The sequence below is a fragment of the Xanthomonas sp. LF07-6 genome (assembly GCF_034105445.1).
In the GTDB taxonomy this organism is placed as follows: domain Bacteria; phylum Pseudomonadota; class Gammaproteobacteria; order Xanthomonadales; family Xanthomonadaceae; genus Xanthomonas_A; species Xanthomonas_A sontii.
Window position 1 is genome coordinate 55,734 of record NZ_JAXGGI010000010.1, and the last position, 112,053, is coordinate 167,786.

102 protein-coding genes (1 of these 102 cut by a window edge) are annotated in these 112,053 nt (G+C 67.8%); 68 read left to right on the top strand and 34 right to left on the bottom strand.

The window, feature by feature from the left end; all coding sequences use genetic code 11:
- From mnmE to rpmH, 5 genes are all read right to left on the bottom strand, one after another.
- On the bottom strand, window positions 1-756 hold the 5' portion of the coding sequence (gene mnmE / locus SLW56_RS15095) for a tRNA uridine-5-carboxymethylaminomethyl(34) synthesis GTPase MnmE (protein WP_267084861.1). The gene continues 588 nt to the left of window position 1, outside the view; only the first 756 of its 1,344 coding nucleotides appear in the window; it begins with the start codon at window positions 754-756; its stop codon lies off the left edge, out of view.
- A 32-nt stretch (window positions 757-788) separates the two neighbouring features.
- Window positions 789-3,530, bottom strand: a complete 2,742-nt coding sequence (locus SLW56_RS15100) for a tetratricopeptide repeat protein (protein ID WP_267084862.1) — start codon at window positions 3,528-3,530, stop codon at window positions 789-791.
- A gap of 101 nt (window positions 3,531-3,631) precedes the next feature.
- Window positions 3,632-5,362 (bottom strand): membrane protein insertase YidC, encoded by a 1,731-nt coding sequence (gene yidC, locus SLW56_RS15105; RefSeq protein WP_017907980.1) that lies wholly within the window; start codon window positions 5,360-5,362, stop codon window positions 3,632-3,634.
- A gap of 18 nt (window positions 5,363-5,380) precedes the next feature.
- A complete protein-coding gene (rnpA, locus tag SLW56_RS15110) occupies window positions 5,381-5,818 on the bottom strand; it encodes a ribonuclease P protein component (RefSeq protein ID WP_081616388.1) in 438 nt (145 codons plus the stop codon).
- Window positions 5,819-5,856: 38 nt separating this feature from the next.
- Complete coding sequence (gene rpmH, locus SLW56_RS15115; RefSeq protein WP_003469983.1) at window positions 5,857-5,997, bottom strand: 50S ribosomal protein L34; 141 nt, start codon at window positions 5,995-5,997, stop codon at window positions 5,857-5,859.
- A gap of 261 nt (window positions 5,998-6,258) precedes the next feature.
- Here rpmH and dnaA point away from each other — a divergent pair, with 261 nt between their 5' ends.
- The 12 genes from dnaA to SLW56_RS15175 all read left to right on the top strand — a co-directional run bounded on the left by dnaA (window position 6,259) and on the right by SLW56_RS15175 (window position 19,586).
- A complete protein-coding gene (gene dnaA / locus SLW56_RS15120; protein ID WP_026144198.1) occupies window positions 6,259-7,599 on the top strand; it encodes a chromosomal replication initiator protein DnaA in 1,341 nt (446 codons plus the stop codon).
- A gap of 274 nt (window positions 7,600-7,873) precedes the next feature.
- Window positions 7,874-8,974, top strand: a complete 1,101-nt coding sequence (gene dnaN, locus SLW56_RS15125; RefSeq protein ID WP_017911750.1) for a DNA polymerase III subunit beta — start codon at window positions 7,874-7,876, stop codon at window positions 8,972-8,974.
- 479 nt (window positions 8,975-9,453) lie between these two features.
- Complete coding sequence (gene recF, locus SLW56_RS15130) at window positions 9,454-10,554, top strand: DNA replication/repair protein RecF (RefSeq protein ID WP_320695077.1); 1,101 nt, start codon at window positions 9,454-9,456, stop codon at window positions 10,552-10,554.
- Between the two features lie 112 nt (window positions 10,555-10,666).
- Window positions 10,667-13,129: a DNA topoisomerase (ATP-hydrolyzing) subunit B gene (gene gyrB, locus SLW56_RS15135; RefSeq protein WP_017915838.1), complete on the top strand. Its 2,463-nt coding sequence runs from the start codon at window positions 10,667-10,669 to the stop codon at window positions 13,127-13,129.
- 78 nt (window positions 13,130-13,207) lie between these two features.
- Window positions 13,208-14,053, top strand: coding sequence for a type II CAAX endopeptidase family protein (locus SLW56_RS15140; RefSeq protein WP_267098919.1), 846 nt, complete (start codon window positions 13,208-13,210; stop codon window positions 14,051-14,053).
- A gap of 68 nt (window positions 14,054-14,121) precedes the next feature.
- Window positions 14,122-14,928, top strand: a complete 807-nt coding sequence (locus SLW56_RS15145; RefSeq protein ID WP_026143554.1) for a M48 family metallopeptidase — start codon at window positions 14,122-14,124, stop codon at window positions 14,926-14,928.
- A 159-nt stretch (window positions 14,929-15,087) separates the two neighbouring features.
- Window positions 15,088-16,281 carry a tetratricopeptide repeat protein gene (locus SLW56_RS15150; RefSeq protein ID WP_017907988.1) on the top strand — a complete coding sequence of 398 codons (1,194 nt, stop codon included), beginning with the start codon at window positions 15,088-15,090 and terminating at the stop codon, window positions 16,279-16,281.
- A 152-nt stretch (window positions 16,282-16,433) separates the two neighbouring features.
- Window positions 16,434-17,108, top strand: coding sequence for an energy transducer TonB (locus SLW56_RS15155; RefSeq protein WP_242082628.1), 675 nt, complete (start codon window positions 16,434-16,436; stop codon window positions 17,106-17,108).
- 97 nt (window positions 17,109-17,205) lie between these two features.
- The gene (exbB, locus tag SLW56_RS15160; protein WP_010340667.1) at window positions 17,206-17,970 is read left to right on the top strand and encodes a TonB-system energizer ExbB; all 765 of its coding nucleotides are present in this window, start codon (window positions 17,206-17,208) and stop codon (window positions 17,968-17,970) included.
- 40 nt (window positions 17,971-18,010) lie between these two features.
- A complete protein-coding gene (locus SLW56_RS15165; protein WP_026144583.1) occupies window positions 18,011-18,436 on the top strand; it encodes a biopolymer transporter ExbD in 426 nt (141 codons plus the stop codon).
- A gap of 3 nt (window positions 18,437-18,439) precedes the next feature.
- On the top strand, window positions 18,440-18,853 hold the full coding sequence (locus SLW56_RS15170) for a biopolymer transporter ExbD (RefSeq protein ID WP_010340665.1): 414 nt from the start codon (window positions 18,440-18,442) through the stop codon (window positions 18,851-18,853).
- A gap of 325 nt (window positions 18,854-19,178) precedes the next feature.
- Complete coding sequence (locus SLW56_RS15175) at window positions 19,179-19,586, top strand: biopolymer transporter ExbD (RefSeq protein ID WP_017911271.1); 408 nt, start codon at window positions 19,179-19,181, stop codon at window positions 19,584-19,586.
- A 194-nt stretch (window positions 19,587-19,780) separates the two neighbouring features.
- On the opposite strand, the gene SLW56_RS15180 is transcribed toward SLW56_RS15175, so the two are convergent.
- The 3 genes from SLW56_RS15180 to cls all read right to left on the bottom strand — a co-directional run bounded on the left by SLW56_RS15180 (window position 19,781) and on the right by cls (window position 22,377).
- Entirely contained in the window at window positions 19,781-20,533 is a 753-nt protein-coding gene (locus SLW56_RS15180) for a pyridoxine 5'-phosphate synthase (protein WP_320695078.1), read from the bottom strand.
- 14 nt (window positions 20,534-20,547) lie between these two features.
- Entirely contained in the window at window positions 20,548-20,814 is a 267-nt protein-coding gene (locus SLW56_RS15185) for a hypothetical protein (protein WP_010340662.1), read from the bottom strand.
- 90 nt (window positions 20,815-20,904) lie between these two features.
- Window positions 20,905-22,377: a cardiolipin synthase gene (gene cls, locus SLW56_RS15190; RefSeq protein ID WP_320695079.1), complete on the bottom strand. Its 1,473-nt coding sequence runs from the start codon at window positions 22,375-22,377 to the stop codon at window positions 20,905-20,907.
- Between the two features lie 391 nt (window positions 22,378-22,768).
- On the opposite strand from cls, the gene SLW56_RS15195 reads away from it, so the two are divergent.
- On the top strand, window positions 22,769-23,854 hold the full coding sequence (locus SLW56_RS15195; protein WP_267084870.1) for a PA0069 family radical SAM protein: 1,086 nt from the start codon (window positions 22,769-22,771) through the stop codon (window positions 23,852-23,854).
- Between the two features lie 183 nt (window positions 23,855-24,037).
- Here SLW56_RS15195 and SLW56_RS15200 read toward each other — a convergent pair whose 3' ends face one another.
- From SLW56_RS15200 to SLW56_RS15230, 7 genes are all read right to left on the bottom strand, one after another.
- On the bottom strand, window positions 24,038-24,745 hold the full coding sequence (locus SLW56_RS15200) for a 2OG-Fe(II) oxygenase (protein ID WP_152181204.1): 708 nt from the start codon (window positions 24,743-24,745) through the stop codon (window positions 24,038-24,040).
- Window positions 24,746-24,829: 84 nt separating this feature from the next.
- Window positions 24,830-25,441 (bottom strand): NAD(P)H-dependent oxidoreductase, encoded by a 612-nt coding sequence (locus SLW56_RS15205; RefSeq protein WP_267098925.1) that lies wholly within the window; start codon window positions 25,439-25,441, stop codon window positions 24,830-24,832.
- Between the two features lie 206 nt (window positions 25,442-25,647).
- Window positions 25,648-25,920 (bottom strand): hypothetical protein, encoded by a 273-nt coding sequence (locus SLW56_RS15210; RefSeq protein WP_017910082.1) that lies wholly within the window; start codon window positions 25,918-25,920, stop codon window positions 25,648-25,650.
- A gap of 194 nt (window positions 25,921-26,114) precedes the next feature.
- A complete protein-coding gene (locus tag SLW56_RS15215) occupies window positions 26,115-26,627 on the bottom strand; it encodes a hypothetical protein (RefSeq protein ID WP_267084871.1) in 513 nt (170 codons plus the stop codon).
- Window positions 26,628-26,708: 81 nt separating this feature from the next.
- The gene (locus tag SLW56_RS15220) at window positions 26,709-27,032 is read right to left on the bottom strand and encodes a hypothetical protein (protein ID WP_267084872.1); all 324 of its coding nucleotides are present in this window, start codon (window positions 27,030-27,032) and stop codon (window positions 26,709-26,711) included.
- 256 nt (window positions 27,033-27,288) lie between these two features.
- Window positions 27,289-28,305 (bottom strand): class 1 fructose-bisphosphatase, encoded by a 1,017-nt coding sequence (locus SLW56_RS15225; protein ID WP_017910079.1) that lies wholly within the window; start codon window positions 28,303-28,305, stop codon window positions 27,289-27,291.
- Between the two features lie 171 nt (window positions 28,306-28,476).
- Window positions 28,477-29,679 (bottom strand): amino acid aminotransferase, encoded by a 1,203-nt coding sequence (locus SLW56_RS15230; RefSeq protein WP_026144580.1) that lies wholly within the window; start codon window positions 29,677-29,679, stop codon window positions 28,477-28,479.
- Window positions 29,680-29,809: 130 nt separating this feature from the next.
- On the opposite strand from SLW56_RS15230, the gene SLW56_RS15235 reads away from it, so the two are divergent.
- On the top strand, window positions 29,810-31,936 hold the full coding sequence (locus tag SLW56_RS15235) for a TonB-dependent receptor (protein WP_320695080.1): 2,127 nt from the start codon (window positions 29,810-29,812) through the stop codon (window positions 31,934-31,936).
- Window positions 31,937-32,376: 440 nt separating this feature from the next.
- Complete coding sequence (locus SLW56_RS15240) at window positions 32,377-32,796, top strand: hypothetical protein (RefSeq protein ID WP_017910076.1); 420 nt, start codon at window positions 32,377-32,379, stop codon at window positions 32,794-32,796.
- 122 nt (window positions 32,797-32,918) lie between these two features.
- Here the strand turns inward: SLW56_RS15240 and SLW56_RS15245 are convergent, their stop codons facing one another.
- Together SLW56_RS15245 and SLW56_RS15250 are read right to left on the bottom strand one after the other, a co-directional pair.
- Window positions 32,919-33,683 (bottom strand): SDR family oxidoreductase, encoded by a 765-nt coding sequence (locus SLW56_RS15245; RefSeq protein WP_295909634.1) that lies wholly within the window; start codon window positions 33,681-33,683, stop codon window positions 32,919-32,921.
- Window positions 33,684-34,024: 341 nt separating this feature from the next.
- Window positions 34,025-35,923, bottom strand: coding sequence for a sigma-54-dependent Fis family transcriptional regulator (locus SLW56_RS15250; RefSeq protein WP_295909636.1), 1,899 nt, complete (start codon window positions 35,921-35,923; stop codon window positions 34,025-34,027).
- Between the two features lie 245 nt (window positions 35,924-36,168).
- Here SLW56_RS15250 and adh point away from each other — a divergent pair, with 245 nt between their 5' ends.
- The 3 genes from adh to SLW56_RS15265 all read left to right on the top strand — a co-directional run bounded on the left by adh (window position 36,169) and on the right by SLW56_RS15265 (window position 39,248).
- The gene (gene adh, locus SLW56_RS15255; RefSeq protein ID WP_267117799.1) at window positions 36,169-37,698 is read left to right on the top strand and encodes an aldehyde dehydrogenase; all 1,530 of its coding nucleotides are present in this window, start codon (window positions 36,169-36,171) and stop codon (window positions 37,696-37,698) included.
- Between the two features lie 126 nt (window positions 37,699-37,824).
- Window positions 37,825-38,853: an alcohol dehydrogenase AdhP gene (gene adhP / locus SLW56_RS15260; RefSeq protein ID WP_148828231.1), complete on the top strand. Its 1,029-nt coding sequence runs from the start codon at window positions 37,825-37,827 to the stop codon at window positions 38,851-38,853.
- A complete protein-coding gene (locus tag SLW56_RS15265) occupies window positions 38,853-39,248 on the top strand; it encodes a DUF779 domain-containing protein (protein WP_017910071.1) in 396 nt (131 codons plus the stop codon). The genes adhP and SLW56_RS15265 overlap by 1 nt, the downstream gene beginning before the upstream one ends.
- 229 nt (window positions 39,249-39,477) lie before the next feature.
- Here SLW56_RS15265 and SLW56_RS15270 read toward each other — a convergent pair whose 3' ends face one another.
- On the bottom strand, window positions 39,478-39,780 hold the full coding sequence (locus SLW56_RS15270) for a hypothetical protein (RefSeq protein WP_153751418.1): 303 nt from the start codon (window positions 39,778-39,780) through the stop codon (window positions 39,478-39,480).
- A 158-nt stretch (window positions 39,781-39,938) separates the two neighbouring features.
- Here SLW56_RS15270 and SLW56_RS15275 point away from each other — a divergent pair, with 158 nt between their 5' ends.
- Both SLW56_RS15275 and SLW56_RS15280 read left to right on the top strand, forming a co-directional pair.
- Window positions 39,939-40,334: a hypothetical protein gene (locus SLW56_RS15275; RefSeq protein WP_152236784.1), complete on the top strand. Its 396-nt coding sequence runs from the start codon at window positions 39,939-39,941 to the stop codon at window positions 40,332-40,334.
- Window positions 40,334-41,317: a Ku protein gene (locus SLW56_RS15280; protein WP_320695081.1), complete on the top strand. Its 984-nt coding sequence runs from the start codon at window positions 40,334-40,336 to the stop codon at window positions 41,315-41,317. Before SLW56_RS15275 ends, SLW56_RS15280 begins: the two co-directional genes overlap by 1 nt.
- A 41-nt stretch (window positions 41,318-41,358) precedes the next feature.
- Here the strand turns inward: SLW56_RS15280 and lldD are convergent, their stop codons facing one another.
- The 4 genes from lldD to SLW56_RS15300 form a co-directional block, all read right to left on the bottom strand.
- Window positions 41,359-42,519, bottom strand: a complete 1,161-nt coding sequence (lldD, locus tag SLW56_RS15285) for an FMN-dependent L-lactate dehydrogenase LldD (RefSeq protein ID WP_267104609.1) — start codon at window positions 42,517-42,519, stop codon at window positions 41,359-41,361.
- A 13-nt stretch (window positions 42,520-42,532) separates the two neighbouring features.
- Window positions 42,533-43,333 carry a transcriptional regulator LldR gene (lldR, locus tag SLW56_RS15290; protein WP_320695082.1) on the bottom strand — a complete coding sequence of 267 codons (801 nt, stop codon included), beginning with the start codon at window positions 43,331-43,333 and terminating at the stop codon, window positions 42,533-42,535.
- A 103-nt stretch (window positions 43,334-43,436) separates the two neighbouring features.
- Window positions 43,437-43,892 carry a DUF2214 family protein gene (locus tag SLW56_RS15295; RefSeq protein ID WP_320695083.1) on the bottom strand — a complete coding sequence of 152 codons (456 nt, stop codon included), beginning with the start codon at window positions 43,890-43,892 and terminating at the stop codon, window positions 43,437-43,439.
- A gap of 10 nt (window positions 43,893-43,902) precedes the next feature.
- Complete coding sequence (locus tag SLW56_RS15300) at window positions 43,903-44,484, bottom strand: PEMT/PEM2 methyltransferase family protein (protein ID WP_267104606.1); 582 nt, start codon at window positions 44,482-44,484, stop codon at window positions 43,903-43,905.
- A 224-nt stretch (window positions 44,485-44,708) separates the two neighbouring features.
- Here SLW56_RS15300 and SLW56_RS15305 point away from each other — a divergent pair, with 224 nt between their 5' ends.
- The 3 genes from SLW56_RS15305 (at window position 44,709) to fabV (ending at window position 47,994) form a co-directional block, all read left to right on the top strand.
- A complete protein-coding gene (locus SLW56_RS15305; RefSeq protein WP_320695084.1) occupies window positions 44,709-45,806 on the top strand; it encodes a histidine kinase in 1,098 nt (365 codons plus the stop codon).
- Entirely contained in the window at window positions 45,803-46,435 is a 633-nt protein-coding gene (locus SLW56_RS15310) for a response regulator transcription factor (RefSeq protein WP_267098934.1), read from the top strand. Before SLW56_RS15305 ends, SLW56_RS15310 begins: the two co-directional genes overlap by 4 nt.
- Before the next feature lie 353 nt (window positions 46,436-46,788).
- Entirely contained in the window at window positions 46,789-47,994 is a 1,206-nt protein-coding gene (gene fabV / locus SLW56_RS15315) for an enoyl-ACP reductase FabV (protein WP_152236780.1), read from the top strand.
- A gap of 595 nt (window positions 47,995-48,589) precedes the next feature.
- On the opposite strand, the gene SLW56_RS15320 is transcribed toward fabV, so the two are convergent.
- On the bottom strand, window positions 48,590-49,612 hold the full coding sequence (locus SLW56_RS15320) for a sugar kinase (protein WP_152239797.1): 1,023 nt from the start codon (window positions 49,610-49,612) through the stop codon (window positions 48,590-48,592).
- A 295-nt stretch (window positions 49,613-49,907) separates the two neighbouring features.
- Here SLW56_RS15320 and SLW56_RS15325 point away from each other — a divergent pair, with 295 nt between their 5' ends.
- From SLW56_RS15325 to SLW56_RS15350, 6 genes are all read left to right on the top strand, one after another.
- Window positions 49,908-52,685 carry a TonB-dependent receptor gene (locus SLW56_RS15325; RefSeq protein WP_320695085.1) on the top strand — a complete coding sequence of 926 codons (2,778 nt, stop codon included), beginning with the start codon at window positions 49,908-49,910 and terminating at the stop codon, window positions 52,683-52,685.
- A gap of 445 nt (window positions 52,686-53,130) precedes the next feature.
- On the top strand, window positions 53,131-56,919 hold the full coding sequence (locus SLW56_RS15330) for a LamG-like jellyroll fold domain-containing protein (protein ID WP_320695086.1): 3,789 nt from the start codon (window positions 53,131-53,133) through the stop codon (window positions 56,917-56,919).
- Window positions 56,920-57,153: 234 nt separating this feature from the next.
- Window positions 57,154-57,288, top strand: a complete 135-nt coding sequence (locus SLW56_RS15335; protein WP_320695087.1) for a hypothetical protein — start codon at window positions 57,154-57,156, stop codon at window positions 57,286-57,288.
- A gap of 874 nt (window positions 57,289-58,162) precedes the next feature.
- Window positions 58,163-59,629 carry a hypothetical protein gene (locus SLW56_RS15340; protein ID WP_320695088.1) on the top strand — a complete coding sequence of 489 codons (1,467 nt, stop codon included), beginning with the start codon at window positions 58,163-58,165 and terminating at the stop codon, window positions 59,627-59,629.
- Between the two features lie 427 nt (window positions 59,630-60,056).
- Window positions 60,057-60,410 (top strand): hypothetical protein, encoded by a 354-nt coding sequence (locus tag SLW56_RS15345; RefSeq protein ID WP_320695089.1) that lies wholly within the window; start codon window positions 60,057-60,059, stop codon window positions 60,408-60,410.
- Between the two features lie 448 nt (window positions 60,411-60,858).
- Window positions 60,859-61,941 (top strand): DUF6708 domain-containing protein, encoded by a 1,083-nt coding sequence (locus SLW56_RS15350; protein ID WP_320695090.1) that lies wholly within the window; start codon window positions 60,859-60,861, stop codon window positions 61,939-61,941.
- Window positions 61,942-62,245: 304 nt separating this feature from the next.
- On the opposite strand, the gene SLW56_RS15355 is transcribed toward SLW56_RS15350, so the two are convergent.
- Window positions 62,246-62,731 (bottom strand): tautomerase, encoded by a 486-nt coding sequence (locus tag SLW56_RS15355; RefSeq protein ID WP_152237727.1) that lies wholly within the window; start codon window positions 62,729-62,731, stop codon window positions 62,246-62,248.
- Between the two features lie 95 nt (window positions 62,732-62,826).
- Between SLW56_RS15355 and SLW56_RS15360 the strand changes: the two genes are divergently transcribed.
- The 10 genes from SLW56_RS15360 to SLW56_RS15405 all read left to right on the top strand — a co-directional run bounded on the left by SLW56_RS15360 (window position 62,827) and on the right by SLW56_RS15405 (window position 70,237).
- Window positions 62,827-63,807: a helix-turn-helix domain-containing protein gene (locus SLW56_RS15360; protein WP_320695091.1), complete on the top strand. Its 981-nt coding sequence runs from the start codon at window positions 62,827-62,829 to the stop codon at window positions 63,805-63,807.
- A gap of 52 nt (window positions 63,808-63,859) precedes the next feature.
- Complete coding sequence (locus SLW56_RS15365) at window positions 63,860-64,549, top strand: DUF1963 domain-containing protein (protein ID WP_320695115.1); 690 nt, start codon at window positions 63,860-63,862, stop codon at window positions 64,547-64,549.
- A 1,411-nt stretch (window positions 64,550-65,960) separates the two neighbouring features.
- Complete coding sequence (locus SLW56_RS15370; protein ID WP_320695092.1) at window positions 65,961-66,230, top strand: hypothetical protein; 270 nt, start codon at window positions 65,961-65,963, stop codon at window positions 66,228-66,230.
- 638 nt (window positions 66,231-66,868) lie between these two features.
- The gene (locus SLW56_RS15375) at window positions 66,869-67,321 is read left to right on the top strand and encodes a hypothetical protein (RefSeq protein WP_320695093.1); all 453 of its coding nucleotides are present in this window, start codon (window positions 66,869-66,871) and stop codon (window positions 67,319-67,321) included.
- A gap of 95 nt (window positions 67,322-67,416) precedes the next feature.
- A complete protein-coding gene (locus SLW56_RS15380) occupies window positions 67,417-67,809 on the top strand; it encodes a DUF4288 domain-containing protein (protein WP_320695094.1) in 393 nt (130 codons plus the stop codon).
- A 46-nt stretch (window positions 67,810-67,855) separates the two neighbouring features.
- A complete protein-coding gene (locus SLW56_RS15385; RefSeq protein WP_320695095.1) occupies window positions 67,856-68,191 on the top strand; it encodes a hypothetical protein in 336 nt (111 codons plus the stop codon).
- A gap of 196 nt (window positions 68,192-68,387) precedes the next feature.
- Complete coding sequence (locus tag SLW56_RS15390; RefSeq protein WP_320695096.1) at window positions 68,388-68,744, top strand: hypothetical protein; 357 nt, start codon at window positions 68,388-68,390, stop codon at window positions 68,742-68,744.
- Window positions 68,745-68,979: 235 nt separating this feature from the next.
- A complete protein-coding gene (locus SLW56_RS15395; RefSeq protein WP_320695097.1) occupies window positions 68,980-69,393 on the top strand; it encodes an ankyrin repeat domain-containing protein in 414 nt (137 codons plus the stop codon).
- 51 nt (window positions 69,394-69,444) lie between these two features.
- Window positions 69,445-69,708, top strand: a complete 264-nt coding sequence (locus tag SLW56_RS15400) for a hypothetical protein (RefSeq protein ID WP_152237732.1) — start codon at window positions 69,445-69,447, stop codon at window positions 69,706-69,708.
- 70 nt (window positions 69,709-69,778) lie between these two features.
- Window positions 69,779-70,237 (top strand): T6SS immunity protein Tdi1 domain-containing protein, encoded by a 459-nt coding sequence (locus SLW56_RS15405; protein WP_320695098.1) that lies wholly within the window; start codon window positions 69,779-69,781, stop codon window positions 70,235-70,237.
- Window positions 70,238-70,343: 106 nt separating this feature from the next.
- Here the strand turns inward: SLW56_RS15405 and SLW56_RS15410 are convergent, their stop codons facing one another.
- Window positions 70,344-71,021 carry a hypothetical protein gene (locus SLW56_RS15410; RefSeq protein ID WP_320695099.1) on the bottom strand — a complete coding sequence of 226 codons (678 nt, stop codon included), beginning with the start codon at window positions 71,019-71,021 and terminating at the stop codon, window positions 70,344-70,346.
- A 118-nt stretch (window positions 71,022-71,139) separates the two neighbouring features.
- Between SLW56_RS15410 and SLW56_RS15415 the strand changes: the two genes are divergently transcribed.
- The 13 genes from SLW56_RS15415 to SLW56_RS15475 all read left to right on the top strand — a co-directional run bounded on the left by SLW56_RS15415 (window position 71,140) and on the right by SLW56_RS15475 (window position 84,379).
- On the top strand, window positions 71,140-71,706 hold the full coding sequence (locus SLW56_RS15415) for a hypothetical protein (RefSeq protein WP_320695100.1): 567 nt from the start codon (window positions 71,140-71,142) through the stop codon (window positions 71,704-71,706).
- Between the two features lie 113 nt (window positions 71,707-71,819).
- Complete coding sequence (locus SLW56_RS15420) at window positions 71,820-72,101, top strand: hypothetical protein (protein ID WP_320695101.1); 282 nt, start codon at window positions 71,820-71,822, stop codon at window positions 72,099-72,101.
- Between the two features lie 59 nt (window positions 72,102-72,160).
- Window positions 72,161-72,619 (top strand): hypothetical protein, encoded by a 459-nt coding sequence (locus SLW56_RS15425; protein ID WP_267098953.1) that lies wholly within the window; start codon window positions 72,161-72,163, stop codon window positions 72,617-72,619.
- A gap of 142 nt (window positions 72,620-72,761) precedes the next feature.
- Window positions 72,762-73,022 (top strand): hypothetical protein, encoded by a 261-nt coding sequence (locus tag SLW56_RS15430; protein ID WP_320695102.1) that lies wholly within the window; start codon window positions 72,762-72,764, stop codon window positions 73,020-73,022.
- Between the two features lie 267 nt (window positions 73,023-73,289).
- Window positions 73,290-73,682: a hypothetical protein gene (locus SLW56_RS15435; RefSeq protein ID WP_320695103.1), complete on the top strand. Its 393-nt coding sequence runs from the start codon at window positions 73,290-73,292 to the stop codon at window positions 73,680-73,682.
- A 97-nt stretch (window positions 73,683-73,779) separates the two neighbouring features.
- On the top strand, window positions 73,780-74,226 hold the full coding sequence (locus SLW56_RS15440) for a hypothetical protein (protein ID WP_152239786.1): 447 nt from the start codon (window positions 73,780-73,782) through the stop codon (window positions 74,224-74,226).
- A gap of 293 nt (window positions 74,227-74,519) precedes the next feature.
- The gene (locus SLW56_RS15445; protein ID WP_152239785.1) at window positions 74,520-75,002 is read left to right on the top strand and encodes a nuclear transport factor 2 family protein; all 483 of its coding nucleotides are present in this window, start codon (window positions 74,520-74,522) and stop codon (window positions 75,000-75,002) included.
- A 332-nt stretch (window positions 75,003-75,334) separates the two neighbouring features.
- Window positions 75,335-77,713, top strand: coding sequence for a TonB-dependent receptor (locus SLW56_RS15450; RefSeq protein ID WP_320695104.1), 2,379 nt, complete (start codon window positions 75,335-75,337; stop codon window positions 77,711-77,713).
- A 935-nt stretch (window positions 77,714-78,648) separates the two neighbouring features.
- Complete coding sequence (locus SLW56_RS15455) at window positions 78,649-80,904, top strand: TonB-dependent receptor (protein WP_320695105.1); 2,256 nt, start codon at window positions 78,649-78,651, stop codon at window positions 80,902-80,904.
- Window positions 80,904-81,194, top strand: coding sequence for a hypothetical protein (locus SLW56_RS15460; protein WP_152237741.1), 291 nt, complete (start codon window positions 80,904-80,906; stop codon window positions 81,192-81,194). Before SLW56_RS15455 ends, SLW56_RS15460 begins: the two co-directional genes overlap by 1 nt.
- Window positions 81,184-81,456 (top strand): hypothetical protein, encoded by a 273-nt coding sequence (locus SLW56_RS15465; RefSeq protein ID WP_152237748.1) that lies wholly within the window; start codon window positions 81,184-81,186, stop codon window positions 81,454-81,456. The genes SLW56_RS15460 and SLW56_RS15465 overlap by 11 nt, the downstream gene beginning before the upstream one ends.
- Entirely contained in the window at window positions 81,453-83,000 is a 1,548-nt protein-coding gene (locus SLW56_RS15470; RefSeq protein ID WP_320695106.1) for a PepSY-associated TM helix domain-containing protein, read from the top strand. Before SLW56_RS15465 ends, SLW56_RS15470 begins: the two co-directional genes overlap by 4 nt.
- A 203-nt stretch (window positions 83,001-83,203) precedes the next feature.
- Window positions 83,204-84,379 carry a GGDEF domain-containing protein gene (locus SLW56_RS15475; RefSeq protein WP_295911671.1) on the top strand — a complete coding sequence of 392 codons (1,176 nt, stop codon included), beginning with the start codon at window positions 83,204-83,206 and terminating at the stop codon, window positions 84,377-84,379.
- Between the two features lie 183 nt (window positions 84,380-84,562).
- Here SLW56_RS15475 and SLW56_RS15480 read toward each other — a convergent pair whose 3' ends face one another.
- Together SLW56_RS15480 and SLW56_RS15485 are read right to left on the bottom strand one after the other, a co-directional pair.
- Window positions 84,563-86,062 carry a carboxylesterase family protein gene (locus SLW56_RS15480; protein ID WP_320695116.1) on the bottom strand — a complete coding sequence of 500 codons (1,500 nt, stop codon included), beginning with the start codon at window positions 86,060-86,062 and terminating at the stop codon, window positions 84,563-84,565.
- Between the two features lie 302 nt (window positions 86,063-86,364).
- Window positions 86,365-87,468 carry an alpha/beta hydrolase gene (locus SLW56_RS15485; protein ID WP_295932318.1) on the bottom strand — a complete coding sequence of 368 codons (1,104 nt, stop codon included), beginning with the start codon at window positions 87,466-87,468 and terminating at the stop codon, window positions 86,365-86,367.
- 261 nt (window positions 87,469-87,729) lie between these two features.
- Here SLW56_RS15485 and SLW56_RS15490 point away from each other — a divergent pair, with 261 nt between their 5' ends.
- The 9 genes from SLW56_RS15490 to SLW56_RS15530 all read left to right on the top strand — a co-directional run bounded on the left by SLW56_RS15490 (window position 87,730) and on the right by SLW56_RS15530 (window position 96,258).
- A complete protein-coding gene (locus tag SLW56_RS15490) occupies window positions 87,730-88,554 on the top strand; it encodes a 2-keto-4-pentenoate hydratase (RefSeq protein WP_267084912.1) in 825 nt (274 codons plus the stop codon).
- Between the two features lie 35 nt (window positions 88,555-88,589).
- Window positions 88,590-89,591, top strand: a complete 1,002-nt coding sequence (locus tag SLW56_RS15495; RefSeq protein WP_017914540.1) for a TRAP transporter substrate-binding protein — start codon at window positions 88,590-88,592, stop codon at window positions 89,589-89,591.
- A gap of 10 nt (window positions 89,592-89,601) precedes the next feature.
- Window positions 89,602-90,120 carry a TRAP transporter small permease gene (locus SLW56_RS15500; RefSeq protein ID WP_191091443.1) on the top strand — a complete coding sequence of 173 codons (519 nt, stop codon included), beginning with the start codon at window positions 89,602-89,604 and terminating at the stop codon, window positions 90,118-90,120.
- 2 nt (window positions 90,121-90,122) lie between these two features.
- On the top strand, window positions 90,123-91,406 hold the full coding sequence (locus SLW56_RS15505; RefSeq protein WP_267084914.1) for a TRAP transporter large permease: 1,284 nt from the start codon (window positions 90,123-90,125) through the stop codon (window positions 91,404-91,406).
- 188 nt (window positions 91,407-91,594) lie between these two features.
- Entirely contained in the window at window positions 91,595-92,653 is a 1,059-nt protein-coding gene (locus SLW56_RS15510) for a LacI family DNA-binding transcriptional regulator (RefSeq protein ID WP_017907811.1), read from the top strand.
- Window positions 92,654-93,261: 608 nt separating this feature from the next.
- Window positions 93,262-93,651: a VOC family protein gene (locus tag SLW56_RS15515; protein WP_320695107.1), complete on the top strand. Its 390-nt coding sequence runs from the start codon at window positions 93,262-93,264 to the stop codon at window positions 93,649-93,651.
- A gap of 157 nt (window positions 93,652-93,808) precedes the next feature.
- Window positions 93,809-94,663: a 5-dehydro-4-deoxy-D-glucuronate isomerase gene (gene kduI, locus SLW56_RS15520; RefSeq protein ID WP_320695108.1), complete on the top strand. Its 855-nt coding sequence runs from the start codon at window positions 93,809-93,811 to the stop codon at window positions 94,661-94,663.
- 61 nt (window positions 94,664-94,724) lie between these two features.
- Window positions 94,725-95,480: a 2-dehydro-3-deoxy-D-gluconate 5-dehydrogenase KduD gene (gene kduD, locus SLW56_RS15525; protein ID WP_320695109.1), complete on the top strand. Its 756-nt coding sequence runs from the start codon at window positions 94,725-94,727 to the stop codon at window positions 95,478-95,480.
- A 121-nt stretch (window positions 95,481-95,601) separates the two neighbouring features.
- A complete protein-coding gene (locus tag SLW56_RS15530) occupies window positions 95,602-96,258 on the top strand; it encodes an RpiB/LacA/LacB family sugar-phosphate isomerase (protein ID WP_026144165.1) in 657 nt (218 codons plus the stop codon).
- 79 nt (window positions 96,259-96,337) lie between these two features.
- Here the strand turns inward: SLW56_RS15530 and SLW56_RS15535 are convergent, their stop codons facing one another.
- Window positions 96,338-97,066 carry a hypothetical protein gene (locus SLW56_RS15535; protein ID WP_320695110.1) on the bottom strand — a complete coding sequence of 243 codons (729 nt, stop codon included), beginning with the start codon at window positions 97,064-97,066 and terminating at the stop codon, window positions 96,338-96,340.
- Window positions 97,067-97,399: 333 nt separating this feature from the next.
- On the opposite strand from SLW56_RS15535, the gene SLW56_RS15540 reads away from it, so the two are divergent.
- The 3 genes from SLW56_RS15540 to SLW56_RS15550 are packed head-to-tail and all read left to right on the top strand — an operon-like array spanning window position 97,400 to window position 99,122.
- Window positions 97,400-98,074: a CsgG/HfaB family protein gene (locus SLW56_RS15540; protein ID WP_017911373.1), complete on the top strand. Its 675-nt coding sequence runs from the start codon at window positions 97,400-97,402 to the stop codon at window positions 98,072-98,074.
- 20 nt (window positions 98,075-98,094) lie between these two features.
- Complete coding sequence (locus tag SLW56_RS15545; protein ID WP_017914534.1) at window positions 98,095-98,466, top strand: DUF4810 domain-containing protein; 372 nt, start codon at window positions 98,095-98,097, stop codon at window positions 98,464-98,466.
- A complete protein-coding gene (locus SLW56_RS15550; protein ID WP_167522045.1) occupies window positions 98,463-99,122 on the top strand; it encodes a DUF799 domain-containing protein in 660 nt (219 codons plus the stop codon). Before SLW56_RS15545 ends, SLW56_RS15550 begins: the two co-directional genes overlap by 4 nt.
- Window positions 99,123-99,177: 55 nt before the next feature.
- Here the strand turns inward: SLW56_RS15550 and phhA are convergent, their stop codons facing one another.
- On the bottom strand, window positions 99,178-100,068 hold the full coding sequence (gene phhA, locus SLW56_RS15555; protein ID WP_267121681.1) for a phenylalanine 4-monooxygenase: 891 nt from the start codon (window positions 100,066-100,068) through the stop codon (window positions 99,178-99,180).
- Window positions 100,069-100,195: 127 nt separating this feature from the next.
- Between phhA and SLW56_RS15560 the strand changes: the two genes are divergently transcribed.
- Both SLW56_RS15560 and SLW56_RS15565 read left to right on the top strand, forming a co-directional pair.
- Entirely contained in the window at window positions 100,196-100,675 is a 480-nt protein-coding gene (locus tag SLW56_RS15560) for an Lrp/AsnC family transcriptional regulator (protein ID WP_010343045.1), read from the top strand.
- A gap of 231 nt (window positions 100,676-100,906) precedes the next feature.
- Window positions 100,907-103,108 (top strand): TonB-dependent siderophore receptor, encoded by a 2,202-nt coding sequence (locus tag SLW56_RS15565; RefSeq protein WP_267084918.1) that lies wholly within the window; start codon window positions 100,907-100,909, stop codon window positions 103,106-103,108.
- A gap of 250 nt (window positions 103,109-103,358) precedes the next feature.
- Here the strand turns inward: SLW56_RS15565 and SLW56_RS15570 are convergent, their stop codons facing one another.
- The 5 genes from SLW56_RS15570 to SLW56_RS15590 form a co-directional block, all read right to left on the bottom strand.
- Window positions 103,359-104,393 carry a patatin-like phospholipase family protein gene (locus SLW56_RS15570; protein WP_320695111.1) on the bottom strand — a complete coding sequence of 345 codons (1,035 nt, stop codon included), beginning with the start codon at window positions 104,391-104,393 and terminating at the stop codon, window positions 103,359-103,361.
- A gap of 205 nt (window positions 104,394-104,598) precedes the next feature.
- On the bottom strand, window positions 104,599-105,612 hold the full coding sequence (locus SLW56_RS15575; protein WP_267103196.1) for a TIGR00266 family protein: 1,014 nt from the start codon (window positions 105,610-105,612) through the stop codon (window positions 104,599-104,601).
- Window positions 105,613-105,718: 106 nt separating this feature from the next.
- Complete coding sequence (locus SLW56_RS15580) at window positions 105,719-106,555, bottom strand: phosphatase PAP2 family protein (protein ID WP_320695112.1); 837 nt, start codon at window positions 106,553-106,555, stop codon at window positions 105,719-105,721.
- Between the two features lie 198 nt (window positions 106,556-106,753).
- Window positions 106,754-107,539 (bottom strand): rhomboid family intramembrane serine protease, encoded by a 786-nt coding sequence (locus SLW56_RS15585; protein ID WP_320695113.1) that lies wholly within the window; start codon window positions 107,537-107,539, stop codon window positions 106,754-106,756.
- A 102-nt stretch (window positions 107,540-107,641) separates the two neighbouring features.
- A complete protein-coding gene (locus tag SLW56_RS15590) occupies window positions 107,642-108,595 on the bottom strand; it encodes a TerC family protein (RefSeq protein ID WP_267085973.1) in 954 nt (317 codons plus the stop codon).
- 258 nt (window positions 108,596-108,853) lie between these two features.
- Here SLW56_RS15590 and SLW56_RS15595 point away from each other — a divergent pair, with 258 nt between their 5' ends.
- Window positions 108,854-110,035, top strand: a complete 1,182-nt coding sequence (locus SLW56_RS15595; protein ID WP_026144784.1) for a class I SAM-dependent rRNA methyltransferase — start codon at window positions 108,854-108,856, stop codon at window positions 110,033-110,035.
- A gap of 87 nt (window positions 110,036-110,122) precedes the next feature.
- Entirely contained in the window at window positions 110,123-111,280 is a 1,158-nt protein-coding gene (locus SLW56_RS15600; protein ID WP_320695114.1) for a glycerate kinase, read from the top strand.
- The last annotated feature ends 773 nt before the right edge of the window (window positions 111,281-112,053 follow it).

Genomic DNA, 112,053 nt, shown 5'->3' on the forward strand with positions numbered 1-112,053 from the left:
GGTGGTGCCGGCGATGTCGGTGACGATGGCGCGGTCGCTGCCGGCCAGCGCATTGAGCAGCGAACTCTTGCCGGCATTCGGCGGGCCGACCAGCACCGCGTGCAGGCCATCGCGCAGGCGCCGGCCGCGTTCGGCGTCGGCACGCAGCTGCGTCAGATCCGTGCGCGCCTGCGCCAGGCCGGCACGGACCTGCTCGCCGCCCAGCGTGTCCAATGCCTCGTCGGCGAAATCGATCGCCGCTTCGATGTGGATGCGCAGGCGGATCAGTTGTTCGGCCAGATCGTCGACGCGCCGCGAAAACACCCCGTCCAGCGAGCGCCGTGCGGCGCGCGCCGCACGCAAGTCGCCGGCGGCGATCAGGTCGGCGATCGCCTCGGCCTGGGCCAGGTCGAGCTTGCGGTTGAGGAAGGCGCGCTCGCTGAACTCGCCCGGGCGTGCCGGCCGCGCGCCGAGTTCGCAGCAGCGCGCCACCAGGTGCCGCAGCAGCACCGGACTGCCATGCGCCTGCAGTTCCAGCACGTCCTCGCCGGTGAAGCTGCGCGGCGCCGGAAACCACAGCGCGATGCCGTCGTCCACGATCTCGCCGTGCGCGTCGCGAAAACGCGCGTAGCGGGCGCTGCGCGGCACCAACGTGCCCAGGCCCAGCCCCTCGGCGATGGCCGCCGCCGCCGCACCGGACACGCGCACCACGCCGACGCCACCCGCGCCGGGAGCGGTGGCGATGGCGGCGATGGTCTCGGTGGCGGAAGGCGGCATGGCGAAGGCGACAGGTTCGGCGGCGCGATGGATCACAGCGTTTGCAGCTGGCCGCGGACGTAGGCGGCCGACGCCCCGTTGGGTTGCAGCTCCAGATAGGTCTGGAACGCGCGCTTGGCCTTGGCCGCATCGCCGAGCTGGCGGTAGGCGTCGCCCAGGTTGACGTAGGCCACCGCGCGCGAGGGATCGATCTTCAGCGTGTTCTCCAGCCAGCGCACGGCCTGCGCGTACTTGCCCTGGCGATAGTAGATGAAGCCCAGGTTGTTGGCCGCCAGCGCGAAGTCCGGGCGCAGCTTCAGCGCCTCGGTGAACTGCGCTTCGGCCTCGTCGTAGCGCTTCTCCTTGTACAGCTGCAGGCCGCGGTCGTTGGCGCGCTGCGCACGCTGGCGGTCGGACACCGGGCCGGCCGCGGCCGGCACCGCCAGCGGTCGCTCGCCGCCCTGCAGGTCCTTGACCACCACCGCCGGCTTGGACGCAGCGGGCGGTGCGTCGGCGCTGCTGGCGCCGGCGTTCGGGGTCGCGGTCGATGCGGGCGCGGCCGCATCGACGCGGTCGTTCATCGCGATCGCCGCCGAGGACAGTTGCTGGGTGCTGGCGGTGAGGAATTCTTCGCCCTCCGGTACCTGCAGCACGAACTCGCCGCCCTGCGAACCGGGCAGGCTGCCGAACGCGGGCGTCTGCTGCGAGATGCTCGACACCGCCGGCGCCACGTAGGCGGCCAGCTCGGTGCCGGTGATCAGACCATCGCCATTGAGGTCGGCCTTGCCCGACAGCGCCTGCAACAGCACCCAGGTGAATACCGAATGGCCATTGGGGCCGCTGTCGGCGACCTGCTGGTCGGCGCCGCCGGCGGTGAGCATCTGCCGGGCGATGCGCCGCGCGTTCTCGCGCAGGTAGGCGCTGGTACCGCCGCCGCGGGTCAGACCCAGGCCGCTGTAGCACGCGTCCATCACGAACAGCACGTGCTTGGCTTCCAGGCTTTCGGCAATGTCCTGGATCTCGGTCATCGGAATCGCGTCGGTGGCGAACTGCGCCGGGTCCGAGTCGGCCGGGATGATGTAGCCCAGGTCGCGCCCGGAGGCCAGCTTGCGGGTCGCGCCGTGGCCGGCGAAGAACACGAACACGCGGTCGTTCTTGCCGACGCCGCCGTGTGCGAGGCGATCGTGGAAAGCGGCCAGGATGTTGTTGCGGGTCGCCTCCTGGTTCTTCAGCACGATCACCTGCGACGACGGGAAACCGAAGCTGCCGGTCAGCGTCTGCGCGATGGCCTGCGCATCGTTGGCCGCGTACTGCAGCTTGGGCCAGTGCGCGTAGTCGTCGATGCCGATGACGATGGCCCACGACTTGTCGTAGCCGCTGGTCACCGCCGGTGCGGCGGCGTTGCTGGCCGCGCGCGCCACGCTGAAGTCGCGCCCGTTCCAGGCGGCGAACTGGTAACCGTCGGCGCTGAGCCGGTCCAGGATCTGCGGCAGCGCCTTGACCGTGCGTTCGTGGATGTCGTGGAACAGCAGGATGCCGCGCTGCTCGCGGCCGACCTGCTCGAGCACGCGCTGCACGATCGACTCCGGCACCGGGTCGGCCCAGTCCAGCGAATCCACGTTCCACATCACCGACTTCAGTCCGGCCTCGCCGAGGATCTGCATGCCCTCGGCGTTGCGCGCGCCATAGGGAAAGCGGAACAGCGGCGCACGCTTGGCATCGACCGCGCGCAGCATGCGGTCGGTGTCGAGGATCTGGCTGCGCAGCGCGGCGCCGGTTTCCTTGGACAGCTGCGCGTGGGTCAGGCTGTGGTTGCCGACGGTGTAGCCCTGCTCCATCAGGCTGCGGCTGACGCTGGCCAGCGGCGACAGATCGACCTTGCCATCCGGCTCCAGCTTGCCCAGGTTGCGGCCGACTTCGAAGAACGTGGCCGGCACGTCGTAGCGCTTGAGGATGGCCACGATCTCGTCGGTGTATTCGCGATGCGGGCCGTCGTCGAAACTCAGCACCACGGTCTTCGGCGGCAGGTCGCGGCCGAACACCTCGCGGTCGCTGTCCTTCATCGACATCGGGTACGGGGTGATCACGCCGTAGTCGCGCAGGATCGCCTCGCGCGTGTACAGCGTGCCCAGGTGGGCGACATAGTCCTCCCACTTCTCGCGCTTCTGCACGATCGCGCGGGTGCGATCGAAGCGGCTGAAGATTGCGGTGATCTCGCGGTTGTAGGTGCGTTCGATCTCGTCGAGCGCTTCCAGGTCTTCGCCGATGCGCTGGTGCAGCTTGATCGCCGGCAGCGAGGAGTCCTTGCCGATGCGCACCTGCCAGTCGGCGAGAATCTCGCGGAATGCCAGGCGGTCGGCGTCGTACAGGTCCGGCGCCGATTCGACGTAGTCCAGCAGGCTGCCGACCGCGGCGAACCGCTGCGGGTCGGGCAGCGCCAGCAGCGCATCGAATTGCTTTGCCAGCGTCTCGCGGCGCTCCAGGCCCTCGTGGAACAGCTGCTGGCCGACGCTGCTGGAGGTCTGTCGGTCGGCCTGCGACTGCTTGGCCTCGTCGGCCAGCAACACGATGATCTTGCGCTGCGCCGCCAGCTGCGCCTGCAGGCCCTGCAGCAGCGTCGTCGCCTGGGCCTGCAATGCGGGAGAGCCTGGAATGGCGATCGCCGGCGCCGATGTCGCGGGCTTGGACGGCGTCGCCGCGCTGTCAGCAGGCGTGCGCTGGCACGCGGCCAGCGCCAAGGCGAGCAGGCCGATCACGGCGACGGACGGCGACAACGGACGATGGCGCTTGCGCATGACCACGGACTCGCGAGCAAGGCGCTACGGGAACAGCGCAGACGCCGGCGCCTTCCCCGGCCGCATGCGCAACGCCCGCCGGAGGGCGGGCGTTGTCGTGTTTACTTCTTGGCCTTGGCCGGCGGCTTGCCGCTGCCGCCACCACCGGCAGTGGCCGGTTCGCCGTGGCGCTTGGTCATCCACCACTGCTGCAGCAGACCCAGCGAACCGTTGGTGACCCAGTACAGCACCAGACCGGACGGCACGAAGGCCATCATCACGCCGAACACCAGCGGCATGAACTGCATCATCTTGGCCTGCACCGGATCCATGCCCGGCGACGGCGTCAGCTTCTGCGTCAGCCACATCACCGCCACGTTGATCACCGGCAGGATGAAATAGGGATCGCGCGCGGTCAGGTCCTGGATCCAGGCGAACCACGGCGCCTGGCGCAGTTCCACCGACTCCACCAGCACCCAGTACAGGGCGAAGAAGATTGGCATCTGGATCAGCACCGGCAGGCAGCCGCCCATCGGGTTGATCTTCTCCTTCTTGTACAGCTCCATCATCGCCGTCTGGAACTTCTGCTTGTCGTCGCCGTAGCGCTCCTTGAGCTGCTGGATGCGCGGCTGGAACTTGCGCATCTTGGCCATGCTCTTGTACTGCGCGGCCGACAGCGGATACAGCATCAACTTCAGCAGCACCACCAGGCCGACGATCGACCAGCCCCAGTTGCCGAGCAGGCTGTGCAGGTGGCTGAGGATCCAGAACAGGCCCTGGCCGAGCAGCGCCATCAGCGAGAAGCGGCTGTAGTCGACCACGCGGTCGAGGCCGCGCACGTTCTCCTTGGCGATCTGGCTGACCAGCTTCGGGCCGACCCACAGCCGCGCCTCGGTGCTGGCGCTGGCGCCCGGCGCCACGGTGAAGCCCGGGCCGCGCGCTTCGATCACATGCCGCGGGCCGTCGTTGGACAGCACGTACAGCGCCTGCTGGTCGGCCTGCGGAATCCAGCCGGTGAAGAAGTGGTGCTGCAGCAGCGCGATCCAGCCGCCGGAGATGGTCTGGTTGAGCGGGCCGTCTTCCAGGTAGTCCTTGAACGCACGACGCTGGTAGCCGTCGGCCGGGCTGAACCAGGTGGCGCCGTTGAAGCTGAAGGAATCCGGGTTGGTCATGCCGCGGCTGACGATGGTCGGCACCCGGCTCAGCTTGCGGAACACGTAGCCCTGCCACGGCTTGCTGCCGTGGTTGACGACCTCGTCGCGCACCTGCACGGCGTAATGGCCGCGCTGCAGGGTGTACACACGACGGATGGTCACGCCGTCCGGGCCATTCCACACGAACGGCACCTGCAGGCTGTCCTGGCCCTTGGCCAGCACGTACTCCTGGCCCGGGTGTTCGGGGCGGAAGCCGCCCGGGCCCGGCGACGGCGAGTTGTGCTCGCCGACCCAGCCGCTGGTGGCGGTGTACGGATGCGCCGCGTCCTCGGTCAGCAGCTGCACCGGCGGGCTGCCCGGCTGCTTGGTCTGCGGGAACAGCAACAGATCGGCGTCGAACACGCTGCGGCCGTCCAGGGTCAGGCGCAGCACGTCGGTGGTGACGGTGACCCGCGGCGCGGCGCTGGCCGCGGCGGTCTCGGGCGTGGTGCTGGCCGGCGCGGTGCCGGGCACCGTGGCCTGCGGAACGGCCGGCGCATGCGTGGCGCCGGCATCGGCGTCCTGCGCCGGCGGCACCGTGGTCGCTGCCGCGACCGTCGCCGCGGTGGCGTTCGGCGCGTGTTCCTTGTTCCACTCCATCCACAACAGCGCCGCGACCATCAGCCAGGCGAAAATCAGGAAAAGGCGGGTCTGGTTCATCGGACAGGCAAGCTCGGCTCAGCCAGAAGCAGGTTCTGACGTGGATGTGGGGGAAGAAGGACGATCGGGCGGCGGCATTGTGCCGTCCGCGGCCGGGGCCGGCAATGCGCCGGCGCGACGCAGCAGGCGCAGATAGGCCTGGCGCAGCTGCTCGCCGCTGGCCTGGGCGGCGGCGCTGCGCGCCACCACCACGTAGTCGCCGGGCTTCAGCCACGGCAACAACTGCCGCGTGGCCTCGCGCAGCACGCGCTTGATGCGATTGCGCACGACCGCGCGCTTGTCGACCTTGCGCGACACCGCCAGACCCAGCCGCGCCGGGTGCGGCGCACTGCGCCAGTGCAGGCTCATCAGCGGCTCGGAACAGCGGCGCGCGGCATCGAACACGACGCGGTATTCCGCAGACGTGCGAACCCGCGCAGAGCGAGGAAATCGCCTACGCGGGTCGGGATGATTCACGGTCCGGATTGCAGGCGCCGCCTGGGGCGGCGAAGCAATCAAGCGCTCAGGCGCTTGCGGCCCTTGGCGCGGCGACGGGCCAGGATCTTGCGGCCGTCGGCGGTGGCCATACGGGCACGGAAGCCGTGGTCGCGCTTGCGCTTGAGGTTGCTGGGCTGGAAGGTGCGCTTGGTGGCCATCGGGGCGCTCTGATCTGAATGGGGCGGAAAGAACCGGAAATTCTATAGGACCCCTTACGCCGCGGTCAACTCCCTGTGACGACCGGAACGGAGCACGGCCGCGCCCGGCCTGTGGATGGATCTGTGAATAGCCGTGGGAAAACCATTCCCGACCCTGCGCGCCGGTGGTAGTCTGATCCATCCGCTTTCCTCTCCCACCGGCCGAATGCGCCGCGCCCGAGCGCGCCCTTCATGCCCGGTCTATCGACGAATTTAGATCTGATGGATGCTTGGCCCCGTTGCCTGGAACGTCTGGAAGCCGAATTTCCAGCCGAGGACGTTCACACTTGGTTGAAACCGCTGCAAGCCGAACAGCGCCATGACAACAGCATGGTGCTGTACGCCCCGAACGCCTTCATCGTCGAGCAGGTGCGCGAGCGCTACCTGCCGCGCATCCGCGAACTGCTGACCTATTTCGCCGGCAGCGGCGAGGTGCTGCTGCAGGTCGGCTCGCGTCCGCGCGCGCCGGAACCGGCGGCCGCCCCGCCCAGCGAGACCGCGGCCGCACGCACGCCGGCGCCGCCGTTGCTGGAGCCGTTCGCCGGCAACCTCGATTCGCACTACACCTTCGCCAACTTCGTCGAAGGCCGCAGCAACCAGCTCGGCCTGGCCGCGGCGGTGCAGGCCGCGCAGAAGCCCGGCGACCGCGCGCACAACCCACTGCTGCTGTACGGCGGCACCGGCCTGGGCAAGACCCACCTGATGTTCGCCGCCGGCAACGCCATGCGCGAGCAGAATCCGAACGCGCGGGTGATGTACCTGCGCTCGGAACAGTTCTTCAGCGCGATGATCCGTGCGCTGCAGGACAAGACCATGGACCAGTTCAAGCGCCAGTTCCAGCAGGTGGACGCGCTGCTGATCGACGATATCCAGTTCTTCGCCGGCAAGGACCGCACCCAGGAAGAGTTCTTCCACACCTTCAACGCGCTGTTCGACGGCCGCCAGCAGATCATCCTGACCTGCGACCGCTACCCGCGCGAGGTCGAGGGCCTGGAGCCGCGGCTGAAGTCGCGCCTGGCCTGGGGCCTGTCGGTGGCGATCGATCCACCCGATTTCGAGACCCGCGCGGCGATCGTGCTGGCCAAGGCGCGCGAGCGCGGCGCGGAGATCCCCGACGACGTGGCGTTCCTGATCGCCAAGAAGATGCGCTCGAACGTGCGCGACCTGGAAGGCGCGCTCAACACGCTGGCGGCACGCGCCAACTTCACCGGCCGCGCGATCACCACCGAGTTCGCCCAGGAAACCCTGCGCGACCTGCTCCGCGCGCAGCAGCAGGCGATCGGCATCCCCAACATCCAGAAGACCGTGGCCGACTACTACGGCCTGCAGATCAAGGACCTGCTGTCCAAGCGGCGCACGCGTTCGCTGGCGCGGCCGCGGCAGGTGGCGATGGCGCTGACCAAGGAACTGACCGAACACAGCCTGCCGGAGATCGGCGATGCGTTCGCCGGGCGCGACCACACCACCGTGTTGCACGCCTGCCGGCAGATCAAGCACCTGATGGAAACCGACGGCAAGCTCCGCGAAGACTGGGACAAGCTGATCCGCAAGCTCAGCGAGTAGTGCGGCGGCCCGGGTGGCGGACGCCGGATAAATCGGTGCATGACTTCGCGACAAATCCGGGAGAAACTGTGGATAAAGCGCGACGCGGCGGCGACGGCAAAACTATCCACAGGTTTCCCCACCAGTTCCGGGACAGTAGTACACGGGATTGAGGGCGCTAAAAATCTTTTGTTTTCAGTGGTTTGAGCTACATTTGCACCGAATTTCGCTCTACCATCACCACCAAGCTTTTGATTTATTCCACATCTTTTAAAGCATAGGGGCACGGAACCACATGCGTTTCACACTGCAGCGCGAAGCCTTCCTCAAGCCATTGGCGCAAGTCGTCAATGTGGTCGAACGCCGCCAGACCTTGCCGGTTCTGGCCAACTTCCTGGTGCAGGTGCAGGGTGGCCAGCTGTCGCTGACCGGTACCGATCTGGAAGTGGAAATGGTCTCGCGCATTGCGGTCGACGATGCCCAGGACGGCGAAACCACGATCCCGGCGCGCAAGCTGTTCGAGATCGTGCGGGCCCTGCCCGACGGCAGCAAGGTCACCGTCTCGCAGTCCGGCGACAAGATCACCGTACAGGCCGGGCGTAGCCGCTTCACCCTGGCCACGCTACCGGCCAACGACTTCCCCTCGGTCGACGAAGTGGAAGCCACCGAGCGCGTGGTCGTTCCGGAAGCGGCATTGAAGGAACTGATCGAGCGCACCGCGTTCGCAATGGCGCAGCAGGACGTGCGTTATTACCTCAACGGCCTGCTGTTCGACCTGCGCGACCAGACCCTGCGCTGCGTGGCCACCGACGGCCATCGCCTGGCGCTGTGCGAGACCGAGCTGGAGAACGCCGGCGGCGCCAAGCGCCAGATCATCGTGCCGCGCAAGGGCGTGACCGAGCTGCAGCGCCTGCTGGAAGGCGGCGAGCGCGAAGTCGAGCTGGAAGTCGGTCGTGCGCACGTGCGGGTCAAGCGCGACGATGTCACCTTCACCTCCAAGCTGATCGACGGCCGCTTCCCCGATTACGAAGCGGTGATCCCGATCGGTGCCGACCGCGAGGTCAAGCTGGATCGCGAGATCCTGCGCGCAGCGCTGCAGCGTGCGGCGATCCTGTCCAACGAAAAGTACCGCGGCGTGCGCGTGGAAGTCTCGCCGGGCCAGCTGAAGATCAGCGCGCATAACCCGGAACAGGAAGAAGCGCAGGAAGAAGTGGAAGCGGACACCAAGGTCAGCGACCTGGCGATCGGCTTCAACGTGAACTACCTGCTCGACGCCCTGTCCGCGCTGCGCGAGGAGTTCGTGGTGATCCAGCTGCGCGACGCCAACTCCTCGGCGCTGGTCCGGGAAGCCAGCAGCGCCCGCTCCCGTCATGTGGTGATGCCGCTGCGTCTCTGACGGTTCCCGTTCGTGTTCCACGTGGAACACATGCGAAAGCGACCCGGCCTTCGTGCCGGGTTTTCTTTTTGTTGGGCTCCAAGATCAACGCTCCCGCACTGAGAGGGATCCGTTGCCATGGGAGGCCCGCGCAGCTTGCACCCTTGCATTACCCGGCCAAAACGCATCGGCCGTGACTGTGTCTGCAAAGAGACGGGCTCCGGCACCTCGGCGGGATCACACCATTATCGAAGCGCCAGGAGACCGTGCGGCAAGACAACGTGCCTGTGATCGCCTGGCCGACCCTCTTACCCACGCCTCCACCGTCCCGCGGGAGTCCGTCCTCCCAATGATGCGGAGGTTGCTGGCACGCAGCGCTGCCAGTTTCCCGAGCGCGGCCGTCCTGACAGCGCCCACCAGCCGTTTTGGGTATGCTGCCGCCCTACCCCAAGCCCCGATCTGCGTGCGCCCGGTGCGAGCGCCTTCGCCTCTATCCCCGCATGCACGTCTCCCGCCTCGACTTCCACCACCTGCGCCGGTTCGCGGCGCTCGAGCTGGCGCCCGCGCCTGGACTGAACCTGATCACCGGCGACAACGGCGCCGGCAAGACCACGGTGCTCGAGGCGATGCACCTGATGGCGTATGGCCGCAGCTTCCGCGGACGCGTGCGCGATGGACTGGTCAGCCAGGGCCAGGACGCGCTGGACGTCTTCGTCGAATGGCAGGAGCAGTCGGCTGAGGTCGGCACTACACGCCGGCGCCGCGCCGGACTGCGCCACAGCGGCCAGGAATGGCGTGGCCGCCTCGACGGCCAGGACGTTGCCCACCTCGGCACCCTGTGTGCGGCGCTGGCGGTGGTGACCTTCGAGCCGGGCAGCCACCTGCTGGTCAGCGGCGGCGGCGAGCCCCGCCGCCGCTTCGTCGACTGGGGTTTGTTCCACGTGGAACCTGACTTCCTGTCCCTGTGGCGGCGCTACGCCCGCGCGCTCAAGCAGCGCAATGCGTTGCTCAAGAGCGGCGGCAGCGGCGCGGCGCTGGATGCCTGGGATCACGAGCTCGCCGAGTCTGGTGAGCCGTTGACCTCGCGCCGCCAGGACTACCTGGACCGCCTGCTTCAGCGTCTGCTCGCCCTCGCCCCGGATCTGGCGCCAGCGCTGGGTATCTCACATCTGCAGTTCGCGCCCGGCTGGCGCCGCCAGGAGGTGTCGCTGGCCGACGCGCTACTGCTCAACCGGGAACGCGACCGTCAGCTCGGCTATACCTCTGCCGGTCCGCACCGGGCCGACTGGAGCCTCAGTTTTGCCGAGATTCCCGGCCGTGATGCGCTCTCCCGCGGCCAGGCCAAGCTCACCGCCCTGGCCTGCCTGCTGGCGCAGGCCGAGGACTACGCCGAGCAGCGCGGCGAATGGCCGGTGATCGCCCTGGACGATCTGGGCTCGGAGCTGGACCGCCACCACCAGGCCCGGGTGCTGCAGCGCCTATGTGCCGGGCCGGCGCAGGTCTTCGTCACTGCCACCGAGACGCCGCAGGCGCTGGCCGACGCCAGCCTGCAGATCGCCCGGTTCCACGTGGAACATGGCCAGATCCTGGCCGTTTCCTAGGCCGCCGCGGGTCCGGCGGCCCGGGCTGCTATAATTTCCGCCAATCCCCTATCCAGCGGCGCGAACCGGCCCCGGCCTGTCTTCGCCGCCTCGTGGAGCCTACGGCACCCGCATGACCGACGAACAGAACACCCCGCCCAGCAACGGCAACTACGACGCCAACAGCATCACCGCCCTGGAAGGCCTGGAGGCGGTCCGCAAGCGGCCCGGCATGTACATCGGCGACGTCCATGACGGCACCGGTCTGCATCACATGGTGTTCGAGGTCGTCGACAACTCCATCGACGAAGCCCTGGCCGGGCATGCCGACCACGTCGCGGTGACGATCCACGCCGATGGTTCGGTCTCGGTGTCGGACAATGGCCGCGGCATCCCGGTCGGCAAGCACGCGCAGATGAGCGCCAAGCTCGGCCGTGAGGTCTCCGCCGCCGAAGTGGTGATGACCGTCCTGCACGCCGGCGGCAAGTTCGACGACAACAGCTACAAGGTGTCCGGCGGCCTGCACGGCGTGGGCGTCAGCGTGGTCAACGCGCTGTCGGAGAAGCTGCTGCTGGACGTGTTCCAGGGCGGCTCGCACTACCAGCAGGAATTCAGCAACGGCGCGGCCGTCGCGCCGCTGGTCAAGCTCGGCGAGACCACCCAGCGCGGTACCACCGTACGCTTCTGGCCGTCGGTGGTGGCCTTCCACAACAACGTGGAGTTCCACTACGACATCCTGGCCCGGCGCCTGCGCGAGCTGTCCTTCCTCAATTCCGGGGTCAAGATCGTGCTCGCCGACGAGCGCGGCGAGGGGCGCCGCGACGACTTCCACTACGAGGGCGGCATCCGCAGCTTCGTCGAGCACCTCGCGCAGCTGAAGACCCCGCTGCACCCGAACGTGATCTCTGTCACCGGCGAGCACAACGGCATCACCGTGGACGTGGCGCTGCAGTGGACCGACTCCTACCAGGAGACGATGTACTGCTTCACCAACAACATCCCGCAGAAGGACGGCGGCACCCACCTGGCCGGCTTCCGCGGCGCGCTGACCCGCGTGCTCAATACCTACATCGAGCAGAACGGCATCGCCAAGCAGGCCAAGATCAACCTGACCGGCGACGACATGCGCGAAGGCATGATTGCGGTGCTGTCGGTGAAGGTGCCGGATCCCAGCTTCTCCAGCCAGACCAAGGAGAAGCTGGTCAGCTCCGACGTGCGCCCGGCGGTGGAGAACGCCTTCGGCGCGCGCCTGGAGGAGTTCCTGCAGGAGAACCCCAACGAGGCCAAGGCCATCGCCGGCAAGATCGTCGATGCCGCCCGCGCCCGCGAGGCCGCGCGCAAGGCAAGAGACCTCACCCGTCGCAAGGGTGCGCTGGACATCGCCGGCCTGCCCGGCAAGCTGGCCGATTGCCAGGAAAAGGATCCGGCGCTGTCGGAGCTGTTCATCGTCGAGGGCGACTCGGCAGGCGGCTCGGCCAAGCAAGGCCGTAATCGCAAGAACCAGGCAGTGCTGCCGCTGCGCGGCAAGATCCTCAACGTCGAGCGCGCGCGCTTCGACCGCATGCTGTCCTCCGACCAGGTCGGCACGCTGATCACCGCGCTGGGCACCGGCATCGGCCGCGACGAGTACAACCCGGACAAGCTGCGCTACCACCGCATCATCATCATGACCGACGCCGACGTCGACGGCGCGCACATCCGTACCCTGCTGCTGACCTTCTTCTACCGGCAGATGCCGGAGTTGATCGAGCGCGGCTACGTCTACATCGGCCTGCCGCCGCTGTACCGGCTCAAGCAGGGCAAGCAGGAGCTGTACCTGAAGGACGACAACGCGCTCAACGCCTACCTGGCCAGCAGCGCGGTCGAAGGCGCGGCGCTGGTTCCGGCCAGCAACGAGCCACCGATCACCGGTGCGGCGCTGGAGAAGCTGCTGCTGCTGTTCGCCAGCGCCAACGAGGCGGTGGCGCGCAATGCGCACCGCTACGACCCGGCGCTGCTGAGCGCGCTGATCGACCTGCCGCCGCTGGACGTGGCCCAGCTCGAGAGCGAGGGCGAGACGCATCCGAGCCTGGACGCGCTGCAGGCGGTGCTCAACCGCGGCAGCCTGGGCTCGGCGCGCTACAGCCTGCGTTTCCAGGCGTCCAACGCGCAGCGCCCGGCCACCCTGCTGGTGGAGCGCCGGCACATGGGCGAGGAGACCACCTATGTGGTGCCGATGGCGGTGTTCGAGAGCGGCGAGCTGCGGCCGCTGCGTGAGATCGCGCGGGAGTTGCATGGGCTGGTGCGCGAGGGCGCGCAGATCGTGCGCGGCAACAAGACCCAGGCCATCACCAGCTTCGCCCAGGCCTACGCCTGGCTGTTCGAGGAGGCCAAGAAGGGCCGCCAGATCCAGCGCTTCAAGGGCCTGGGCGAAATGAACGCCGAGCAGCTGTGGGAGACCACGGTGAACCCGGACACGCGTCGCCTGCTGCAGGTGCGCATCGAGGACGCGGTCGCCGCCGACCAGATCTTCAGCACGCTGATGGGCGACGTGGTCGAACCGCGCCGCGACTTCATCGAAGAAAACGCGCTGAAGGTCGCCAACCTCGATATCTGACCCTGGCGGTCCCCACCCTGGCGTGCGCCGGGGCGGGCGTCCCGCTGTGCCTTCCGCCCGCTTCCGCACAGGATCGCGATGACCGCACCGCCGTTGCCCGCCACCCCGCTGCCGTTGCCTTCCGCGCCGCCGGCCCGCCCGCGCCGGCCGATCCTCGGTTTCTTCCTCGACGTGCTGCTGGCGGCGGTGGTGCTGCTGGCGGTGAGCGTGCTGAGCGGCCTGGTCTGGGGCGTGATCCGCGGCTTCCAGCTGGCGATGGAGCTGAAGGCGCAGGGCGTGCCTGCCGATCGCCTGGCCGCGCTGGTCGCGCAGCAGGTCGGCCAGCCGGGGGCGCTGGCGCAGTTGCTGATCGCCCTGGTCAGCACGCTCTCCGCGGCGCTGCTGCTGTACTTCCTGCGGCGTCCGGCCAGCGCCGCCGAGCGCCGCGCCTCGTGGCTGGCGGCGCGCGCACCCGCGACCTGGGGCTGGGTGCTGCTGGTCGCGGTCGGGGTGTTCGTCGGCAGCGCGACGATCTCCGCGCTGGCGGCGCAGATCGGCATCAAACCGGTGCCGACCAACCTGCCGTTGATGCAGGACGCGATGGCGCAGATGCCGCTGTTCCTGTGCGTGTTCGCGATCGTGATCGCCCCGGCCTACGAGGAACTGCTGTTCCGCCGCGTGCTGTTCGGGCGGCTGTGGGACGCAGGCCGGCCGCGGTTGGGCATGCTGCTCAGCGGCGCCGCCTTTGCCCTGGTGCACGAAGTACCGGGGACCACCGGCAACAGCCTGGCCGCCACCGCGCAACTGTGGCTGGTCTACGGCGGCATGGGCGCCGCGTTCGCCTGGCTGTACAAACGCACCGGCACCCTATGGGCGCCGATCGCCGCGCACGGGCTCAACAACGCCATCGCGGTCGCCGGACTCTACTGGTTTGGCGCAACCTGAAGGTTTGTTTGACGAAATGTTAAGACGCGGCCCCCCACACTGCGACGCGTGTTAGGAGGGGGGACCGTATGAAGCAAGTGGTACTTGGCGCATCGCTGGCGATGCTGCTGGCAGCGTGTGCGACGACGACATCGCCAACCGGGCGCACCCAGGTCGTGGGCGGCATCTCGCAACAACAACTCGACCAGATGGGCGCGCAGGCGTTCGCCGAAGCCAAGGCCAAGGAACAGCTGGACACCGATCCCAAGCGCAACGCCTACGTGCGCTGCGTGGTCAACACGCTGGTCGCGCAGCTGCCCGAGCAATGGCGCGGCACCGGCTGGGAAACCGCGCTGTTCAACGACAAGGAACCCAACGCGTTCGCCCTGCCCGGCGGCAAGGTCGGGGTCAACAGCGGCATCTTCAGCGTGGCCAAGAACCAGGACCAGCTCGCCGCCGTGCTCGGCCACGAGATCGGCCACGTCATTTCGCGTCATCACGAAGAACGCATTACCCGCCAGCTCGGTGCGCAGGCAGGCCTGAGCGTGATTGGCGCGTTGGCCGGTGCCCGCTACGGTCAGGGCGCGGCCGACACCGTCGGCCAGGTCGGCGGCATGACCGCGCAGACCCTGTTCCTGCTGCCCGGTTCGCGCCAGCAGGAAACCGAAGCCGACGTCGTCGGCCAGCGCCTGATGGCGCAGGCCGGATTCGACCCCGCGCAGGCGGTGGATCTGTGGAAGAACATGATGGCCGCCGGCGGCGCACGTCCGCCGCAGTGGCTGTCCACCCACCCCGATCCCAGTGCCCGCATCGGCGAACTGCAGCGCGATGTCGCCGCGCTGGAACCGGTGTATGCGCAGGCGCGCAGCGCCGGCAGGACGCCCAAGTGCGGCTGAGTCGTCCGTCGTCCCTGTGTCCGTCGCCGGCACTGTCACAGAAAACGCATCCAAAAACGTTTTCACGGCGTACAGGTTTCTGATAGGTTTGCTGGCTCGGCCGAGGAATGGCCGCTCCGTCTTCCGTGCCGCTCCGGGCGGTTTCCACCGAGGTGACCCATGAAATTCCGCATTCGCAAGCAAGCGTTGTTGTCCCTGGTGATCGCCGCCGCCCTCGGTGGCGCGGTGGTGACCGATGCCGCTGCGCAGAGCGATCGCACCGACCACCGCTCCTCGCGCAATGCGAAGAACGAGAAGGCGGCGGTGCTGTTCCCCAATGCCGAGCGCAAGGAGCCGACCGGCAAGCCGTCGTCCAAGCTCGGCAGCAAGCTGCAGAAGCTGATCGACACCTACAACAAGGGCGAGGACTACGCGGCGGTGCGCGCCCAGGCCGATGAGATCCTGGCCAACAGCGGCGCCAACGAGTACGACAAGTCGCTGGCCGCGCAGCTGGCCGCGCAGGCCGCCTACAACCTCGACGACAGCAAGGCCGCGCAGGCGTACCTGAAGCAGGCGATCCAGTTCAACGGCCTGGACAACAACGGCCACTACCAGTCGATGCTGATGCTGGCGCAGCTGCAGCTGCAGGACGAGCAGACCGCCGAAGGCCTGGCTACCCTCGACAAGTTCCTCGCCGAAACCAAGTCGACCCGCCCGGAAGACCTGATCCTCAAGGGCCAGGCGCTGTACCAGGCGCAGCGCTACCAGGAAGCGATCCCGGCACTGAAGCAGGCGATCGCCGCGTCGCCGGAGCCGAAGGACAGCTGGAATCAGCTGCTGATGGCGTCCTACGCCGAAGCCGGCCAGACCGGTGAAGCGGTCAAGGCCGCCGAGGCGCTGGCCGCCAAGTCGCCCAACGACAAGAAGGCCCAGCTCAACCTGGCCAGCATGTACATGCAGGCCGACCAGATGGACAAGGCCGCGGCGGTGATGGACAAGCTGCGTGCCGCCGGTCAGCTGACCGACGAGAAGGAATACAAGCAGCTGTACTCGATCTACGCCAACACCGACGGCCACGAAAAGGACGTCATCGCAGTCATCAACGAAGGCATGCAGAAGGGCATTCTGAAGCCGGACTACCAGACCTACCTGGCGTTGGCGCAGTCGTACTACTACACCGACCAGCTGCCGCAGGCGATCGAGAACTGGCAGAAGGCGGCGCCGCTGTCCAAGGACGGCGAAACCTATCTCAACCTGGCCAAGGTGCTGCATTCGGAAGGCCGCGTTGCCGAGGCCAAGCAGGCCGCGCAGCAGGCACTGGCCAAGGGCGTCAAAAAGCCGGAAGACGCCAAGAAGATCATCAACCTGAAGTAGCACGCAAAAAAAGCCCCCGAAGACCAGTGCTGAAAGTAGTGCAGGTAACAGGGATTGGTATAAGCTTGGAGGTTCCTGCGGTGTCATTGCCGCGTGAACTTGGGTTCCGCTCCACAGCGGAATCCGCCCCCCTTTAATTGAGTCATTGGCGCATGACGGAACAACTGGTCATCCATCGGCAGTACGACAAAGATGACGCCTCCGGCCTCAGCTGGCCGCGCATCATCGGTATTGCCTTCGTAATCGCGCTGCATCTTGCGGCGCTGATGTTGCTGCTGATTCCGGCCGTTGCGCCCAAGGCGGTGGCGGAGAAGGAACGCAACATCATGGTCACCCTGGTGGACGCACCGCCGCCGCCTCCCCCGCCGCCGCCGCCGCCGCCGAAGCCGCCGGAAACTCCGCCGCCGCCGGTGAAGAACCTCGCGCCGCCGAAGCCGACCCCGCTGCCGCCGCCGCCGGAAGCCCCGGTGATCGACGTGCCGGAGCCGCGCCCCAACGATGTGGCCACCCCGCCGTCGCCGCCCGCGCCTCCGGCCGCACCCTCCGACATCAGCGCTAGCGTCGATATTTCGTCGAAGAACATGAACCCGCCGAAGTACCCGCCGGCTGCATTCCGGTCGGGCGCGCAGGGCGAGGTGATCCTGATCATCGATGTCGATGCCAGTGGTAACGTCACGAACGTTGCCGTCGAGAAATCCAGCCGCAACCGCGACCTGGACCGCGCCGCCATGGAAGCAGCGCGCAAGTGGCGGTTCAATGCCGCTGTCGTCAATGGACAGAAGACCGCCGGCCGCGTCCGCGTCCCGGTCAACTTCGCGCTGAACTGATACAAAGGTTGCGCGGACCGGCGCACCGCCGGTCCGCAAACCCTGTCTACTCTTTGCACCACCCTCATCACCACCACACACAACAAAGGTAAGCGTCATGCTGCAGGAAATTTTCATCGCCGCTGCTGCGGGGGGCAACAACGCATCGAACGCCCTGTCGCAGATGGGCTTCGAGCACCTGATCACCGAAATGACCTCCAAGCCGGGTGACTTCGCCGTCTCCTGGGTGGTGCTCATCACCCTGATCATCATGTCCGCCTCGTCCTGGTACTGGACGATCATCAACATCTTCCGCGCCACCCGTCTGAAGAGCCAGGCCGACCGCGTCACCAGCCTGTTCTGGGACACCCCGAACGCCCAGGACGCCATCCGTGCGATGGAAGAGCAGCCGGCCTCCGAGCCGTTCTCGAAGATCGCCCTGGACGCCGCGCAGGCCGCCGCGCACCACCAGCGCGCCGAAGCCGGCACCGGCACCGGCCTGGGCGAGACCCTGAGCCGTTCGGAGTTCGTCGACCGCGCCCTGCGTCAGGCCGTAACCCGCGAAAGCACCAAGCTGCAGTCGGGCATGACCCTGCTGGCGACCGTCGGTGCGACCGCGCCGTTCGTCGGTCTGCTGGGTACGGTGTGGGGCATCTACGGCGCGCTGATCAAGATCGGTGCCACCGGCTCCGCCTCGATCGACGCCGTGGCCGGCCCGGTCGGTGAAGCGCTGATCATGACCGCGATCGGTCTGTTCGTCGCGATCCCGGCCGTGTTCGCCTTCAACTTCTTCAGCAAGGTCAACAGCTCGGTGATCGCCAAATTCGACACCTTCGCTCACGACCTGCACGACTTCTTCGCCACCGGTTCGCGCGTTCGCTGATCCCGGCTAAGTCGTCCACGCAACGTTAACGGAGCCCGTTATGGCTTTCAGTAGTGGTAACAGCGGCGGCCCCATGGCCGACATCAACGTCACGCCCCTCGTGGACGTGATGCTGGTGCTGCTGATCATCTTCATCATCACGGCACCGCTGATGTCCCACAAGGTCAAGGTGGAACTGCCCCAAGCCAACTTGAAGCAGGATCCGGACAAGGACGACAAGCGTCCGAATCCGATCACCCTGGCGGTCAAGGAGGATGGGTCGCTGTACTGGAACGATGAGCCGATTTCCAAGGAAGCCCTGGAGTCGCGCTTCTCGACCGCTGCACAGCAGACCCCGCAGCCGCCGCTCAACCTGCGTGGCGACCGCACCACCAAGATGCGCACGATCAACGAGATCACCAAGATCGCGCAGAGTCAGGGCATGCTGGACGTCGGCTTCGTTGCGACCAAAGAGAAGGGGAACTGAGCCATGGCGTTCAGCTCAGGAGGCGGCCGTGGTCCCATGGCCGACATCAACGTCACGCCGCTGGTCGACGTGATGCTGGTGCTGTTGATCATCTTCATCGTGACCGCGCCGATCATGACGTACCCGATCGACGTGGATCTGCCGCAGCGGGTCATCAACCCGCCGCCGCAGTTGCGCGATCCGCCGCCGCCGATCGATCTGCGGATCGATGCGTCGAACCAGGTGTTCTGGAACAACAGCCCGGTGGCGGTGAGTGCGCTCCCGCAGATGATGGAAAACGAAGTCCAGCGCGATCCGACCAACCAGCCGGAACTGCGCATCGATGCCAATCCGGATTCCGAGTACGAAGTGATGGCCAAGGTGCTGGCCGCCGCCAAGAACTCGGACATGAAGAAGATCGGCTTCGTGCAGCAATAAGCTTCACCGCAATTCGCTTCACCGCAACACCTCAGTCATGACGCGACTGCAAACGCCACCGGAAACGGTGGCGTTTTTTTGTGCGTGCACGGTTGGCTGCCCTGCCCGTTGCGACGATGCCGGCCTGCGGTCCTGCGTGTGGCGCGTCGCGTCGTCCGCCTGGCCGGGCGTGCTTCGCGCTCGCCTGCTCGCCTCCCGGCCTGAGCAGTCCGATGCGGGACCACTCCCGAGCCTGCCCGCCTGTCGCCGCCCCTCGCATCCCGCCGCGCCGCGCCGCGGGTGTAGGCAGGTGGCGCGACACCACAACACCCACAGGAGGCTGGCCATGGCGTTCAGTGCTGCAGGGAATCGGGGACCGCTGGCGGAGATCAATGTCACCCCGCTGGTCGATGTGATGCTGGTGCTGTTGATCATCTTCATCGTCACCGCGCCGATGCTGACGCGGACGATCGCCATGGACCTGCCGCAGCGGACGCCGGCACTTTCCAGGCCCTTGCCGCCACCGGACCCGATCCAGTTGCGCCTGGACGCCAGTGGCCAGTTGTTCTGGAATGCCGCGCCGCTGGCCTTGCGCGATCTGCAGCCCCGGCTGCAGGAAGCGATGGCGCAGGCGGCCGGCAATCCGCCCGAACTGCGCATCGATGCCAGCCCGGACGCCGACTACGAGGCCATGGCCAAGGTGCTGGCGGCGGCCAAGAACGCCGACGTCCAGCGCATCGGCTTCGTGCAGTAACAGGCGGTCTGTGGTGCGACGCCACCATTGCCGGTGGCGTCGCGTGCGCGGGAAGCCACGAGTCCCGCTTGCAGGAGACAGTGAATGACCCTGGATGATTGGATTGCGCCGACCGCGACAACCTTGCTGTCCGCGATCGCTGCGCCCGCGACGCCGGCAAGTTCCAGGGAGCCAGGCCGCGCTGCCGGCCTCGCTCAGCGTGCGCCGGCCAGCGCCGCCAGATACGCCTTCACCGTGGCGTCGAGCCCGGCGTAGAGCGCCTCGCCGATCAGCGCGTGGCCGATCGACACTTCCAGCACCTGCGGCACCGTCTCCAGGAACGCGCCTAGGTTGGCCTGGGCCAGATCGTGGCCGGCGTTGACGCCGAGCCCGGCAGCCTGCGCGCGGCGTGCGGCAGCAGCGAACGGCGCGGCCGCGGCGCTGTCGCCCTGCTCCCACGCGGCGGCATAGGGACCGGTGTACAACTCGATGCGGTCGGCGCCCAGTTCGGCCGCCACCGCCAAGTCGGGGTTGTCGGCATCGACGAACAGGCTGACCCGACAGCCCAGGGCTTTCAGTTCGGCGATCAGCGGGCGCAGACGCTCGCTGTCGCGGCCGAAGTCGAAGCCATGGTCGGAGGTGAGTTGGCCGTCGCCGTCGGGCACCAGGGTGGCCTGCGCCGGACGCGTCTGCGCGCACAGCGCGATCAGTCCCGGATAGCCGGGACGCGGCGGCGCGAACGGGTTGCCCTCGATGTTGAATTCGACGCCGCGCTCGCGGGTCAGTTCGGCCAGCGCCAGCACGTCCTCGGCATGGATGTGGCGCCGGTCCGGGCGCGGGTGCACGGTGATGCCGTGCGCGCCGGCGTCCAGGCAGGCACGCGCGGCGTCGAGCACGCTGGGCAGGTCGCCGCCGCGCGAATTGCGCAGCACCGCGATCTTGTTGACGTTGACGCTCAGCTTGGTCATCGTCGGCGAACCGCTTACGGTGCCGCGGCGTCGTCGCTGGCGGCGGCCGCGGCGCGGCGCGCCTCGGCCTGCTCGCGCAGCCGGCGCAGTTCGGCCGGGTCGATCATCGGCATCGCATCGCGCTGGCTGGCATCGCCGATCTTGGCCACATACCAGCCGCGTGCCCAGGCCAGCAGAAAGGCCAGCGCGGCCAGCAGGCTCACCACCAGCAACCACATGTGCGGCGTCGTGAACGCCAGAACGAAAGCACCCAGTGCGAGCGGCAGAAAGAGCCAGTACATGACGATCTCCCCAAGGATGGCGCAGTGTAGCGCCGCCGGGCGTGCCGGTTCCACGTGGCGTGGGCCGCTCCCGGCGCCGGGGCGCCGCGCTTACAGCAGCGGCGAGGTCAGCCGCGCCACCGCCTCCGGCAGCCGGTAGCGCCACAGCGAGCGCTTGCGGTCGTCGCGCACGCGCACCGCGTCGGCCATCTCGCCTTCCAGCAGCTCGGCCAGCTGCCGGGTCAGCCCACGGTCGCGGAACAGCGTGGCGACCTCGAAATTGAGCCGGAAACTGCGGTTGTCGAAGTTGGCGCTGCCGACCAGGCACAGGTCCTCGTCGGTGATCAGCGCCTTGGTATGCAGCATGCGCGGGCCGTACTCGTAGATCCGCACGCCGGCCTGCAGCAGTTCGTCGAAGTAAGAGCGCGCGGCCAATGTCACCAGCCGCGAATCGCTGCGCTTGGGCACCAGCAGGCGCACGTCCAGCCCGCCCAGCGCCGCCGAGGTCAGCGCCATGCGCGCGGCCTCGCCCGGCACGAAATACGGCGTGACCAGCCATACCCGCCGCTGCGCCTCGTGGATCGCCGCGACCTGCAGGCGATGGATGCTTTCCCACGACGAATCCGGCCCCGACACCAGCACCTGTGCCTGGATGCTGCCGGCATCGCGGCTGGGCATGTCGTTGGGCCAGATCCGCGACATGTCGAAGGCATCGCGGCCCTGCCGGGTGGCGTACAGCCAGTCCTCCACGAACACCAGCTGCAGGCTGCGGACCACGTGGCCCTCGCAGCGCAGGTGCAGGTCGCGGTAGGCATCGGCGCGCAGCGCCTCGTTCTCCTCGTCGGTGACGTTGATGCCGCCGGTGAAGGCGATGCGGCCGTCGATCACCACGATCTTGCGGTGGGTGCGCAGGTTGACCCAGGGCCGCTTGAACTTGAACGGCCGCAGCAACTGGGTGGGATGGAACCAGGCCACCTCGGCGCCGGCCTCCAGCAGTGGCCGCAGGAAGCGCTTGCGCACCTGCGAGGAGCCGACCGCATCCAGCAGCAGCCGCACCCGCACCCCGGCGCGAGCGCGCTCGACCAGCGCGTCGCGGATGCGTGTGCCGGTGCGGTCGGGATTGAAGATGTAGTACTCCAGGTGCACGTGGTGCTGCGCGGCACCGATGTCGCGCACGATCGCGTCGTAGGTGGCCGCGCCGTCGACCAGCCACTGCACCGCCGTAGCCGAACTCGGCGCCAGGCCGGTGGTGGCCTGGGCGATCTTGGCCAGCTCGGTGCAGTCGGCGTCGGGTGGGCACACGCTGCTGTAGTGCTCCATGCCCGAGCGCGAGCGGCCGCGGCGCAGGCGCTGCCGTTTCACCTTCTGCGGGCCCAGCAGGTAGTAGATGACGAAGCCCAGGTAGGGCAAGGCGGCCAGCGACAGCACCCAGCTCAGCGTCGCCGCCGGCTCGCGTTTCTGCAGCACGATCCAGCCGCTCAGCCACAGGATGTACAGCAGGTAGGCGGCGGTGAGGTAGGCGCCGATGTGCGGGATGCCGGTCAGCCGGTCCCAGGTGTTCTGCAGAGTTGCGATCACGAGCATCGGCGGATTCTAGAGGGTGGCGCGGAGGTTGCGGCGAAAGCGGCGTCGGCTGGGCATGGTGGCGAGTGGCCTGATCGCGTGCAGCGGCCGTCTGGCTCGCTGGCGGCACATGGTTCTGCGAACCGGCACCGCACTGCACGGTGTATGACACGCGCACGCGGCAGCCGGATGACGCCTGCCGTGTGGCGTTCGCGCGCGACGGCGTGCGGGCTCGGCGAAAACCGGCGTCGACGCGCCGGCCACCGAGGAGCACGATCTGCGGCGCTGGCATCGCCTTCGATGCCTGCGCAAGCCGGGGAAGCAACCAAATGGTACGTGCCGGCCTGAAAGATTCAGCGCCGCCGTCGGTGCCGTCGCATCCGCCGAGACGGTCGGCGCGTAGCCTATGCCGATGAGCACCGCCATCAAGGGCCGCGGCGCCGGCAGCCATCTGCCGGGCCGCTTCGAACGAACCGTCAGCCAGGCCGAGGACGACGGCTGGCATCCCGACGACAGCGAGGAATTCGCCACCCCGCGCCTGCGCACCCAGGTGAGCGAGGAGACCGCACGCAGCATCATCAGCCGCAACCAGTCGCCGGATGTGGGGTTCGCGCAGTCGGTCAATCCGTACCGCGGCTGCGAGCACGGCTGCAGCTACTGCTTCGCCCGCCCCAGCCACGCCTATCTGAACCTGTCGCCGGGGCTGGACTTCGAGACGCGGCTGTTTGCCAAGACCAATGCCCCGGAACTGTTGCGCCGCGAGCTGGCCAAGCCCGGCTACGTGCCCAGCCCGATCGCGCTGGGCATCAACACCGACGCCTACCAGCCGATCGAGCGCAAGCTACAGCTGACCCGGCGCCTGATCGAGGTCTTCGCCGAGACCCGCCACCCGTTTTCGCTGATCACCAAGAACGCGCTGGTCGAGCGCGACCTGGACCTGCTGACGCCGCTGGCCCGAGACAACCTGGTCAGCGTGTACTTCTCGGTGACCTCGCTGGACCCGCGGCTGTCGGCCAAGCTGGAGCCGCGCGCCTCGGCGCCGCACGCGCGGCTGCGGGCGATGCGTAGCTTGCATGAGGCCGGCGTGCCGGTCGGGGTGATGGTGGCGCCGGTGATCCCGTGGATCAACGATCACGCCCTCGAAGCGGTGCTGGAGGCGGCCCGCGAGGCTGGCGCCGAGTCCGCCGGCTACGTGCTGCTGCGCCTGCCGCACGAGGTGGCGCCGCTGTTCCGCGACTGGCTGCAGGCGCACCATCCCGACCGCGCCGCGCACGTGATGAGCACGGTGCAGCAGTTGCGCGGCGGCAAGGACTACGACAGCACCTTCGGCAAGCGCATGCGCGGCGAAGGGGTGTACGCCGACCTGCTGGCACGGCGCTTCGCGCTGGCGCACAAGCGGCTGGGTTATGCCGAGTCCCCGCGTCGCCGCCTGGACTGCAGCCACTTCGTCAAACCGTTGCCGCCGCGCCCGCCGTCGCCGCAGGGTGTGTTGTTTTGAGCGGGGATTGGGGATTCGTAATGGGGCAGGGATTCGGAATTCGGGATTGGGGATTAGCAAGAGCGGCGCGTCGCGGCGGCCCGACGCAGCCACTGCAATTCAGCCACCAAGAAAGCAGCTTTTACGAATCCCCAATCCCCACTCCCGAATCCCTGCTTTTGACGAATCGCCATTCCCCATTCCCTATTCCCTGCCGTAAAGCGCCTGGGCCGACTGGAACAGGATCCAGCTCGTCGCGATGAACTTGTCGCCGCGCTGCGGGCGGTTGCCGCGGTGGGTGTGGGTGAAGGCGGTCGGGGCGATCAGCAGGCTGCCGGCGCGCGGGACGATCTTGCGCTGCTGGAACAGGAACTCGGTCTCGCCCTCGTCGAAATCGTCGTTGAGGTAAAGGGTCCACAGCAGGTGCCGGTGCAGGGTCTCGGCACTCGGATCGCGCGGGTACAGTTCGCAGTGCCAGTACGGGTAGCCGCCCTCGCCCGCTTCGTACCACTGCAGGTTGATCGCGCCCGGGCGCAGGCAGGTGCGCGCCAGGTTGGACAGCGCAGCGTCGTCTAGCAGGGCGAAATCGTCGGCGCCGAGCCGGTGCGGCTGGCCGTCGGCGCCGGGCACCTGCAGCATCAGCGGCGAGATCAGGGTCTGCGGGTACTTGCGCAGGTAGCCGAGCAGCCCGCCGAACACTGCCTGCTGCAGCCGCTGTTCCACGTCGCGCCATGGCTCCAGGCCGCTGATGCGCAGGTCGCGGCTGCGCTTGAGCTCGGGGAACACGCCGCTGCCGATCTCGCCGGGCCGCAACTGGGTGCTGCCGCGCAGGCGGCGCAGGATGGCGGCGCAGTCCTCGCGGGACATGGCGCCATCGAACACTTCGATGAAATCGGGATGCAGGTCGGACATCGCGCGACCTTACCAGCGATTTCGCAGGGTTGCAGCCGCAGCGCAGCGGCTCCGTGCCACTGGCGCTCCGACGCGGCGGAACGCTCAGGCCAGCGGCGGTGGGTACGGATTGGCCTTGAGCAGGCGCGCCAGGTGCGCGGCGTTGCTGGCGGCGGTCTTGATGGTGTCGGCCAGCACCTTCGGCGTCTGTTTCAGATCCTGGTAGTCGGTGCTGCCCATCGCCTCGCCGACCCAGTACGGCGGGCTGCCGGCGGCGACGCTGAAACCGAAGTCGGTCAGCCCCTGGTAGAGATCGGCGCTGACCTTGTGCGCGCCATCCTCGTTGCCCACCACCGCGACCATGGCCACGCGGTTGAAGGTCGGATACACGCCGTCGTCGCCGATTTCGCCGAGAAACGCATCCATGCGCTCCAGGACGCGCTGCGCCAGGCTCGACGGATGGCCGACCCAGATCGGTGTGGCCAGCACGAAGATGTCTGCATCCAGCACGCGCTGGCGCAGCTGCGGCCAGGCATCGCCGTCGCCTTCGTCGGCACGTACGCCGGGGCGCACGTCGAAGTCGGCCACACGCGCCGAATCGTCCTGCACGCCGTGCGCGGCCAGTGCCTGCAGGATCTGATCCAGCAGGCGCTGGGTGGACGAGGGCGCAGTGCCGCGCTTGAGCGAGCAGTTCAGGCCGAAGGCGCGCAGGGACATGGTCCGACTCCGTCAGTAAAACCTCACTGTGGATCGGGCGCGATGGGCCTGACGTCGCGATGGCGTGCAAGGGTCGTGAGCGCTGCGGCACCGCAAACACGCAGCGAGCGCGGTCCGCGTGGCCTTGAGATCGGCCTGGGCGATAGCGGTCCGCCGCCGCGATCGCCCCATCGCGCACCGACCAGGCGTGCGGGCGCTGTCGGTGGCTAGGAGCGCTTGGATGACCCGGGCGTGCCGCGGATCGCGATGCCCAACAGCGCCAGCCACACCGCCAGCGCCAGCAGGGTCGGCAGCTCGAAGCGGCTGGAGTTGTACAGGGTGAAGCTGCGGGCGGCGAAGAACAGCAGCGTCCACAGCGCCAGGTTGACCAGCACGATCCGCCGCCGCCAGCGGTGGCGGGTGAACAGCGCGATGACCGTGGGCATCAGCGCGACCGGTGCGGTGGCGAAGAAGAACAACACGACGAGGGTCTGGTTCATGGGGTTCCTCCCGCCCGGGACGACCAGGTGCACGCGACGACCGCCGGCGATCAACGCGCTCTGCTGGCGCCGGACGCCGCTACCCTACCGCAGCCAGGGCGTCAGGCAACCGCCGGCACGTCGCCAGCGGCGCAAAGGAGCGGTGTCGCAGCGGACGCACGGTCGTGCGTCATGACGAGCGCCGCTCCCGCGCCTCAGTGCGCCGCACTCGCTGGCCAGACCCGATCGACCAGGTCGCCGATTTCGATCGGCGACTGTTCGCCTTCCGCAGCACGCTGCCAGGCCGCTGGCGAAGGACCTTGGCGCCCGGTCGGCGGCGCGTCCCACAGCGTGACGTTGAGCGCGAACACCACCACACCGCCCTTGGCCTGGAATGGCGGTACCCGCTCCAGAGCGGAGACCAGCGTGTTCGCCACCGGATCGGGCAGTGCCGGTGTCACATCCAGCCAGATCCGGGACCGGCCGCCAGGGCGGACCGCCACGGCCACGAAGCCGGCGGCCGGTCGGGGTGTGGCGACCCGCGCCAGTTCGCGCGACGCCGTGGCATTCAGCGCTTTCACATATGCCGCCAGGTCTTCGACGCTCTCGGCGCGATCGCGCATCACCGATTCCGGCTGCAGCAGCATGAGGTTCTGCATGCGAAAGGGTTCGGCGGCCGACAGCGTTCCGCTCGACATCATCGCCACCAGCATCAGGCACCAGCGCATCGGAACCTCCCTGTTCGTCTCGATCGGCGCATCCTGCCGCATCGCCGCGCGCCCGGCCAGGGGCGCGGCAAGCGTCGGGGATCAGTACAGCAGATCGACGTAGTGGATCTTCTTCGCGCCGAAACCGCCACAGCCCTCGCTGGTCGTGTACTGCAGCACGACCTGAGTCCTGGACGTGGCGGCGGAGAGAATGGCCGAATACTTTTCCTTGGCGATGGCGTCCGCGGAAAAATCGATCACCCAGCGTCCATCGGACGCGCACTCGTTGTTGGTCGGCTGGTTCTCCAGCCAGACCGAAGCGTAGTTGGATTCGACCACGACGCGGGTGATCTTCCCCTGCTGCGTGGTGTCGGCACAGGCCACACCCGAGGCGAGCAGCAGCAATAGCCCGATGACACGCTTCATTGCATTTCCCCTGTTTGAGTTTTCTACCGCTATCGGCGTTGCGGCAGTGAGCGCACATCGTCGAGCCAAGACCGCCCCGAAGCGACTGCGCCGCTACAGGACGATCTCGCCCCCCAATCGCAATGTGCCGCCTGTAGCGGCCTCCCCTTGCACCCACCGCGACCATTCCGGCGATGCTGCACCGAGGATACGACAGCGCTGGAGACAGCCGCCATCGTCCAGGGTCCCCGGACGCGCGGCTGCCGCGCCACCACGCTCAGCCGTGGTGGCTGTCGTGCTCCAGGTGATACCGCACCGCCTCGGCCACTTCGTTCTTCGAGCCCAGGAACACCGGCACGCGCTGGTGCAGCTGTTCCGGTTGCAGGCCGAGGATGCGTGCGCGGCCGGTGCTGGCGGCGCCGCCGGCCTGCTCCACCAGCATGCCCATCGGGTTGGCTTCGTACATCAGCCGCAGCTTGCCGGCCTTGCCCGGGTCTTTCTTGTCCCAGGGATAGATGAAGATGCCGCCGCGGGTGAGGATGCGGTGCACGTCGGCGACCATGCTGGCGATCCAGCGCATGTTGAAGTTCTTGCCGCGCACGCCTTCGCTGCCGGCCAGCAAGTCGGCCACGTACTGCTGCATCGGCGCTTCCCAATGGCGCTGGTTGGACATGTTGATCGCGAACTCGGCGGTGTCCTCGGGGATGCGCATGTCGGCCTGGGTCAGCAGGAAGCTGCCCTCCTCGCGCTCCAGGGTGAAGGCGTGGGTGCCGTGGCCCAGGGTCAGCACCAGCATCGTGCTGGGGCCGTAGATGCAGTAGCCGGCGGCGACCTGCGCGGTGCCCGGCTGCAGGAAGTGCTCGTCGCCGGGCTTGTCGGTGCCTGGGGGCGCGCGCAGCACCGAGAAGATGGTGCCGACCGAGACGTTGACGTCGATGTTGGAGCTGCCGTCCAGCGGATCGAACAGCAGCAGGAAATCGCCGCTGGGGTACTTGTCGGGCACCGGCTGGCAGTGGTCCATTTCTTCTGAGGCGCAGGCGGCGAGGTGGCCGCCCCAGGCGTTGGCTTCGAGCAGGATGTCGTTGCTGAGCACGTCCAGCTTCTTCTGCGCTTCGCCCTGCACGTTGCCGGTGCCGGCATCGCCGAGCACGCCGCCGAGGGCGCCCTTGCTGACCGCGATGGAGATGCGCTTGCAGGCGCGGGACACGATCGTGATGAGCTGGCGCAGCTCCGGGCCGATACGCCCGGCATGCTGTTCTTCGATCAGGAAGCGGGTCAGCGACGTTCGCGACATGGGCAGGACGGCCTTGCGTGAGAAGGGGGACCGCCATTGTCGCGGGTTGCGCCGCAGATTTCGATCAACGGTGTTCCGCGACCATGCCGGCGCGGGCCGACACGGCCCCCATGCAGGCACAAAAAAGCCGGAAGCGCAGGCGCTTCCGGCTCGGCGCGGGACCGCGGGGACTCAGCCCTTGTGTACGGTCGCCACGGCCTGGGTCACGTAGTCCAGGTTCTTCTGGCTCAGCGCGGCCACGCAGATGCGGCCGGTGCCGACCGCGTAGATGCCGAACTCCTCGCGCAGCCGGTCCACCTGCGCCTTGCTCAGGCCCGAGTAGGAGAACATGCCGGCCTGCTGCTGGATGAAGCCGAACTCCGGCGCGCCGAGGGCGGCCAGCTTCTGCACCATGCCGGCGCGCAGGGCGTGGATGCGCTCGCGCATCTCGGTCAGTTCCTGCTCCCACATCGCGCGCAGTTCGGGGCTGTTGAGCACCCCGGCGACCAGCGCGGCGCCGTGCGTGGACGGGCTGGAGTAGATGGTGCGGATGATGCGCTTGACCTGCGACTGCACCGCCTTGCTCTCGGCAGCATTCGCCGAGACCACCGACAGCGCGCCGACGCGCTCGCCGTACAGCGAGAACGACTTGGAGTAGGAACTGGCGACCACGTAGTTGTCGATGCCGACCTCGGCCAGCAGGCGCACCGCGTAGGCGTCGGCGTCGATGCCCTTGTCGAAGCCCTGGTAGGCGATGTCCACGAACGGGAACAGGTTGCGTTCCTTCAGCAGCTCGGCCACGGTGCGCCACTGCGCCTGGCTCAGGTCGGCGCCGGTCGGGTTGTGGCAGCACGCGTGCAGCAGCACCACGCTGCCGGGGGCGAGCTGGCGCAGGTCGGCGAGCATGCCGTCGAAGTTCAGGCCGTGGCTGGCCGGATCGAAATAGGTGTACTCGACCACGTCGAAGCCGGCGGCACCGAACACGGCGCGGTGGTTCTCCCAGCTCGGGTTGCTGATGGCGATGGTGGAGGTGGACAGCAGCTTCTTCAGCAGGTCCGCGCCCACCCGCAGCGCACCGCTGCCGCCGATGGTCTGCGAGGTGGCGACGCGGCCGGCGGCCAGCAGCGGCGACTCGGCGCCGAACAGCAGCTTCTGCGTGGCCAGGTCGTAGGCCGGCAGGCCGTCGATCGGCAGGTAGCCGCGCGGCCTGGCGTCCTGCGCCAATTGCTGTTCGATCTGCTGCACCGCGCGCAGCAGCGGGATGCGGCCGTTTTCGTCGTAGTAGATGCCCACGCCCAGGTTGACCTTGGTCGGGCGGGAATCGGCGTTGTAGGCCTCGGTCAGGCCCAGGATCGGGTCGCCTGGGACCTGTTCCACGTTTGCAAAGAAGGACACGGCGGTACTCGTTCGGTGGCGGAGGTGGGGGCCGGAAGGACCGGAGCCGGCGCGGTCAAACACCTCATCCTAACAAACGCTGCCGCGCTTGGCCGGGTGCGGCCGGGCGGCAGTTGGGCGATGATGGGCCATGTCATCTTCCCTGCCCTCCGCCCTGCTCTGCGGGGCCTGCGCTCTGGCGCTGTCGTCCCTGGTCCACGCCGCTCCCGGCGAGGATCCGGCCACCACCTTGCCAGTGCTCCAGGTCCAGGCCGCCCGCGTCGGCGGCGTGGCCGATTTCGACCTGCCGGCGTCGCTGACCACGACCGGCCTGGGCGACAGCGACCGCCTCGGCATACAGGCGTCCGAGGCGCTGGTCGGGGTGCCCGGCCTGCTCGCGCGCGATCGCCAGAACTATGCGCAGGACACCCAGCTGTCGATCCGCGGCTTCGGCGCGCGCTCGGCGTTCGGCGTACGCGGCGTTCGCCTGCTGCTGGACGGCATCCCGGCGACGATGCCGGACGGCCAGGGCCAGCTATCCAACTTCAACCTGTTCGGCAGCGAGCGCGTCGAGGTGCTGCGCGGGCCGTTCTCGGCGCTGTACGGCAACTCTTCCGGCGGCGTGGTGCAGCTGTGGAGCGCCGACGGCCAGCCGGACGATCCGTGGCGGCTGCGCAGTGCGATCGGCAGCCACGGCACCGCCGCCCTCAGCGCGCAGGCGCTGGGCCAGCAGGGGGACGTCCACTACAACCTGGCGGCCACCCATTTCAGCACCGACGGCTACCGCGACCACAGCCACGCCGAGCGCACCACCTTCAACGCCAAGATCGGCATCGACCTGGCGCCCGGGCGGCGCCTGGACCTGCTGCTCAACGCGCTGGAGGCGCCCGATGCGCAGGATCCGCTGGGCCTGAGCCGCGCTCAGGTCGCCGCCGACCCGCGCCAGGCCACTGCCGCCGCCGGCCAGTTCGACACCCGCAAGTCCACCCGCCAGGTGCAGGCCGGCGCGATCTTCACCCAGCAGGTGGACCAGCAGACCTGGCGGCTGATGGGCTACGCCGGGCGCCGCGACGTCACCCAATACCTCTCGGTCCCGGTGGGCGCGCAGAGCAACCCGCTCAATGCCGGCGGCGTGATCGACCTGGACGGCGACTACGGCGGCCTCGACGCGCGCTGGGCCTGGCAGGGCGAACTGGGCGGCCGCCCGTTCCAGTTCACCGTCGGCGCCAATGCCGACCGCCAGCAACAGCACCGCACCGGCTACGAGAACTTCGTCGGCAGCACGCTGGGGGTGAAGGGTCGGCTGCGCCGCGACCAGCAGGACCGGGTGGAGAACGTGGACCAGTTCGCCCAGGCCTGGTGGCAGTTCGCCGAGCGCTGGTCGCTGCTGGCCGGGCTGCGCCACAGCCAGGTGCGGTTCCGCTCGAACGACGCCTACATCGTCGGCCGCAATCCCGACGACAGCGGCCGCACCGACTATGCGGCGACCACGCCGGTGGCCGGGCTGGTGTTCCGCGTCACCGACGACCTGCGGCTCTACGCCTCGGCCGGGCGCGGGTTCGAGACCCCGACCTTCAACGAGCTGGGCTACCGCCGCGACGGCGGCGCCGGCCTGGCGCTGGACCTGGACGCCGCGCGCAGCCAGAACCTGGAACTGGGCGCGAAGTGGCGCAACGCCGCCGGCGCCCGTTGGGACGCGGCGCTGTTCCGCGCCACCACCGAGGACGAGCTGGCGGTGGCCAGCAACACCAACGGCCGCAGTACCTATCGCAACATCGGCCGCACCCGCCGCCAGGGCGCCGAGACCAGCCTGACCCTGCCGCTGGGCGCCAGTGCGCAACTGCAGGTGGCCTACACCTGGCTGCAGGCGACGGTGCGCCAGGCCTACCTGACCTGCGCCAGCAGCGGCTGCGCGACGCCGACCGCGGTGGTGGCCGCCGGCACGCGCCTGCCCGGCGTGCCGCAGCAGCAACTGTTCGCGCGCTGGCAGTGGCAGCCGCGCGCCTGGCAATTCGCGGTGGAGGGCGTGGCCGCCGGCGACACCGTGGTCAACGACCTGGCCAGCGAGGCCGCGCCCGGCTACGCCCTGCTCAACCTGGAAGCGGCGCGGCGCTGGACCACCGCGCACGGCACCCTGCGCACCTTCGCGCGCATCGACAACGCGTTCGATCGCCGCTACATCGGCTCGGTCATCGTCAACGACGGCAACGGCCGTTACTACGAGCCGGGCCCCGACCGCAGCTACACGGTCGGCTTGCAGTGGGACTTGCCGCACTAGCCGCGGACGCCTGCCGGTCGGGCTAGCTTTCGCTCGCGGCTGCGTGGCGAGGCGGCTGCGCACCCGCTTGGTTCTGGCGACCATTCGGCGATGGCCTGCCGCAGCTGTACGCCGACGACAGTCGATGCGTTCATCAGCATCTGCACCCGTCGAACGACGGCAAGTGCGAGGCGCAGCTGCAGCGCGAGGCGAACGCGATAGCGGCACTGCGGAAGAAGGCGCCTGGCAGCCGCGTATGAATCATCGGAGGCGATGCCGCGCCTGGATTGAGCGAACGCCAGGTGCCGCGCGTCTACGCGCTGCGCCGCGCATGCAAGTCGTCTACCAAACGCACTGCACCTGTCTACGCGAACCGGCGGCGGACGCTGGCGGCGTTCTTCGCGGCGGCGCTAGCGTAATGCCACCCCCGCATACCGCCACGCCTCTCCAGGAGACGCACCATGAGCACATCCGACGACAGCCGCGACAACGCCGGCACCAAGAGCAAACCCGCGTTGGCCGAAGGCGTCAGCGCCACGCCGTACCAAGGCACCTTCACGGTGGTCAATTGCACCGGCCAGACGATCAACAACGTCAGCGTCAAGCACACCTGCGGCAACTACATGGATCCGGCCGCTTCGGCGTCGCTGCCGCCGGGCGGCACGATCGCCTCCGTGCCGCTGCGGGCGCAGACCGGCTCCAACGACTACTGGAACCTGTCGTTCCAGATGAGCGACGGCAGCTCGCGTAGCCGCAACAGCAAGCAATGCAACTACGTGCAGAGCGACGCGCCGGGGACCTGCATCATCGCGCTGTACGCCAGCAGCTTCAGTGTGCTGACGCCGGTCAGCTCACCGTGCATGAACAACAGCTACGACTGAGCGATTGCATGCCCGGCCGCTGCTGTCGCGACGTCGGCAGCGGCAGGGCATTGCCCGCGGTGGCGAGCGTGCGCCTCGCCACGCAGCGTGCGGGCGCGGCGACATCGCGACCGCCGTCCGCGTCAACTGCGCATGATCGATACCCCGCCGTCGACCAGCATCGCGCTGCCGGTCACGAACGCGGCTTCGTCCGAGGCCAGGAACAGCGCGGCCCGTGCCAGTTCGTCCGGCTGCGCCAGGCGTTTGAGCGCATGCAGCTGCGCGACCTGCGCCAGCGCTTCCGGCGTGCCGTTCATCGCGTCCGCCATCGGCGTGTGCGTGCCGCCCGGCAGCAAGGCGTTGACCCGGATCGCCTGCGGTCCGAACTCCGCTGCCAGCGCCTGGGTCAGGCCGATCAGGCCGGCCTTGCTGGCGGCATAGGCGGCGGTGCACGGGAAGCCGACGGTGTGGCCGACGAAGGTCGAGGTGAAGATCAGCGACCCGCCGCCGCGTGCCAGCATCGCCGGAATCTGATGCTTGGCGCCGAAGAATGCGCCGCTGAGATTGGTATCGAGCGCGTCGCGCCAGGCCTGCGCCTGCAGCTGCGTGGTCGGCACCAGCGTGCCCAGGGTGCCGGCGTTGTTGAAGCCGATGTCCAGCCCGCCGAAGCGCGTGTTCGCCAGCGCCACCAACGCCTGCGCATAGGCCTCCTCGCGGACGTCGCCGGCCAGCCACGCGGCCTGGCCGCCCGCGTCCTCGATCTGCGCGGCGAGCGTCTGCAGCAGCGCACCGCGGCGCGCGCCCAGCACCACGCAGGCGCCTTCGCGCGCGAACAGGTGCGCGGCGGCGTGGCCGATGCCGGAACTGGCGCCGGTGATGAGCGCGATCTTGCCGTGCAAGCGTTGCATGTGAAGCTCCATGGTTGCGAAGGAGCCTGGAGCATCGCCGGCAGCACCGCGCGCTGCTCGCCGTGTTCGGACGCGGCAGTCGTGGGCGATGTGTTCGGTCAGAAAGAGGTCATGGATGCGAGAGCGGTTTCCAACCGACGAGGGGTCTGTGGGAGGGCTGTCGCGGCGAAAGGGCGCTCCAGCCGCGCGCGTTGCTGCGGTTCGGTGGAAACCGCGCTGCGCTGTAGGAGCAGCGTCAGCCGCGACTGACATGACCGATAACGCCGTGTCGCGGCTGCAGCCGCTCCGACGGGACGTGCGACGTCGACGACCGCGTAAGGCGCAGCCGGCGATATGCCGCCTCAGTGCGTCCCCAACTGCAGCCGTCGGTACAGCGTGCTGCGGCTGATGCCGAGCCGGCGTGCGGCCTGCGAGACGTTGCCGTTGCAGGCATCCAGGGCCTGGCGCATGGCGCCGAGCGCGAGACTGTCGAGGTCGGCATCGGGCAACGGCATCGCGGTGCCGCCGTTGCTGCCCTGCTCTCCCGCGCGCACGCCGGGCAGATAGGCCGGCAAGGCGTCGGTATCGACCAGCGCATCCGCTTCGCTCAACGCCACCAGGGTGCGCAGGCACGCCACCAGCTGGCGCAGATTGCCCGGCCACGCGTAGGCGCTCAGCGTCGCCAGGGCCGCCTCGGTCAGGCGCCTGCCCTGGCCAAGCCGTGTCCACAGCTCGGCGACGAGCGCGTGCCGGTCCGGATGCGCACGCAGTGCCGGAATCTGCACGCAGTGGTGGGCGATGCGGTAGTACAGATCGGGCCGGAAGCGCTGCTCGGCCATCGCCGCGTCCAGGTCGCGGTGGGTGGCGCAGACCAGGGCGAAATCCAGCTTCACCGGCTTGCCGCCGCCCAGCGGCAGCAGTTCGCGTTCCTGCAGCACGCGCAGCAGCCGCGGCTGCAGGGCCAGCGGCATGTCGCCGATCTCGTCCAGGAACAGCACGCCGCCGTCGGCCTGGCGCAGCAGGCCCGGGTTGCCGTGCTTGCGCGCGCCGGTGAAGGCGCCATCCTCGTAGCCGAACAGTTCCGCTTCGATCAGCCCCTCGGGCAGCGCCGCGCAGTTGACCGCCACGAACGCGCGCCCGGCGCGGGCGCTGCGCCGGTGCAATTCGCGCGCGAACACTTCCTTGCCGGTGCCGGTCTCGCCCTGCACCAGCACCGGCAGTTGCGCATCGAGCACGCGCCGCGCGCGTTCCAGCGCCAGTTCCTGCGCCGCGTCGAACAGCGGCGCGTCGGACGCCGCCGCCGCCGAAGGCCGCGACGACGCGGTCACGGTGATCGGCGCCTGCTGCGGGCGTCGCCGCGGACGATCGTCGGCCGGGCTGTCGATGCGCCCATGCAGCGCTCGCCCTTGCAGATCGAACACGCTGCCCTGCTGGCGCAGCCGCGACAGCGGCTCTTCGAACAGCGCTTCGTAGGGCGCGCGGCCGAGTTCGTGGCGCTCCAGCCCGAACAGCCGCAACCCGGCCTGGTTGGCGGCCACCAGGCGGCCGTTGCGGAACGCCAGCAGCGCTTCGCGCGCCGTGCCGAGCAGCGCCGGGTCGTGGTGCACGCGCAGCAGTTCGCAGCCGGGGATGCCGTCGTCGAAATAGCGGTGTTCGATGTTGGCCACCGCCATCCGCGCCAGTGCCAGCGCATGCATGTGCTGCACGCTGGCGTCGCCGGAGATGTCGAGCACGCCGGCCAGGGCGCCGTACGGATCGAAGATCGGCACCGCCGCGCAACTGAGGATCTGGTGCGGGGCGAAATAGTGCTCGCCGCCACGCACTTCCACCGAACGGCTTTCGACGATGGCGGTGCCGATCGCATTGGTGCCGACCTGGGGTTCGCTCCAGCACGCGCCGGGCATCAGCGCCACCCTGCCCGCCTTGTCGAGGAAGCGCGGGCTGCCTTCGGCGTCGAGGATCCAGCCGGCCTCGTCGGTGAGCAGCACGATGCTGCCGGTGGCCGCGGCGTCGCCGGCCAGGCCTTCCAGTTCGGCGCGGGCCAGCCGCCACAGCCGCTCGTGCGCCTCGCGCAGGGCGCGCAGGCGCGAGGCTTCCAGCGGTTCGATCGCCGGCTTGGCGTCCGCGGCCAGGCCCAGGCGCTGGCAGCGCTGCCACGACTGCAGGATGGTGTCGGGCACCTGCCCGACCGGCGCGCCGCCGCGTTCGAAGAAGGCCCGGCGGGCCTGGCCGAGTTGGTGTTGCGAAGGGTGCTGCGCCATGTCCGGCTCCGCTGTCGCAGATTGCGACACCTGGTGATACGGGTGTTCCGATAAACAGCACATCCGCCGGCGCGGCGCAATCGACAGACGTGACGCGACGCAGCAAAACCGCAGGGGGTGCGTCGGTGTGTCGCGGTGCGACCGCGTGACGCGGCGCAGCACGCAAAACCTGGCATCGGACTTGCGCATGTGCAGCTACCCGGACGGGCCTGCCCTGTCCTTCTCGACCGCCGAAGGAGAACACCATGAACGCCGTCAGCACCGCCAAGCCGCATGCCACCGATCCGCAGTCCATCTTCAAGTCGCGCTACGGCAACTTCATCGGCGGCAAGTGGGTGGAGCCGAAGAGCGGGCAGTATTTCGACAACAGCACGCCGATCACCGGCAAGGTATTCACCGCGGTGGCGCGCTCCAACGCCGAGGACATCGAGGCGGCGCTGGACGCCGCGCACGCCGCCAAGGACGCCTGGGGCAAGAGCTCCAGCACCGAGCGCAGCAACGTGCTGCTGAAGATCGCCGACCGCATCGAGCAGAACCTGGAGCTGCTGGCCTATGCCGAGACCTGGGACAACGGCAAGCCGGTGCGCGAGACGCTCAACGCCGACGTGCCGCTGTGCGTGGACCACTTCCGCTACTTCGCCGGCGCGGTGCGCGCCCAGGAAGGCGGCATCTCCGAAATCGATCACGACACCATCGCCTACCACTTCCACGAACCGCTCGGCGTGGTCGGCCAGATCATCCCGTGGAACTTCCCCCTGTTGATGGCGTGCTGGAAGCTGGCGCCGGCGCTGGCCGCGGGCAACTGCGTGGTGATGAAGCCGGCCGAGCAGACCCCGGCCTCGATCCTGGTGCTGATGGAGGTGATCGGCGACCTGCTGCCGCCGGGCGTGCTCAACGTGGTCAACGGCTTCGGCCTGGAAGCGGGCAAGCCGCTGGCCAGCAACCCGCGCATCGCCAAGATCGCCTTCACCGGCGAGACCACCACCGGCCGGCTGATCATGCAGTACGCCAGCCAGAACCTGATCCCGGTGACGCTGGAGCTGGGCGGCAAGTCGCCCAACATCTTCTTCGCCGACGTGATGGCCGAGGACGACGACTTCCTCGACAAGGCGGTGGAAGGCTTCGTGCTGTTCGCCTTCAACCAGGGCGAGGTGTGCACCTGTCCCTCGCGCGCGCTGATCCAGGAATCGATCTACGAGCGCTTCATGGAGAAGGTGCTCAAGCGGGTGGCGGCGATCAAGCAGGGCAATCCGCTCGATCCCAACACCATGGTCGGCGCACAGGCCTCCAGCGAGCAGTTGGAGAAGATCCTGTCCTACATCGACATCGGCAAGCAGGAAGGCGCCGAGGTGCTGATCGGCGGCGAACGCAACGCGCTGGATGGCGAGCTGGCCGGCGGCTTCTACGTCAAGCCGACGGTGTTCAAGGGCCACAACAGGATGCGTGTGTTCCAGGAGGAGATCTTCGGCCCGGTGGTGTCGGTGACCACCTTCAAGGACGAGGCCGAGGCGCTGGCGATCGCCAACGACACGCTGTACGGCCTGGGCGCCGGCGTGTGGAGCCGCGATGCGGCGCGGCTGTACCGCATGGGCCGCGCGATCCAGGCCGGGCGGGTGTGGACCAACTGCTACCACGCCTATCCGGCGCATGCCGCGTTCGGCGGCTACAAGCAGTCGGGCATCGGCCGCGAGAACCACAAGATGATGCTCGACCACTACCAGCAGACCAAGAACCTGCTGGTCAGCTACTCGCCGAAGGCGTTGGGCTTCTTCTGACCCGCCGGGCAGGGCGGCGGCACGCTGCCGGCGTGCCGTCGTCCGCCTGCGAACTGATCTGGATCAAGGCACTCCGTCGCCGGTCGCGCGATGGTGACAGGACCCGTTTTTCTCAGGAGCGTTGCGATGGACAAGACGATGAAAGCCGCCGTGGTGCGTGAGTTCGGCAAGCCATTGGTGATCGAGGAAGTGACGGTGCCGCGGCCGCAGGCCGGCGACATCCTGGTCAAGATCGAAGCCTGCGGCGTGTGCCATACCGACCTGCATGCGGCCGAGGGCGACTGGCCGGTGAAGCCGAACCCGCCGTTCATCCCCGGCCACGAGGGCGTGGGCCATGTGGTGGCGGTCGGCGCCGGCGTGGACCACGTCAGGGAAGGCGATCGCGTCGGCATTCCGTGGCTGTACTCGGCCTGCGGCCATTGCGAGCATTGCCTGGGCGGCTGGGAAACCCTGTGCGAGGCGCAGCAGAACACCGGCTACTCGGTCAACGGCGGCTTCGCCGAATATGCCCTGGCCAATGCCAACTACGTCGGCCACCTGCCGAAGAACATCGGCTTCGTCGAGGTCGCGCCGATCCTGTGCGCCGGCGTGACCGTGTACAAGGGCCTGAAGGTCACCGACACCAAGCCCGGCAACTGGGTGGTGATCTCCGGCATCGGCGGTCTCGGCCACATGGCCGTGCAGTACGCCAAGGCGATGGGCCTGAACGTGGCCGCGGTCGACGTGGACGACGCCAAGCTGGCGCTGGCCACGCGTCTGGGCGCGACGGTGACGGTGAACGCGCGCACCACCGATCCGGTCGCGTACCTGAAGAAGGAGATCGGTGGCGCGCACGGTGCGCTGGTGACCGCGGTGTCGCCGAAGGCGTTCGAGCAGGCCATCGGCATGGTCCGCCGCGGCGGCACCGTCTCGCTCAACGGGTTGCCGCCGGGCCAGTTCCCGCTGGACATCTTCGGCATGGTGCTCAACGGCGTGACCGTGCGCGGCTCGATCGTCGGCACGCGCCTGGACCTGCAGGAATCGCTGGAATTCGCCGAGCAGGGCAAGGTCGCCGCGACCGTGGCCACCGACACTCTGGACAACGTCAACGACGTGTTCGCGCGCATGCACGCCGGCAAGATCGAAGGCCGCATCGTCCTGGACATGGCCGCCTGATGGACGCGTCCGCGCCCGCTGACGCGCTGCCGCCGCAGGTGCTGGCGACGCTGCCGGCCCTGCAGCTGATCGCCAAGCTGCGGGCGCGGCACGGCGCGCTGCTGTTCCATCAGTCGGGCGGCTGCTGCGATGGTTCCTCGCCGATGTGCTACCCGCAGGACGACTTCATCGTCGGTGACCGCGACGTGCTGCTGGGCGAGATCGGGCAGGCGCCGTTCTACATCAGCCCGTCGCAGTTCGCCTACTGGAAGCACACCCAGTTGATCATCGACGTCGTGCCCGGCCGCGGCGGCATGTTCTCGCTGGAGAACGGCGAGGGCGTGCGCTTCCTGGTGCGCTCGCGGCTGTTCAGCGACAGCGAGTACGCCGCGCTGGAGGCGGCGGGAAAGGTGTAGTGGCGGAAGGCATGCGGTGCAGCGCGTTTCTCTGCACCGTGTTTCCGATCGTGTCGATGGAAGCGCTGCCCTCCGCCCCTCCTTGTGGGAGGGACTTCAGTCCCGACTGCAGTGCAGTCGGACGCGCCGATGATGTCGCTCGTCGCGGCTGATGTTGCAGTCGAGATTTTTTGAGGTGCCCTGAAGTCACTTCCACACCGATGCTGGTAGGACGCCAGACTTCGATGCGCTACGACGCCTTCGGCGCCTTCGCCGGCACGAACGGCGACACCGGATCGCTGGCGGGGAAGGTTTCTTCCAGGGCTTCGTCCTGGTTGGCGTCGGCATGCCGTCCGTGCGCGGTGTCCGGCGTGGAGTGCGCCGGCGTGTCCCGCGGGGCAGGGCGGTTCTCGCCGGTGCGCGGTTCGTGTTCGACGATGGTCTCGGGGCGGTCGCCGGCGCCGCGGTCTTCGCGGTCCTGCGTCTGGCGCTTGCCGCGCTGTTCGCCGGGGACGGGCGCGGCTTGGCGCAGCGGATCGGTGGGCGTGGACATGTCCGGTTCCTCCAGGGAATGGCGGAGGTCCAGTTCACCGCCGGCGCGGTGAAGCCATTGCGAATCGCGCATCCTCCACGGATCGGTCACGGGTCGCTAACGGCGGCAGCGCTACTGCTGCGCGTCCCCCCGCCGCCGTTGCCGCCCGGAGCCCTGCCATGCGCCCCAGCGACCGCCCCGACCCGCTGCTGTTCAACGCCCATCTGGATCCCTTGCCGAGCGCTCCGCCGCCGCGCCGCCGTGGTGCGGCACTGCGTCCGCACGACGCACCGGACTACCGCCGCTACAGCCTGGCCGACTACCGCCAGCGCCGCGCCCGCCACCGCACGCCGTGGCGCGACCTGTGCCCGGCCTACGCCTTCGCCCTGCAGACCCATGCACGCGGCTGGCCGCGCGGGCCCGGCGCCGAGACCGAAGACGAACTGGCCGCGCACTGGGACCTGATGCGTGGCGACTCGCGGCTGGACTGGACCCAGGCGCGGCAGGTGATCGAGGATGCCTGGCAGGCGCTGGATCATCTGCCGGCGCAGGCCGCCGGCGTGGAGCCGCACTGATGCCGCGCCCGATCTGGACCGGCACGCTGTCCTTCGGCCTGCTCAACGTGCCGGTGTCGCTGATGTCCGGCGAACGCCGGATCGACCTGCACTTCCGCATGCTCGACGCGCGCGACAAGCGCCCGATCCGCTTCGAGCGGGTCAACGCCGACACCGGCGAGGAAGTGCCGTGGAAGGACATCGTCAAGGCCTACGAGTACAGCAAGGGCAACTACGTAGTGGTGGAGCAGCAGGACATCGCCTCGGCCGCACCGGAAAGCCACGAGACGGTGGAAGTGGAGGCCTTCGTCGACGCCGCCGAGATCGACCTGCGCTATTTCGAGAAGCCCTACGTGCTGGTGCCGGGCAAGAAGGCCGAGAAGGGCTACGTGCTGCTGCGCGAGACCCTGCGCAGTACCGGCAAGGTTGGCATCGCGCGGGTGGTGATCCGCACCCGCGAGTATCTGTCGGCGGTGATGCCGCTGCAGGATGCGCTGGTGCTGATCCTGCTGCGCTACCCGCAGGAACTGGTCGACCTGGACGACTACACGCTGCCCAGCGGCAAGGCCGCCGACTACCGGATCAGCGCCAAGGAAACCGAGATGGCGTCGCAGCTGATCGACTCGATGTCCGGGCGCTGGGACCCCGACGCCTACCACGACGAATTCCGCGAGCGGCTGCACGCGGTGATCCAGAAACGGATCAAGGCGCAGGAGGGCACCACCCAGGTCGACGAGGATGCCGAGGCGCCGCAGCGCGAGGACGCCACCACCAACGTGGTCGACTTCATGTCGCTGCTGCAGAAGAGCCTGGACGCCAAGAAGCGCACGCCGGCCAGGCAGGACGAGCGCGTGCCGGTGCGCAAGACCGCGGCGAAGAAGAGCGGCAAGCCGGCCAAGAGCGCGGCCGGCAAGGCCAAGAAGGCGACGCGCGCCAAACCGGCGGCGGCCAAGAAGGCCAAGCCGGCTGCGCGCAAGGCCCCGGCACGACGCAAGGCCGGCTAGGGCAGGTCGGTCGCGGCGGTGCCAGGGCTGCCGCGACCGCTTTACGCCGAGACCATCCCCTCGCGCGTCACCTGCGCCAGCGACTCGCGCGAAATCGCCGCGATCGATTTGGCGCCGGTCAGGGTCATCGCCACCTGCATCTCCTTCTCGATCAGGGTCAGCAGATGCTCCACGCCGGCCTGGCCGGCGGCGGCCAGCGCGTAGACGAAGGCGCGGCCGAGCAGCACGGTGTCGGCGCCCAGCGCCAGCATGCGCACCACGTCCAGGCCGTTGCGCACGCCGGAGTCGGCCAGGATCTTCAGCTCGCCCTTCACCGCGTCGGCGATCGCCGGCAACGCCCGCGCGCTGGACAGCACGCCGTCGAGCTGGCGCCCGCCATGGTTGGAAACGACGATGCCGTCGGCGCCGAACCGCACCGCATCGCGCGCATCGTCCGGATCGAGGATGCCCTTGATCACCATCGGCCCGGTCCAGAACTCGCGGATCCACTCCAGGTCCTTCCACGAGATCGACGGATCGAAGTTGGCGCCGAGCCAGCCGATGTAGTCGGCCAGCCCGGTGGGATGGCCGCGGTAGGTGGAGATGTTGCCCAGGTCGTGCGGGCGCCCGCGCAGGCCCACGTCCCAGGCCCAGCGCGGATGGGTGACGGCCTGCAGCATGCGCCGCAGCGGCGCGTTGGGGCCGCTCATGCCCGAATGCGCGTCGCGGTAGCGCGCGCCCGGCACCGGCATGTCCACGGTGAACACCAGGGTGGTCACGCCCGCGGCCTTGGCCCGCTCCAGCGCGTTGCGCATGAAGCCGCGGTCCTTGAGCACGTACAGCTGGAACCACATCGGCCGGTCGATCGCCGGCGCCACTTCCTCGATCGGACACACCGACACCGTGGACAGGGTGAACGGCACGCCCTTGGCCGCCGCCGCCCTGGCTGCCTGTACCTCGCCGCGGCGCGCGTACATGCCGGTCAGGCCCACCGGCCCCAGCGCCACCGGCAAGGCCAGGCGTTCGCCGAACAGCTCGGTGTGCAGGTCCAGCGCCGACATGTCGCGCAGCACGCGCTGGCGCAGGGCGATGTCGCTCAGGTCGGACACGTTGCGGCGCAGGGTGTGCTCGGCATAGGCGCCGCCGTCGATGTAGTGGAACAGGAACGGCGGCAGCTGGCGCTGCGCGGCGGCACGGTAGTCGGTGGAGGCGGAAATGATCATGGGGGCAGGGCGGTCAGGGAGAGGAAGGGAGGCGCGAGGCACGGGCGCGGCGCGCATCGTCCTCGTCGAGGGTGCGCAGCGCGCTGTGCACGAATTCCAGGTGGGCGTGCGCGGCGGCGCGGGCGCGTTCGGGTTCGCCGGCCAGGATCGCGTCGCGCAGGGCGCGGTGCTGGGCGAGCAGGGCGGAGAAGATGCGCGGCGACTCGAACAGCTGTTGCCGGCTCTGCGAGATGTTGGCCTGCAGCAGGTCGAACAGCCCGCGCATCACCTGCAGCAGCACCCGGTTGTGGGTGGCCTCGGCGATCGCCAGGTGGAAATCGGCGTCGGCGTGCGCCTGCGCCGCCGCATCGGCCTGCGCATGGGTCTGCAGCAGCGCCTCGTAGGCCGCCTCGATGCGCGCGCGGTCGTCGTCGGTGGCGCGCAGCGCCGCATGCCAGGCGGTGGCGCCTTCCAGCGCATGGCGCGCTTCCAGCACGTCGAAGCGGTACTCCGGGTCGGCATGCAGCAACGGCAGGAACGGCTGCAGCGGCGCCACCACCTGGTCTTCCGGGGTCGGTGGCCGTTGCACGTAGGTGCCGCCACCTACCCGGGCCCGCAGCAGCCCCTGGCTGGCGAGTTGCGCGATGGCCTCGCGCAGCACCGGGCGCGAGACGCCCAGTTCCGCGGCCAGGGTCCGCTCGGCGGGCAGGCGCGCGTCGACCGCCAGGCCGCGTTGCGCGATCAGCGTGCGCAACTGCGCGGCGACCCGGTCGCTGAGGCGGGCAGGGGACTGGCCGGCTGCAGCGGTGGCGGCAGTTTTAAGACTAGTGGTCATACCAATAAACTGGCGGAGCGCGAATGGTGTGGCCATTAGGCGCCTGGTATCGCACCACGTCAATGGTTGCAGCGATGCGCGCCACCAAAATTGGTAATACCAATCAGGATATACCGTAACGTGCCATCGCCGCAGCCAGTACCACCAGCACCGCCAACAGGCCCAGTTCCACCCCGATCAACCGCTGCAGCGTGCGCACCTGTGCCGTGTCCGGCGCCCACGTCGGCTGCAGCCGCGCCTGCCGGCGCCAGCGCAGCAGGCGCAGCGTCGGCACCAGCGAGAGCAGGCCGATCGTCGCGAAGGCGCCGAGCTTGGCCCAGAACCAGGGGTTGTGCAGGTAGTAGTCCGCGCCCTTGAGCCCGTAGCGCACGCGCAGGCCGCCGACCACCAGGATCAGCAGCGCGGCCAGCCCGTAGCCGGCATCGGCGCGGACCAGCCGCGCCAGTTGGCGGTGGTCCAGCGGCGCATGCAGCAGGGTCCATTCCGCCACCAGCGCGGCGATCAGCAGCAGCATCGCCAGGTGGTGCAGGCTGGCCAGGATCAGGTCGCGCAGCGCCATCGCGGCGGCCTCACCACACCCACGGCAGCAGCCGCCAGCTGTGCGCGGCGTAGTCGGGATACTCCTCGGGGAAGGCCTGGGTCAGCATCGCCTCCTCGACCCGGATGCGGCGCAGGAACGCCCAGGTCACCGGCAGCACGATCGCCAGCAGCGACAGCACGTTGCCCATGCCCAGCGCCAGCCCGTAGAACGCCAGCAACGCGCCGGTGTACGAGGGATGCCGCAGATAGCGGTACGGCCCGTGGCGGACCAGGCGGTGGCCTTCCTGGATGGTCACGTCGACGGTGAACCAGCGCGCCAGCACTCGGATCGACCACACGCGCAGTGCCAGCCCCCCGGCCAGCAGCGCACAGGCCGTCCAGCGCAGCGGCTCGCGCAGGTGCGGCGCATAGCGCCACACGCCGAGCAGCGACAGCAGCACGCCCAGCGCCACCGCGCCGTACAGCACGCGCCACAGCAGGCGCAGCGTACCCTGGTCGCGCGCACCGCCATCGGCGGCGCGACGGCGGCGGCTGAGCAGCATCTCGTACGCGCCCCAGCCCAGGCCGAGCAGCATGAACAGCAGATCCGGATGGCGCAGGGTCAGGAGCATGACGGTGTTCCTCATGGCGGCGTGCACCACGCATTGCGTGGCAGGGTGGATGAACCGGGCCCGTCCTGCGTGCCGATCGTCCGGCACCCGGCAGGGCATGGACGCAGTGTGGCGCCATCGGGGTGGCGCGGCAGTGGCCGCTGGTCATGCCGTCCGCCTGCCGGAAGTCACTTTCTGCGCCCGCCCCATTGCCGTGGCATCGGCCCGCGGTCAGCATCCGTCGCATGACTCGATTCCTGCGCGACCTGATCGAACCCAAGCGCCTGGCTGGGTTGCTGACCGTGGCCACCGTGCTGTGGTCGTTCCAGTTCGCGCCGCATGCGCTGGTGGCCTGGCGCTGGATCGCGGCGGCGCTGTTCCTGCTGCCGCTGCTCGGCGCGCACTATCTGCCCGGGCGCTGGCGCGATGTCGCGCTGTGGGTCGAGGCAGCCGCGGCGATGGCCCTGGTCTGGCTGGAGCCGCACGTCGGCACCGCGCCGGTGTTGCTGGTGGTGGTGGTCGCGCAGGTGGCGCTGCAATGGCCGCCGCGCCCAGTGCTGGCGCTGGCGCTGCTGGCCAACCTGGGCACCTTCCTGGCGCTGTCCGCCGCCGGCATCAGGCATCCGTTGCTGACCACGCTGATCTACGCCGGCTTCCATGCTTTCGCCGGCCTCAGCGCGCACTACGCGCGCACCGCCGAGCTGGCGCGCGAGGCGCTGGCGCGTGTCAACGCCGACCTGCTGGCCACCCGTGCGCTGCTCGCCGACAGCACCCGCGATGCCGAGCGCCTGCGCCTGGCGCGCGAACTGCACGACGTGGCCGGACACAAGCTCACCGCCCTGCGCATCCAGTTGCGCCTGCTGCTGGCCGATCCGGCGCTGGCGCAACGCACGGAGGTGGCGACGGTGGAGCGACTGTCCGGCGAGCTGCTGGCCGACATCCGCGCGGTGGTGCAGTCGCTGCGCGACGACCGCGGGGTGGACCTGGAGACCGCGCTGTGTGCCCTGGCCGCGCCGTTCCCGCGGCCGCAACTGCAGTTGCAGATCGATCCGGCGCTGCGCATCACCGATCCGCACCTGGCCGAGACCCTGCTGCGGCTGGTGCAGGAAGCGCTGACCAACGCCGCCCGGCACGCCGACGCGGCACACGTGCGGGTGCGCCTGGGCCAGGATCGGCAGCAGCTGTGCCTGGACATCGAGGACGATGGCCACCGCGCCGAGCGCATCCGCGAGGGCAACGGCATCGCCGGCATGCGCGAGCGTCTGGCCGCGCTGCACGGGCGCCTGGAACTGGGCCGCACGCCGCTCGGCGGCATGCAGCTGAGCGCGAGGCTGCCGCTGTGAGCGCGCTGCGGATCGCCCTGGCCGACGACCAGGTGCTGGTGCGCGCGGGCCTGCGCGCGCTGTTGCAGACCCAGGGCATCGTCGTCGCCTGCGAGGCCGACGACGGCCAGGCCTTGCTCGACGTGGTGGCGGCCACGCCGGTGGACGTGGTGCTCAGCGACATCCGCATGCCCGGCATGGACGGCATCCAGGCGCTGCAGCAGTTGCGCGCGCGCGGCGACCGCATGCCGGTGCTGCTGCTCACCACCTTCGACGAATCCGATCTGCTGCTGCGCGCCACCGCCGCCGGCGCGCAGGGCTTCCTGCTCAAGGACGCCGCGCCCGAGGACCTGCGCGAGGCGATCGCGCGCGTGGCTGCCGGCGAGACCCTGCTGCAGCCGGTCAGCACCGACCCGGTGCGTGCGCGCTACCGCTACCGCGACGAGGACGCCCCGCGCGACACCTTCAACGAACGCGAAGTGGCGATCCTGCGCCTGCTCGCCGGCGGCTACTCCAACAAGGAGATCGCGCGCAGCCTGTTCCTGGCCGAAGGCACGGTGAAGAACTACGTTTCCACCATCCTCGACAAGCTCGGCACCCGCGACCGCACCCGTGCCGTGCTCAAGGCGATCACCTTGCGCATCATCTGATGCGTGCACCAGCGGTGGCGCTGCGACGTCCACCGGCAGCGCGGCGGGACTGAAGTCCCTCCCACAACGGTGCCACCGTGCCGTGCCGCGGCCTGCCGCAGGAGCGGCTTCAGCCGCGACAACCGATGGCGCGATTGCGGCTCGCCGATCAGCTGTTTCCCTCCAGCCAGCACGACATCCGCCGCCGCGACGCCTCCCCTGTGGGAGCGACCTCAGTCGCGACGCGACCCATCCGAACGCGCGCGCACGCCCGCAGTACGCTCCATACCCCGCCGTGTGCTGCCACCGGGACTTCTGCACACCCGCCGCAGACATTAAGATGCCGCGGGCATTGTGCCGACGAGGAATTCACGTTGATCATCCATCCGAAAGTCCGCGGTTTCATCTGCACCACCACGCATCCGCTCGGCTGCGAGCGCAACGTGCTCGAGCAGATCGCCGCCACGCGCGCGCGCGGCGTGCGCCACGACGGGCCAAAGAACGTGCTGGTGATCGGCGCGTCCAGCGGCTACGGCCTGGCCTCGCGCATCACCGCCGCGTTCGGCTTCGGCGCCGCCACCCTCGGCGTGTTCTTCGAAAAGCCCGGCAGCGAGAAGAAGGCCGGCACCGCCGGCTGGTACAACGCCGCCGCCTTCGACAAGCAGGCCAAGGCCGCCGGCCTGTACAGCAAGTCGATCAACGGCGACGCGTTCTCCGACGAGGCGCGCGCCAAGGTCATCGAACTGATCAAGCAGGACATGGGCGGCCAGGTCGACCTGGTGGTGTATTCGCTGGCCTCGCCGGTGCGCAAGCTGCCGGGCACCGGCGAAGTGAAGCGCTCGGCGCTCAAGCCGATCGGCCAGACCTACACCGCCACCGCCATCGACACCAACAAGGACGCGATCATCGAGGCCTCGATCGAGCCGGCCACCGAGCAGGAGATCGAGGACACCGTCACCGTGATGGGCGGCCAGGACTGGGAACTGTGGATCGATGCGCTGGACGCCGCCGGCGTGCTCGCCCCGGGCGCGCGCACTGTCGCCTTCAGCTACATCGGCACCGAGATCACCTGGCCGATCTACTGGCACGGCGCGCTGGGCAAGGCCAAGGTCGACCTCGACCAGACCGCGCAGCGCCTGCACGCGCGCCTGCAGGCTCACGGTGGCGCGGCCAACGTGGCGGTGCTGAAATCGGTGGTGACCCAGGCCAGCGCGGCGATCCCGGTGATGCCGTTGTACATCTCCATGGTCTACAAGATCATGAAGGAAAAGGGCCTGCACGAAGGCACCATCGAACAGGCCGACCGTCTGTTCCGCGAACGCCTGTACCGCGAAGACGGCCAGCCGGCCGCCACCGACGACGAGAACCGCCTGCGCCTGGACGACTGGGAACTGCGCGACGACGTGCAGGACGCCTGCAAGGCGCTGTGGCCGCAGGTGACCACCGAGAACCTGTTCCAGCTCACCGACTACGCCGGCTACAAGCACGAGTTCCTCAAGCTGTTCGGCTTCGAGCGCAAGGACGTGGACTACGACGCCGAGGTCGACCCCGACGTCAAGTTCGATTGCGTGGAGCTCTGAGGAGCGAGGATTCGGGATTCGGGAGTGGGGATTCGGGCGTCGTGTTGATCCCGGGCCCCGGACAGAAGATGCGGCCGGCAGCGATGTCGGCCGTTTTTTTGCGGTGACGGCGAGGCAGCGGTGGCGGCACGTCGACCGAATCGCGTCGGGACTGAAGTCCCTCCCACAAAGACCTCATCCATCCCCGCGGCATCTGCTGTAGGAGGGGCTTCAGCCGCGAAAACCGAAGCCGCGGTGCTGGAATTGCCAGCACACCCCCACGACTAAAACCCCGCCACACCGCAACGCCGATCCGCACGCAAACCCCGCAGCGCCAGCGCTTTTACGATTCCCCAATCCCCATTCCCGGCGCTTCACCGCGTCGGGACTGAAGTCCCTCCCACAAAGACCTCATCCATCCCCGCAGCATCTGCTGTAGGAGGGGCTTCAGCCGCGAAAACCGAAGCCGCGGTGCCGGAACTGCCCGCACACCCCAGGACTAAAAACCCCGCCACAGCGCAACGCCGATCCGCACGCAAACCCCGCAGCGCCAGCGCCTCTACGATTCCCCACTCCCCACTCCCCACTCCCCATTCCCCATTCCCCATTCCCGGCCTCACCGCCTCACATCGAACCGCGTCGCCCCCACGCACGCCCGCACCTCGGCCTCGCTCAGCGCCAGCACGTCGCCCGGCAGCGTGTGCTTGAGGCAGCCGGCGGCCAGGCCGAAGCGGATCGTGGCGGTGTCGTCCCAGCCACGGCTCAGCCCGTGCAGCACGCCGGCGGCGAAGGCGTCGCCGCCGCCGATGCGGTCGACGATGCCGCTCAGCTCCTCGGCCGGCGCCTGCGCGACGCTGCCGTCGCGGCGCAGCAGCATCGCGCCCAGGCTGTGCCGGTCCACGCTGTGCGCCACGCGCTGGGTGCAGGCCATCGCCTGCAGCTGCGGGAATGCGGCGAAGGCGTCGCGCGCGCCCGCTTCCACCCGCGCCTGCACGCTGTCCTGCGGGTAGCGGTGGCCCAGCACCACCTCCAGGTCGCGGTAGTCGGCGAACAGCACGTCCGCCTGCGCCAGCAGCTGGCGCAGGATGCCCGGCGCATCGCCGTTCCAGGCCTCCCATAGCTTGGGGCGGTAGTTGCCGTCGAACGACACCCGCACCCCGGCCGCGCGTGCCGCCTGCGCGGCCGCCAGCGCCGCGGCCGCGCCGCGTTCGCCCAGCGCCGGGGTCACTCCGGACAGGTGCAGCCACTGCGCGCCCCGCAGCAGCGCAGGCCAGTCGTGCCGGTCGCCCGCATCCAGCGCGAAGGCCGAGCCGGCGCGATCGTAGGTGACCTCGCTGGGGCGGTGCCCGGCGCCGGTGCTGAGGAAGTACAGGCCCATGCGCCCGGGCACGAAGCGCACCCCGCTGGTGTCCACGCCATGCCGGCGCAGTTCGCCGGCCGCGGCCTGGCCCAGCGGATTGTCCGGCAGCACGCTGACCACCGAGACGGCGTGGCCGAAATGCGCCAGCGCCACGCCCACGTTGGCCTCGGCACCGCCCACCTGCACCTCCAGCCGCGGCGTCTGCAGCAGCCGTTCGTGGCCGGGCGCGCCCAGGCGCAGCAACAGTTCGCCGAAGCAGACGATGCGGGAAACGGTCATGGCAAGCGGGTCCGGCAGCCGAAGGGACGCCAAGCATGCCGCGAAATGCAAACGCCGACCAGAAAAAGTGACTAGCGGTGTCATTTTTGTGCGGCAGCAGGCGCTTCGGCACTGGCCGACGTCGCGATCCTGCGCTATCTCATTGACTGAAAAGACCCTCGGGTCGCCGGGCACTCTGTTGCGCTGCAAGATGCCGGGATGTTTCGCAACTGTTAACGTTGGTTTTGACCAGCGGTGTCATTCGCGACAACGCCCGCAGTTCCACGCCGTCATGTAACCCTTGGGAGGGGAGGACATGCAATCACGTACCGAACGCCGGAAGACACCGGTTACCTTGCTCGCGCTGTCGATCGGCCTGGCCCTGCAGGCCGGTGCCCTGCAGGCACAGGAAGCGCCGGCGGCCGCGCCGCCCGCCGCGGCCTCGGCCGATGCCACCACCGAGCTCGACACCGTCGTCGTCACCGGTTACCGCGCCAGCGTGGAGAAGGCGCTGGACATCAAGCGCGCCGAAAAGGGCATGGTCGACGCCATCGTCGCCGAGGATGTGGGCAAGTTCCCGGACACCAACCTGGCCGAATCGCTGCAGCGCATCCCCGGCGTGGTCATCACCCGCGACGCCGGCGAAGGCCGCAACATCTCCGTGCGCGGCCTCGGCCCCGACTTCACCCGCGTGCGCATCAACGGCATGGAAGCGCTGACCACGGTCGGCGCCAGCGACCAGAGCGGCGGCACCAACCGCGGCCGCGGCTTCGACTTCAACGTGTTCGCCTCGGACCTGTTCACCCAGATGGTGGTGCGCAAGACCGCCTCGGCCGACGTGGAGGAAGGCTCGCTGGGCGCCACGGTCGACCTGCGCACCGCGCGGCCGTTCGACTACGACGGCTTCACCTTCGCCGCCAACGGCCAGGCCACCTACAACGGCATGTCGCAGAAGGCCGATCCGCGCATCGCCGCGCTGGTCGCCAACACCTGGGCCGACGGCACCTTCGGCGCGCTGATGTCGGTGGCCTACTCCGAGCGCCAGGTGCTCGAGGAAGGCAGCGGCACCACGCGCTGGGCCAACGGCCCGAGCAACAACGGCTACAGCCCCACCTCGCCGTTCGCCGCCGCCAACAGCGCCAACGTGTTCAGCCCGCGCATCCCGCGCTACACGCAGATGGAGCACGAGCAGAACCGCCTGGGCGTGACCGGCTCGCTGCAGTGGAAGCCCAACGACAGCACCGAGTTCTCGCTGGACGGCCTGTACTCGAAGATCGATGCCAAGCGCGACGAGCACTACATCGAGGCGATCAGCTTCAGCCGCGGCCGCTCGCAGAACGGCAAGCCGGACATGATCGTGCGCGACGGCTACGTCGACCCGGCCTCCGGTGCGCTGCTGTATGGCCGCTTCGACAACACCGACATCCGCTCGGAGAACCGCCACGACGAGTGGAACACGGTCTTCAAGCAGCTCACCTTGAACGGCGAGCACCGCTTCAGCGACACCTTCAAGATCACCGGCGAGATCGGCAGCTCCAGTTCCAAGCACCGGAACCCGATCCAGACCACGGTGATCATGGACAAGAACAACGTCGCCGGTTACAGCTACGACTACCGCAACAGCTACACCTCGCCGGTGTTCAACTACGGCATCGATCCGACCGCCGCCAACGGCTGGACCCTGGCCGAAGTGCGCATGCGTCCGCAGTCGGCCAACAACAGCTTCGACACCGGCTCGCTGAACTTCGAGTGGAACCTGGGCACCAACTTCACCCTCAAGGGCGGCGTGCTGGCCAAGAACTACGGCTTCGACACCAAGGAGTTCCGTCGCGCGTCCGAGACCAGCGTGCCGACCTTCGCCACCGGCAACCGCATCGTGCCGGTCGACCTGGTGACGCTGGCCGGGCTCAAGGGCATCAAGGGCACGCCGTCGAACTGGGCGGTGCCCGACCTCAACGGCATCGCCGATGCGCTGGGCATCTACAGCGGCACCGGCACCTGGACGCTGACCGAGCGCGCGGTCAACACCCGCAGCGTGGAAGAGAAGGACCGCGGCGCCTGGTTGATGGGCGACTTCGCCTTCGACATCGGCGCGATCCCGTTCTCCGGCAACATCGGCGTGCGCTACGTGAAGACCAACCAGTCTTCCACCGGCTACGCCCTGGTCGGCTCGAACCTGATCAACACCACGGTCGAGCGCGACTACCACGACACCCTGCCGTCGCTGAACCTGGTCGCCGAGATCACCCCGGACTTCCTGATCCGCTTCGGCGCCGCCAAGGTGATGACGCGGCCGGGCCTGGGCAGCCTGACCCCGGGCGTGACGGTCGCCGTCGCCGGCGGCGCGCGCACGGTCAGCGGCGGCAATCCGAACCTGGATCCGATCCGCGCCAAGACCGCCGACCTCGGCTTCGAGTGGTACCTGCAGGAAGGCGCGATGCTCGGCCTGGCGCTGTTCTACAAGGACATCGACAGCTTCGTGCAGACCGCGCGCACCATCGCCCCGTACTCCAGCAGCGGCCTGCCGGTCAGCCTGCTCGACGGCACCGGCGCGGCGGCCAGCGACGACTTCGTCTTCAGCGTGCCGCTCAACACTCCGGGCGGCAAGCTGAAGGGCGCCGAGTTCAACTACATCCAGCCCTTCAGCTTCCTGCCGGGCAAGTGGGCCAACTTCGGTACCCAGCTGAACTACACCTACGTGCAGTCCAAGATCCAGTACGTCACCGGCACCGGCGCGCTGTCGTTCAACACCGACCTCACCGGCCTGTCGAAGAACTCGTACAACGCCACGCTGTTCTACGAAGGCGAGCGCTTCAGCGGCCGCGTGTCGCTGACCCACCGCGACGGCTACCTGACCCAGGTGCCGGCCACGGAAACCGGCTTCGACATGCACGGCATGCGCGGCACCAATGTCGTGGACGCCAAGCTGACCTACAAGATCGACGAGAAGATCGACATCAGCCTGGAAGGGTCGAACCTGACCAACGTGCCGTACTACGAGTGGGTGCAGACCAGCGCCACCGGCGCGCAGCTTCCGCTGACCTACAGCGAGACCGGCCGCCAGTACGCGATCGGGGTGCGTTACAAGTTCTGAAGACTGCGTTCGCCGGTGCCGCGCTGCGGCATCGGCAACGCCCCGCTGCCCGCATACTCGCGGGTCGGGGAGGGAGATCGACGCGCGCCGCCAGGGTGCGCGCCGATCGCAAAGGAGCGAGATGAAACAGGCAATGTGCGGCAGCGCGATGGGCGCCGGCGGTGGTGTGTCGGCGATCGGTCCTGGGGTGTGGCGTCGCCTGAAGGCGAAGGCGGTGCACCTGCTTGCGTCCATCGGCTCTCCGCGATTGCCACAGGATGTGCCGGCATCGCGCGTCGCGGCTGAAGCCGCTCCCACAGTGCAGCAACGCACATGTGGAAGCGGCTTCAGCCGCGACGCGCGGTTCCTACCCACTTCGGCAAAGCAAGGCTCTACTGCAGACGCCTCCAAATCGCAGAGCCCAGGTCGCATCTCACACCGCCTCGCCCTGCTCTGTGCCCTCGCGTTGCCAGCGATCGCCGCAGCCGCCACTCCCGAACTGCTGTTCCGCGTCTCCGCCGACAAAGGCCTGGACGCCGACGTCGCCCATGGCGACCCCCAACCCAACTTCCGCGACAAGATCGCCCTGGTGCCGACCGGCGTCTCCGGCCAGGCCATCGAATGGGCCGACGACGGCGTGCTGTCCTGGAACGCCCCCGGCAACCTCTACACCCAGCGCGGCACGCTGTCGTTCTTCTGGCGCTCGCGCTACCCGGTGGGCGAAGCGCCGTTCGTGATCTTCCGCGTCGGCTACGCCGACCACACCAGCTGGGACATGGCCTGGCTGCGCATCGACTGGAACGGCCACGGCTTCGATGCCTTCGTGACCGACGCCAACCTGGCCCGCACCCGCGTCTCCTTCAAGCTGGACAAGTTCCCCGCACCCAGCGCCTGGACCCACCTGGCCTTCGCCTGGGACGAAACCCGCGGCGTGCGCCTGTACGTGGACGGCAAGGAAGCCGCGCGCGTGGATTGCACGCAGGCCTGCGCCGATGGCGGCTCGCTCGACTTCGACGCCGCGCTCGACCAGCTCGGGCTGGCCGCACGCGTGCTGGCGCCGCACCAGGTGCAGAGCCGCTATAACTTCCTGCGCGGCAGCGACTTCGACGAAATCCGCGTCTACGACCGCATGCTCGACGCCGCGGGCGTCGCCGCGCTGGCCCGGCAGCAGGAACCGCGCAGCGCCGAGACCGTGCCCGACAGTGCCGCGCGCAACGCCTGGCTGCACCGCTTCGGCTGGGACCACGGCCGCGCACCGCCGGCGCTGGATGCCCCGTCCACGCGCATCCGCAAGGTCGAGTTCGCCGACGCCAAGGATCTCAAGGAGTGGATGTGGAAGGCGACCGACGGCATCGCCGAGACCACCTGGCCCGGCGTCTATAACCGCTCGCGCCTGCCCGGCCGCAACGACTACTTCCAGTTGCCCGACTGGAACGTCTACGTCGAAGGCGGCAAGGCGCTGGACCTGGCCCTGCCCGACGAACCGTTCAACCGCATCGAACTGCGCGGCGCCGCCTACGGCCAGGCCACCTATGCCGCCGCTGGCGCCACGCCTGCGCCGCTGTTCTCGCGCGCCCAGGGCACCGTGCGCAGCGTCGATCAGTTCGAACGCCGCCGCGGCGGCCACCTGCGTTTCACCAACGTCGCCCAGGAAACCCCGATCCAGGAGATCTGGGCCTACGACGTCGGCGCCGGTGCCGAGCCGGCCAACCCCAGCGCCACGCTGCGCTACACCGTGCGCAGCGACATCGCCCCGGACTACGCCAACCTCGCCGCGCTGCGCGCCTACATCGCCGGGCGCTACCCGCCGGACGAGCGCAGCACCGTGGTCGCCCTGCCGACCAAGGCGCCGTCGCGCAAGCGTGCCGACGAAAAGACCGCGGTGCCGCCGCTGCCCATCGTCCACGTGCTCATTCCCTCCAACCTCGGCGACGCACCGGCCGCGCAGCCGCTGATGCGCAGTTGGTCCTACGGCTGGGAGAACATGCACGATGGCCTGGACGGCATCGCCATCGACCTGCCGGCGCTGCAGCTGCCGGCCACGCACAACGGCCTGATCCCGCTCAACCTCCGCGTCAAGGATCCGATCTGGCCGGGCCGCGACATGCTCGACGTGTCGGTGTCGGTCGCACCCGGACAGGCGCGCACGCTGTGGCTGGACCTGCGCGACCGCATCCTGACCGACGACAGCCTGATGCTCAGCATCGCCTCGGCCGCGCCCGGCTTCGACGCGCGCGCGCTGGACGGCGCGCAGATCCGCCTGCTGTTCAAGCCGCGCGAGCAGGCCAAGGTCGAGCACATCGCCGACCGCTTCAACCAGGTCAAGGACAACTGGGGCTTCCTGGTCGAGGAACACACCACCTCCAAGCGCCAGCGTCTGTACGCGCGCCTGGATGCGGACATCCACGACCTGCTGCGGGTGGATCCGGACAACGCGCTGGGCCGCCAGTACTGGGCCGACATCAGCTACGGCAACCAGGGCCCGCTGCCGGTGCAGTTGCCGCAGCCGCCCAAGGGCGTGCCCGGCTGGGCGTTCTGGCAGCTGGAAGACCTCAAGGCCACGCGCCGCTACATCAACTGGTGGATCGACGAACGCCAGGTCGACTACGGCGATTTCGGCGGCGGCATCTCCGACGATTCCGACCTCACCCAGCAATGGCCCGGCGTCGCCCTGATGGGCGTGGATCCCGACAAGCTCAACGCCTCGCTCACCGCCCTGTCCGACGCCAACTACCGCAACGGCATGTTCACCGACGGCCTCTCCACCATCGAGACCGACGAACTGCATTCCTACGAGGACGGCATCAACATCAACAGCGAGATGCTCTACCTCAACTGGGGCGACCCGCTGACGGTGGAGCGGCTGATGCGCACGGTGAAGGCGTTCGACAACATCATCCAGGTCAACCCGCAGGGCCACCTGCTGTTCGCCAGCAACTGGTTCGGCGGGCGCAAGGTCTACCGCGAACCGAACTGGCAGTGGCAAAAACCCTACTCGTTCCCGATCCTGCACCCGGCGCTGCTGCTGGGCGGCTACAACGCCGACCCCAACAGCCGCCGCATCGTCACCGGCCTGGCCGACGGCTACCTCGCCCACGCCTACACCGACGCCAAGGGCCAATGGGCGCTGCCCAACGAGATCAACTGGGCCACCGGCAAGACCCGCGGCGGCAGCCTGTTCGACGGCAGCGGCGGCCCCGACACCCTGCACACCTTCTGGGCCGCCTACCGCTGGACCGGCGATGCACGCTACCTCCAGCCCATCGACTACCGCGTCGCCAAGGCCGGCCCCGGCGGCCTGTCCCTGCTCAACGAGAACTTCCTCGACGTGCTCGGCAAGCGCGACAGCTGGGGCGCCAGCCTGGCCAAGGCAGCGGCCGACGCCGACCCCGACGACGCCCCGGATTTCGCCCACCACGTCGCCTGGGAACAGAGCGGCGACCCGCGCTGGCTGGAAACCCTGTACCGCGCCGAGACCCGCGACAAACTGCAGACGTTCTACATGAACACCGAAGGCCACTGGTGGAGCGACCGCGTCGAATCGCCCACCGTGAACCTGCAGCGCGCCCGCCTCGGCGGCGTCGCCCTCAAGCGCAACCAGACCTACCCCGGCCACACCGTCAGCTGGCGCTTCGCCGATCCCGAAGGCGCCGTGCAGGTGGCGCTGCTGCTGCCCAAGCCGCGGCAGGATCGCTTCACCGTCATCGGCTACAACACCAGCGGCAAGACGCAGCGGGCGCAGATGACCGGGTGGAATGTCGCGGCCGGGCAGTGGCGCATGCGTGCGGGCGTGGATCGCGATGGCGATGGGAAGATCGATGGCAAGGCCGCTACGCGGGAATTCGCGTTCGAGAAGAGCGGGGCGGTGGATGTGGAATTCCCGGCAGGGCAGACGGTGGTGATGGAGTTCGAGCTGGTCGCACCGGCCGCGGTGCCGGTCGAGCTACGGCCGGATCTGGGGATCGGGCGTGGGGATGTGCGGGTGACCGCGGACGCTATCGAAGTCACCGTGCATAGCCTGGGGCATGTGGATGCGCCGGCGGGGTTTGTGGTGTTGGAAGATGCACGTGGCAGGGAATTGGCGCGGGCGGGGTTTCCTGCGTTGGAGGCGCCGCGGGATTTGGAGCCGAGGACGGCGACGGTGCGGTTGGCAGCGCCGGTTGGTGGTGACGGCAAAGGTGCGCGGATAAGGATCGTTACCGACGATGAAGTGGACGAGGTGACGCAGCGCAATAACGTGCTGCAGCTACCCTGATCTAGCAGTCATAAGTCGGCGGCGCCTCCTCCGACAACGCGAGGTGCCGTCGCGCGACTCCGGGACAGAATCTACATTTGTCTCCACACCCCGAATTGCGTCGTGCTACAACGGGCTCGTCTATCTAGGAGAAGAGACTCCCAGCGCACCTTACCGACGGCCGCGCGTGCTTGTAGTGTATACCTCAGTAAGTCTCAGCGAAGCCGGAACTCAACTTTTTCTCAGGGGGAATCGATGTTCACCAAGGCTTCGATCGTCGCGGCGATAGTCGGCGCGCATGGCTCGGCCGCCGCATCCGCGGATACCGGTGTACGCGCATCGACGCACGTGTTGGGCATGAACCATTACCGACCGGGAGATATTTTATGAAACGATTAGTTACAGCCATTCTGCTCGTCGGCACCTCCTCAAGCGCAGTTGCAGCGAAGACTCAATTGAGTTTTGCACCTTTCTAAATTGCATTGTCGTAACGATGGTGCTTAGACCTCGGTAGAGACTTCGGTGTCACAAATTTTTGTTGTTAGGGAGAGCTTGGATGGCAAAATACAATGTCTCATACTCATATTATAAGCTGGACGAAAAAGGGCGCCCGAAGAACAAAACGTCTACCGCGAGAATAGTTGAGACAACATCTGACTTCATGGCGTATCAAATAATAAGGGGGAAACACCCTGGCTGCGAGATTGAATTTCGCAAAATAGTAGAGATTTTAAAAAAGTAGCAAGCCGAGCCGTTCGCTTTCGCTTATAAAAAATAGTAGATTATTTTAATTTATGTCGCCAGCATCGCGGCCGGAGCGCAGTGCACAGTTGGATCAAAATTTGTGAAAATGGTACAATAAAGCAGTGCCTAACCTAAAGGTTCGAAGATGCATGGCGCCTAGTAGAGCCTGTACACGCGCTGGTGTGGCAGAGTGAGTAACGGGGTCAGCGAGCAACGTGGCAGGTTCACTTATAAGTCAGCGAAAACAGGGGGCAGAGTGCACTTGTCGTCCGTTACGCCCTTGAAAGTTCGTTCTGACCCTAGTTCTAGATTCCACGTTTTCTACGTGATCAAGGACTCACATCGAAATCTGATATAGGCGGATGTCCTTACCTGCGCAGGCGCTGGTGGGGCGTGTGCCGCGTCGCTAGTTTATAGAAATCGATGGTATCTGCAGGAGCAGGTCTAACAACTCATTCAAGCCAAATCCGCTTAGCGGACCAACTTAATTCAGGCGTTAGCCATCAGTAAGGGGAATTCAATGTCGGCTCATATTCTGAAACAATTAGTTCTTCCAGACAGATACGAACGCCTTGTGGAGCATCTTGGTGCAGATGTTGCGAATATTCTCACTTCGCCCGCGACAGAAAACATAGACAGCTTACGCTCGCTTGCCAATGAAGTCTTTAGTAGAAACGAAGGGGTTCTAGTTCCTGTCGCCGGGCGTACTGGTGTTGGCAAAACCACCTTTGTTATGAACTCGGGCCAGTGGCTACCAAGCCTCTTTGCGCCTTCGTTGCAGTACGAAAGCTCGCTCGATTTTGAGAGCCTAGTCAAAGCGGTAAAGGATCATGTCGAATCTCTTCCTGCAAACGAGCGACGCATTGTACCCATTAACATTGATCATAGGGAAAACGCTCCTCCTACCGATAGTGAGCTGGCTACACTTAAAAGATTTCTGAGAACCAATGCCGCCGGCATACCGGCGATGGTCTTCTGGCCCGAGACGAGCGATGAAATTGCCAAAGTGCTTTCTAAGCGATATACCGAAATCGCCGGCGAAACTTCTGTCCCACTACCTATCGAGTGCAGGGGGCCAAACCCAGACTCCTGGCAAGATATCGCTAAGCACACGCTGAGCTTGTCTAACCATATCGGTAATCTTGAGCAACTCGGTGTTGATCCTGCGGACTACAACCCGCAAGAGTTTCCAACGCTCGGTGCATTTCTCAGACGCTTGTCGCACGATTTCAACAGGCAGCTTGAAAGGCTCAGAGCAGATATGGAGTTACCGGTATCGATCGTAATTGCGTTTTGCAGCGAAAGTGCCGACCCCGGAGTTCTGAGTCACATCACTTCCGCCGCTCGCTATGGGATGCTTGACTCTCACGCATTAGTCTCCGTGACATCCCAAAGTCAAATTGGGAAATGGTGGTCTGGCCGCAGGGGCCTTCTCACGCGAGCAATAGTCCAGTTGGATGCGCACGCGGTCTGTGTGACACCCACATCCGCGGCGTCTGCCATAAGGAACTTCGCCGACGAAATGCCTCTGTTCGATACGATTGGGTATCGCAGATACGGCCCCGCGCGCGGAGTGAGAGACCTAAATCGGTCCGATCTGGGAAAGCTGTTATGCGGGGCTGAACTCATGAGATTTGAGGCTCGAGGAACTCCGGGAGACGAGGCCGCAGCGGCCTTTCAGTTGTTGGCAGAGCAGGGATTCAATCTTGGCAAAGATAAGAATCTAAACTGGATTATGCGGGCCGCAATTGAGGCCCTACTGAAAGACAACGGCGTCCCATTTGTACGCGCCACGTCCGAAAAAGCACTTCCATTCTGCGGCCTCATTCCTGACAATGCCTTCTTCTTTGATGACCATGTTCAATGCGTTGAATTTACTTGGCGCAAGGGCGACTTCCTTGCATCCAGTCGGCGGTCCGAGGTGGCTCAGTACATCTTAGTTAAGCTTCAAAGCTATGTCCGTCAGCTAGGCTGGACCACGGATTGACAGCGAGAAAGGGGGCGGAGTGCACTTTTCTTGTGAGAGAAAAAGTTGGTAAGTGGGGTCAGTGGTAAGTGGGGTCAGAGTACAGTTTCCCTGACGGGCACTCTAGAAAGTTCTCTCTATGAAGTACTCTCTGGCCCCATTTTTTGAGAAAACAGGGGTCAGAGTGCATTTTCTTGTATGCAAGGCTATTTAAATTAAGCTCTGACCCCATTTCTGTAGTAAACATGCTGGGTACAACAATCCATGCGAGACGAATGCGTATCGCGGGTTGGCTTACTTCAGGCATCAGTCTAATGATGCACGCGCGGTGCAGCGACCACCTTGGGCAAGTCCTCATGATCGCGAACTGTGGCATGCTCGGCTCTTGGTGGCAGTACTGGAGAGTGCGGTCCATGCTTCACGACCTCCTTGGCACCAACGCCTAACCATGATGCAACCCGAAGCCGCCGCGCGGTGCGGTTCAATTCAGGTGCCAGGCCCCGAGAACATGTCTATGCAGCCGGCGAAGATTTCCATACTTGCTCTGCTGGTTCTTGAAGCAAGTCTGGTCATTTCAACGGTGGCGTCCCTCCTCCTGCGCGATGTCCCTGTGGTGCCTGTTGCGTTCGCCGTGCTTGGGGTTGGCTCGTTCCTGGCGCTTCTGATCTCTGTTCCGGCAGCGTGGTACTCCGTGGCCACGGATCGCTCAACTCGCTCGGCGCCTTACTTGTCGACCGTCGTCGTCGGTAGTCTCCTGATTACCTGTTTCATCGTGCTGCCGTTTCTGGGCGGCGGCGTGTAGCAGTGCGCACACCAAGCCCGGAGGCTTGGGCCTTGACGACCGATCTTTGTGACACCCAGAGACCAGCGACGCCAGCAAGATCCAAGACAGAGATCTATGGCATGCTCGCGCCCATGCGGCAGTGCTGGGGAAGCGCAGTCGATGCTTCATCACCTCCTGGCACCACCGTTCAACTATTCATTCAATCGGCCCGGCTTAGTGCTAAACAGGGGTCAGAGTGCGATTTTATTGTATGCATGGCAATTTAAAGTTAGCTCTGACCCCAGTTCTGTTTGGCGTCATATGGTGCCGGACCGCGTAGCATAGACCGCGGCGCCGCTGCCTTCGAGTGCGTCAGCCGCGGGCTCGACACGCTCATCGTGAATAAACCCTGGCCATGGCCCGAACCAAGAACGACAAGCACCCTGTCTCCGGACCCAAGCCATCGGCATCTGGCCGGCCACTGGGCATGGCCGATCTCGACTGGCTCGGCCAGGCGGCCTGCGACGAATTCTTCAAGCTGCACGACAACGAGGTGTTCAGGGGCATCGGCGCGGGGGCGGTGCTCCTGCCGCCACACAGCGTACCTGCCAGCCAATCGCCCAACAGCGGCGGCGCGGTCATCGAAGCGTTTCCGCATGGGCTAGCGTACGGAAGCATGATGACTGTGCTCGTCGGCTATCTTGCTTTCGGAGCAATCGCCATCATGAGCCCTTTGCTCGCTTTACTGATTCCAACGCTCTTCACAAGTTTCGATGCGTTCTCGGCTGTGTTCGGTGGAATCATGCTGTTGGCTACTACGTTCATGCTCCGCTTCGACCTCATCGGCTACCGCTACGCACCCACCCTGTTCGACCGCAACGCCGGCAAGGTCCATGTCTTCAAGGACAACACGCGTCTCTTCGGCTGGTGGCCGTTCTGGGGCGGGGGCGGCCAGCACGAGATCCTCAGCTACGACTGGGCCTGCGTGCGCGCCCAGGTCGTCCGCTTCAAGACTTTCACCGGCACCGTGGCGCAGGACAACGCCGCTCTGCAGATGATCGTGCTGGCTGCGCCCGGCGATACCCGCGTGGTCGGCCAGTTCGGCCTGGGCCTGACCAGCAGCGCCATCGCGGTGCAGCCCCTGCTCGATACCTGGGAGCACATCCGCCGCTTCATGGAGCACGAAGGGCCGCTGTTCGTCGAAGGCGACGGGCCCAATGAGGCCTTGTTCGAGATGCGCTTGGCGCGCTGCATCTTCCTCGGCCAGCCCTTCATCGGCCCGGGCAGTGCGGAGCATTGGAGGCATCCCGATCTGGGCGCCATCCTCTGGCAGGTCATCGCCATCCCGCTCTTTCCGCTGACCCTGCTCTACGGCCTGATCCGCTGGGCCAGTTTCCACATCAAGAGCAAGCCCGTATGGCCGCCTGAAGTGCTGGCCAGCGTGGGCGGCGCCCCCTTGCATGGCAGCGCGCTGGACGCTTGGCGCCATGTTGTGCCGGACTGCGCAGCAGGGGTTGCCTCGCGGCTGCCTGCGAGCGCGTCAGCCTCGGGCGCGACACGCTCAGCGTGAATAAGTCAGGCTTAAAAAAACCAGCGAAGCGGTTCGGAGTCGCCGATATCGGTCACGACGACCACCTAGAGGAGATGCGGCACGAGGACGAGATCGACGCGGGCCACATCGCACTCAAGTGGTGCGAAGGTCGGGGGCAGGTGCCTGTACTGCGCCAAGCACCTGTTGGCGGCCTGCGAGCATTCGGCGACTACGGAAGAACCCGTTGTGCTGACTGTCGATTAAAGCCATGTAGTTCCGCCACCGTGGATGAGAAGTCACTCAATCCGGAGTAACTTGCAGATCGACACAAATCGCCATCGGGTCAGAGTTGCGTTTCGTCAACGGGCTGATTCGCGGTTTTCCTCAGCTCTTGCAAATGAGCAAACCCTGCCGCTTCCGCGAACTGCGGCAGCTTCCAGATCGCCCCATTGACGCCCCAGGTGCCATCGGCGACCTCATGCAGGATCACCGAGGTGGCAAGCCGGCGGCTGTCGTGTGCCGGCAGCGATCGATGAAACGCCTGGTGCAGCGTCTGTACGTACAGTGCTCGTGCTGCGTCGTCCAGAACGCCGGCGGGCAGATAGACCAGGGCTACGCAGGGCAGCATCTGCGCCGTGACGTCGGCACCGCCACAGGTCCACGCCCCAGCCTCGATTTCCTCGATAAGCACCCAGCACAGCATGCGCTTGCGCGGTTCTGCTGGAATCTGCTCGGCCAGTGCGGCCGCATCGGTGATGCTGCGCACGAGCGCTGCGCGTGCTTCGCCGGGGTAGGAGTCTTTGGGAATGCGGACGAGGATGTTGGGCATGGTGGTTCCTTGCAACTGTTTGGACACCGCCATTGCACCCTGACGGTCGCTAAACTACGAGCGTCCATTTAGACATCTTTCCAGCGAAATCAGCCATGCAGGACTTCACCATTCTCGTCATGCCCGGCGCTTATGCGGCCAGCGTTGCACTCACGCAGAACATGCTCGAGGCTGCAGCGGCATTGGCGCCGCGCTGCAAGCTGCCACCTCCGAGGTGGCGCGTCGTGTCACCCGATGGCGGGACGGTGGCGCTCTCAGGCGGGATGAACATTGGCACCGTGCGACTGCCTGCGCGTGCGCCTGCCGACACGTCCACCTGGATCGTGCCGGGGCTCGGCGTGGACGGCCCTTGCGATGTGGCATCCCGCTTGTGCAGTCCGTCTGCCCAAAAGGCTGCTGTGCGCTTGGCGCGGCATGTTGCCGTTGGCGGCACGGTGGCCGCTTCGTGTTCTGCTGTCTTTCTTCTGCAGGCCGCAGGCCTACTACGAGGGCGCCGCGCCACGACATCGTGGTGGCTGGCATCCGAGCTGCGCAGACTCCAGCCCGATTGCAAGGTGGACGCCGATCACATGGTGATCCGCGACGGCCCAGTGGTGACCGCGGGTGCGGCGTTCGGACAGATGGACCTCATGCTGCACCTGATCCGGGTGCGCTTTTCGGCCGCCTTGGCAGACGCAGTGGGCAAGGTGCTCCTGGTCGATGCCCGACAAGCACAATCGCGATTCATGGTGCCATCCATGCTGTCGGGCGGAAACGAACTGATCGGACGCCTGACCGAGTTCATCGAAATGGCGCTGCCCCATCCGCCCAGCGTCAGCGGGTTGGCGGATGCGTTTTCCATGTCGCAACGCACGCTGGCGCGGCATGTGCGCTCCGCAACCGGCCAGAGCCCGCTGTCGTTGATTCAGGCCGTTCGCCTGAACCGGGCACGGCTGCTGATCGAGAACAGCCGGATGCCCGTGGACCAGGTGGCGCAAGAGGTGGGGTACCTCGATGCGACTGCACTGCGGCGCTTGATGCGTCGAGCGGCCGGCGCCAATCCAAGCGCCTTCCGCGCTGGCGCCACTTGGCTATGACCATCGCGACATGTTCCGACCTGGATTGGATGCAGAAGAGGCACACGTGACGATGAAGCTCGACGATCTCAAAACCCAACTCGCCCGCCCGGGTGTCATCCTGGAGATCGGTGGATTCCGGCCGCCCGACGATCCCCTGGCGAGTTGGTTCGGCCGCGTGAACGTCTGCGCGCCGGGCGAGACATGGCCGGAGACGGCGGGACGGCCGATGCATGCGCTCTGTCAGATCAACGTCAGCGAACTGCCGCTGCGGCCGGCCCGCCTCGCGGATATCGCACTGATTACGGTGTTCATCGGTCCCGATACGCTCCCGGTCGATACGCCCAACGGGGAAGGGTGGTGTCTGCGAGCCTACAAGCGGCTCGATGGACTGGTCCCGCTGACGCCACGGCACACCGATTCGCCGATCAGCGCATTTCCGATGCGGCCGCATGTCTTTCATGACGACTACCCGTGCTGGGAGGATGCGCCGATGGATCTGCCAGCAGACATCGAAGCGCACTACCACGATCTCTTCCGGAACCTGGATGGCTTCAAGCTGGGAGGATGGCCGACGCTGATCCAGGCCGAGATCTTCTGGGCACCTTTCAAGCGCCATCCCGCGTCGCCGGAGTTCGTCTTCCAGATCGACTCCACGGACAAGGGGCGCTGGATGTGGGGCGACGGCGGCGTTGGCTACTTCGGCCGCGGAACAGCACCAGGAAAAGAAGACGAGTGGGCGCTTGCGTGGCAGTGCTATTAGCGGTGCCACGCGGAGAAGGCTACGCGACCAGATGAAGGAAATAGGGGTCAGAGTGCAGTTTTCCTAGAAAGTCCACTCTGATATCCGGTTCTCCTTGCACGCCTGATAGTTATGGTGCGAACCCGAGCAAGAGCCGCCCAGCCATTGACTGCGGATCAATACCTCGGCGAGGATCACGCCATCCCGCATCCTCGCGGTCCGTCAGGCTAGGGGCATGGAAGAAAAACGGTATTCGAAGCTAGGAACAGCTCCTCATTGGATGGGGTTGGTCGCGGCTCCTCTCTCTGTTTGGGGCGGCCTTATCGCAAACGCAGCCTTGGCGCCCGGCGTCAGCCTCTCTACAGGGCTTGCGACGTGGATGGGCGTCTTTGTCATGACAGTGCTTCCCGTCCACCTCATTGCGTACGCCACAACGTTCGCTTTCATGAGAGACAGGCTGCGTCTGAAGTACCCGACTCTCGTTGTGGCGCTCCTCACATCCGTCGCCGCCGTCGGGATCGCTTTTTCACAGGGAGGCAATCCATTCCAAGCGGTATTTGGTGCCTGGTATACACCCTGCTTCGTGATTGCATATGCCGTTGCAGCGGGATGCCCAAGCTCCGTGCAAGGAGATGGCTCGCAAAAGTCTGGCATCTCCATCAGGGCGGCCTCGTGATATCACTACGGAAATTAGGGGTCAGAGTGCACATTTTCTTGTGTGCTATACCTTTATAGTTCACCCTGATCCCCAGTTTTAACATGCGAATTTTATGGCAACCCAAACTTGGACAGAGAAAGAATACGTGGAGTGCCTGAAGCACGAACGCCACTTGTTCGCGCGGGTTCTTCGCTCTTACGGGCCATAATCACCGGCGGACGCTGACAACGCGGCAGTTGCACGCTATCCATACGAGGAGCCAAATGATCTACACGGGCTCATCTCTCATGACGAGGCATGGCATTGGGCCATGCTTCGCATCCACGGAGAAGCTCACTGGCTTGCCAATCCTCAGCTTGAGTCTGCGCCGCAGGAATACCTTGATGCATCATCGTCGCCGGAGCCTAACAGTGGCGCCTAACAGTCCACTCAAGCCGACGCCGAAGCCGCTGCGTGTGTCCGCCTAGTTCAGGTGCTAGGCGCCACATCAGATGCTTAGCCAGCTTTGGGAATCATGGCAGTTCAACCTGGGGCTCGGCTTGGCTAGCCTCGGTGCCGGGTTGCTGGTAGTGTCGCCGTGCCTGCTCGTCCCGTCTTGGCGTCGCAAGCCTCTTCGGTCGAACTTAGATATCGAGGGTGTCGGTCTCATTGCGCTGACGGTCGCGCTTGTTGCAGTCGGCTGTTACAACTACGTCAGTGCCGGAAACGGCAGCTGACAGTTCCATTCAGGCCGAACCGGCTTCGCTGATTGAGATAATTTAAGCGTTAGGTCACATGAAGAAGATTTTCGCAAACCTAGTAACAGTGCTCGGCGTGCTGTTCTCGCTGACCGGGCTATTCGGCACGCCATTAGTACTGCATCAGCTTCCGATCTCCTTGATGTTGCCAAGTGATGGAGAGACCTCCCATCAATACCTTCGGGCGGTCCCTGCCGAGCTACCCTGGCCGGAATATCTGTCATACATTTTTATCCTTTTGGGGAGCGCAATGCTTGTTGCCGGCATACTTTTGAGCCGAAAAGTTCGTGCACTGCGGCTTAACTAGTTATTCAAACGGAAGCTGCCTCGCGGTTCGGTTTAAATCAGGTGTTAGTCCTTATATGTTGAGTTGCGCTAACTGTCGGGAGGTCTGGGAATCGGCTCCAAATGGGTCGTCTCTTTGCGCTCTCATCAACGGCGACATCGGCTGGCTTATGTTCTTGCCTTCGTCTGAAGATCCAGGTTTCAGTTCTCGCAACCCTTCCTATTCCGGACCGCTTGACGAAATGATCGAATACAGGCTCTCCAATGGCCAAGTCGATTTATATCCAGCTTCATGGGCGCTGCCGCTCGCAACGATTGAGCGAGCCTTCGCCTCCTTCCGGGACACGGGAAAGCCACCAACTTTCGTCTGCTGGCACAACGACTCCGGTGATACTTTAGAACTCTGATCACCGGTCTAGGAAAAAGAGTCAGAGTGCACTTGTCTTGAAGATGCACTCTGACCCCAGTTCTCCGACCTCAGTTCTCCTGCCGACCGGCGCATGTGTATCGCACGGCTCCTGGCCAGGCTGGCATCGTTGCCGATCCGGAAGCGACTTTCAGGATGGCGGCGGCGAGTCAAGGACGGATTGGCTGTGGTCCTCCACTCGGCAAGGATCGCGGCACGCTTTGCCCAGGTGATCGGACACCGGTTGGAAACCCATGAGTAAGTACACCTTCGAAATAGACCATTTCCTGTCCGATCACGAAGTCGTTGCACTCGAGGCAGAGTGTGCGCCCTCGCTGCGGATGCTCAACCTGCGCTACACGCCACACGTGGATCTTTCGCAAGGCCACCTCTTGGACGCGGAGTATCTCGATGCGGTTCGCACGTCCTGGTTGCTGGATGAAGCGAGCGACCGCCCCGAACACACGATGTTGGTCGAGGGGCTTGGTTTCGCCTTTGGCAAGTTGTTGCAGCAACGCACTACCCTGCGTTGGTGCATGGTCCGCGACAGCTACGGGACTTTCTTCTCGATGGGTCGGCTGGACGCGAACCCTGCCAAGATTTCTGTTCCTGTCTTCAGTTACGTCGAGAAGCGGGAAACGCTGATGAACGGAGAGGTCTTCAGCGACTTCTTCAAGCAAGTCTCATCCGATGTGCTCGGCGCTTGAGCAGACATGGACATGGTCCTTGTAGCTGGAGTACGCCCCGACACTGGGCCAATGCTGGCTAACAAGGCGGCGCACTCAAGCATGGATATCCGCTCATGACCACCCGCCCAAAAGGCCTTTCTCCCGTCGGCTGGTATGTCGGTAGCTACGTAGTTCGCTTCGTCGAACTCGATGTTCTCGGTAACGACGATCCGCTAGAGGAATTCCTCGTATGGGAGAACACGATCATCGTCAGCGCGCCCGATTTTGACGAGGCCTACAGGAAGGTTGTTGCCGTGGCCGAGACGACAACCGAGCCCTACAAGAGCTGTCCCGACGGGGTGCCTGTCCAGTGGGTCTTCGAAGGTGTCACGCAACTCCTGCCGATCTACGAGTCGCTCGAAGATGGGTCGGAAATCATGTACGAGGAACACGCGTCCATGCGGCTCGATGCGCTGAGACAGCGGGTGATGTCGCTGGATGCTTTGAAGGATCAACTGAATGCATGACGGCGACCTCGAACTGCCACCGGGCCATCAGCGAAGGTGAATTGCCATGGACCGCAGCAAGATCAGGTTCTATTCCGAAAGAGAGCAACAGGACTTTTGTCTCCATTTGTGGTACGAGCTCACCATTGCGGGACGCACCATCTGGAGCGACGCTCAGCTCGACCAATCGAGCAAGCTGGAGGCGCTGAAGTGGCTGAATGAGATCCAGCATCACGTCTACAACGCTTACCGGCGTAGTGGTGAGGGAACGCTCTCCCCGCTATTTGAGCGCATCATCGCATTCTGCAAAGAGGCACGGTGCCTGGCGTTTCATGTGCGCGTCGCGCTTGATCGCGCGGTTGCCAAGGTGGCATCCGGTCATATCATTCCTTCGGTCGACTAGCGATCCGACAATCCACGGTCACATGGCGATGATCGCGGCTGATCCCATGACGTATTGGATTGGCCTTGTGATAAGTGTGATCTCGATGGTGCGCAAGGCGGGCATCATGTGGTCACGCTTGGCTCAAGAACATGCCATATCCGTCCCATACCCAGGCGCTTCTTGCTTGTCGACCACGAGCCTTCAGGACCTCCGTATGCGATTCATCCTCGCCACTGCCCTGTTCCTGTCCACTTCCTCGGCCGTGGCCAGTAGCACGATGTGTGCGTTCTATGCGCCACCCGGCACGCCAGTGCCGGATCTGGAATTTCTCGGCTACGACAAGATTGGTGGGATCCTCATTCAAGAAAAGAATGGGCCACGCAGTCTTCCGCAAGGTTCCTACAAAGTCGTTGCGTTGGATCAGAGCGCTAGCAGGATCGACCTGACCTACGCCAATCCAGGCGATCACTCGCTTCCACCGAGCTTCAGGCTAAGGGGAGTAAGGCCGGACATGACCTTGACGGTGCGTGGCAAGACGTACAAGGGCAAATTAAGTTGCGGGGCGTGGTGAGCTATCCGCACCCCCCCCTGGTCGTCAACCAGCGCTGTGCCGCTGAGCTGAAGGCTGGGACTGGGGCCTCTACTGAACCAGGAACCTGTTGGCGGCCTGTATGCACTGGGCGGTTGTTTGGAGAAGCCGTAGTGAAGAGTATTGATTGGAGTCATGTGGTTCCGTCCTATAGACTGGAATTCATTCAAACCAACGACAATTCGCACGGACCGACTCAAAAGAGGCAACTTGCAACATGAAAAGGGTCTCTCTACTCGCCGTGTTGGCGCTCAGCGTGTTGCCACCCGCCGTCGTTGCCAAAGACCTCTTCGCCAAAGATCGCTGCAAGGCCGCGTACGAGTATCACTTCCTCAATAGGGCCGTGGCGTTCGAGGATTGGACAGGGGTAGAAATTTTGCTTGAAGGAGGCGCAGACCCAAACGGCCGTGGCTATGCGCAGATCACGGAGTGCGTTCGCCTTCCAGGCGAGTTCAGCTCCCCACTCGCACTGGCAGTGAGGAATGGCAACGCCGACCTCGTTCGCTTGCTACTGAAATATGGGGCAGATCCTAATCTTCCGGAAGGAGAGTCGGTGACCCCAACGGGAATTGCACGCGGCATGGCTTCTCCGGCCATCCTGCAACTGCTGCTTGAGCATGGCGGAAGATAGGCGCAGTGCCTTGTTCGTGCGAGATCGCATCAATCTGCCGCTAACGGACGCATGACCACATTCCAATTCCAACCCCGCTGGAAGGAAGAACTCGTCTGCACTGGCCCGGGCGGCGAGTTCGTGCTGGATTTCCCGATGGGTGTGCCCACGGTTTACGTGCCCACCGAGCATGCCTGGGCGCAGAGTGCACCTGCATGGGCGCGCGACCTGTGGCCGGTGTTCAAGGCCGAGTTGGAGGCCTGGTGCCAGGCGCGCGACGTGCAGTTCTTCCTGGATGGATCGGCCAAGTGCTACGGAACCACTGCCAAGGCCTAGGTGAACACGCTGACAGCAGGCGGATGCGCGTGGCTTGGTGTCCTGGCGCGCCATCGCAGCAAGGTCTCCAATGAGTCAGAGTGCAGAGCGCGCTGAAGCGACGAACGTCCCGCTGTATCACCTGATCACGCCGGAATCGCACGAGGTGCTCGGCCCGTGGGCGGATGCGTTTCCGGCGTATACCGTGGTGGTCGGCTATTCGAGTCTCGGTCACTTCTTTCTGCATGATCCGGCCAGACAGGATTACGCGGTGCTGCATCCATTCAAGGCTGCCGGCAAGTCGTATGGCGCACATGCCTCCACCGCGGCGTTCGAGGCGGCCATCCTGCGCGATCCGGGCTTCGAGGCGTACGTGTTGCGCGGCGACCACGTGCGGGCGATCGCGGCGCGTCTTGGCCCCTTGAAGCCTGGGCAGATCTATATCCCGCAACCGTATCCGACACTGGGTGGAACGGAAGCGCCCGAGACGTACGACAAGGGCGATGTATGGGTCTTTGCGGACCTGGTCGCGCAAAGCGTGGGGTTGTGACGCAAACTGGAATGAAGCCGCGGGAGGCGATCTTCTAGCGAGAACCCAGGCGGCATTGGATCGCCGCCTGGATCAAACGCAACGCCAGCACCGCAGAGGCCGCGCCTCAGTGCTTCGCCGTCTTGCGCCGGTACACGCCATTGAAGCTGACGTTGGCGCCGCCGCACTCCAGGTTGTCCGAGGCCACCAGCAGGTCGCCGACCAGCTGCAGGCGGACCTTGCAGTCGTCCTGGGTGAGTTCCAGCCGATTGCCATCCGGAAAGCCGCGCGCAGTCACGGCGCCAAGGTGCGGCCCACCAGGCGCTTGATCTGGGGTCGGGTTGGCGCTGGGCCAGTAGGCATCGCCGTTTGCAGTGATGGTGCCGTCGCCGTTGGCGATCAGCTGCAATTCGTTGTCGCCGTCGTGCCACTGGCCGACCCAGGCCTGCGGCTTCGGGGCTGCCGTCGCCGGCAGCGGCTGCACGCTCGACGCCGCCACCCAACCGGCGCTGCCGCCGACCTTGTTGGGGTAGAACGCGCAGACGAAGCCGCCTTGGCGCTGCGCCAGGATCACGGTGTCGTCCTTGACCACATAGGCGCGCTGCCGGCACGCGGCTTCGCCCTTGGCCGGGCAACCGTCGTCGTCGTTGAGCAGGTACAGGCGCGGCACTGCGACCTTGGCGAGCGAGAACACGGCCGTACTCATGGGGAAGCCGCCGTTGCGGCACATCGCCGTGTCCTCGTCCGGCGCCGCGTAGGCCAGTGCGGGAACCGCCAACAAGGCGAGCAGCCAGGTCTTGTGCATCACAGTCGCTCCAGAGGTGGGGCAATAGTGTGGTGCATGCCGGGTGAACCGGTGGCGAGCGAATCAGTAGGTGAGGACATCATGCTGCCCGCCGGACACCGTCGCTGTGGTGCGTGGCGTGACCTCCCGTAACCCATGCGCGCCGGCCAGCCGCAGCGACGCCGAAGAACACCTTGGTCTGTATGGTGGCTGCCATCAGGTACGCCGCAGGGATACCCTTGCCGCGGTCCAGATTTCAGAGGGTGGTGGAATGGCAGTGAAGTACCGGGCGGGCGATGTCTTCGCGATCCCGTCGGATGCGGGAACGTACGCGCTCTGCCAAGTGCTGCGGGCGCCGCAGGGCGACTATCGCAAGGTGGTCGGCTTCTGTGTGCTGGAACAGCAGGCATCGGAACCGACGCTTGGCGCGTCGCCGACCCGGCCGCTGCCGGTGCGCGATGGCGACAAGGACATCCGATTGCTGTTCACCGGCATCCAGAAACTCAGGAGCGGCGAATGGCAGATCATCGGCCACGCGCCGTTGCCCAACGACACCAGGGAGTTGCTGACCTTCCACATCGCCGGCGCCCTGCACGAAGGCGATACCTTCGTGCAGATGCTGTCGGTGGACGAGTACGCGCGCTATCCGTCGATGTCGGTGCTCGGATTCGAGCTGGTGCAGCGGCTGCTGAGCGACAGCCGGTGATCGAGGGCGCCGGCCGTTGACGGCCAGTGCCCGCTCGGCGAGCATCGCATGCAGCCTCGGCGCAGGGGCGAGGCCAACGCCGCACATCACTTCTGTCTGGATCAGGTGACACCATGCCCGCGAGCCTGTTGACCGAGGTCGTCCTGCGCCCGCTGGTCGAGATCGTCCTCTACGGTCTGTGCCATGTCGTCGGCATGCTCGTGGTGCCGACGTTCTCGTTCGGCTACTACAGTGTCGAACCGTGGAGCAGCAAGCGGCGCAGCAAATCCGGCAAGCGCAGCGCGTACCTGGCCCCACGCGTGGTCTCGGCCGACGCGGCGGCCTTCTGGGGCGGGTTTGCCCTGGTGGGCTTTGGGCTGTTGGGCTATGCGCTGTGGCAGGCAGCGGGGACTTAACCCCGAAGCGGCCACACAGCGCTACGCTTGCTGTCGACTGCAACGGATTGCACCTACTCATGCCTCACTCGGCCACCTGCTTCACCACGCGTTACACGCTGTCGACCTTGCGCGATCAGATCGACGAGCGCCCCGAACTGGTGATGGCGTTGGAGTGCATGATCGAGGTGGAAGAGGAGCACTTCCCGGACCCACCAACCCTCGCGGCGCTGTCGCATCTGGCGCAGTGCTCGGCATGCCAGGCCTGGAGCGCCGCCTGGATGGACGCGCAGTTCCCGGAGCGGGTGGCGTGGCGCGAGCGAATCGCACGCTACTGCTGCAGCAGCATGTTCGCGGCGGTGACCAAGCCGGACAGGATCGTGCGGATCGGCTTCGAGTTGTTCCGTGGCGAGGATCCGACTTGGTACCTCAATGATGCGATCTGTGTGCAGTTCTGTCCGTGGTGCGGGCAGCGCCTGCCCGATCGTCCGTTCGAGCCGGATCTGGAGCCGGAGCCGGAGCCGGAGCAAACACCGTGAGGCTGTGCCGCCGCTGCGTCGCCATGACGGCGGGAGGGCTGCCGCGACGGTCGATCGCCCTGTGGCGGCTCAACCGGCTTGCGGATCCGTCGCACGACCAAGCTGCTTGCCGCGTGGCGATGTCGGCGCTTGGCGGTGTGCGATGAAGCAGCGCCTGCTCGCCCTCGCGATCGCGCTGCTGTCCGCCGGTTGGGTGCTGCCGCTGTGGTGCGGTGTCAAGGCGTGGCTGACGTTCTGGCAACGCGGGGGCACAGCGTCGTTGCAAGGTGGTCCTCCCGGCGACTCGTTTCCGTACCTGGCCTTCGCCTCGGCCTGCAGCAAGGTCGCCAGCGTCTGGCTTGCCGTCGCAATCGGCATCTGGGCGTATCTGGGCGCGCGTGCCTGTCTACGACAGATGCGATGAGTTGTCATGCGCCCGTGCTGCAATGGGTCCGGCCGGTCGCTGCACCACGGTGTCGGTCCCCGGTGGCAGGGCGCTGCGAGAGATGCCCATGTGCCGCAGACGGCGATGCCGGCCGCCACCGGGTTGCATGACGTGCCGCACCGTTGTCCACCTGGGCGGCCGTGCATGCGTTACCTTCCTGGACCGCCCATCCGCGCCTGCTCGCCATGACGCAGCCGCGCCGATGCGCGCGTCCGCCCCCCGATCGTTCGAGAGTCAAGCTGCCGCATGCATCCTGTCATCCATTTCCGCTCCCGCCTGCTCGAGGTGAGCGCCGAGCCGGAGAATCCCATCAATCCGATCCGTGGCAGCTCGCTGCTGGACTGGCTGCGCGTGCGTGTGGGCGAGGCCATGGTCCTGTCCGAGCCGGACCCGGAGGACTGGGGCTGGGCCTCCGAAGCGGAATGCCAGGGGCGCACCTACCTGGTCGGCGCCTACGCCGAGGAAGAGGTCGATGGCAACCACACCTGGATGCTGCAGATCGAGAAGCAGCGCTCGTTCTGGGAGCGGCTGCTCGGCCGCCATGCGATGCGCGACGACGATCCGTGCTTTGCGCGGCTGCATGCGCTGATCGCGGCCGAACCGCGGTTCACCGACGTGGTGGTGGAACGCGAATCCTGACCGCCGGTAGGGCTGCGCGACGCGATGGCGCGGACTGCAGCACACGCGCCATCGCGCTTGGGTATGCTCGGCGGTCCCTCTCCATCCGCGTGCCACCATGCCGATCCGTACCCTGTCGCTGTTCCCGTTGCTGCTGATCGGCACCTCGCCCGAGCTGATGGCGGCGCCCAGGCATTGCCTGCCGTATGGCCCGACTCAGGTCACCCTGTCCGGTATTCTGGCGCCGTCGCCCACCGACGCCGCCCCGCCTACTGTCCCGCACACGCATGCGCATCAGGACGCCGCTGCCGGTGCGGCAGCGACCCAGGAAGAGGTACTGATCCTGCCGCAGCCGCTGTGCGTGGCGGCGTCGGCGGATGGGCGCCAGCCGCGGCACGAGCAGGTGCGCCAGCTGCGGCTGGCGGTCACCGCGGACCAGGCGGCGCATCTGCGCGAGGAAGGAAGCGGCCAGGTGGTGCGGGTGACCGGAAGACTGGAGTATGCGCCGATCGGGCCGGATGCACCGCCGCTGCGCTTGAGCGTACTCGGGGTGGACAGCGACTGAAGGATGCCCTGGTGACGCGCTTTCGCTGCGATTTAGCGGCATGCGTCGTGGCCTTGTAGGAGCGGTTTCAGCCGCAACGGGCATTCCCGGGAAAGCCTGTCGCGGCTGAAGCCGCTCTACGTGGTTGGAGTTCCGGTGAAATCGGATGTCTCCTGTTACCTAGGCATCTGGTTGCTGAGGCCACGCCGGCCGCTGGCGCACGAGGCAGCGCTCGCATTGACGCCGCGCAGCCACTGGTCGAGGATCGACATGCCGCATCTGGCGGCCCGAGGTGGCAACGATCCATGAGGGGAATGCGCGTTCTGTGTGCGATAAGTCTGTGGCTGAGCGCGTTCGCCGCCATCGCGGGCGAGTCGCCGGCGCGCACGGTCCAGACGTTCTATGCCTGGGCGATCGCGCCCAAGCATGCCGATGGCGACGTTGCGCAGGTGCGGCATCTGCTGGGGCGGGAACTGTTCGCGGCGCTGGAGGCGCAGCGCGCCTACGAGGCAGCCTGCGCCAAACTTGTGCCTGCAGACGTCAAGCCGCACATGCTCGACCAGAGCCCCTTCTTCCTGTGGCCGGACCAACCGACGGCGCTGGTCTCGACGACCGCGCAAGTCACCGGCGACACCGCGCAGGTGCGCGCCCGTCTGGCCATCGATGACCAGCAGTGGACGGATACGTTGGTGCTCGGTCGCCAGGACGATCGCTGGGTGATCCTCGACATCGTGTGGCAGGAAGGTACGCTCACCCGACGCCTGGCCGACTTTGCCGCGCAGCGCTGCACGCAATGACGTCGCCGGCGTAGACGAGGGAAGGCGCGGTGGATGAGTTCGGTCGCCGCACCGCGTTCGACCTTGGCCTCGCGGTCTGCAACATGCGGTGAAGTGCAGACCCGCTCGGGCGATCGGGCAGCGTGTGCAGACCCAGGCATGTCCACGGCACGCACCTGGCGCGACGACGACCGGTCACGCGCCGTCGCCTCGCGCGCCCTGCGCCGTCACTGCAATGGCGGTGCAACACAGACGACATATCGTGCCGCGCTGCGCCACCGTATGGCGCATGCCGTCGCGGGCTGCTGCGCAAGCCGAACGGACTCGATTTTGCGCGCTCACAAGGATCCGACATGCTGCATCCCCATCTCTCCCCGCGGCCGCTGACCGCGCGCGCCGCGCCGGCCCGTACCCGTCTGGCGCAGGCCTGCGCCGTCCTGGTGCTGGCCTCGGTCGCCGCCGCCGCCGCCGCGCAGGACAGCGCGCCGTCGCTGGCCGGCAGCGAGACCCGCCCGGCCAATGTCGCCGGCACTGGCGATGCGGCGACCTCGCTGGACACCATCATCGTCACCGCCGAGCACCGCGAGCAGAACCTGCAGGAGGTACCGGTGTCGGTGGGCGTGGTGCAGGGCGAGGCGATGCGCGACTTCACCGCCGGCGGCGACGACACCCTGCTGGCGCTGTCCGGCCGCGTGCCCAGCTTTTACGCCGAAACCACCACCGGCCGCATCTTCCCGCGCTTCTACATCCGCGGCCTGGGCAATATCGATTTCTACCTCGGCGCCTCGCAGCCGGTGTCGATCATCCAGGACGACGTGGTGCTGGAGCACGTGGTGCTGAAGTCCAATCCGGTCTACGACGTGGACCAGGTGGAAGTGCTGCGCGGCCCGCAGGGCTCGCTGTTCGGCCGCAACACCACCGCCGGCATCGTCAAGTTCGACAGCATCAAGCCCAGCGACGACTACACCGGCCGCGTCACCGCCAGCTACGGCAGCTACAACACCGTCTCGGTCGACGGCGGCATCGGCGGCCCGATCAACGACGTGCTGTCGTTCCGCGTGTCCACCCTGTACCAGCACCGCGACGACTGGGTGGACAACACCTACACCGGCCCGAGCGCCGACGGCACGGTCACCCCGAAGAAGGACGCGATGGGCGGCTACGACGACCGCAACGCGCGCCTGCAGCTGCTGCTGAAGCCGAGCGAAAACTTCTCGTTGCTGGGCTCGTTCCACACCCGCGACTACGACGGCACCTCCACGCTGTTCCTGCGCGGCGCCCTGCACAAGGGCTCGAACAAGGTCGACGTGCCGCGCGACCAGGTGGCCTACGACGAGGCCCACGACAACCCGCAGGCGTACAAGACCCACGGCGCCTCGCTGAAGGCGATCTACGACTTCGGTGGCGTCTCGCTGACCTCGATCAGCGCCTACGAGACCACCTCCGGCTACAGCCGCGGCGACACCGACGGCGGCGCCGCGGCCAACTTCCCGGTCAACGGCGTGCCCAACGGCTACGGGCAGTCGATGGGCCAGGTGCGCGACCTGGACCAGTACACCCAGGAACTGCGCCTGGCCAGCGAAGGCGACGCCCCGCTGCAGTGGCAGGCCGGCGCGTTCTACTTCGACGGCAAGGACACCACCGACTTCTACCAGCGCGCCTATTTCCTGCAGACCGCCGCGCGCAATCCCAACAACTGGGTGCGCTTGCACAACAGCAACACCTCCTGGGCCGGCTTCGGCCAGCTGACCTACAAGGTCACCGACGCGCTGACCCTGACCGCCGGCGTGCGCCAGACCCGCGACAGCAAGGAGACCAAGCTGCTCAAGACCGCCGACACCGCGGCCGGCGTGGTCACCTACAAGGGCCGCCGCGACGTGCGCCTGGCCGACACCCAGCCGAGCTGGGACCTGAGCGCGATGTATGAGATCAACCCGAACGTCAACGTGTACGCGAAGGTCGCCCGCGGCTTCCGCGGCCCGACCATCCAGGGCCGTTCGGCGGTGTTCAACTCCGACTTCACCACCGCCGACTCGGAAACCATCCTGTCGTGGGAAGCCGGCATCAAGAGCAACCTGTTCGACAACCGCCTGCGCCTGAACGTCACCGGCTTCACCTACACGGTCGACGACATCCAGCTCAACGGCAACGACTCCAACGGCAACGGCGTGCTGTTCAACGCCGACAAGGCCAAGGCCTACGGCATGGAAGCGGATCTGGACTGGCGCCCGATCCCCAACCTGTCGCTGACCGCTGGCCTGAGCCTGCTGCACAGCGAGATCCAGGACAAGCGGGTGTACGCGCAGGTGTGCGGCCTGAACGGCGTGGTGGTGTGCACGGTGAAGGACCCGACCATCCGCATCGGCAACAATACCTTCGCCCAGATCGACGGCAACCCGCTGCCGAACGCCCCCAAGTACAACGTCAACCTGGCCGCCCGCTACGACATCCCGGTCAACGACGGCGGCGCCTTCTTCGTCGCCACCGACTGGAACAAGCTGGGCTACACCAGCTTCGTGCTGTACGACTCCACCGAGTTCACCTCCAACGGCAACTTCGAGGGCGGCCTCAAGCTGGGTTACACCGGCGACTACGGCGCATGGGAAGTGGCCGCGTTCGCCCGCAACATCACCAACGAGAAGAACCTCAAGGGCGTGATCGAGAACTACATGGCGGCCGTGTACAACGAACCGCGCATCGTCGGCGTCTCGTTCAACCTGCACTGGCACTGATCGCAGCACGTCGTAGCACCACGCCGGCAGCACCTGCCGGCACCAGCGGGCGGGAGGGCGACAGTCCTCCCGCCCGTTTACGTTTTCGCAGCAGTAAATAGCCGGTAACTGTAGCCATGGCGATAGCCTTGCTGTTGCTGTTGTCGTGCTGTTGTCGTGCTGTTGTCGTGCTGTTGTCGTGCTGTTGCTTGGCGTTGGCTCTTGCTTTTGCCTTGCCGGGTTCCCTTCCGAAGCGGCGGATGGACCGGGGAAAAACCCCGAAGGGGCGGCGCACAGGGACGTGCGCCGTTCGCGGCAGGGGCAGGATGCCCCTTCCGCGAATCCCCGGTGCATCCGCGGACCCGGAGCGCGCAGCGCGGAGGGCGCGTAGGCAGGGCGCGCTTGACCAGCCTTCGGCTGTGGTAAAGCGCTTCTTTTGGTTACCTTTTCTTTGCGCGAGCAAAGAAAAGTAACTCGCCGCCAGGCGAAAGCCTTTGCTGTTGCTTCAAGCTTTACTGTTGGATGAGAAGAACCGTAGTAGCGAGTGGCTTCAGCCGCGACGCGCGACGCGCCAGCCTCGCGATGCCCCTGGGACGATGGCCCCCTGCATCGCGGCCGCCGCCAGTCACGGCGTCGGGACTGAAGTCCCTCCCACAACACGTGTCTGCGCGTGACGCATACGTTGGCGCGATGCCCATCCGCAAGAGGGGCTTCAGCCGCGACGGGCGTTCCCGGCAAAACCCGTCGCGGCTGAAGCAGCTCCTACGCTCCCAAGACCAACGAGCAAACCTGCCACCCATCCCAAATCTCATGGCAGCCCCGCCCCGGCTCTGTTAAAGTCCGCGCCCAGCGCTGCCGCGTCCGGCAGCCAGGCACAGCCGCCGCCATGCCTTCAACCGTGAGTCTTTCGGGGGAAGTGGTGTATGCGCGTCGCGCGGTCCGTGTTGTCCTTATGCGTGGTATCCGTCTTGCTGAGCTGGGCGCCGCCAACGCGCGCTGCCAGCGCCGATGCCGCGCCGCCTCCTGATCCCACCACTCTCGACCAGATCGTCGTCACCGGCGAGAAAAGCGGCCGCAGCGTGCAGGACACCACCAGCTCGGTCGCCGTTACTACCGAAGCGCGCATCGAGCAGGAGAACCTGCAGAACGCCTACGAGGTGTTCAACCGCACCGCCAACATGGCCCAGACCTACGGCGATGCCGGCTTCAGCATCCGCGGCATCCGCAACATCGACGGCGGCAGCGATGCGCCGCTGGCTACCATCTACCTGGACGGCGCCGCCCTGCCGTGGAAGGCGATCAGCTGGGCGCCGCTGAGCCTGTGGGACCTGCAGCAGGTGGAAATCCTGCGCGGCCCGCAGTCCACCCTGCAGGGCGAGAACGCCCTGGCCGGCGCGATCGTCCTGCGCACCGCCGAGCCGACCATGGACTGGCAGGGCAAGCTGCGGGTACTGGCCTCCGATCCCTCCGACCGCAGCGTGGCCGGCGCGGTCGGCGGCCCGATCGTGGCCGACGAACTGGCGTTCCGCGCCTCGGTGGAGCAGCGCAGCTTCGACGGCTACACCTGGAACCTCACCCGTCAGGCCGCCGACGACGCGCAGGTCTCGGCGATCTACCGCGGCAAGCTGCTGTGGACGCCGTCGGCGATCGCCGGGCTGAAGGTGCAACTGGGCTACACCCGCTCGCACCGCACCGGGCCGTACATGTACAGCTACGTGCGCACCGATTTGCCCGACTATTTCGGTCACCGCTACACCACCAACAACACCCCGGACCGCACCCGCAGCGACAGCGACATCGTCACCCTGCAGGCCGACTACGCGCTCTCCGACGCCTGGTCGTTGTCCTCGGTCAGCGCCTGGAACAAGGTCACCTCGTCCAGCATGTGGGACATGGACCATGGCCCGGACAACGCCGGCTATGCGCGGCGCCAGCTCGACGACACCACCGCCTCGCAGGAATTGCGCCTGCACTACGCCGGCACCGCGGTGCAGGGCCTGCTCGGCGCGTACTGGGCGCGGCACGTGGAAGACAACGACGCGCAACTGCTGAACAACGTCGCCACGCCGACCACCACCATCGCCGGGCTGCTGCGCAGCGCCGGCTTCCCGGCCGCCACCGCCAGCGCGATCGCCACCCGCTACGCGCAGGCGCTGCCGGTGATTCCGGTCGACTACGTCAGCGCCAGCCCGACCCGCTCCAGCAACCGCGCGCTGTTCGCCGACGGCCAATGGCAGGTGGGCAGCGGGTTCTCGCTGCTCGGTGGGCTGCGCTACGACCGCCAGCGCTACGCCATGGCCTCCGACACCACCGCGGCCTTCGCCGGCCGCTATCCCGATCCGGCCGCCTTCGCCGCCAGCGGCACCGCGCTGTACCGGGCCATCGTCGCGATCAACCAGGGCGTGGCCGGCATCGTGCGCTCGGCCAACGGCGAGGTGGCCTGGAACACGCGCGACTTCGACGCGCTGCTGCCCAAGCTCGGCATGCGCTACGACTGGAACCCGGACCTGTCGACCAGCCTGGTGGTGCAGCGCGGCTACCGCTCCGGCGGCTCCGGCTTCAACTCGGCGCGCAGCCAGGCTTTCCCCTATGACCCGGAATACACCTGGAACTACGAAGCCGCGCTGCGCTCGCAGTGGCTGGACCGGCGCCTGACCCTCAACGCCAATGCCTACTACATCGACTGGAAGGACAAGCAGACCACCGCCTACTTCGGCCTCAACAGCTTCGACTTCAACACCGTCAACGCCGGCCGCGCGCATCTGTACGGGGCCGAGCTGGAGGCCAGCCACCGCCCCAATGAGGCCTTCGACTGGTACGGCTCGCTGGGCTATGCGCGCACCCGCTACGACAGCTTCGCCACCATCGCCGGCGCCTCGGTCATCGACTACGCCGGCCGTGAATTCGCCTACGCGCCGCACTGGACCGCGGCGCTGGGCGCCAACTGGCGCTTCGCCGAGGGCTGGCTGGCCAACCTCAACGCCAGCTTCCGCGACCGCGTCTACACCGACATCGGTGCCGGCGCCGTGCAACTGGCCTCGCGCACCGTGGTCAACGCCAAGTTCGGCTACGAGAACCTGGACTGGAGCGCGTGGATCTTCGCCAACAACCTGCTCGACCGGAACTACGTGCAGTACCGTTGGGCCACCGATCCGGTCGCGATCCTGGGCGCGCCGCGCGTGGTCGGCATCGGCTTCGAGGCGCGCTGGTGATGCTCGCCTTTGCCACCGCCGCCTATCTGCTTGCCGCCGCGCTGGCGGCGCTGGCCTTCTACCTGGCCACCGCGCACCAGCGGCTGCGTCCGGCCTGGCATCGACACGCGCGCGCGCTGCGCGTGGCCGGCACGCTGCTGTGCGTGGCCGCATTGGGTGCGGCGATTTCGGCGCTGGGCGTGTGGGCCGGCGTCTTCGCCGCGCTGAGCGCGACGATGCTTGCGGCGGTGGCCCTGCCGTACCTGGATGCGTGGCGACAATTGCACCGAGGGGCTGGCGATGTGGGTTAGGTGGCTGGCGGCGATCGTGCTGGGCCTGCCGCTGGCGGTGGGCGTCATCGGCTTGTGCGTGCTGCTGTGGCCGGGCGACCTGCAGGTGCACACGTTGCCCTGGCTGTTGCTGGTGTTCCCGCTGTGGGTCGGCGCGATGTCGCTGGCCTTCGTGTTCCGTAGCGGCGCGCGCGCGTGGCTGTGGCTGGGCGCTGCGACCGCACTGTGCTACGTGGCGCTTTACCTGCTCAAGGCCACCCACCTCGTGCAGGTGAGCGCATGAAGGCCGCGACCCTGCGCCAGTTCCTGTCGGCGCACAGCTGGATGGGCCTGCTCGCCGGCATGGCCTTGTTCATCGCCTTCTACGCTGGGGCGATCAACGTGTTCACCCACGACCTGGAGCAGTGGCCACGCCCGGCCGCGGTGCAGGCCCCGGCGTTGCCGCCGGAGCAGGCCGCGCAGGCGCTGGCCGATGCGGTGCTGGCGCGGCATCCGGCGCTGGCCGAGTCGTACACGCTGATGCTGCCCGGCGAGGGCCGCACGCAGCCGCAGTTGTTCGCGTTCGGGCCGGCCGCGCAGCAGGCCTTCGGCGGCATGGTGCAGTTCCAGCCCGGTGCCGACGGGCAGCCGGTGCAGCTGCCGCAGCGCAGCGGCTTCGTCGCGTTCCTGTACGACCTGCACTTCACTGCCGGGCTGCCGCGCACCTTCGGCACCTACCTGTTCGGCGTGGTCTGCCTGCTGTACGGGGTGGCCCTGGTCAGCGGCGTGGTGCTGTACGCGCCGGTGCTGCTCAAGGACCTGTTCGCGCTGCGCCGCGGCCGCAACGTCAAGCGCCTGTGGCAGGACGCGCACAACGCCATCGGCATGCTGTCGCTGCCGTTCCACGTGATCTTCGCCTGGTCCGGCGCGGTGCTGACCCTGGGCGTGCTGCTGCTGGCGCCGTTCCAGTACCTGGTGTTCGACGGCAAGCTGATGCAGGTGCTGCAGCCGGACTTCGAACTGGCGCCGCACGTGCAGCCCGCGCACGTGCCTGCGCCGATGCTGCCGGTGGCCGAGCTGGTGGCACGGGCGCGCGCGGCCAATCCCGGCTTCGTGCCGGAGAGCCTGTCCTTCCACGATGCCGGCGACGCCAATGCGCAGGTGGAGCTCTACGGCCACCAGGAGCAGCGCCGGCTCAACACGCTCGGCGGCGTGGCGCTGCGCGCGGCCGACGGCAAGGTGTTGCGGGTGCTGTCGCCGCAGACCATGTCGCCGGGCGTGGCCGCGCTGCGCGGCCTGCAGACCCTGCACTTCGGCGACTACGGGCGCTGGCCGCTGCAGTGGCTGTACTTCCTGCTCGGGCTCGGCGGCGCGTTCCTGTTCTACAGCGGCAACCTGCTGTGGGTGGAAGCGCGGCGCAAGCGCCGCCAGGTCGCGCAGCCGTTGCGCACCCACGTCATGGCGCGGCTGACCACCGGCGTCTGCCTGGGCTGCGTGGCCGGGGTGTCGGCGCTGTTCGTGGCCGCGCGCCTGTTGCCGCCGGGGATGGAGCGCTGGGCGTACTACGCCGTGTTCGCGCTCGGCGTGGCCTGGGCGCTGTTGCGGCCGACCGCGCGCGGCGCCTACGAACTGCTGCTGGCCTGTGCGGTGCTGACCGTGCTGGTGCCGCTGGCCGGGTTGCGCGGCGCCGCCGGCTGGGTGGCGCCGTGGAGCAGCGGGACGCTGCTGGCCATCGACGCCTGCGCGCTGGCGCTGGCCTGGGCCTACTGGCAGATGGCGCGCGCCGCGTATCGCCGCGGGCAGGGCGGCGATCCACACAGCGTGTGGGCGTTCCCGCCGCCGCGCTGACGCTCGCCCTGCCGTGCCAAGGCGGCGCGGCAGGGCGCTGCTGTCACGCAACCGATCGTCCCAAAAGTGGACAATCACGCGCCGGTGCTTTTTCATGGTCTCGACGTGGGCACCGCAGCGTCCGCGCGAAACCGAATCGGGTGACACGATTTGATGTGACCTGATCCGCACTTCGCGCCGCGTTGCCGTCGACAGGGGACTGCATGCACGAGCGTTACCAGGAGCCACACGACGCACCGCCGGGCGAGGCCTACGCGGCGCAATTGCGCAAGGGATTCGCCGCGCTGCGTTTCGATCCTCCGCTGGAACGGGCGTACCGCCACTACACCGCCGCCACGCTGGGCTTCGCGCAGCGCGTGGCGGCCTCGCTGGGCGTGTTGATCGCGCTGCTGCTGCTGGGCTGGGACGCGGTGCATTTCGGCTGGCGCGGCGGCGGCCTGCTCGGCTATGCGGTGGCGGTGCGCGTGGCGACCCTGCTGGCGCTGCTGTGGGTGGCGGCGGCGATCCATCGCGCCGACACGCACGGCCCCGGCCGCGCCGCGCTGTTGCTGCTGGTCGGCGGCACCGGGCTGGTGCTGTCGAGCATCGGCTACCCGCCGCAGGAACTGCGCTATGCGGCGGCGGTGATGACCCTGGTGATCGTGGCCGGCTTCTTCCCGTTGGGCATGGCGTTGTGGCAGAGCGTGGCGGTGGCGCTGCTGCTGTGCGCGATCAGCGCCGTGGCCGGCCATCTGCTGCTGGAGGGCGCGGCGCACGATGCCTACCTGCGCCTGCAGTGGCTGCTGTGGACCGCGGTGCCGGTCGGTGCGGCCGGCGGCTACCTGCGCGAACACTCGCGCCGCGAAGGCTTCCTGCAGCGGCGGGTACGCGACGACGAGGCCTTGCGCGACGCGCTCACCGGCCTGGGCGACCGCCGCCGCTTCGACGAACACCTGGCGGTGGCGCTGGCCGAGCGCGGGCGCCTGCAGCGCGGGCTGGCGCTGATCCTGGTCGAACTCGACGGCTTCGCCGCACTGAACCAGCGCAGCGGCGCCGGCGCCGCCGACCGCGCGGTGCTGGAGGTGGCCGAGGCCATGCAATGCCTGCTGCGGCCGCTGGACGTGGCCATGCGCATCGGCGCCGACCGCTTCGCGCTGGTGCTGTACGACGCCAGCGGCGCGCACCTGCGCCAGGTGGCGCCGGCGCTGCGCGACATGGTCGAGGTGATGGCGATCGCGCCGGATACGGCGGACGCGCAGGCGCTGACGGTCAGCGTCGGTGCGCTGCTCGCCACGCCGGAGGACACGCCGGCCACGCTGATGCAGCGCGCCGAGGCGCTGCTGGACGCCGCGCGCGCCGTCGGCAACCGCGTGGTGCTGGCCGAGGACACCGGTTGGTAGCGCGGTGATCCGGCGCACCAGCCCTCGCGACCGACGCCGCCGCAGCCGCCGCCACTGTGGGAGGAACTTCAGTCCCGACGCAGCACACCAACCGACCAGTGAAGCGCGCCTCTGCTTTCGACAGGCGCGCACGGGTGTTTCGTCACGGCCACGCGCGCCGCGCGCGGCGATCGTGGCACCGTCTCAGAACGTCCCCCGCTGCACGAACGGCACCTGCGCGTAGAGCTGGCGCTCGCCGCCGCGCGGGTCGTGCGCCAGGCGGCTGTCGGTGTCGAACAGCAGGGTTTCGCGCTGGGCCAGCGAGTACGGTGCCCAGCGTGGCAGGCCGGGGTGGTTGGGATCGCCGTGGCGGGCGAAGGCCAGCAACGCTGCGCTCATCGCATCGGCCATGCGCTGCGCGTCGGCGCCATCGCCGGTGCGCGATCCGGGCTGGCGGATGTTGTCGAACACCAGCGGGATGTCCAGGGTGTGGAAGGCGCCGAACTTGCCGCCGTCCAGTGGCGAACCCCAGTCCAGTTGGTAGACCCAGGTCGGCGCGCCCTGCCGCGCGCGCGCCTCGGCTTCCTCGACCGCGCCACGCCAGGAGCGGCCGGCGGTGGTGGCGGCGAAGAACACCTCGCTCGGCGTGTAGTGCGGATACAGCCGTCGGTACTCGGCGATCACCACCTGCGGCGACAGGTCCACGTACTGCTCCTGCGCCAGCTTGGCCGGCAGCGCGTCCCAGGTCAGCGCGAAGTTGGCCGGATCGTGGCCGAGGAAGGCGCGGGTCTCGTCGTGGGTGTTGCCGATCACCATCGGGATGCGCGCCGACTGCGGTGGCGCGTCCGGCCAGAACGGATGGCGGTGCAGCACCTGCGCATCCAGCACCGGGCCCAGGTACAGCGCGGTGTCCTCCGCGCGCGATGGATCGCGGATGCGGGTGGCCTCGAGCACGCGCTGCAGCGGCAGCGTGCGCAGCGCGTCCAGTTGCGATGGTTCCAACTGCAGCGCTTGCAGCAGCAACTGCGCGCGCTGGCTGGCCGCACGTGGCCCGGCGGCGGTGACCTGCTGCCCGCTCATGGTCCAGGCGCGGTGGAACAGGCCCTGCGCGGCCGGCATCGCCATCAGCGTGGCGATCTTGGCGCCGCCGCCGGACTGGCCGAACACGGTGACGTTGCCGGCATCGCCGCCGAACTCGGCCGCGTGCGCACGCACCCACTGCAGCGCCTGCACCAGGTCGAGTTGGCCGACGTTGCCGGAGGCGGCATAGGCGTCACCTCCGAACGGCGCCAGGTACAGATAGCCGAAGGCGTTGAGGCGATGATTGACGCTGATCACCACCACGTCGCCGCGCTGGCACAGGCGCACGCCGTCGTACAGCGGGTCGCTGCCGGAGCCGTTGTTGTAGGCGCCGCCGTGGATGTAGAACAGGATCGGACGCTTCGCACCGTCGCGTAGGCCCGGGGTCCAGACATTGAGGAACAGGCAGTCCTCGCTGACCGGCTCGGACCCGCGCTGCGGCGCCGACGCACCATAGGCGCCGCAGTCGCGCACGCCGTGCCAGGGCCGTTCCTGCAGCGCCGGCTGGAAGCGTCGCGGCGCGGTGTCGGCGCCGTAGGCAATGCCCTTGAAAACGCACACGCCCTGCTCGCGCACGCCACGGATGCGGCCGCTGCGGGTGCGCGCCAGCGGCGCCGCCCGCATCGGCACCGAGGCCGGCGCCAGACCGGGCAGCGCGCCGCTCAAGGCCAGCGCGCCGAGCGCGCCGTCGCGCAGGAAGCGGCGGCGGCCATGGTCGTCGGGTGCGGCCGCGTCGGGCGCGGTGGGGAGCGGGGCGGGCAAGCGAGGGCGGGCGGTCATGCGTGGACGGTGTCCTGGCTAGGCGATCGGGGACGTGAGAGGTGTGGCGGCGTGGCCGTGTTTGCGACGGCCGGCGGTCCGGCGGCGTGCGTGGACCGGGCGAGGCGGGCGCCGCCGCGTTGTGGAGAGACCGTTCATGGGCAGGCTCACGGCGTGCCCGCCGGTGGCGGGATCGGCGCGCGGGCGCGGGGATCGTCCTGCACGCTGCGCATCCAGCCCAGCGCCAGCTGCGGCCATGCCGCCAGCGGCAGGCCGGCGATGCCGCGGGTGCCGAAGCCATGGCCGCCATGCGCGAACAGGTGCAGCTCGGCCGGCACCCCGGCCTGGCGCAGCGCCTGGTAGAACAGCAGGCTGTTCTCTTCCGGCACTACCGGATCGTCCTGCGCGTGCACCAGGAAGGTCGGCGGCATGCCGGCATGCACCCGGTTCTGCAGCGAGTAGGCGGCCATGGTCGCCGCGTCCGGATGGCGGCCCAGCAGCCGCAGCCGCGAGCCGGTGTGCGCCGCGGTGCCGCTGCCCATGTCGATGACCGGGTACAGCAGCAACAGGAAATCCGGCCGCGCGCTGACCCGGTCGATCGCATCGCGCGCCGGATACACCACGTCGTCGTAGCGGGTGCCGAGGCTGGCGGCGACGTGGCCGCCGGCGGAGAAGCCGATCGCGCCGATGCGCTGCGGATCCACGCCGTAGTCGGCGGCATGCGCGCGGATCAGGCGCAGCGCGCGCTGCGCATCGGCCAGTGGCTGGTCGCGCGCCATGGCGCCGTCGGCGGCCGCATCGGGCAGCCGGTAACGCAGCACGAACAGGGTGATGCCGGCTTGTTCGGCGAAGATCGATACCAATGCCGTGCCTTCCTTGTCCAGCACCACGCGCGCATAGCCGCCGCCCGGCGCCACCAGCAGCGCGCTGCCGTTCGGGTGCTTCGGCCGGTACACCACCATGTAGGGCTGGTAACGGCCGCTGAGCGCGCGATCGGGCAGGGCCGGGTCGTCGCTGCGCTCGACCAGGCGCGCGTGCTCGGAGCCGGCCGTCGACCCCGGCGCCGGACCGGGCCACAGCGGCAGCCGCGCCGCCGCCTCGGCGGCGCTCTCGCTGGTCGGCCGCTCGGCCGCTGCCGTCGGGCCGAGGGCGCCCAGCAACAGGCACAGCGCCGCCAGCAGGGCGATGCCGGAGCGGGGCCGGCGCCTGCCGCAGGATGGGGACAGTGGTTCGGCGGGACGTAGGCGGGTGGCGAGGAGTCGGGCCGACATCATCGAGATCTCGTCGTGGATGGAAGAAACCCGCGGCGCGTGGCCGAGGGCACGATGGCCCCAGTGTGCGCGCCGCCTGCGCCAACGCATGGCGCTGTATCGCTGTTGCTGTTGCTGTTGCTGTTGCCGATTCCCGATTCCCGATTCCCGGCCTTTTGCCGCACCGCACATTGCCAATGACACCGGTTTACCATATACAACGGCGCAACGCGCTGTCGATGCGCGGCGCAGCAATTCCGATCCCCCACATTCCTTGCGGAGATGCCCTTGAGCCTTCCTTCCGGCCCGTCGCAGACGCCACCGCCCGCGTTGGCCGACATCGCGGCCCGCTTCGTCCAGGCCCGTCGCCATGGCCGCTCGTTGCCCGATTTCCCCGGTGTCATCCCCGACGATCTGGAGACCGCCTACCGCGTGCAGGACCTGGCGATCGCGCAATGGCCGGACCGCGTGGTCGGCTGGAAGGTCGGCTACATCGCCCCCGAGCGTCGCGACCACTCCGGGGACGAGCGCCTGCTGGGCCCGATTTTCGCGGCTGCGCTGTGGAATGCTACCGGTGGAACAACGGACATCCCGGTGTTCGACGGCGGCTTCGGCGCGGTCGAGGCCGAGTACGTGCTGCGCCTGGACGCGGACGTGCCGGCCGACCAGTTGCACTGGACTCCACAGCAGGCCGCGCAGGTGCCGGCGACATTGTTCGTCGGCGTCGAGGTGGCGAGCAGCCCGCTGGCCACGATCAACCAGCTGGGGCCGCGCGTGGTGATCTCCGATTTCGGCAACAACAACGGCCTGCTGCTGGGGCCGCAGGTGCCGGACTGGACCGCGCTGGACGAGACCGCGCTGCGCGCCGAGACCTGGATCGAGGGCCAGTGCGTGGGCACCGGCGGCGCCACGCTGTTGCCGGGCGGCCTGCGTGCGGCGTTCGCGTTCGCGCTGGCGCGCTCGGCCAGGCGTGGCCGGCCGCTGCGCCGCGGCGAGCTGATCGCCACCGGCAACGCCACCGGTATCCACGACATCGCCATCGGCCAGCAGGCGACGATCCGCTTCGACGGCTACGGCGAACTTCACTGCAGGGCGGTCGCGGCCTAGGCTGGCGACGGCAATGACGCGCGGGAGGGCGCAGCATGATCACTCGTAGACGATTCCTGGGCGCGGGCCTGACCGCGGCGGCCGCGGCCGGCGTGCCGCTGGGTGCGCTGGCGCAGGCCGGCGGTAGCGGTACGCGCCTGCTCACCGCCACCGACGTGCACGTGGCCGACTACCCCACCGTGGAGGCGGTGCGCTGGTTCGGGCAGATCCTGGAGCAGAAGACCGGCGGCCGTCTGCGCCTGCGCGAGTATCACTCCGGCCAGCTCGGTCGCGAGGCGGAGGCGATCGACATGGCGCGCTTCGGCGCCATCGACATCACCCGCGTGTATTCCGGCGCGCTGAACAACGCTTTCCCGCTGACCCAGGCGCTGTGCCTGCCGTACGTGTTCGACTCGGTGGCGCACCTGCGCCGCGCGATCGACGGCCACGTCGGCGACAGCATCCTGCGCAGCTTCGAACAGCGCGACCTGGTCGGGCTGGCGATCTACGACTCCGGCGCGCGCTGCTTCTACAACACCAAGCATCCGCTGCGGCAGCCCAAGGACCTGCACGGGCTCAAGCTGCGCGTGGCGAACTCGGACATCTTCCTCAAGCTGATGCGCATGCTCGGCGCCAACCCCACGCCGATGTCGCTGGGCGAGACCTTCTCGGCGATGGAAACGCACATGATCGACGGCGCCGAGAACAACATGCGCAGCTTCCAGTCCAGCCGCCACTTCGAGGCCGCGCACTACTGGTCGCAGAGCGATCACTCGTACGCGCCGGACGTGCTGGTGATGTCCCGGCGCAGTTTCGAGACGCTGACGCCGGACCAGCGCGCGCTGGTGCTGGAGACGGCGCGGCAGTCGGTGACGGTGATGCGCCGGCTGTGGGACGCCTCCGAGGCGCAGGCGCGGCAGCAGGTGATCGACTACGGCGTGGCCATCAACGAGGTGGACATGCCGGCCTTCCGCAAGGCCGCCGCGCCGCTGCTGGCCGAGTACCGGCAGCAGCCGGAGATCGAAGCCCTCTACCGCCGCATTCGCGATTTCGCCTGAGTCCATGCCGATGACCGACCACGCCCCCGCCCTCCCGGTGCCGCCGCTGCAGCGGCTGCTGGACCGGATCGCCAACCTCGCCATCGGCACCGCCGCCGCCGCCCTGCTCGGGCTGGTGGTGGTGCAGGGCTGGCAGGTGTTCACCCGCTACGTGCTCAACGACTCGCCGAGCTGGACCGAGCCGGTGACGCTGCTGCTGCTGAGCACGGCGATGAGCCTGGGTGCCGCCGCCGGCGTGCACACCCGCCGCCACTTCGGCTTCTTCCTGCTGGCCGAGACGCTGCACGCCAGCCTGCGCCGCGTCATCGACCTGGTGCGCCCGCTGCTGGTGGCCGCCATCGGTGCGGTGATCGCGTGGTGGGGCGCGGTGCTGCTGCTGGACGGGCTGGACATCAAGATGGCCGGTGCGCAGATGCCGCAGAGCATCAACTACCTGCCGCTGTCGATCGGCGGCGCGCTGATGAGCGTGTTCGCGCTGTACCAGGCCTGGCGGGTGCTGCGCCCGGGCGCCACCATGGGGAGGAACTGAGCATGGCCATCGCCATCCTGTTGGGATTGTTCGTGGTGCTGCTGCTGATCGGCGTGCCGGTGGCGTATGCGCTGGGCACGGCCGCGCTGGCCACGCTGCTGTATCTGGACCTGCCGGCGGTGGTGCTGGTGCAGCAGATCTCCGCCGGCAGCGGCTCGGCGTCGCTGATCGCGATCCCGCTGTTCATCTTCGCCGGCGAACTGATGCTGCGCGGTGGCATCTCCGACCGCCTGATCGCGCTGGCGTCCTCGCTGGTCGGGCGCATGCGTGGCGGCCTGGGCCAGGTCAGCGTGCTGTCCTCGCTGTTCTTCGGCGGCGTGTCCGGCTCGGCCATCGCCGACGTCTCGGCGGTCGGCGGCACCATGATTCCGCAGATGATCAACCGCGGCTACGACCGCGACTACGCGGTCAACGTCAGCATGACCGCGGCGCTGGTGGCGCTGCTGGTGCCGCCCTCGCACAACCTGATCCTGTTCTCGGCCGCGGCCGGCGGCGGCCTGTCGATCGCCGACCTGTTCGCCGCCGGCATCGTCCCGGCGCTGCTGATGACCGCGGCGATGATGCTCACCGGCTATGCGGTGGCGCGCTCGCGCGGCTACGGCACCGAGGCGTTCCCGGGCTGGCGCGCGGTGGCGCTGCGTCTGGTCGGCGCGCTGCCGGGCCTGGGCCTGGTCGCGCTGATCTTCGTCGGCATCCGCGCCGGCATCTTCACCGCGGTGGAGAGCGCGGCGATCGCGGTGGTGTACGCGTTGCTGGTCACCGCGCTGCTGTACCGGCAGCTGCGCTGGGCGGAGTTCTTCGGTGCGGTGACGCATGCCGCGCGCACCACCGGGGTGATCCTGTTCGTGATCGCCACCGCGGCGGTGTTCGGCTGGCTGCTGGCCTACCTGCAGGTGCCGGCGGCGGCGGTGCGCTTCCTGCAGTCCATCGCCCACAGCCAGCACACCGTGCTGCTGATGATCGTGGTGATGCTGCTGCTGCTGGGCATGTTCATGGACCTGGCGCCGAAGATCCTGATCTGCACGCCGATCTTCCTGCCGGTGGCCAAGGCCTACGGCATCGATCCGATCCACTTCGGCCTGGTGATGGTGCTGGCCGGCGGCATCGGCCTGATCACCCCACCGGTGGGCTCGGTGCTGTTCATCGGTACCTCGATCGGACAGATCACCGTGGCCCAGAGCATGCGCACCATCTGGCCGTTCTGGCTGGCGGCGCTGTGCGTGCTGCTGATCGTGGCGTTCTTCCCGGAGCTGTCGCTGTGGCTGCCGCGCGCGCTGCGCGCCTGAGCCGGCCCGGCGGCGCCGGCTCGCGCCAGGCGGGTGACCGTGGGCCGTTCGCGCCGATGGCCGCTGCCGGCCTTGGCAGCGCCGCGGCCGGTCACCGGGGCGGTGCGCCTACACCGCTTCCGTGACCGTGCGCTGGAGCGAACATGACACCCAGTAGAATCCCCTTTCTTTCGCCCGGTTTTCCGTCCATGGCGCCGAACAAGCCCCGTTCCGTCGATGCTCCCGCTTCCGCCCACGGCAAGGCCGCGACGATCAACGACATCGCGCGCCTGTCAGGGGTGTCGAAGAAGACCGTGTCGCGGATCATCAACAACTCGCCGCTGGTGCGCAAAGACACCCGCGAGAAGGTCGAGGCGCTGATGCGCGAGGTCGGCTATGCGCCGGACCCGCTGGCGCGCGGGCTGGCGTTCCGTCGCTCGTTCCTGATCGGCATGGTCTACGACAACCCCACCGCGCAGTACATCGTGGACATGCAGTACGGCGCGCTGGACGCACTGCGCGGCTCCAGCTTCGAACTGGTGGTGCATCCTTGCGACAGTCGCAGTCCCGGCTACATCGAGGGCGTGCGCCGCTTCGTGCAGCAGCAGAAGCTGCACGGGGTGATCCTGGTGCCGCGCGCCTCCGAGGACCAGGCCCTGGCCGACATGCTCGCCGGCATCGGCGTGCGCTACACCCGCATCGCCTCGCTGCCGCTGGACGACACCTCGCAGATGGTGGTCACCCACGACCGCGACGGCGCCGCCGAGGCCGCCGACTACCTGCTGTCGCTGGGCCACCGCGACATCGCCCTGATCACCGGCCCCAGCGCCTACCGCTCCGCGCACGAGCGCACCGCCGGCTTCATCGACGCGCTGACCCGGCGCGGCATCGAACTGCCGCCGGCGCGCATCGTCGAGGCCGGCTACACCTTCGAATCGGGCGTGGCCGCGGCGGAAAAGCTGCTGCTGGGCAAGCAGCGCCCCAGCGCGATCTTCACCGGCAACGACGAAATGGCCGCCGGCGTGTACAAGGTCGCGCTGCGCGCCAACATCAACATCCCGCGCCAGCTGTCGATCATCGGCTACGACGACAGCCCGCTGGCCTCGCGGCTGTGGCCGTCGCTGACCTCGGTGCGCCGGCACACCCGCGACACCGGCCGCACCGCCGCGGCCATGCTGATCCAGCCCGAGGGCACGCCGTCGCTGGCGGTGGCCAGCGTGCGCCCGCACCTGATCGTGCGCGACTCCTGCCAGCCGCCGGAAGACTGAGCGCGGCGGCGCGGCGGCGCGGCGAGCTGCCGCAGCGAGCGGTGGCAGACGGAGGCTTGCGGCCTGCCAGGCGCTCGCGACGACACGGCGAGATGCATGATTCGCGCCCCGCCAGTTCGCCTGGCTCCGCCGCACGCGCATCCGCCGCTGCGGGAGCGGCGTCAGCGACCTGCAATGCGGGTGTCAGGCGCTTTGTGGGGAGTCGACGGTCGTGCAGACGCGACAAGCGAAGCCGAAAGCCGACTGACACCCTCCGTCGTCGGGACTGAAGTCCCTCCCACAGGGAGGCCCAGCGCATTCCTGTGGGAGCGGCTTCAGCCCCGACGCGCACGAACCGAACTGCCGCGGCGAACGATTCCCGGCAGACCGGGAGCCGTTCCCAGGCAGCAGTGAAGCGCCTGCTGACCGCGGGGCGTGCGCGTTTCAACGCCATCCATGCGTCGCACCCACATGTCGGCCGGGGCACGTGTCCCCCACCGCCTCCCGACTCGCCGCAAACGGTCTACACTGCCGCCGACCGTGCGGACACCGCTCCGCCCATCGAAGGCCCGCTCCGTTCCGGCACCGCCCGGGCGGACCGCGCGGCCTTCCTGCGAGGAGCCTTCGCCATGTCGTCCCCCATCCCCGCCCCCGTCGCGGTCCGTTTCGGCCGCCTGGCGCCGACCGTGCCCGTCGCCGAGATCGCCCGCGCCGTCGCCTTCTACACCGAGCGCCTGGGCTTCCGCAGCGTGTTCCAGAACGGCAATCCGGTCGGTTTCGTGATCCTGAAGAAGGACGACGCCGAACTGCACCTGACCCTGCGTCCCGACCACCGCGGCAGCACCAGCAACGTCGCCCACCTGATCGTCGACGACGCCGCGGCCCTGTACGACGGCCTGCAGGCGCAGGGCGTGCGCATCATCAAGACGATCCGCGATGCCGACTTCGGCCTGCGCTGCTTCGTCTTCGCCGACCCCGACGGCAACCGCATCGACGTCGGCCAACAGCTCCCGCGGTGAGACCCGCGCCGCCTGGGCGGCGCCGCTTGCCAATCCCGAATCCCGACTCCCCAATCCCGGCCCTTCGTGCACTGCGCAATGACACCGGTTTACCAGACCCGCTAGACTGTCCTCCGTGGCGGGCTGCCACATGCCGTCGCCTGCACTGGAGCGCCCCATGTCCCTGTACTGCAAGACCCACTACGCGACCCATCCCGACGCGATCAAGGGCGCCAGCAACGACCAGCTGCGCGACCTGTACCTGCTCGATGGCCTGTTCGTCGACGACGCGGTGACCCTGAAGTACACCCACTACGAGCGCTTCGTGCTCGGCGGCGCCGCCCCGCGCACGCGGGCGCTGACGCTGCCGGCGCAGACCGAACCGGCCTCGGCCGCGGGACACCCGTTCCTGGAGCGGCGCGAGCTGGGCGTGATCAACGTCGGCGCCGGCAGCGGCACCGTCACCGTCGACGGCACCGCGTATCCGCTGGGCCCGAAGGACGGCCTGTACGTGGCGATGGGCAGCGCCGAGGTGGTGTTCGCCTCCGACGACGCGGCCAACCCGGCGCAGCTCTATCTGGCCTCCACGCCGGCGCACGCGCGCTTCGCCACCAAGCGCCTGTCGATCTCCGAGGCGGTGGCGCTGGACCGCGGCGCGCTGGAGACCAGCAACGAACGCACCATCTACCAGTACATCGTGCCGGCCACCTGCCAGTCCTCGCAGCTGCTGCTGGGCCTGACCGTGCTCAAGCCGGGCAGCGTCTGGAACACCATGCCGCCGCACCTGCACGACCGCCGCAGCGAGGTCTATTTCTACTTCGATCTCGGCGCCAACGACCGCGTCTACCACTTCATGGGCGAGCCGGACGCGCAGCGCCACATCGTGGTGCAGAACAACGAGGCCGTGGTGTCGCCGCCGTGGTCGATCCACATGGGCGCCGGCACCGCCAACTACGCCTTCATCTGGGCGATGGGCGGCGAGAACCTCGACTACACCGACATGCACGTGCTGGACATCTGCCAGCTCAAGTAGGCCGCCGTCCCGCGCGCCGCTCCCATTCCCGTCGTCCGCATTCCCTCAAGGAGTCCACGCAATGACCCACCCGTTCAGTCTCGAAGGCAAGGTCGCCCTGGTCACCGGCGCCAACACCGGCCTCGGCCAAGGCATCGCCGTGGCGCTGGCGCAGGCCGGCGCCGACATCGCCGCCGCCGGCATCGCCGCGCCCACCGAGACCGAGGCCAAGGTCTCCGCGCTGGGCCGCCGCTTCGTCGCCATCGAGGCCAACCTGATCAGCATCGAGCCGGTGCAGCGCATTCTCGACGAGACCCTGGCCGGGCTTGGCCGTCTCGACATCCTGGTCAACAACGCCGGGCTGATCCGCCGTGCCGATGCGGTGGACTTCAGCGAGCAGGACTGGGACGACGTCATGAACGTCAACATCAAGTCCGCGTTCTTCATGTGCCAGGCCGCCGGCCGCCACTTCATCGCCCAGGGCAGCGGCAAGATCATCAACATCGCCTCGATGCTGTCGTTCCAGGGCGGCATCCGCGTGCCCTCGTATACCGCCAGCAAGTCCGGCATCGCCGGCATCACCCGTCTGCTGGCCAACGAGTGGGGCGCCAAGGGCGTCAACATCAACGCCATCGCCCCGGGCTACATGGCCACCGACAACACCGCGCAGCTGCGCGCCGACGCCGCACGCAACCAGGCGATCCTGGACCGTATCCCGGCCGGCCGCTGGGGCGTACCGGAGGACCTGGGCGGCACCGCGGTGTTCCTGGCCAGCAGCGCCTCGGACTACGTCAACGGCACCGTGATCCCGGTCGACGGCGGCTGGCTCGCCCGCTAACTGCCGTCCCTTCTCCCTTCGGGAGAAGGTGCCCGTCAGGGCGGATGAGGGTACGTCAGCCGCCGACCCGTGTTCCGCCCAACCTGCCCCCACCAACCAATCCCCCACGCAAAGGACCCCCATGAAAATCGCCCTAATGAACGAGTTCAGCCAGGCCGCCAAGAACCCGGTGATCCTGCAGCAGCTCAACGACGTCGCCGCCGCACAGGGCCACAGCGTGTTCAACGTCGGCATGGACGGCGACGCCGACCACCGCCTGACCTACATCCACCTGGGCATCTGCGCCGGCCTGCTGCTCAATGCCGGCGCGGTGGACTTCGTGGTCGCCGGCTGCGGCACCGGGCAGGGCGCGATGATGTCGCTCAACGCGCACCCGGGCGTGTTCTGCGGCTACTGCATCGAGCCGACCGACGCCTACCTGTTCGCCCAGGTCAACAACGGCAACGCGCTGGCGCTGGCCTTCGCCAAGGGCTACGGCTGGGGCGCGGAGATCAACGTGCGCTACATTTTCGAGAAGGCCTTCAGCGGCGAGCGCGGCATGGGCTACCCGGCCGAGCGCCGCGAATCGCAGCAGGCCAACGCCGGCATCCTGACCCAGGTCAAGCAGGCCCTGGCCAAGTCCTACCTGGACGGCCTGCGCGCGCTGGATCCGGAACTGGTCAAGCAGGCCGTGGGCGGCCCGCGCTTCCAGCAGTGCTTCTTCGACAACGCCAAGGACGCCGACCTGCGCGCCTTCGTCGCCGGCGTGCTGGGCAAGGCCGACGCCGCCGCGGCCTGATGTCGCGCCCGCCCAGGCGGGTGTGTCCGGTAGCGTGTTCGCCAAACGCCCCGCATCTGCGGGGCGTTGGCATGCGAACTTACTGCACCAGCAGCAGGCCTTCCGCCAGCGGATAGTTCCGCTCCGGGCAGGCAATATGCATGCTGTCCACCACGTAGAACGTCTGGCTCAGCTTCTGCTCGGTGTGCACGAGGTAGGTCAGCGTGCCGCGCGGCGCGTACAGCTTGGCGAGGATGCCGTGGCCGACCAGCAAGCGCTTCAGGTCCTTGGCGAAGTTGTTGGCGATGGAGTTGGTTTGGCTCTGCGCGCCGACCTGGCAGGCCATCAGCACGATCTCCTCGAACGACTCCTTGCCCAGTCCCTTGGCCAGCAGTTGCTGCAGGAATGCCTCCGGTGCAAGCCCGGCGAAGACGTTGACGTTGCCGTGCGAATTGATCACCAAGCGCTTGCCGCGCGTCTTGTTGCTGGGCGATAGTGAGGCCGCGTCGAGCAGGGTCAGCGCATGCGATTGGTTTTCGCCGAAGTGGGATTGCAAGGCTTTCAGTTTGGCGCCGCGCTGATCCGCCTGATCGCCGTCCAGGCCGACATAAATGAGCATGAGGATTCTCCCGACGCACAGGACCGCCAACATGCGTTGGGCGGGAGCATCCGGGAATCCGGGGTGGCCGCGTCGTGGCGCACCGATCTCGCTCGCTGCGCAGCGTAGGGTCGCCGTCGGTGGCCCGGGATCGGCGCATTGCCGATTCTCCGCTGTGGATTGGCCGATCTCTGGCGCGATGCAGTGTGCCGCAGCGCGATGGCGCAGCATCCAGGTCCGGCGACCGAGCAACACGGCCCGTGCACGCCCGCATTGCGACGGCCCCGCAAAAATTTCTAAAGTTCCACCTAGCGCCGCCGATACACATCACCTAGCTGGGTCCCGCTGCGTCGCGGGACGACATGGATTTTTCTTTCCCTGCCCTGCGCAGGATGGTCATGGAGCGACATCGATCTTCCGCTGTGCCTATTTCCTACTCTCGCCGATGGCCTGGATCGCGTCGTCCGCGTGCGGTCGTGCATGCCTGTCGCATGCAGCGACGCTGGGCAAGGATAGGGCCGCCGGCGAATGGTTTTTCGTAGCTGTATCAACAAGGGGCAATCGATGAAGAACAGTGTGATCAAGGGGGCCATGGGGTTGACGCTTGCGTTGGGCTTGGCGGCCTGCGCGACCGAAACCCATCAGAGCGTCAAACCGCAGACAGTTTCGGCGGCCAGCGTGCCTTACGCCGGCGCACGCGCGCCGATCGCGGTGGGCAAGTTCGACAACCGTTCGTCCTTCATGCGCGGCCTGTTTTCCGATGGTGCAGATCGCCTGGGCAGCCAGGCCAAGACCATCCTGATCACCCATCTGCAGCAGACCAATCGTTTCCGTGTGCTGGATCGCGACAACATGGGCGAGATCAAGCAGGAAGCGCAGATCAAGGGCCAGGCGCAGCAACTCAAGGGCGCCGACTACGTCGTCACAGGCGACGTGACCGAGTTCGGCCGCAAGGAGACCGGCGATACGCAGCTGTTCGGCATTCTCGGCCGCGGCAAGCAGCAGCAGGCCTATGCCAAGGTCAGCCTGAACGTGGTCGATAGCGCGACGTCCGAAGTGGTGTATTCGGTGCAGGGCGGCGGCGAGTACACCTTGTCCAACCGCGAGGTCGTCGGCTTCGGCGGGACCTCCAGCTACGACTCCACGCTCAACGGCAAAGTCCTGGATCTGGCGATCCGCGAGGCTGTCAACAATCTCACCGCCGCGATCGACTCCGGCGCCTGGAAGCCGGTCAAGTGACCCGCAACGGACCCTTGCACATGAATACCCTCAATGTCCGCACGCGGTTCTGGCTTGGCGCCTGCGCCATGCTCGCGCTGGTCGGCTGCGCCCACCAGAGCGCCTCGCTCTACCAGTGGGGCAGCTACCAGGATCAGGTCTACAGCCACTTCAAGGGCGGTAGCCCGGAACAGCAGATCCAGGCGCTGGAAAAGGACCTGCAGGTGATGCAGGCCGCCAACCGCAGGCCGCCGCCGGGACTGCAGGCGCATCTGGGCATGCTGTACGCCGAAACCGGCAACGATGCCAAAGCGCAGCAGGAACTCCTCGCCGAGAAGACGCAGTATCCCGAGTCCGGCACCTACATCGATCTGTTGTTGAAGAACGCCAGCAACGCGAGGAGCGCGCAATGAAGAACGTCGCAAGAATGGCCTGCGTGGCCGTGCTCGGTCTGCTGCTGAGCGCCTGCGCGACGCAGCCGATGTCGCGCGATTACAGCGCGTACAAGGCCAGCAAGCCGCGGTCGATCCTGGTCTTGCCGCCGGTCAGCCATGCACCGGACGTCAACGCCAGCCTGAGCGTGCTGTCGGTCACCACGTTGCCGCTGGCCGAAGCGGGCTACTACGTGATGCCGGTGGCGCCGGTCTACGAGACCTTCAAGCAGAACGGCATCACCGTGGCGGATGAAGCACAGGCGGTGTCTCCGGAGAAGTTGCGGGAAATCTTCGGCGCCGACGCCGCGCTGTACATCACCGTGGAAAAGTACGGTGCCGTCTACCAGATCATCAACAGCGTGGTCGTGGTCTCGGCCAACGCCAAGCTGGTGGATCTGCGCACCGGGACGGTGCTGTGGCAGGGCCAGGCACAGGCGTCGAGCGGCGAAAATCAGAACAACGCCGGGGGCGGCCTGGTCGGAATGCTGGTGACGGCTGCGATCAATCAGGTCGTCAACCAGGTCACCGACCAAGGGCATCAGATGGGGAACGTGGCCAGCCAGCGTCTGCTGTCCGCCGGCCACCCTGGCGGCTTGTTGTACGGGCCCTACAACCCGAAGTACGGCACCGACTGACCCGGCGCCCTGCCCCGTCTCCGTCAGGTTTGGCGGAGACGGGTAATGCCGCGATTCACACGTCGCCGCCGTCCGCCCAGCCTTCGCCGCTGCCGGCATGGAACACGCGGTCCTGCGCCTGCACTTGGCCAGCCGGCAGATGCGCCTGGTCGGCCAGTGCCGCATAGATCGGGGTGAAATCCGGCGAGGTCGCCTGCATCAGTTGTTCGAAGCTGTCGATGACGAAGTAGGTCTTCTGGTAGGTGTCGATGCGGTAGCGGGTGCGCATGATCCGCTGCAGGTCGAAGCCGATGCGGTTGGGTGCGTCCGACTCCAGCGAGTAGAGCGATTCGCCCTTGGACGACACGATGCCGGCGCCGTAGATGCGCAGGCCGTCGGGGGTGTCGATCAGGCCGAACTCCACCGTGTACCAGTACAGCCGGGTCAGGTTCTGCAGCGCGTCCTGACCGATCGCGTGCGCCTTGACGCCGCCGCGCCCGTAGGCCTGCATGTAGTCGGCGAACAGCGGGTTCATCAGCAGCGGCACGTGGCCGAACAGGTCGTGGAACAGGTCCGGCTCGGCAATGTAGTCGATCTGTTCGGGACGGCGGATCCACCAGGTCACCGGGAAGCGGCGGTTGGCCAGGTGGTCGAAGAAGTCCAGCTCCGGCAGCAACCCTTCCACGCCGACCAGGGTCCAGCCGGTGGTCGCCTGCAGCACCGCGTTGAGCTCGTCGAAGCGCGGGATCGCCTGCGAACTCATGCCCATCGCGTCCTGCGCCTGCAGGAACTCGGCGCAGGCGCGGCCGACCAGCAGCTCGCGCTGGCGCGTGTACAGCGTGCCCCAGGTGGCGTGGTCGTCGGCGCTGTAGCTGTCCCACGGCTGGGTCACCACGGCCGTGGTGTAGACCGGCACGTAGCCCTTGTCGGTCTGCTGGTGTTCGACGCGGCGCGGTGCGGTGTCCATGGTCGACGCTCCGGAAAGGAATAGCCACGATGGTAGGCGCGCGGGCGCGCAATGGGCTTGCGAAGTTGCACGGATCGGCGCGCTGTGCGCAAGATTATTGCGTAGAAGCCATGTTGCAGAGCAATAAATGACCGGATCGCCGACCTTCGACCGCACCGACCTGCGCCTGCTCGCCCTGTTGCAGCGGGAAGGCCGCGCCAGCAATGCCGAACTGGCCGCGCAGGTGAACCTGTCGCCCTCGGCCTGCCTGCGCCGGGTGCAGCGGCTGGAGGCCGAGGGCGTGGTCGCCGGCTATGCCGCGCGGCTGGTGCCGGCGGCGATCGGCCTGGGCCTGCAGGCCTTCGTGCGCGTGCAGCTGGAGAAGCACGGCCAGAGTGGCATCGCCCATTTCGCCGACAGCGTGCAGGGCTGGGACGAGGTGGTCGCCTGCCATGCGCTGACCGGCGACATGGACTACCTGCTGCACGTCTACGTCCGCGATCTGGCGCACTTCTCCGCGTTTCTACTGGACAAGTTGCTCAACGCCGCCGGCGTCGCCGACGTCAACTCCAGCTTCGTGCTGCGCACGGTCAAGGACTTCGCCGGCCTGCCGTTGCCGCGCGGCTAGCGGGAACGCTGCGGATGTGTCGCAGCGTGTCGGCGCGTGGCCGCCCTTGTTAAGTTGTTGCTAACGATTTACATTTGCGTTCTGCGACGGCCATCCACGGCCACAGCCCCTCCGCCAGCCCTGCCGGGCCAGCCACGTCAATTCCCGCCGTGGAGCGTGGCTGCGCCTGCCCCTTTCCTCCACCGCGGCGCGACGGTGTCGCCGCCGCGCCCCACCCCGCGAGATCGATCCATGCTTTCCTCCGCTCCACGCCGTCTGCTGTCCCTCGCCGTGCTGTCCGCGCTCTCCGCCGCCTCGGCACCGTTGTTCGCCGCCGAGGCCGAGGCCGCGGCCGACGTGCAGCCGACCACGCTGGACAAGGTCGAGGTCAGCGGCAGCCCGAGCCGTGCGCAGCCGTCCACCACCACCCGCCTGCCGCTGACGCTGCAGGAGACGCCGCAGTCGGTGAGCGTGCTGGGCCAGCAGCGGCTGGAAGAGGAATCGCTGTTCAGCGTCAACGACGTCATGCGCAACGTCACCGGCGTCAACGTGTCCTTCTACGACACCCAGCGCCCGCTGTACTTCGCGCGCGGCTTCCAGATCACCGACTTCCAGGTCGACGGCCTGCCCACCTACAGCGGCTCCACCAACCAGGAATACGACATGGTCTTCTACGACCGCGTCGAGGTGATCCGCGGCGCCAACGGCCTGCTCAGCGGCGCCGGCATTCCCTCGGCCACGGTCAACCTGCTGCGCAAGCGCCCCGGCAAGAGCTTCGATGCGTCGTTCGCGGCCTCGCTCGGCACCTGGGACTTCCGCCGCACCCAGGCCGACGTCACCGCGCCGCTGACCGCCGACGGCCGCTTCCGCAGCCGTTTCGTCGCCGCCTGGCAGGACCGCGGCTACTACTACGACCACTACACCGAGCAGAAGATGTCCGGGATGGCGGTGCTGGAAGGCGACCTGACCGACACCACCACGGTCACCGTCGGCTACCAGCGCCAGGACAACGATCCGGTCGGCTCGACCTGGGGCACGGTGCCGTACTTCTTCGCCGACGGCAGCTTCGCCGACCTGCCGACCTCCACCAACCTGGCGCCGAAGTGGGCGCGCTGGCAGCGCAACACCCACACCACCTTCGCCAACCTGGAACAGCGCTTCGGCGACAACTGGCTGCTGAAGGTCAACCTGGCGCGCACCGAGGGCGAGGTCGAAAACCTGCGCGTCTACGGCAGCGGCTATCCCAGGCGCGACGGCAGCGGCATCTACCTGCGCGCCGCCGCCGGGCAGACCACCGATACCCGCGACGGCCTGGACGTGTACCTGTCCGGCACGTTCCCCCTGTTCGGCCGCGACCACGACGTGGTGGTCGGCGGCAGCTGGCAGGACCTGCAGTCGACCACGGCGACCCTGGCGCTGCGCTACCCGGGCGACTGGACCACCTGCGGCCGCGAGCGCTGCTACTACATCCCCAACGTCTACGACTGGCACGGCGACGTGGGCCAGATCACCACCACCCGCACCGGCGCGCGGCGCGAGGCGCGCACCACCCAGCGCGGCGTGTACGCCTCCACCCGGCTGCGCCTGGCCGAACCGCTGTCGCTGATCGCCGGCGCACGTCTGAGTTCCTGGCAGACCCGCACCCAGGCCTTCGCCGCCGACGGCCGCTACACCGGCACCAGCGGCCGCTACAGGGTCAGCGACGAGGTCACGCCCTACGTCGGCCTGGTCTACGACCTCACCCCGGCCATCTCCACCTACGCCAGCTACACCGAGATCTTCAATCCGCAGAACTACAAGGACAAGGACAACAACCTGCTGGCGCCGGTGCAGGGCTCCAACCTGGAAGCGGGCATCAAGGCGCAGCTGGCCGACGGCCGCGCGCTGCTCAGTGCGGCGGTGTTCGAGGCCAGGCAGGACAACTACGCGGTGCGCGACATGACCCAGCCCGAGGCCTCGCTGCCCGACGGCAGCTCGGCCTACATCGGCGTCGACGGCACCAAGAGCCGCGGCTGGGAACTGGAATACAACGGGGAACTGCGCCCGGGCTGGACGCTCAATGCCGGCTACACCCACGCCAAGGTCACCCGTGCGCCGACCGACGCGATCTACGCCAACCTGCCGGAGGACTACCTGCAGCTGTCCACTCAGGTGCGCCTGCCCGGCGCCTGGCAGCGCCTGAGCCTGGGCGGCGGCGTGAGCTGGCAGAGCGCGGTGCGCGGCTACAACATCCAGCGCCCGCTCGGCGACGGCAGCGCCGCCACGCGCCCGGTCACCGTGGTGCAGGATCCGTACGCGCTGGTGCACTTCAATGCCAACTACCAGCTCAGCACGCAGTGGACCGCGACGCTGGCGGTGACCAATGCATTGAACAAGAAGTACTGGGCCAACCTGGATTACCAGAACTACGGCGAGCCGCGGTTCGTTAGCTTTACCCTGCGCTGGCGGTACTGAGCGACGGCGCAGTAATGGCGTGGCCGCTTGTGCAGGGAGACTGCGCTAGCGGTCGGACCCTCACCCCCAGCCCCTCTCCCGGTGGGAGAGGGGAGCTGTAGGCGGAGCGCGTTGCGCTGATAGTTTCCGCCTGCGGTGGCGGTGCTGAGCGGCGGTGCGGTGCGTGTGGGACTGCGTGTGCCGGGAGTTGGTGCTGGCGGTCGGACCCTCACCCCCGGCCCCCCTCCCGGCGGGAGAGGGGAGCGAATGCTCAGTCTTTCGGCTTGCAGGGATCGTCGCGGCGCAGCAGGCGGCCCAGTCGCGATTGCGGCTCGCACGGCGGCTGCGCCGGTTGCGCGGCCTTTGCCGCCGCGGCTGCGGCGGCCGCGCGCTGCTGCTGCAATTGCGCCAGCTTGGCCTTGATCTGCGGCATCGCTGCCAGCGCGGCCTTTTCGCCTTCCAGGATCGCGGCGTTGCGCTGGGCGAAGTCGGCCGCGCCGATGTCGTTGACCTTGGGCCGGATCACGATGTCGGCGCGGCCCAGTTCCTGCTGGCCCAGGCGCTGGCCCATGATCGCGATCGACTGGTTGACGGTGCCGAGCATGCTGCCCGGGTTCTTGCCGCTGGCCTTGCTGGAGATGTCCACGGCGATGACGAAGTCGGCGCCGAGCTGGCGCGCCGCGTCCACCGGCACCGGGCTGACCACGCCGCCGTCCACGTAATGGAACTTGCCGATGGTCACCGGCTCGAACACGCCGGGGATGCTGCTGGACGCGCGCACCGCCTGGCCGGCATTGCCGCGCACGAACACGGTGCGCTCGCCGTCTTCCAGCCGGGTGGCGACTGCGGCGAACGGCTTGGCCAGCTTCTCGATCGGCTTGCCCTTGAGTTGCGCGTTCACGTAATCCTGCAGCGCCTGGCCCTGCACCAGGCCGCCGGAGAACAGGCGCATGTCGCGGATGCTGCTCTCGTCCAGCGCCACCGCCGCCTGCTGCATCTGGAACGCGTCCATGCCGCTGGCGTACAGCGCGCCGACCACGCTGCCGGCGCTGGTGCCGGACACCACCGTCGGCTCCAGACCATTGGCCTGCAGCATCTTGATCACGCCGATGTGGGCGAAGCCCTTGGCCGCACCGCCGCCCAGGGCGATGCCGATGCGCAGCGGCTGCGCGGCCGGCGTGGGCAGCGGTGCCGGTCCGCTCACCACCGGGGCCGGCGGTGCCGGCTTGGGTTCGCCGCCACAGGCGGCAAGCAGGCCGAACAGGGACAGGGACAGCAGCAGGCGCGGGGAGCGGAACACGGTCATGGATGCGTCGCGGAAGGAAGAAGAAGGGAGGAGCCGGCGCGAGGATAGCCGCATCCTCCTGCACCGCCCACGACTGGAGGTCATGGGGTGGGGTGTGCGCGCGTTTCTGAGGCCTGGGGTTTGTGCGCCTGATGTTGCGAGGCGCTGCGCGCACGTACCCTCACCCCAACCCCTCTCCCGGGGGGAGAGGGGCTGATGCGCCGCTTTAGAAGTTGTTGTCGCCGTCGAGGATGCGGCCGAAGCCGCCCAGCACCGAGCCTTCGCCGCGGTTCTGCCCGCCGCCCTGCGGCGCGGCGGCGAACATGCGTCCGGCCAGGCGCGAGAACGGCAGCGACTGCAGCCAGACCTTGCCGGGTCCGGTGAGGGTGGCCAGGAACATGCCTTCGCCGCCGAAGAACATGCTCTTGATGCCGCTGACCGGGCGCACGTCCATGTCCACCGAGGCGTGGAAGGCGACCACGCAGCCGGTGTCCACGTCCAGCCGCTCGCCGGCCGCCAGCTCGCGCTCGATCACGCAGCCGCCGGCATGCACGAACACCCAGCCGTCGCCCTCGAGCTTCTGCATGATGAAACCTTCGCCGCCGAACAGGCCGGTCATGATCTTGCGCTGGAAATGGATGCCCAGCGACACGCCGCGTGCGCCGGCCAGGAAGCTGTCCTTCTGGCAGATCAGGCGGCCGCCGTGCTGGTCCAGCTTCATCGCCAGCACCGTGCCGGGATAGGGCGCGGCGAAGGCGACCTTGGCCTTGCCCTGGCCCTGATGGGTGAACACCGTGGTGAACAGGCTCTCGCCGGTGACCAGGCGCTTGCCGGCCGACAGCAGCTTGCCCATCAGCCCGCCCTGGTTGCCGCCGGAACCGTCGCCGAACACGGTGTCCATCTGCACCGCCGCGTCCTTGAACATCAGGGCGCCGGCCTCGGCCACCGCGCTCTCGCCGGGGTCCAGCTCGATCTCCACGAACTGCATTTCGTGGCCGACGATGCGGAAGTCGATCTCGTCGGCGCGGCCGCCTGCGGCCGGCGGCGGCGGCAGGCCCGGCGGCAGGAACGTCGCGCCACCCTGCAGGGCCGCGATCTGCGCCACCGGCAGCCAGCCGTTCTGGCCCTGGCTCCAGGCCAGTGCCGTGGGGTTGTTGCGGGCGAAGGCGACCGCGTCGGCATCGTCGAACGGGCCGGAGCGGGTCTGTTCGCTGCCGGTCAGGAAATACCACTGGCTCATGGGTGCAGGTCCTTGGCGGGAAGTCGCGCGAGTCTAGCCTGCCGTCCTGGACCGTTCGCATCTGCCCAAAGGCAGGGGGCGGTGCAGCCGGTCCGCACGCTGCGCCTTACAACGCGCTGGCCGGCCGCACCTGCAGGACGCCGGCTTCCGCGGCGCAGTCGCCGGCCGGCACGCGCACGGCCGCGCGCGCGGCGATGATCTCGCCGCGGGCCGCGGCCAGGTCGGCGCGGAAGGCCGCATCGTCGTGCAGCCGCGCCACCGTGGCCGCGCCCATGAAGCGGCCGGCGAGCACGTCGCTCTGCCAGTGCACGTTGCACACCAGCCGGCTCTCGCCGTAGTTACGGCCGCGCGCGATCAGCGCAGTGGCGCGCTCGGGCGCGATCTCGCTCAGGATCAGCGCCCAGGCCCAGCCGATGGCGCTGTGTCCTGAGGGATAGGAGCCGCTCTGGCGCAGGTCGTCGAGATCGCCCGGGGTGCACACCGCCTGCGCGTTGCGCAGGAACGGCCGCGCGCGCTGGTACCGGCGCTTGGCCGCCTTGGTGGCGGCACTGGCGTCGATGCGGCTGCGCTCCAGCAAGGTGTACAGGTGCGGGGTGTGCTGCGCATCGATCGCCACGCCCAGCGCGCAGGCGAACTGGCCGGCGCCGTTCGGGAAGCTCAGGTCGGCATCGCGCGCGGCCTGCTGCCAGCGCGCGCTGCCGCGCAGGGCCAGCGCCTCGCGGTTGATCGCCAGGTCCAACGCCTCACCCGGCGAGTCGGCCGCCGGCGGCGCCGGCAGCAACTGCAGGCTGTCCGGCACCGCCGCGGCCGGCAGATAGCCCACCGCCTTGGCCGGCGCAGGCGCAGGCGCCGGTGCACGCAGCGCGGGACCGCTGCAGGCGGCCAGGGCGAGCGCCAGCACCACGGCGACGGAACGGACACGACAGGCGGGCGACACGGGCATGCGGACTCGGACAGCGACGGCGGATCGGTCAGTGTACGGTGCGATGCAGCGACGGGTCGCCCGAGGCGGCATGCCGCCTCGGGCGACTGCGGAGAGGAGCGGCTTCAGCCGCGACGGGCGTGACCGGGAAGGCCCGTCGCGGCTGAACCCGCTCCTCCGGAAGCAGGTTTGCGTATTTCTGGAAGCACCGTTCCCGCCTCAGCCCCCGTCACGCTCCTCGCGCGGCGGGAAGCGCAGCACGACCCCGCGCGGCGGCGCCGGCGGTGGCTGCCACAGCACCGGCACCTGGGTCGGCGGCGGCGGTTCCAGTTCGTCGTCGGCGACGAGGAGGTCGTCGGTGTCCTCCTCGTCCTCCCAGCTGTAGCGCTTGCGTGGCGGCAGCGGATCGCGATGGCGCAGCAGCAGCGCGGCGACCACGCCGCCCACCGCGCCGCCCAGGTGCGATTGCCAGGACACCCCGTCCTCGTGCGGCAGCACCGTCACCAGCATGCCGCCGTAGAACAGGAAGGCGATCATGCTGGCGGCGATCGCGGCGCGGTCGCGGCGCAGCAAGGCCAGCACGAACACCAGGAACAGCAGGCCGTGGGCGACGCCGCTGGCGCCCAGGTGATGGCTGCCGGGATCGCCGAGCCACCAGGCGCCCAGGCCCGAGCCCAGCCACAGCAAGGGCAGCCCGGCCAGGGTGGCGCGCGGATACACGCTGCCGGCCAGGGTGCCCAGGATCAGCAGGGCGCCGGCATTGGCCCCCAGATGCTCCAGCGAGCCGTGCAGCAGCGGTGCGGTCAGCACACCGAGCAAGCCGGCGGCCGTGTGCGGCGCGACCGCCCAGGGCCGCCAGTCGAACAGGCCCTGGCTGGCGAATACCGCCACCAGCACCGCCACGAAGGCCAGGCTGACATTGAACGCGCGCAGGATCCGCGCGCGGTCGAAGCGGCCCTGCGCATCGGGTTCGGGCGTGGGCGAGGGGAGCGAAGAGGTGTCCATGCTCCCTGGATGGCGGCGCCGGGCGTCCAAGGCAAGGCGCTGCCGATGGGAGGGACTGGCCGCGGCCGCGGGACAATCCGCGGCCGCGGCGCCCGCGCCGAGTCAGTGCGCCGGCTTGGCCGGGCGCAGCAGGCTCAGCACCACGGTGGCGCCGATCACCACCGCCACCGCCAGCAGCGACACCAGCACCGGGATCTTGTACAGGTCGATGATCAGCATCTTGGTGCCGATGAACACCAGCACGATCGCCAGGCCGTAGGGCAGCAGGTGGAAGCGGTCGGCCATGCCCGCCAGCAGGAAGAACATCGCGCGCAGGCCCAGCACCGCGAACACGTTGGAGGTCAGCACGATGAACGGGTCGGTGGTGATCGCGAAGATCGCCGGGATGCTGTCCACCGCGAAGATCACGTCGGTGATCGCGATCAGCATCAGCACCGCGAACAGCGGGGTGAACCAGCGCTTGCCTTCCTGGGTCACGCTCAGCGCGTTGCCGTGGTACTGCGGGGTCAGGCGCAGATGCTTGCGCATGAAGCGCAGCACCGGGTTGGCCTCCAGGTCCGGCTCCTTGCCCGCCGAGAACCACATCTTGATGCCGGTCAGCAGCAGGAACGCGCCGAACACGTACAGCAGCCAGTGGAACTTGGTCAGCAGCACCGAGCCGGCGAAGATCATCGCCGCGCGCAGCACGATCGCGCCGAGCACGCCGATCACCAGCACGCGCTGGCGCTGCTCCTCCGGCACCGCGAAGTAGCTCATGATCATCAGGAACACGAAGATGTTGTCGACCGCCAGCGACTTCTCGACCAGGTAGCCGGTCAGGAACTCAAGGCCGAGGCGGTTGCCGGTGGCCACGTCGATGGTCTCGCGCAGGTACCACCACAGGCCGGCGTTGAACGCCAGCGCCAGCGCGATCCAGCCGATGCTCCACCACAGCGCTTCCTTGAAGGTGACCTTGTGCGGACCGCCGTGGCGCATCAGCACCAGGTCCGCCAGCAGCGCCACGACCACCACGATCGCGAAACCGCTCCACAACCACACGTTGCCTATCGTTTCCATTGGGAATTTTCCGTCAGTGAACAGGGAACCTCGGGGCCGCGTTGGCGGAGGCGTTCCGGACGGAGACGACGGATGTCGTCCAGAGGGTGCCTTCGCCACTGCGGCGAAGGTCTCGCTCGCAACCGGCGGACCGGTTGCCGTTGCACCGGAGCCCGCGGGCTCGAATTGACGGCGACAACGTCGGGAGCTACTCCCCTTCTGCGCGCATTCTTGCGGCTGCCGGCGGTGCCGTCAATCGGGGCGGCTACAATGGCGTTCATGAATAGTCCCCTGCCCGTAGTCCGCCTCAAGAACGCCTGGCGCTCCAGCCATCCTTGGATCTTCCAGAAACTGGTCGAAAAACCCGCCGCCAGGCCCAAGCCGGGCGCGCTGGTGGACGTGGTCGGGGTGGACGGCGACTGGATCGGCCGCGGCTTCTACAACGGCCACTCGCGCATCGCCGTGCGCATCCTCGAGACCCATCCCGACATCGCCGTCGACGAAGCGTGGTTCGCGCGCAAGATCGCCGAGGCGGTGTCGCTGCGCCGTGACGTGCTCAAGCTGGACGCGGTCAGCGATGCCTGGCGCGTGGTGCATGCCGAGGGCGACGGCCTGTCCGGCCTGGTGGTGGACCGCTACGGCGACCTGCTGGTGGTGGAGTTCTTCAGCGCCGGCATGTTCCGCCACCGCGAGTGGATCTACGCCGCGCTGCGCGCGCAGTTCCCCGGCGCGCGCTTCTACAGCTTCGCCGAGGAGCACGTGCAGAAGCAGGAGAGCTTCGACTACCGGCCGGTGTCCAGCAGCGGCGAGCGCCCGGAGCCGGCGATCATCAGCGAATACGGCGTGCGCTTCCGCGCCGACCCGGCCGGCGCGCACAAGACCGGCTTCTTCGCCGACCAGCGCGAGAACCGCCAGTGGCTGAGCCAGCAGGTGGAGGGCAAGCGCGTGCTCGACCTGTGCTGCAACACCGGCGGCTTCGCGGTCTACGCCAAGGTCCGCGGCGCCACCGAGGTGGTCGGCGTGGACATCGACGAGGACGTGATCGAGATCGCCAAGGGCAACGCCCGCCTCAACGACGTGCGGCCCAAGTTCGTGCAGGCCGACATCTTCCCGTACCTGCGCGATGCCGCCGCCCGCGGCGACCAGTACGACGTGGTGATCCTGGACCCGGCCAAGATGACCCGCGACCGCGACCAGGTGATCCCGGCGCTGAAGAAGTACCTGGACATGAACAAGCTGGCGCTGGGCGTGGTCGCTCCGGGCGGCCTGTTCGCCACCTTCTCCTGCACCGGCCTGGTCGCCGAGCACGAGTTCCTGGACATGCTGCGCCGCGCCGCCTATTTCTCCGGCCGCACCATCCAGATCCTGAAGGTGGCCGGCGCCGGCGCCGACCACCCGTTCATGGCCCACGTGCAGGAATCGCGCTACCTCAAGGCGGTGTTCTGCCGCGTGCTGGACTAGCGCGCCACGCATGCGCAAGGCCGAGCGGCGATGCCTGCGTGACGGCCTGATCCGGGTGCGCCGGCCGGCGATCGACGCCGCCGCTGCATGAAGATCGTCATCGCCCCGGACGCGTTCAAGGAAAGCCTGTCCGCGGCGGAGGCGGCCGCGCAGATCGCGGCCGGCTTCCGCAGCGTGTTCCCGGCGGCGCAGTACGTGCTGCTGCCGTTCGCCGACGGCGGCGAGGGCACGGTGGACGCGCTGGTCGCCGCTGGCGGTGGACGTCGGGTCGCCTGCACCGTGACCGGGCCGCTGGGCGCGCCGGTCGCCGCGCAGTTCGGCCTGAGCGAGGACGGCGGCACCGCCCTGATCGAGATGGCCGCGGCCAGCGGGCTGATGCTGGTGCCGCCGCAACAGCGCGATCCATGCCTGACCGGCACCCGCGGCGTCGGCGAACTGATCCTGGCCGCGCTGGATGCCGGTGCGCGCCGGCTGCTGATCGGTATCGGCGGCAGCGCCAGCAACGACGGCGGCGCCGGCATGATGCAGGCGCTGGGCGTGCGCCTGCTGGACGCGCACAGCCGCGACCTGGCCGCCGGCGGCGCGGCGCTGGCCGCGCTGGCGCGCATCGACCTGGACGGGCTGGACCCGCGACTGCGCGAGTGCACCATCGAAGTCGCCTGCGATGTCGACAACCCGCTGACCGGGCCGAGCGGCGCCTCGGCGGTGTTCGGGCCGCAGAAGGGCGCCACGCCGGCGATGGTCGCGCAGCTCGATGCCGGGTTGCGGCACTACGCCGAGGCGATCGAACGCACCCTGGGCGTGGCAGTGGCGCAACTGCCTGGGGCGGGCGCGGGCGGCGGTATCGGCGCGGCCCTGCTCGCCTTCCTCGGCGCGCGGCTGCGGCCGGGCGTGGAGATCGTCGCGCAGGCGCTGGGGCTGGAAGCGCACTTGGCCGGCGCCGATCTGCTGGTCACCGGCGAAGGCCGCCTGGACGGGCAGAGTGCGCAGGGCAAGGTGCCGGTCGGCCTCGCCCGCATCGCCCGGCGCCACGGCGTGCCGGTGCTGGCCATCGCCGGCGGTCTGGGCGAGGGCGCGGCGGATCTGCAGGCGCAGGGGATCGACGCGCTGTTCGGCGCTGTGCAGCGCGTGTCCACGCGCGAGGCCGCGCTGGCCGACGCTGCGGACGCCCTGCGCCAGTCCGCGCGCAACGTGGCCGCGGCGATCGCCCTGGGCCAGCGCCTCGGCGGCTCCCGGGCGCAATAGCGGTCTCACTGTCGGCTCGGCTTGGCGCTGCAAGCCGCAGCGTTGGGAGTCCTGTGTGGGAGGGACTTCAGTCCCGACGCGGTGACCGGTGATTGCCGCAGGACCCCGCGAGGCGGTTGCCCCGCGCGTCGCGGCTGAAGCCGCTCCCACATGTGGGTATGTCGCCAGCGGATGCGCCACACGCAGGCAAGCCTTGTGGGTGGGATTTCAGTCCGGACCCGATGACCGGTGGTTACCGCAGGGCCCCGCGAGGTGGCTGCCCCGCGCGTCGCGGCTGAAGCCGCTCCCACATGTGGGTATGTCGCCAGCGGATGCGCCACGCGCAGGCAAGCCTTGTGGGGGGATTTCAGTCCGGACCCGATGACCGGTGGTTACCGCAGGACCCCGCGAGGCGGCTGCCTCGCGCGTCGCGGCTGAAGCCGCTCCCACACGTGGGTATGTCGCCAGCGGATGCGCCACGTGCAGGCAAGCCTTGTGGGAGGGATTTCAGTCCGGACCCGATGACCGGTGGTTACCGCAGACCCCGCGAGGCGGCTGCCCCGCGCGTCGCGGCTGAAGCCGCTCCCACATATGGGTATGTCGCAGCGGATGCGCCACGTGCAGGCAAGCCCTGTGGGAGGGACTTCAGTCCCGACGCGACGACTGTCGGTCTCCGCAATGCTGGCAGGGAAGCCCGTCCCCAAGCCAGGCCTGACGTCGGCGCCCGCCCGCTGCGACCAATCCCGAATCCCCAATCCCAACTCTCCAGGCCCGCACCAAACTGGTGCGGCAGC

What these genes read in the sequence shown, in the direction of transcription:
- SLW56_RS15560 (WP_010343045.1), top strand. Translation starts at nt 100,196, where the DNA reads ATGACCGGATCGCCGACCTTCGACCGCACCGACCTGCGCCTGCTCGCC.
- exbB (WP_010340667.1), top strand. Translation starts at nt 17,206, where the DNA reads ATGCTGCAGGAAATTTTCATCGCCGCTGCTGCGGGGGGCAACAACGCA.
- SLW56_RS15425 (WP_267098953.1), top strand. Translation starts at nt 72,161, where the DNA reads ATGCCTCACTCGGCCACCTGCTTCACCACGCGTTACACGCTGTCGACC.
- gyrB (WP_017915838.1), top strand. Translation starts at nt 10,667, where the DNA reads ATGACCGACGAACAGAACACCCCGCCCAGCAACGGCAACTACGACGCC.
- recF (WP_320695077.1), top strand. Translation starts at nt 9,454, where the DNA reads ATGCACGTCTCCCGCCTCGACTTCCACCACCTGCGCCGGTTCGCGGCG.
- SLW56_RS15335 (WP_320695087.1), top strand. Translation starts at nt 57,154, where the DNA reads ATGTTCACCAAGGCTTCGATCGTCGCGGCGATAGTCGGCGCGCATGGC.
- SLW56_RS15195 (WP_267084870.1), top strand. Translation starts at nt 22,769, where the DNA reads ATGAGCACCGCCATCAAGGGCCGCGGCGCCGGCAGCCATCTGCCGGGC.
- SLW56_RS15140 (WP_267098919.1), top strand. Translation starts at nt 13,208, where the DNA reads ATGACCGCACCGCCGTTGCCCGCCACCCCGCTGCCGTTGCCTTCCGCG.
- phhA (WP_267121681.1), bottom strand. Translation starts at nt 100,068, where the DNA reads ATGGACACCGCACCGCGCCGCGTCGAACACCAGCAGACCGACAAGGGC.
- SLW56_RS15200 (WP_152181204.1), bottom strand. Translation starts at nt 24,745, where the DNA reads ATGTCCGACCTGCATCCCGATTTCATCGAAGTGTTCGATGGCGCCATG.
- SLW56_RS15145 (WP_026143554.1), top strand. Translation starts at nt 14,122, where the DNA reads ATGAAGCAAGTGGTACTTGGCGCATCGCTGGCGATGCTGCTGGCAGCG.
- SLW56_RS15170 (WP_010340665.1), top strand. Translation starts at nt 18,440, where the DNA reads ATGGCGTTCAGCTCAGGAGGCGGCCGTGGTCCCATGGCCGACATCAAC.
- SLW56_RS15305 (WP_320695084.1), top strand. Translation starts at nt 44,709, where the DNA reads ATGACTCGATTCCTGCGCGACCTGATCGAACCCAAGCGCCTGGCTGGG.
- SLW56_RS15585 (WP_320695113.1), bottom strand. Translation starts at nt 107,539, where the DNA reads ATGGACACCTCTTCGCTCCCCTCGCCCACGCCCGAACCCGATGCGCAG.
- SLW56_RS15575 (WP_267103196.1), bottom strand. Translation starts at nt 105,612, where the DNA reads ATGAGCCAGTGGTATTTCCTGACCGGCAGCGAACAGACCCGCTCCGGC.
- dnaA (WP_026144198.1), top strand. Translation starts at nt 6,259, where the DNA reads ATGGATGCTTGGCCCCGTTGCCTGGAACGTCTGGAAGCCGAATTTCCA.
- SLW56_RS15460 (WP_152237741.1), top strand. Translation starts at nt 80,904, where the DNA reads ATGCTCGCCTTTGCCACCGCCGCCTATCTGCTTGCCGCCGCGCTGGCG.
- SLW56_RS15395 (WP_320695097.1), top strand. Translation starts at nt 68,980, where the DNA reads ATGAAAAGGGTCTCTCTACTCGCCGTGTTGGCGCTCAGCGTGTTGCCA.
- SLW56_RS15510 (WP_017907811.1), top strand. Translation starts at nt 91,595, where the DNA reads ATGGCGCCGAACAAGCCCCGTTCCGTCGATGCTCCCGCTTCCGCCCAC.
- SLW56_RS15280 (WP_320695081.1), top strand. Translation starts at nt 40,334, where the DNA reads ATGCCGCGCCCGATCTGGACCGGCACGCTGTCCTTCGGCCTGCTCAAC.
- SLW56_RS15450 (WP_320695104.1), top strand. Translation starts at nt 75,335, where the DNA reads ATGCTGCATCCCCATCTCTCCCCGCGGCCGCTGACCGCGCGCGCCGCG.
- SLW56_RS15540 (WP_017911373.1), top strand. Translation starts at nt 97,400, where the DNA reads ATGAAGAACAGTGTGATCAAGGGGGCCATGGGGTTGACGCTTGCGTTG.
- SLW56_RS15535 (WP_320695110.1), bottom strand. Translation starts at nt 97,066, where the DNA reads ATGCTGCGCCATCGCGCTGCGGCACACTGCATCGCGCCAGAGATCGGC.
- SLW56_RS15180 (WP_320695078.1), bottom strand. Translation starts at nt 20,533, where the DNA reads ATGACCAAGCTGAGCGTCAACGTCAACAAGATCGCGGTGCTGCGCAAT.
- SLW56_RS15235 (WP_320695080.1), top strand. Translation starts at nt 29,810, where the DNA reads ATGTCATCTTCCCTGCCCTCCGCCCTGCTCTGCGGGGCCTGCGCTCTG.
- yidC (WP_017907980.1), bottom strand. Translation starts at nt 5,362, where the DNA reads ATGAACCAGACCCGCCTTTTCCTGATTTTCGCCTGGCTGATGGTCGCG.
- SLW56_RS15375 (WP_320695093.1), top strand. Translation starts at nt 66,869, where the DNA reads ATGAGTAAGTACACCTTCGAAATAGACCATTTCCTGTCCGATCACGAA.
- SLW56_RS15440 (WP_152239786.1), top strand. Translation starts at nt 73,780, where the DNA reads ATGCCGATCCGTACCCTGTCGCTGTTCCCGTTGCTGCTGATCGGCACC.
- SLW56_RS15360 (WP_320695091.1), top strand. Translation starts at nt 62,827, where the DNA reads ATGCAGGACTTCACCATTCTCGTCATGCCCGGCGCTTATGCGGCCAGC.
- rpmH (WP_003469983.1), bottom strand. Translation starts at nt 5,997, where the DNA reads ATGGCCACCAAGCGCACCTTCCAGCCCAGCAACCTCAAGCGCAAGCGC.
- dnaN (WP_017911750.1), top strand. Translation starts at nt 7,874, where the DNA reads ATGCGTTTCACACTGCAGCGCGAAGCCTTCCTCAAGCCATTGGCGCAA.
- SLW56_RS15385 (WP_320695095.1), top strand. Translation starts at nt 67,856, where the DNA reads ATGGACCGCAGCAAGATCAGGTTCTATTCCGAAAGAGAGCAACAGGAC.
- SLW56_RS15380 (WP_320695094.1), top strand. Translation starts at nt 67,417, where the DNA reads ATGACCACCCGCCCAAAAGGCCTTTCTCCCGTCGGCTGGTATGTCGGT.
- SLW56_RS15275 (WP_152236784.1), top strand. Translation starts at nt 39,939, where the DNA reads ATGCGCCCCAGCGACCGCCCCGACCCGCTGCTGTTCAACGCCCATCTG.
- SLW56_RS15245 (WP_295909634.1), bottom strand. Translation starts at nt 33,683, where the DNA reads ATGCAACGCTTGCACGGCAAGATCGCGCTCATCACCGGCGCCAGTTCC.
- SLW56_RS15340 (WP_320695088.1), top strand. Translation starts at nt 58,163, where the DNA reads ATGTCGGCTCATATTCTGAAACAATTAGTTCTTCCAGACAGATACGAA.
- SLW56_RS15500 (WP_191091443.1), top strand. Translation starts at nt 89,602, where the DNA reads ATGACCGACCACGCCCCCGCCCTCCCGGTGCCGCCGCTGCAGCGGCTG.
- SLW56_RS15480 (WP_320695116.1), bottom strand. Translation starts at nt 86,062, where the DNA reads ATGCGGGCGGCGCCGCTGGCGCGCACCCGCAGCGGCCGCATCCGTGGC.
- SLW56_RS15210 (WP_017910082.1), bottom strand. Translation starts at nt 25,920, where the DNA reads ATGAACCAGACCCTCGTCGTGTTGTTCTTCTTCGCCACCGCACCGGTC.
- SLW56_RS15320 (WP_152239797.1), bottom strand. Translation starts at nt 49,612, where the DNA reads ATGACCGTTTCCCGCATCGTCTGCTTCGGCGAACTGTTGCTGCGCCTG.
- kduI (WP_320695108.1), top strand. Translation starts at nt 93,809, where the DNA reads ATGTCCCTGTACTGCAAGACCCACTACGCGACCCATCCCGACGCGATC.
- lldD (WP_267104609.1), bottom strand. Translation starts at nt 42,519, where the DNA reads ATGATCATTTCCGCCTCCACCGACTACCGTGCCGCCGCGCAGCGCCAG.
- SLW56_RS15155 (WP_242082628.1), top strand. Translation starts at nt 16,434, where the DNA reads ATGACGGAACAACTGGTCATCCATCGGCAGTACGACAAAGATGACGCC.
- SLW56_RS15475 (WP_295911671.1), top strand. Translation starts at nt 83,204, where the DNA reads ATGCACGAGCGTTACCAGGAGCCACACGACGCACCGCCGGGCGAGGCC.
- cls (WP_320695079.1), bottom strand. Translation starts at nt 22,377, where the DNA reads ATGCTCGTGATCGCAACTCTGCAGAACACCTGGGACCGGCTGACCGGC.
- SLW56_RS15215 (WP_267084871.1), bottom strand. Translation starts at nt 26,627, where the DNA reads ATGCGCTGGTGCCTGATGCTGGTGGCGATGATGTCGAGCGGAACGCTG.
- SLW56_RS15225 (WP_017910079.1), bottom strand. Translation starts at nt 28,305, where the DNA reads ATGTCGCGAACGTCGCTGACCCGCTTCCTGATCGAAGAACAGCATGCC.
- SLW56_RS15600 (WP_320695114.1), top strand. Translation starts at nt 110,123, where the DNA reads ATGAAGATCGTCATCGCCCCGGACGCGTTCAAGGAAAGCCTGTCCGCG.
- SLW56_RS15515 (WP_320695107.1), top strand. Translation starts at nt 93,262, where the DNA reads ATGTCGTCCCCCATCCCCGCCCCCGTCGCGGTCCGTTTCGGCCGCCTG.
- SLW56_RS15265 (WP_017910071.1), top strand. Translation starts at nt 38,853, where the DNA reads ATGGACGCGTCCGCGCCCGCTGACGCGCTGCCGCCGCAGGTGCTGGCG.
- SLW56_RS15505 (WP_267084914.1), top strand. Translation starts at nt 90,123, where the DNA reads ATGGCCATCGCCATCCTGTTGGGATTGTTCGTGGTGCTGCTGCTGATC.
- SLW56_RS15370 (WP_320695092.1), top strand. Translation starts at nt 65,961, where the DNA reads ATGAAGAAGATTTTCGCAAACCTAGTAACAGTGCTCGGCGTGCTGTTC.
- SLW56_RS15240 (WP_017910076.1), top strand. Translation starts at nt 32,377, where the DNA reads ATGAGCACATCCGACGACAGCCGCGACAACGCCGGCACCAAGAGCAAA.
- SLW56_RS15205 (WP_267098925.1), bottom strand. Translation starts at nt 25,441, where the DNA reads ATGTCCCTGCGCGCCTTCGGCCTGAACTGCTCGCTCAAGCGCGGCACT.
- SLW56_RS15565 (WP_267084918.1), top strand. Translation starts at nt 100,907, where the DNA reads ATGCTTTCCTCCGCTCCACGCCGTCTGCTGTCCCTCGCCGTGCTGTCC.
- SLW56_RS15485 (WP_295932318.1), bottom strand. Translation starts at nt 87,468, where the DNA reads ATGTCGGCCCGACTCCTCGCCACCCGCCTACGTCCCGCCGAACCACTG.
- SLW56_RS15580 (WP_320695112.1), bottom strand. Translation starts at nt 106,555, where the DNA reads ATGCCCGTGTCGCCCGCCTGTCGTGTCCGTTCCGTCGCCGTGGTGCTG.
- SLW56_RS15465 (WP_152237748.1), top strand. Translation starts at nt 81,184, where the DNA reads ATGTGGGTTAGGTGGCTGGCGGCGATCGTGCTGGGCCTGCCGCTGGCG.
- SLW56_RS15295 (WP_320695083.1), bottom strand. Translation starts at nt 43,892, where the DNA reads ATGGCGCTGCGCGACCTGATCCTGGCCAGCCTGCACCACCTGGCGATG.
- SLW56_RS15405 (WP_320695098.1), top strand. Translation starts at nt 69,779, where the DNA reads ATGAGTCAGAGTGCAGAGCGCGCTGAAGCGACGAACGTCCCGCTGTAT.
- SLW56_RS15550 (WP_167522045.1), top strand. Translation starts at nt 98,463, where the DNA reads ATGAAGAACGTCGCAAGAATGGCCTGCGTGGCCGTGCTCGGTCTGCTG.
- SLW56_RS15530 (WP_026144165.1), top strand. Translation starts at nt 95,602, where the DNA reads ATGAAAATCGCCCTAATGAACGAGTTCAGCCAGGCCGCCAAGAACCCG.
- SLW56_RS15445 (WP_152239785.1), top strand. Translation starts at nt 74,520, where the DNA reads ATGCGCGTTCTGTGTGCGATAAGTCTGTGGCTGAGCGCGTTCGCCGCC.
- SLW56_RS15220 (WP_267084872.1), bottom strand. Translation starts at nt 27,032, where the DNA reads ATGAAGCGTGTCATCGGGCTATTGCTGCTGCTCGCCTCGGGTGTGGCC.
- SLW56_RS15390 (WP_320695096.1), top strand. Translation starts at nt 68,388, where the DNA reads ATGCGATTCATCCTCGCCACTGCCCTGTTCCTGTCCACTTCCTCGGCC.
- SLW56_RS15490 (WP_267084912.1), top strand. Translation starts at nt 87,730, where the DNA reads ATGCCCTTGAGCCTTCCTTCCGGCCCGTCGCAGACGCCACCGCCCGCG.
- SLW56_RS15175 (WP_017911271.1), top strand. Translation starts at nt 19,179, where the DNA reads ATGGCGTTCAGTGCTGCAGGGAATCGGGGACCGCTGGCGGAGATCAAT.
- SLW56_RS15355 (WP_152237727.1), bottom strand. Translation starts at nt 62,731, where the DNA reads ATGCCCAACATCCTCGTCCGCATTCCCAAAGACTCCTACCCCGGCGAA.
- SLW56_RS15470 (WP_320695106.1), top strand. Translation starts at nt 81,453, where the DNA reads ATGAAGGCCGCGACCCTGCGCCAGTTCCTGTCGGCGCACAGCTGGATG.
- SLW56_RS15325 (WP_320695085.1), top strand. Translation starts at nt 49,908, where the DNA reads ATGCAATCACGTACCGAACGCCGGAAGACACCGGTTACCTTGCTCGCG.
- SLW56_RS15270 (WP_153751418.1), bottom strand. Translation starts at nt 39,780, where the DNA reads ATGTCCACGCCCACCGATCCGCTGCGCCAAGCCGCGCCCGTCCCCGGC.
- SLW56_RS15570 (WP_320695111.1), bottom strand. Translation starts at nt 104,393, where the DNA reads ATGACCGTGTTCCGCTCCCCGCGCCTGCTGCTGTCCCTGTCCCTGTTC.
- SLW56_RS15185 (WP_010340662.1), bottom strand. Translation starts at nt 20,814, where the DNA reads ATGTACTGGCTCTTTCTGCCGCTCGCACTGGGTGCTTTCGTTCTGGCG.
- SLW56_RS15495 (WP_017914540.1), top strand. Translation starts at nt 88,590, where the DNA reads ATGATCACTCGTAGACGATTCCTGGGCGCGGGCCTGACCGCGGCGGCC.
- SLW56_RS15435 (WP_320695103.1), top strand. Translation starts at nt 73,290, where the DNA reads ATGCATCCTGTCATCCATTTCCGCTCCCGCCTGCTCGAGGTGAGCGCC.
- SLW56_RS15545 (WP_017914534.1), top strand. Translation starts at nt 98,095, where the DNA reads ATGAATACCCTCAATGTCCGCACGCGGTTCTGGCTTGGCGCCTGCGCC.
- SLW56_RS15400 (WP_152237732.1), top strand. Translation starts at nt 69,445, where the DNA reads ATGACCACATTCCAATTCCAACCCCGCTGGAAGGAAGAACTCGTCTGC.
- kduD (WP_320695109.1), top strand. Translation starts at nt 94,725, where the DNA reads ATGACCCACCCGTTCAGTCTCGAAGGCAAGGTCGCCCTGGTCACCGGC.
- SLW56_RS15100 (WP_267084862.1), bottom strand. Translation starts at nt 3,530, where the DNA reads ATGCGCAAGCGCCATCGTCCGTTGTCGCCGTCCGTCGCCGTGATCGGC.
- SLW56_RS15150 (WP_017907988.1), top strand. Translation starts at nt 15,088, where the DNA reads ATGAAATTCCGCATTCGCAAGCAAGCGTTGTTGTCCCTGGTGATCGCC.
- SLW56_RS15595 (WP_026144784.1), top strand. Translation starts at nt 108,854, where the DNA reads ATGAATAGTCCCCTGCCCGTAGTCCGCCTCAAGAACGCCTGGCGCTCC.
- SLW56_RS15420 (WP_320695101.1), top strand. Translation starts at nt 71,820, where the DNA reads ATGCCCGCGAGCCTGTTGACCGAGGTCGTCCTGCGCCCGCTGGTCGAG.
- SLW56_RS15590 (WP_267085973.1), bottom strand. Translation starts at nt 108,595, where the DNA reads ATGGAAACGATAGGCAACGTGTGGTTGTGGAGCGGTTTCGCGATCGTG.
- lldR (WP_320695082.1), bottom strand. Translation starts at nt 43,333, where the DNA reads ATGACCACTAGTCTTAAAACTGCCGCCACCGCTGCAGCCGGCCAGTCC.
- SLW56_RS15430 (WP_320695102.1), top strand. Translation starts at nt 72,762, where the DNA reads ATGAAGCAGCGCCTGCTCGCCCTCGCGATCGCGCTGCTGTCCGCCGGT.
- SLW56_RS15300 (WP_267104606.1), bottom strand. Translation starts at nt 44,484, where the DNA reads ATGCTCCTGACCCTGCGCCATCCGGATCTGCTGTTCATGCTGCTCGGC.
- SLW56_RS15250 (WP_295909636.1), bottom strand. Translation starts at nt 35,923, where the DNA reads ATGGCGCAGCACCCTTCGCAACACCAACTCGGCCAGGCCCGCCGGGCC.
- SLW56_RS15350 (WP_320695090.1), top strand. Translation starts at nt 60,859, where the DNA reads ATGGCCGATCTCGACTGGCTCGGCCAGGCGGCCTGCGACGAATTCTTC.
- SLW56_RS15365 (WP_320695115.1), top strand. Translation starts at nt 63,860, where the DNA reads ATGAAGCTCGACGATCTCAAAACCCAACTCGCCCGCCCGGGTGTCATC.
- SLW56_RS15345 (WP_320695089.1), top strand. Translation starts at nt 60,057, where the DNA reads ATGATGCAACCCGAAGCCGCCGCGCGGTGCGGTTCAATTCAGGTGCCA.
- adh (WP_267117799.1), top strand. Translation starts at nt 36,169, where the DNA reads ATGAACGCCGTCAGCACCGCCAAGCCGCATGCCACCGATCCGCAGTCC.
- adhP (WP_148828231.1), top strand. Translation starts at nt 37,825, where the DNA reads ATGGACAAGACGATGAAAGCCGCCGTGGTGCGTGAGTTCGGCAAGCCA.
- SLW56_RS15410 (WP_320695099.1), bottom strand. Translation starts at nt 71,021, where the DNA reads ATGCACAAGACCTGGCTGCTCGCCTTGTTGGCGGTTCCCGCACTGGCC.
- SLW56_RS15165 (WP_026144583.1), top strand. Translation starts at nt 18,011, where the DNA reads ATGGCTTTCAGTAGTGGTAACAGCGGCGGCCCCATGGCCGACATCAAC.